The 111,684-nt window shown below is 72.1% G+C and carries 111 protein-coding genes and 1 riboswitch (1 of these 112 cut by a window edge); of the genes, 41 read left to right on the top strand and 70 right to left on the bottom strand.

All coding sequences use genetic code 11. From position 1 onward, the window contains the following. Positions 1-357, bottom strand: the beginning of a protein-coding gene (locus BN39_RS11380; protein WP_051158887.1) for a glycerol-3-phosphate dehydrogenase/oxidase. Its footprint begins 1,431 nt before the window's first position; the window shows 357 of its 1,788 coding nt (coding positions 1-357); it begins with the start codon at positions 355-357; its stop codon lies off the left edge, out of view. A 27-nt stretch (positions 358-384) separates the two neighbouring features. On the opposite strand from BN39_RS11380, the gene glpK reads away from it, so the two are divergent. Further along, positions 385-1,929: a glycerol kinase GlpK gene (glpK, locus tag BN39_RS11375; RefSeq protein ID WP_019202528.1), complete on the top strand. Its 1,545-nt coding sequence runs from the start codon at positions 385-387 to the stop codon at positions 1,927-1,929. A gap of 150 nt (positions 1,930-2,079) precedes the next feature. Continuing rightward, a complete protein-coding gene (locus BN39_RS11370) occupies positions 2,080-3,237 on the top strand; it encodes a PLP-dependent aminotransferase family protein (RefSeq protein WP_040766197.1) in 1,158 nt (385 codons plus the stop codon). A 3-nt stretch (positions 3,238-3,240) separates the two neighbouring features. Here the strand turns inward: BN39_RS11370 and BN39_RS11365 are convergent, their stop codons facing one another. The 10 genes from BN39_RS11365 to BN39_RS11320 all read right to left on the bottom strand — a co-directional run bounded on the left by BN39_RS11365 (position 3,241) and on the right by BN39_RS11320 (position 14,225). Continuing rightward, the gene (locus tag BN39_RS11365) at positions 3,241-4,029 is read right to left on the bottom strand and encodes an aspartate/glutamate racemase family protein (RefSeq protein ID WP_148281467.1); all 789 of its coding nucleotides are present in this window, start codon (positions 4,027-4,029) and stop codon (positions 3,241-3,243) included. A 113-nt stretch (positions 4,030-4,142) separates the two neighbouring features. After that, positions 4,143-5,228, bottom strand: a complete 1,086-nt coding sequence (galK, locus tag BN39_RS11360) for a galactokinase (RefSeq protein ID WP_019202525.1) — start codon at positions 5,226-5,228, stop codon at positions 4,143-4,145. Next, positions 5,225-6,316, bottom strand: coding sequence for a galactose-1-phosphate uridylyltransferase (gene galT, locus BN39_RS11355; protein ID WP_019202524.1), 1,092 nt, complete (start codon positions 6,314-6,316; stop codon positions 5,225-5,227). The genes galK and galT overlap by 4 nt, the downstream gene beginning before the upstream one ends. Then, complete coding sequence (locus BN39_RS11350) at positions 6,313-7,098, bottom strand: DeoR/GlpR family DNA-binding transcription regulator (RefSeq protein WP_040766196.1); 786 nt, start codon at positions 7,096-7,098, stop codon at positions 6,313-6,315. The genes galT and BN39_RS11350 overlap by 4 nt, the downstream gene beginning before the upstream one ends. A 9-nt stretch (positions 7,099-7,107) precedes the next feature. Beyond that, positions 7,108-7,374 (bottom strand): hypothetical protein, encoded by a 267-nt coding sequence (locus BN39_RS11345; protein WP_019202522.1) that lies wholly within the window; start codon positions 7,372-7,374, stop codon positions 7,108-7,110. A 71-nt stretch (positions 7,375-7,445) separates the two neighbouring features. Further along, positions 7,446-9,149 carry a sodium:solute symporter family protein gene (locus BN39_RS11340; protein WP_019202521.1) on the bottom strand — a complete coding sequence of 568 codons (1,704 nt, stop codon included), beginning with the start codon at positions 9,147-9,149 and terminating at the stop codon, positions 7,446-7,448. A gap of 95 nt (positions 9,150-9,244) precedes the next feature. Then, on the bottom strand, positions 9,245-10,999 hold the full coding sequence (locus BN39_RS11335; RefSeq protein WP_019202520.1) for an AMP-binding protein: 1,755 nt from the start codon (positions 10,997-10,999) through the stop codon (positions 9,245-9,247). Next, positions 10,996-11,607 carry a nuclear transport factor 2 family protein gene (locus BN39_RS11330; protein ID WP_237741645.1) on the bottom strand — a complete coding sequence of 204 codons (612 nt, stop codon included), beginning with the start codon at positions 11,605-11,607 and terminating at the stop codon, positions 10,996-10,998. The genes BN39_RS11335 and BN39_RS11330 overlap by 4 nt, the downstream gene beginning before the upstream one ends. A 79-nt stretch (positions 11,608-11,686) precedes the next feature. Next, entirely contained in the window at positions 11,687-12,781 is a 1,095-nt protein-coding gene (locus tag BN39_RS11325; protein ID WP_019202518.1) for a CdaR family transcriptional regulator, read from the bottom strand. Between the two features lie 40 nt (positions 12,782-12,821). Further along, on the bottom strand, positions 12,822-14,225 hold the full coding sequence (locus BN39_RS11320; protein ID WP_019202517.1) for an NAD(P)H-quinone dehydrogenase: 1,404 nt from the start codon (positions 14,223-14,225) through the stop codon (positions 12,822-12,824). 71 nt (positions 14,226-14,296) lie between these two features. On the opposite strand from BN39_RS11320, the gene BN39_RS11315 reads away from it, so the two are divergent. Further along, positions 14,297-14,782 (top strand): gamma-glutamylcyclotransferase, encoded by a 486-nt coding sequence (locus tag BN39_RS11315; protein ID WP_019202516.1) that lies wholly within the window; start codon positions 14,297-14,299, stop codon positions 14,780-14,782. Position 14,783: 1 nt separating this feature from the next. On the opposite strand, the gene BN39_RS11310 is transcribed toward BN39_RS11315, so the two are convergent. Then, positions 14,784-14,993, bottom strand: coding sequence for a hypothetical protein (locus BN39_RS11310; protein ID WP_019202515.1), 210 nt, complete (start codon positions 14,991-14,993; stop codon positions 14,784-14,786). A 55-nt stretch (positions 14,994-15,048) separates the two neighbouring features. On the opposite strand from BN39_RS11310, the gene BN39_RS11305 reads away from it, so the two are divergent. Continuing rightward, the gene (locus BN39_RS11305; RefSeq protein ID WP_019202514.1) at positions 15,049-16,056 is read left to right on the top strand and encodes a helix-turn-helix domain-containing protein; all 1,008 of its coding nucleotides are present in this window, start codon (positions 15,049-15,051) and stop codon (positions 16,054-16,056) included. On the opposite strand, the gene BN39_RS11300 is transcribed toward BN39_RS11305, so the two are convergent. The 3 genes from BN39_RS11300 to BN39_RS11290 are packed head-to-tail and all read right to left on the bottom strand — an operon-like array spanning position 16,025 to position 19,123. Continuing rightward, a complete protein-coding gene (locus tag BN39_RS11300; protein ID WP_019202513.1) occupies positions 16,025-17,209 on the bottom strand; it encodes an amidohydrolase in 1,185 nt (394 codons plus the stop codon). The genes BN39_RS11305 and BN39_RS11300 overlap by 32 nt on opposite strands. After that, positions 17,206-18,408 (bottom strand): amidohydrolase, encoded by a 1,203-nt coding sequence (locus BN39_RS11295; RefSeq protein ID WP_019202512.1) that lies wholly within the window; start codon positions 18,406-18,408, stop codon positions 17,206-17,208. The genes BN39_RS11300 and BN39_RS11295 overlap by 4 nt, the downstream gene beginning before the upstream one ends. Position 18,409: 1 nt before the next feature. Continuing rightward, positions 18,410-19,123 (bottom strand): enoyl-CoA hydratase/isomerase family protein, encoded by a 714-nt coding sequence (locus BN39_RS11290; protein WP_019202511.1) that lies wholly within the window; start codon positions 19,121-19,123, stop codon positions 18,410-18,412. Between the two features lie 32 nt (positions 19,124-19,155). On the opposite strand from BN39_RS11290, the gene BN39_RS11285 reads away from it, so the two are divergent. The 3 genes from BN39_RS11285 to BN39_RS23475 are packed head-to-tail and all read left to right on the top strand — an operon-like array spanning position 19,156 to position 22,166. Beyond that, positions 19,156-19,992 carry a purine-nucleoside phosphorylase gene (locus tag BN39_RS11285; RefSeq protein WP_019202510.1) on the top strand — a complete coding sequence of 279 codons (837 nt, stop codon included), beginning with the start codon at positions 19,156-19,158 and terminating at the stop codon, positions 19,990-19,992. Further along, complete coding sequence (locus tag BN39_RS11280; RefSeq protein ID WP_019202509.1) at positions 19,993-21,630, top strand: phospho-sugar mutase; 1,638 nt, start codon at positions 19,993-19,995, stop codon at positions 21,628-21,630. Then, positions 21,612-22,166 (top strand): hypothetical protein, encoded by a 555-nt coding sequence (locus tag BN39_RS23475; protein ID WP_159103243.1) that lies wholly within the window; start codon positions 21,612-21,614, stop codon positions 22,164-22,166. Before BN39_RS11280 ends, BN39_RS23475 begins: the two co-directional genes overlap by 19 nt. A 3-nt stretch (positions 22,167-22,169) precedes the next feature. Here the strand turns inward: BN39_RS23475 and upp are convergent, their stop codons facing one another. Then, entirely contained in the window at positions 22,170-22,799 is a 630-nt protein-coding gene (gene upp / locus BN39_RS11270; protein WP_019202507.1) for a uracil phosphoribosyltransferase, read from the bottom strand. 65 nt (positions 22,800-22,864) lie between these two features. Between upp and BN39_RS23875 the strand changes: the two genes are divergently transcribed. From BN39_RS23875 to BN39_RS11255, 3 genes are all read left to right on the top strand, one after another. Beyond that, positions 22,865-23,182: a hypothetical protein gene (locus BN39_RS23875; protein WP_019202506.1), complete on the top strand. Its 318-nt coding sequence runs from the start codon at positions 22,865-22,867 to the stop codon at positions 23,180-23,182. Continuing rightward, entirely contained in the window at positions 23,179-24,369 is a 1,191-nt protein-coding gene (locus tag BN39_RS11260; protein WP_019202505.1) for a C40 family peptidase, read from the top strand. Before BN39_RS23875 ends, BN39_RS11260 begins: the two co-directional genes overlap by 4 nt. 82 nt (positions 24,370-24,451) lie before the next feature. Next, the gene (locus BN39_RS11255; protein WP_019202504.1) at positions 24,452-25,762 is read left to right on the top strand and encodes a hypothetical protein; all 1,311 of its coding nucleotides are present in this window, start codon (positions 24,452-24,454) and stop codon (positions 25,760-25,762) included. Positions 25,763-25,794: 32 nt separating this feature from the next. Here BN39_RS11255 and BN39_RS11250 read toward each other — a convergent pair whose 3' ends face one another. Genes BN39_RS11250 through BN39_RS11240 form a run of 3 tightly spaced genes read right to left on the bottom strand, consistent with a single transcriptional unit; the run spans position 25,795 to position 28,824 of the window. Beyond that, complete coding sequence (locus BN39_RS11250; RefSeq protein ID WP_019202503.1) at positions 25,795-26,919, bottom strand: adenosine deaminase; 1,125 nt, start codon at positions 26,917-26,919, stop codon at positions 25,795-25,797. A gap of 17 nt (positions 26,920-26,936) precedes the next feature. Further along, the gene (locus BN39_RS11245; protein WP_081586001.1) at positions 26,937-27,563 is read right to left on the bottom strand and encodes a response regulator transcription factor; all 627 of its coding nucleotides are present in this window, start codon (positions 27,561-27,563) and stop codon (positions 26,937-26,939) included. Between the two features lie 10 nt (positions 27,564-27,573). Continuing rightward, positions 27,574-28,824: a sensor domain-containing protein gene (locus BN39_RS11240; protein WP_019202501.1), complete on the bottom strand. Its 1,251-nt coding sequence runs from the start codon at positions 28,822-28,824 to the stop codon at positions 27,574-27,576. Between the two features lie 94 nt (positions 28,825-28,918). On the opposite strand from BN39_RS11240, the gene BN39_RS11235 reads away from it, so the two are divergent. Next, the gene (locus BN39_RS11235; protein ID WP_019202500.1) at positions 28,919-29,848 is read left to right on the top strand and encodes a D-2-hydroxyacid dehydrogenase family protein; all 930 of its coding nucleotides are present in this window, start codon (positions 28,919-28,921) and stop codon (positions 29,846-29,848) included. Positions 29,849-29,855: 7 nt separating this feature from the next. Here BN39_RS11235 and BN39_RS11230 read toward each other — a convergent pair whose 3' ends face one another. Next, positions 29,856-31,157 carry a thymidine phosphorylase gene (locus BN39_RS11230; RefSeq protein WP_019202499.1) on the bottom strand — a complete coding sequence of 434 codons (1,302 nt, stop codon included), beginning with the start codon at positions 31,155-31,157 and terminating at the stop codon, positions 29,856-29,858. Then, the gene (locus tag BN39_RS11225; protein ID WP_040766193.1) at positions 31,154-31,555 is read right to left on the bottom strand and encodes a cytidine deaminase; all 402 of its coding nucleotides are present in this window, start codon (positions 31,553-31,555) and stop codon (positions 31,154-31,156) included. Before BN39_RS11225 ends, BN39_RS11230 begins: the two co-directional genes overlap by 4 nt. 242 nt (positions 31,556-31,797) lie before the next feature. Between BN39_RS11225 and sdhC the strand changes: the two genes are divergently transcribed. From sdhC to BN39_RS11185, 8 genes are all read left to right on the top strand, one after another. Beyond that, positions 31,798-32,205 carry a succinate dehydrogenase, cytochrome b556 subunit gene (sdhC, locus tag BN39_RS11220; RefSeq protein ID WP_051158883.1) on the top strand — a complete coding sequence of 136 codons (408 nt, stop codon included), beginning with the start codon at positions 31,798-31,800 and terminating at the stop codon, positions 32,203-32,205. Positions 32,206-32,219: 14 nt separating this feature from the next. After that, a complete protein-coding gene (locus BN39_RS11215) occupies positions 32,220-32,687 on the top strand; it encodes a succinate dehydrogenase hydrophobic membrane anchor subunit (protein ID WP_019202496.1) in 468 nt (155 codons plus the stop codon). 25 nt (positions 32,688-32,712) lie between these two features. Then, on the top strand, positions 32,713-34,464 hold the full coding sequence (gene sdhA, locus BN39_RS11210) for a succinate dehydrogenase flavoprotein subunit (RefSeq protein ID WP_019202495.1): 1,752 nt from the start codon (positions 32,713-32,715) through the stop codon (positions 34,462-34,464). Next, complete coding sequence (locus tag BN39_RS11205) at positions 34,464-35,234, top strand: succinate dehydrogenase iron-sulfur subunit (RefSeq protein WP_019202494.1); 771 nt, start codon at positions 34,464-34,466, stop codon at positions 35,232-35,234. The genes sdhA and BN39_RS11205 overlap by 1 nt, the downstream gene beginning before the upstream one ends. Positions 35,235-35,494: 260 nt before the next feature. Then, entirely contained in the window at positions 35,495-36,010 is a 516-nt protein-coding gene (locus tag BN39_RS11200) for a toxin-antitoxin system HicB family antitoxin (protein WP_019202493.1), read from the top strand. A 93-nt stretch (positions 36,011-36,103) separates the two neighbouring features. Continuing rightward, positions 36,104-36,949: a DUF4097 family beta strand repeat-containing protein gene (locus tag BN39_RS11195; RefSeq protein WP_019202492.1), complete on the top strand. Its 846-nt coding sequence runs from the start codon at positions 36,104-36,106 to the stop codon at positions 36,947-36,949. A gap of 31 nt (positions 36,950-36,980) precedes the next feature. Beyond that, positions 36,981-37,772, top strand: a complete 792-nt coding sequence (locus BN39_RS11190) for an ABC transporter ATP-binding protein (RefSeq protein ID WP_019202491.1) — start codon at positions 36,981-36,983, stop codon at positions 37,770-37,772. Then, positions 37,769-38,539: an ABC transporter permease gene (locus tag BN39_RS11185; RefSeq protein ID WP_019202490.1), complete on the top strand. Its 771-nt coding sequence runs from the start codon at positions 37,769-37,771 to the stop codon at positions 38,537-38,539. Before BN39_RS11190 ends, BN39_RS11185 begins: the two co-directional genes overlap by 4 nt. Here BN39_RS11185 and BN39_RS11180 read toward each other — a convergent pair. Then, complete coding sequence (locus tag BN39_RS11180) at positions 38,532-39,518, bottom strand: DUF2867 domain-containing protein (RefSeq protein WP_019202489.1); 987 nt, start codon at positions 39,516-39,518, stop codon at positions 38,532-38,534. The two genes, BN39_RS11185 and BN39_RS11180, sit on opposite strands and share 8 nt — an antisense overlap. 50 nt (positions 39,519-39,568) lie before the next feature. Here BN39_RS11180 and BN39_RS11175 point away from each other — a divergent pair, with 50 nt between their 5' ends. Beyond that, the gene (locus BN39_RS11175) at positions 39,569-40,165 is read left to right on the top strand and encodes a TetR/AcrR family transcriptional regulator (RefSeq protein ID WP_019202488.1); all 597 of its coding nucleotides are present in this window, start codon (positions 39,569-39,571) and stop codon (positions 40,163-40,165) included. Here the strand turns inward: BN39_RS11175 and BN39_RS11170 are convergent. From BN39_RS11170 to BN39_RS11155, 4 genes are all read right to left on the bottom strand, one after another. After that, complete coding sequence (locus tag BN39_RS11170) at positions 40,162-41,700, bottom strand: DHA2 family efflux MFS transporter permease subunit (RefSeq protein ID WP_019202487.1); 1,539 nt, start codon at positions 41,698-41,700, stop codon at positions 40,162-40,164. The two genes, BN39_RS11175 and BN39_RS11170, sit on opposite strands and share 4 nt — an antisense overlap. Beyond that, positions 41,690-42,271, bottom strand: a complete 582-nt coding sequence (locus tag BN39_RS11165; RefSeq protein WP_019202486.1) for a PadR family transcriptional regulator — start codon at positions 42,269-42,271, stop codon at positions 41,690-41,692. The genes BN39_RS11170 and BN39_RS11165 overlap by 11 nt, the downstream gene beginning before the upstream one ends. A gap of 111 nt (positions 42,272-42,382) precedes the next feature. Further along, the gene (locus BN39_RS11160) at positions 42,383-42,856 is read right to left on the bottom strand and encodes a nitroreductase/quinone reductase family protein (protein WP_019202485.1); all 474 of its coding nucleotides are present in this window, start codon (positions 42,854-42,856) and stop codon (positions 42,383-42,385) included. A gap of 47 nt (positions 42,857-42,903) precedes the next feature. Continuing rightward, positions 42,904-43,776, bottom strand: a complete 873-nt coding sequence (locus BN39_RS11155) for a sucrase ferredoxin (protein WP_019202484.1) — start codon at positions 43,774-43,776, stop codon at positions 42,904-42,906. Between the two features lie 32 nt (positions 43,777-43,808). Here BN39_RS11155 and BN39_RS11150 point away from each other — a divergent pair, with 32 nt between their 5' ends. After that, positions 43,809-45,110 (top strand): D-alanyl-D-alanine carboxypeptidase family protein, encoded by a 1,302-nt coding sequence (locus BN39_RS11150; RefSeq protein WP_019202483.1) that lies wholly within the window; start codon positions 43,809-43,811, stop codon positions 45,108-45,110. Next, a complete protein-coding gene (locus tag BN39_RS11145) occupies positions 45,111-46,595 on the top strand; it encodes an APC family permease (protein WP_019202482.1) in 1,485 nt (494 codons plus the stop codon). It abuts the gene before it with no gap. Positions 46,596-46,602: 7 nt separating this feature from the next. Here the strand turns inward: BN39_RS11145 and BN39_RS11140 are convergent, their stop codons facing one another. From BN39_RS11140 to BN39_RS11115, 6 genes are read right to left on the bottom strand one after another with little or no spacing between them, the layout of a single operon-like run. Further along, positions 46,603-47,601, bottom strand: coding sequence for a YhjD/YihY/BrkB family envelope integrity protein (locus BN39_RS11140; protein WP_019202481.1), 999 nt, complete (start codon positions 47,599-47,601; stop codon positions 46,603-46,605). A gap of 30 nt (positions 47,602-47,631) precedes the next feature. After that, positions 47,632-48,657: a tryptophan--tRNA ligase gene (gene trpS / locus BN39_RS11135; protein WP_019202480.1), complete on the bottom strand. Its 1,026-nt coding sequence runs from the start codon at positions 48,655-48,657 to the stop codon at positions 47,632-47,634. A gap of 44 nt (positions 48,658-48,701) precedes the next feature. Further along, positions 48,702-49,511 (bottom strand): exodeoxyribonuclease III, encoded by an 810-nt coding sequence (locus BN39_RS11130; protein ID WP_019202479.1) that lies wholly within the window; start codon positions 49,509-49,511, stop codon positions 48,702-48,704. Beyond that, complete coding sequence (locus BN39_RS22240) at positions 49,508-49,942, bottom strand: barstar family protein (protein ID WP_019202478.1); 435 nt, start codon at positions 49,940-49,942, stop codon at positions 49,508-49,510. The genes BN39_RS11130 and BN39_RS22240 overlap by 4 nt, the downstream gene beginning before the upstream one ends. Next, positions 49,939-50,370 (bottom strand): ribonuclease domain-containing protein, encoded by a 432-nt coding sequence (locus tag BN39_RS11120; RefSeq protein WP_019202477.1) that lies wholly within the window; start codon positions 50,368-50,370, stop codon positions 49,939-49,941. The genes BN39_RS22240 and BN39_RS11120 overlap by 4 nt, the downstream gene beginning before the upstream one ends. A 10-nt stretch (positions 50,371-50,380) precedes the next feature. After that, complete coding sequence (locus BN39_RS11115; protein ID WP_040767518.1) at positions 50,381-51,526, bottom strand: MFS transporter; 1,146 nt, start codon at positions 51,524-51,526, stop codon at positions 50,381-50,383. Positions 51,527-51,677: 151 nt separating this feature from the next. Next, positions 51,678-51,797: riboswitch (SAM riboswitch) on the top strand. A gap of 8 nt (positions 51,798-51,805) precedes the next feature. Here BN39_RS11115 and BN39_RS11110 point away from each other — a divergent pair. Beyond that, the gene (locus BN39_RS11110) at positions 51,806-52,954 is read left to right on the top strand and encodes a homoserine O-acetyltransferase (protein ID WP_019202475.1); all 1,149 of its coding nucleotides are present in this window, start codon (positions 51,806-51,808) and stop codon (positions 52,952-52,954) included. Here BN39_RS11110 and BN39_RS11105 read toward each other — a convergent pair. The 3 genes from BN39_RS11105 to BN39_RS11095 all read right to left on the bottom strand — a co-directional run bounded on the left by BN39_RS11105 (position 52,951) and on the right by BN39_RS11095 (position 55,714). Beyond that, positions 52,951-54,420, bottom strand: a complete 1,470-nt coding sequence (locus BN39_RS11105; protein ID WP_019202474.1) for a hypothetical protein — start codon at positions 54,418-54,420, stop codon at positions 52,951-52,953. The two genes, BN39_RS11110 and BN39_RS11105, sit on opposite strands and share 4 nt — an antisense overlap. 113 nt (positions 54,421-54,533) lie before the next feature. Next, complete coding sequence (locus BN39_RS11100; protein WP_019202473.1) at positions 54,534-54,848, bottom strand: DUF3017 domain-containing protein; 315 nt, start codon at positions 54,846-54,848, stop codon at positions 54,534-54,536. Beyond that, positions 54,848-55,714 (bottom strand): bifunctional methylenetetrahydrofolate dehydrogenase/methenyltetrahydrofolate cyclohydrolase, encoded by an 867-nt coding sequence (locus BN39_RS11095; RefSeq protein ID WP_192814846.1) that lies wholly within the window; start codon positions 55,712-55,714, stop codon positions 54,848-54,850. Before BN39_RS11095 ends, BN39_RS11100 begins: the two co-directional genes overlap by 1 nt. An 86-nt stretch (positions 55,715-55,800) precedes the next feature. On the opposite strand from BN39_RS11095, the gene BN39_RS11090 reads away from it, so the two are divergent. Together BN39_RS11090 and BN39_RS11085 are read left to right on the top strand one after the other, a co-directional pair. Continuing rightward, positions 55,801-56,439 carry an HdeD family acid-resistance protein gene (locus tag BN39_RS11090; RefSeq protein ID WP_019202471.1) on the top strand — a complete coding sequence of 213 codons (639 nt, stop codon included), beginning with the start codon at positions 55,801-55,803 and terminating at the stop codon, positions 56,437-56,439. A 49-nt stretch (positions 56,440-56,488) separates the two neighbouring features. Continuing rightward, the gene (locus tag BN39_RS11085; protein WP_019202470.1) at positions 56,489-56,953 is read left to right on the top strand and encodes a tRNA (cytidine(34)-2'-O)-methyltransferase; all 465 of its coding nucleotides are present in this window, start codon (positions 56,489-56,491) and stop codon (positions 56,951-56,953) included. 8 nt (positions 56,954-56,961) lie between these two features. Here BN39_RS11085 and BN39_RS11080 read toward each other — a convergent pair whose 3' ends face one another. Beyond that, positions 56,962-58,755 (bottom strand): alpha/beta-hydrolase family protein, encoded by a 1,794-nt coding sequence (locus tag BN39_RS11080; protein WP_019202469.1) that lies wholly within the window; start codon positions 58,753-58,755, stop codon positions 56,962-56,964. A gap of 250 nt (positions 58,756-59,005) precedes the next feature. On the opposite strand from BN39_RS11080, the gene BN39_RS11075 reads away from it, so the two are divergent. Then, on the top strand, positions 59,006-62,392 hold the full coding sequence (locus tag BN39_RS11075) for a pyruvate carboxylase (protein ID WP_040766191.1): 3,387 nt from the start codon (positions 59,006-59,008) through the stop codon (positions 62,390-62,392). A gap of 5 nt (positions 62,393-62,397) precedes the next feature. On the opposite strand, the gene BN39_RS11070 is transcribed toward BN39_RS11075, so the two are convergent. Beyond that, complete coding sequence (locus BN39_RS11070; protein WP_019202467.1) at positions 62,398-62,631, bottom strand: DUF167 domain-containing protein; 234 nt, start codon at positions 62,629-62,631, stop codon at positions 62,398-62,400. Between the two features lie 41 nt (positions 62,632-62,672). Here BN39_RS11070 and BN39_RS11065 point away from each other — a divergent pair, with 41 nt between their 5' ends. Next, positions 62,673-63,269, top strand: coding sequence for a CHAP domain-containing protein (locus BN39_RS11065; protein ID WP_040766190.1), 597 nt, complete (start codon positions 62,673-62,675; stop codon positions 63,267-63,269). Then, on the top strand, positions 63,266-64,168 hold the full coding sequence (locus tag BN39_RS11060; protein WP_019202465.1) for a patatin-like phospholipase family protein: 903 nt from the start codon (positions 63,266-63,268) through the stop codon (positions 64,166-64,168). The genes BN39_RS11065 and BN39_RS11060 overlap by 4 nt, the downstream gene beginning before the upstream one ends. Here the strand turns inward: BN39_RS11060 and BN39_RS11055 are convergent. Then, positions 64,148-64,735, bottom strand: coding sequence for a TetR/AcrR family transcriptional regulator (locus tag BN39_RS11055; RefSeq protein ID WP_019202464.1), 588 nt, complete (start codon positions 64,733-64,735; stop codon positions 64,148-64,150). The genes BN39_RS11060 and BN39_RS11055 overlap by 21 nt on opposite strands. Before the next feature lie 58 nt (positions 64,736-64,793). Here BN39_RS11055 and BN39_RS11050 point away from each other — a divergent pair, with 58 nt between their 5' ends. Together BN39_RS11050 and BN39_RS11045 are read left to right on the top strand one after the other, a co-directional pair. Next, on the top strand, positions 64,794-65,231 hold the full coding sequence (locus BN39_RS11050; protein ID WP_019202463.1) for a PaaI family thioesterase: 438 nt from the start codon (positions 64,794-64,796) through the stop codon (positions 65,229-65,231). Further along, on the top strand, positions 65,228-65,719 hold the full coding sequence (locus BN39_RS11045) for a pyridoxamine 5'-phosphate oxidase family protein (protein WP_019202462.1): 492 nt from the start codon (positions 65,228-65,230) through the stop codon (positions 65,717-65,719). Before BN39_RS11050 ends, BN39_RS11045 begins: the two co-directional genes overlap by 4 nt. Positions 65,720-65,723: 4 nt before the next feature. Here BN39_RS11045 and BN39_RS11040 read toward each other — a convergent pair whose 3' ends face one another. The 4 genes from BN39_RS11040 to BN39_RS11025 form a co-directional block, all read right to left on the bottom strand. Further along, positions 65,724-67,691: a DUF222 domain-containing protein gene (locus BN39_RS11040; RefSeq protein ID WP_081585999.1), complete on the bottom strand. Its 1,968-nt coding sequence runs from the start codon at positions 67,689-67,691 to the stop codon at positions 65,724-65,726. A gap of 153 nt (positions 67,692-67,844) precedes the next feature. Further along, positions 67,845-68,177 carry a hypothetical protein gene (locus BN39_RS11035; RefSeq protein ID WP_019202460.1) on the bottom strand — a complete coding sequence of 111 codons (333 nt, stop codon included), beginning with the start codon at positions 68,175-68,177 and terminating at the stop codon, positions 67,845-67,847. Between the two features lie 102 nt (positions 68,178-68,279). Then, positions 68,280-71,561 carry an error-prone DNA polymerase gene (locus BN39_RS11030; protein WP_040766188.1) on the bottom strand — a complete coding sequence of 1,094 codons (3,282 nt, stop codon included), beginning with the start codon at positions 71,559-71,561 and terminating at the stop codon, positions 68,280-68,282. Positions 71,562-71,619: 58 nt separating this feature from the next. Next, positions 71,620-72,171, bottom strand: coding sequence for a TetR/AcrR family transcriptional regulator (locus tag BN39_RS11025; RefSeq protein WP_019202458.1), 552 nt, complete (start codon positions 72,169-72,171; stop codon positions 71,620-71,622). Positions 72,172-72,225: 54 nt separating this feature from the next. Here BN39_RS11025 and BN39_RS11020 point away from each other — a divergent pair, with 54 nt between their 5' ends. Further along, the gene (locus tag BN39_RS11020) at positions 72,226-73,269 is read left to right on the top strand and encodes an FAD-dependent monooxygenase (RefSeq protein ID WP_019202457.1); all 1,044 of its coding nucleotides are present in this window, start codon (positions 72,226-72,228) and stop codon (positions 73,267-73,269) included. 6 nt (positions 73,270-73,275) lie between these two features. Here BN39_RS11020 and BN39_RS11015 read toward each other — a convergent pair whose 3' ends face one another. After that, the gene (locus tag BN39_RS11015; RefSeq protein ID WP_040767507.1) at positions 73,276-73,755 is read right to left on the bottom strand and encodes a MarR family winged helix-turn-helix transcriptional regulator; all 480 of its coding nucleotides are present in this window, start codon (positions 73,753-73,755) and stop codon (positions 73,276-73,278) included. Positions 73,756-73,861: 106 nt separating this feature from the next. Here BN39_RS11015 and BN39_RS11010 point away from each other — a divergent pair, with 106 nt between their 5' ends. Together BN39_RS11010 and BN39_RS11005 are read left to right on the top strand one after the other, a co-directional pair. Next, positions 73,862-74,794, top strand: a complete 933-nt coding sequence (locus BN39_RS11010; RefSeq protein WP_019202455.1) for an amidohydrolase family protein — start codon at positions 73,862-73,864, stop codon at positions 74,792-74,794. A 56-nt stretch (positions 74,795-74,850) separates the two neighbouring features. Next, complete coding sequence (locus BN39_RS11005) at positions 74,851-76,122, top strand: serpin family protein (protein WP_019202454.1); 1,272 nt, start codon at positions 74,851-74,853, stop codon at positions 76,120-76,122. Here the strand turns inward: BN39_RS11005 and BN39_RS11000 are convergent. From BN39_RS11000 to BN39_RS10990, 3 genes are read right to left on the bottom strand one after another with little or no spacing between them, the layout of a single operon-like run. Continuing rightward, the gene (locus tag BN39_RS11000; RefSeq protein WP_019202453.1) at positions 76,091-76,705 is read right to left on the bottom strand and encodes an AmiS/UreI family transporter; all 615 of its coding nucleotides are present in this window, start codon (positions 76,703-76,705) and stop codon (positions 76,091-76,093) included. The two genes, BN39_RS11005 and BN39_RS11000, sit on opposite strands and share 32 nt — an antisense overlap. 13 nt (positions 76,706-76,718) lie before the next feature. Further along, on the bottom strand, positions 76,719-77,915 hold the full coding sequence (locus tag BN39_RS10995) for an acetamidase/formamidase family protein (protein ID WP_019202452.1): 1,197 nt from the start codon (positions 77,913-77,915) through the stop codon (positions 76,719-76,721). 60 nt (positions 77,916-77,975) lie between these two features. Continuing rightward, positions 77,976-78,401 (bottom strand): MarR family winged helix-turn-helix transcriptional regulator, encoded by a 426-nt coding sequence (locus BN39_RS10990; protein ID WP_019202451.1) that lies wholly within the window; start codon positions 78,399-78,401, stop codon positions 77,976-77,978. Positions 78,402-78,528: 127 nt separating this feature from the next. Between BN39_RS10990 and BN39_RS10985 the strand changes: the two genes are divergently transcribed. Next, on the top strand, positions 78,529-79,599 hold the full coding sequence (locus tag BN39_RS10985; protein ID WP_019202450.1) for a substrate-binding domain-containing protein: 1,071 nt from the start codon (positions 78,529-78,531) through the stop codon (positions 79,597-79,599). On the opposite strand, the gene BN39_RS10980 is transcribed toward BN39_RS10985, so the two are convergent. The 8 genes from BN39_RS10980 to BN39_RS10945 form a co-directional block, all read right to left on the bottom strand. Further along, on the bottom strand, positions 79,600-81,207 hold the full coding sequence (locus tag BN39_RS10980) for a DNA polymerase Y family protein (protein WP_019202449.1): 1,608 nt from the start codon (positions 81,205-81,207) through the stop codon (positions 79,600-79,602). After that, positions 81,204-81,914 carry a hypothetical protein gene (locus tag BN39_RS10975; RefSeq protein ID WP_148281465.1) on the bottom strand — a complete coding sequence of 237 codons (711 nt, stop codon included), beginning with the start codon at positions 81,912-81,914 and terminating at the stop codon, positions 81,204-81,206. The genes BN39_RS10980 and BN39_RS10975 overlap by 4 nt, the downstream gene beginning before the upstream one ends. Before the next feature lie 205 nt (positions 81,915-82,119). Next, positions 82,120-83,169, bottom strand: a complete 1,050-nt coding sequence (locus BN39_RS10970; RefSeq protein WP_019202447.1) for a low specificity L-threonine aldolase — start codon at positions 83,167-83,169, stop codon at positions 82,120-82,122. Then, positions 83,169-83,891, bottom strand: coding sequence for an SDR family NAD(P)-dependent oxidoreductase (locus tag BN39_RS10965; RefSeq protein WP_019202446.1), 723 nt, complete (start codon positions 83,889-83,891; stop codon positions 83,169-83,171). The genes BN39_RS10970 and BN39_RS10965 overlap by 1 nt, the downstream gene beginning before the upstream one ends. Then, positions 83,888-86,011, bottom strand: coding sequence for a DUF6421 family protein (locus tag BN39_RS10960; protein WP_019202445.1), 2,124 nt, complete (start codon positions 86,009-86,011; stop codon positions 83,888-83,890). The genes BN39_RS10965 and BN39_RS10960 overlap by 4 nt, the downstream gene beginning before the upstream one ends. Positions 86,012-86,111: 100 nt before the next feature. Next, entirely contained in the window at positions 86,112-86,522 is a 411-nt protein-coding gene (locus tag BN39_RS10955; RefSeq protein ID WP_019202444.1) for a MerR family transcriptional regulator, read from the bottom strand. Between the two features lie 9 nt (positions 86,523-86,531). Then, on the bottom strand, positions 86,532-88,031 hold the full coding sequence (locus BN39_RS10950; protein ID WP_019202443.1) for a SulP family inorganic anion transporter: 1,500 nt from the start codon (positions 88,029-88,031) through the stop codon (positions 86,532-86,534). Between the two features lie 85 nt (positions 88,032-88,116). Beyond that, on the bottom strand, positions 88,117-89,616 hold the full coding sequence (locus tag BN39_RS10945) for an amino acid permease (protein WP_040766187.1): 1,500 nt from the start codon (positions 89,614-89,616) through the stop codon (positions 88,117-88,119). Between the two features lie 49 nt (positions 89,617-89,665). Between BN39_RS10945 and BN39_RS10940 the strand changes: the two genes are divergently transcribed. Together BN39_RS10940 and BN39_RS10935 are read left to right on the top strand one after the other, a co-directional pair. Next, the gene (locus BN39_RS10940; protein ID WP_019202441.1) at positions 89,666-90,214 is read left to right on the top strand and encodes a CGNR zinc finger domain-containing protein; all 549 of its coding nucleotides are present in this window, start codon (positions 89,666-89,668) and stop codon (positions 90,212-90,214) included. 17 nt (positions 90,215-90,231) lie between these two features. Further along, positions 90,232-91,380: a serine/threonine-protein kinase gene (locus tag BN39_RS10935; RefSeq protein ID WP_051158880.1), complete on the top strand. Its 1,149-nt coding sequence runs from the start codon at positions 90,232-90,234 to the stop codon at positions 91,378-91,380. A gap of 5 nt (positions 91,381-91,385) precedes the next feature. Here BN39_RS10935 and BN39_RS10930 read toward each other — a convergent pair whose 3' ends face one another. Together BN39_RS10930 and BN39_RS10925 are read right to left on the bottom strand one after the other, a co-directional pair. After that, complete coding sequence (locus tag BN39_RS10930) at positions 91,386-92,057, bottom strand: response regulator transcription factor (protein ID WP_019202439.1); 672 nt, start codon at positions 92,055-92,057, stop codon at positions 91,386-91,388. Further along, positions 92,054-93,451, bottom strand: a complete 1,398-nt coding sequence (locus BN39_RS10925) for an ATP-binding protein (RefSeq protein WP_051158878.1) — start codon at positions 93,449-93,451, stop codon at positions 92,054-92,056. Before BN39_RS10925 ends, BN39_RS10930 begins: the two co-directional genes overlap by 4 nt. Positions 93,452-93,595: 144 nt before the next feature. On the opposite strand from BN39_RS10925, the gene BN39_RS10920 reads away from it, so the two are divergent. Together BN39_RS10920 and BN39_RS10915 are read left to right on the top strand one after the other, a co-directional pair. Further along, a complete protein-coding gene (locus BN39_RS10920; RefSeq protein ID WP_159103242.1) occupies positions 93,596-94,981 on the top strand; it encodes a PspC domain-containing protein in 1,386 nt (461 codons plus the stop codon). After that, the gene (locus BN39_RS10915; protein WP_019202436.1) at positions 94,971-95,249 is read left to right on the top strand and encodes a hypothetical protein; all 279 of its coding nucleotides are present in this window, start codon (positions 94,971-94,973) and stop codon (positions 95,247-95,249) included. Before BN39_RS10920 ends, BN39_RS10915 begins: the two co-directional genes overlap by 11 nt. Before the next feature lie 109 nt (positions 95,250-95,358). Here the strand turns inward: BN39_RS10915 and BN39_RS10910 are convergent, their stop codons facing one another. The 7 genes from BN39_RS10910 to guaB form a co-directional block, all read right to left on the bottom strand. Then, positions 95,359-96,177 carry an SDR family oxidoreductase gene (locus tag BN39_RS10910; protein WP_019202435.1) on the bottom strand — a complete coding sequence of 273 codons (819 nt, stop codon included), beginning with the start codon at positions 96,175-96,177 and terminating at the stop codon, positions 95,359-95,361. A 40-nt stretch (positions 96,178-96,217) separates the two neighbouring features. Continuing rightward, a complete protein-coding gene (gene guaA / locus BN39_RS10905; protein WP_019202434.1) occupies positions 96,218-97,786 on the bottom strand; it encodes a glutamine-hydrolyzing GMP synthase in 1,569 nt (522 codons plus the stop codon). A 70-nt stretch (positions 97,787-97,856) separates the two neighbouring features. Then, positions 97,857-98,237: a hypothetical protein gene (locus tag BN39_RS10900; protein ID WP_148281464.1), complete on the bottom strand. Its 381-nt coding sequence runs from the start codon at positions 98,235-98,237 to the stop codon at positions 97,857-97,859. Between the two features lie 70 nt (positions 98,238-98,307). Continuing rightward, positions 98,308-98,964 carry a DNA alkylation repair protein gene (locus BN39_RS10895; RefSeq protein ID WP_019202432.1) on the bottom strand — a complete coding sequence of 219 codons (657 nt, stop codon included), beginning with the start codon at positions 98,962-98,964 and terminating at the stop codon, positions 98,308-98,310. Positions 98,965-98,994: 30 nt separating this feature from the next. Then, a complete protein-coding gene (locus BN39_RS10890) occupies positions 98,995-100,758 on the bottom strand; it encodes an FAD-dependent oxidoreductase (RefSeq protein WP_019202431.1) in 1,764 nt (587 codons plus the stop codon). 114 nt (positions 100,759-100,872) lie between these two features. Beyond that, entirely contained in the window at positions 100,873-102,042 is a 1,170-nt protein-coding gene (locus BN39_RS10885; RefSeq protein WP_040766185.1) for a GuaB3 family IMP dehydrogenase-related protein, read from the bottom strand. Between the two features lie 71 nt (positions 102,043-102,113). Then, a complete protein-coding gene (gene guaB / locus BN39_RS10880) occupies positions 102,114-103,658 on the bottom strand; it encodes an IMP dehydrogenase (RefSeq protein ID WP_019202429.1) in 1,545 nt (514 codons plus the stop codon). Positions 103,659-103,742: 84 nt separating this feature from the next. Between guaB and BN39_RS10875 the strand changes: the two genes are divergently transcribed. Further along, positions 103,743-104,132 carry a DUF5319 domain-containing protein gene (locus BN39_RS10875; protein WP_019202428.1) on the top strand — a complete coding sequence of 130 codons (390 nt, stop codon included), beginning with the start codon at positions 103,743-103,745 and terminating at the stop codon, positions 104,130-104,132. A 61-nt stretch (positions 104,133-104,193) separates the two neighbouring features. Here the strand turns inward: BN39_RS10875 and BN39_RS22235 are convergent, their stop codons facing one another. From BN39_RS22235 to BN39_RS10860, 3 genes are read right to left on the bottom strand one after another with little or no spacing between them, the layout of a single operon-like run. Continuing rightward, positions 104,194-105,279 carry an anti-sigma-D factor RsdA gene (locus BN39_RS22235; protein WP_019202427.1) on the bottom strand — a complete coding sequence of 362 codons (1,086 nt, stop codon included), beginning with the start codon at positions 105,277-105,279 and terminating at the stop codon, positions 104,194-104,196. After that, a complete protein-coding gene (locus BN39_RS10865; RefSeq protein ID WP_019202426.1) occupies positions 105,279-105,851 on the bottom strand; it encodes a sigma-70 family RNA polymerase sigma factor in 573 nt (190 codons plus the stop codon). The genes BN39_RS22235 and BN39_RS10865 overlap by 1 nt, the downstream gene beginning before the upstream one ends. A gap of 20 nt (positions 105,852-105,871) precedes the next feature. Continuing rightward, positions 105,872-106,717, bottom strand: coding sequence for a hypothetical protein (locus tag BN39_RS10860; protein ID WP_019202425.1), 846 nt, complete (start codon positions 106,715-106,717; stop codon positions 105,872-105,874). Between the two features lie 370 nt (positions 106,718-107,087). Between BN39_RS10860 and BN39_RS10855 the strand changes: the two genes are divergently transcribed. Next, positions 107,088-107,384 (top strand): WhiB family transcriptional regulator, encoded by a 297-nt coding sequence (locus tag BN39_RS10855; RefSeq protein WP_040767470.1) that lies wholly within the window; start codon positions 107,088-107,090, stop codon positions 107,382-107,384. Between the two features lie 73 nt (positions 107,385-107,457). On the opposite strand, the gene groL is transcribed toward BN39_RS10855, so the two are convergent. From groL to BN39_RS10840, 3 genes are all read right to left on the bottom strand, one after another. Then, the gene (groL, locus tag BN39_RS10850; RefSeq protein WP_019202423.1) at positions 107,458-109,071 is read right to left on the bottom strand and encodes a chaperonin GroEL; all 1,614 of its coding nucleotides are present in this window, start codon (positions 109,069-109,071) and stop codon (positions 107,458-107,460) included. Between the two features lie 83 nt (positions 109,072-109,154). Continuing rightward, positions 109,155-109,454 (bottom strand): co-chaperone GroES, encoded by a 300-nt coding sequence (gene groES, locus BN39_RS10845; RefSeq protein WP_040766182.1) that lies wholly within the window; start codon positions 109,452-109,454, stop codon positions 109,155-109,157. Between the two features lie 145 nt (positions 109,455-109,599). Then, the gene (locus BN39_RS10840; RefSeq protein ID WP_237741644.1) at positions 109,600-110,484 is read right to left on the bottom strand and encodes a helix-turn-helix domain-containing protein; all 885 of its coding nucleotides are present in this window, start codon (positions 110,482-110,484) and stop codon (positions 109,600-109,602) included. A gap of 86 nt (positions 110,485-110,570) precedes the next feature. Here BN39_RS10840 and BN39_RS10835 point away from each other — a divergent pair, with 86 nt between their 5' ends. After that, positions 110,571-111,017 carry a hypothetical protein gene (locus tag BN39_RS10835; protein WP_019202420.1) on the top strand — a complete coding sequence of 149 codons (447 nt, stop codon included), beginning with the start codon at positions 110,571-110,573 and terminating at the stop codon, positions 111,015-111,017. On the opposite strand, the gene BN39_RS10830 is transcribed toward BN39_RS10835, so the two are convergent. Beyond that, positions 110,978-111,684: DUF2339 domain-containing protein (locus BN39_RS10830; protein WP_019202419.1), on the bottom strand; the 707-nt coding region annotated here is incomplete at its 5' end. The genes BN39_RS10835 and BN39_RS10830 overlap by 40 nt on opposite strands.

Below are 111,684 nucleotides of genomic sequence, written 5' to 3'. Positions count from 1 at the left end.
CAGCGGCTTGACCAGGTGCGGGGCGAGGGTCGACAGGGACAGCTCCCGCTCGTGCAGGGCCTCGCGGACCAGGCCGAACTCCATCTGCTCCAGGTAGCGCAGGCCGCCGTGGAACATCTTCGAGCTGCGCGAGCTGGTGCCCGAGGCGAAATCGCGGGCCTCGACCAGCGCCACCTTCAACCCGCGGGTGGCCGCGTCCAGTGCGGCGCCGACGCCCACGACCCCGCCGCCGATGACGACCACGTCGAACTCGGTGGAGCCCAGCTTCTCCCACGCCTGAGCGCGGTACGCCGGTGACAGCAGCGCCGACGCGGACGACGCCACGAATGTATCGGTTTCCGGGTTAGCAGCGTTCATCACTCATCACCATGTCAGTATTCGGGCGTGGCAGTTTCTCATCGCGACCCGCAGTTCGTCGCCGCGATCGATCAGGGAACCAGTTCGACGCGGTGCATCATCTTCGACCGGAACGGCTCCATCGTGGCTTCCGAACAACGGGAACACGACCAGATCTTCCCACGTGGGGGCTGGGTGGAGCACGACGCCACGCAGATATGGGTCAACACGCGGCTGGTGTGCTCCCAGGCGCTGGCGACGGCGGACCTGACCGCGACGGACATCGCTGCAGTCGGCATCACCAATCAACGCGAGACGGCGGTGGTGTGGGATCGCGCAACGGGCGAGCCGATCCACAACGCGATCGTGTGGCAGGACACCCGCACCGAGGAACTGTGCGACGAGCTGGCCTCCGCGGGCCTCGAGACGCCCGATCGGGACCGTTTCAAGCCGTCCTGCGGGCTGCCGCTGGCCTCGTACTTCTCCGGCCCGAAGATCGCGTGGATCCTGGACAACGTCGACGGCGCGCGCGAGCGCGCGGAACGCGGGGAACTGTGCGCCGGGACGATCGACTCATGGCTGGTGTGGAACCTCACGACCGACGACGAGGGGCGGGGCGAGCCGGGACGCCCGCTCCACATCACGGACATCACCAACGCCTCCCGCACCATGCTGATGAACCTCGCGACCGGGGCGTGGGACCCGGCCACGTGCGCCGCCATGGGCATCCCGATGGCGATGCTGCCCGAGATCCGTTCCAGCGCAGAGGTGTACGGCGTGGTGCGCGAGCGCGGGGTGTTCGGCGGAGTGCCGATCGCCGGCATCCTCGGCGACCAGCAGGCGGCGATGTTCGGGCAGGCCGCCCTCGACGAGGGATCGGCCAAGAACACCTACGGCACAGGGAACTTCCTGCTCGTCAACACCGGCGAGCGGCCCGTGTTCAGCGAGCACGGCCTGCTCACGACGGTCTGCTACAAGCTGGGCGACGAGGCCACCGTGTACGCCCTGGAGGGCTCGGTCGCGGTGAGCGGATCCCTGATCCAGTGGCTCCGCGACAATCTCGGGATCATCAGCACCGCGCCCGAGGTGGAGGACCTCGCCACCGCCGTCCCCGACAACGGCGGCGTGTACGTGGTCCCCGCCTTCTCCGGACTGTTCGCCCCGCGGTGGCGGCCCGATGCCCGCGGCGTGATCGTGGGCCTGACCCGGTTCTCCGACAAGCGGCACATCGCGCGGGCGGCGTTGGAGGCCACCGCCTATCAGTCCCGCGAGGTGATCGACGCGATGAACGCCGACAGCGGCATCGGCCTCACGGAGCTGCGCGTGGACGGCGGCATGGTGGTCAACGACACCCTCATGCAGTTCCAGGCCGACGTGCTGAACGTCCCCGTCATCCGCCCGAAGGTCATCGAGACCACCGCGCTCGGCGCCGCGTACGCCGCGGGCTACGCCACCGGGGTGTGGACGCTCGACGAGATCCGCACGAACTGGGCCGAGGACCAGCGCTGGCTGCCGGAGATGCCGGAGGACGAGCGCGAACGCCTCTACGCCGAGTGGAACCGCGCCGTCGAGCGCACACTGAACTGGGTCTGACGCCCTCTGCCGCCTCCCCCGGCCCCGCTCGGCGCCCTCCCTCTAGGGTCGTCTCCCTCTGGGGAACGACCCGGGACGCAGGACGCGACGCATCTCATTGATTGAGAACATTGTCTCGACAAGTGGACTCCCGTCTGGCATCGTGCCGGTATGTCCGAGGAACGAGGCTCCCAGTCGGTGCGGTCGGTGCGCGGATCGGCGATCCGCGACCTGCTCGCGATCACCGAGCGTCCGGGCGTACTCTCCCTCGCCGGCGGGCTCCCGGCGCCGGAACTCCTCCCGACGGTCCGCGTCGCGGCGGCGGCCGAGGCGGCGCTCGGGTCGCCGGCGGCGCTGCAGTACGGGGTGACGACGGGCGCGCCCGCGCTGCGGGACGTGGTGCACGCGCGGGAATCCGCGAAGCTCGGTCGCGACGCGGGCGCGGTCGTGGTGACCCACGGTTCGCAACAGGCGCTGTCGCTGCTCGCGCAGGCCCTGCTGGACCCCGGCGACGTGGTGATCGTCGAGGACCCGGGCTACATCGGCGCGCTCCAGGCCTTCGACACCACCCGCGCCCGGGTGGTCGGCGTCCCCATGGACGCCGACGGGATGCGCGTGGACCTGCTGCGGCCGATCCTCGAGCGCGGCGGCGTCCGGATCGTGCACACCGTCTCGAACTTCCACAACCCCGGGGGTGCCACGCTCGCCGACGAGCGGCGTCGCGAACTCGCCCGCCTCGCCGACGAATTCGGCTTCTGGATCGTGGAGGACGACCCGTACGCGGACCTGCGGTTCGCGGGTTCGACGGTGCCGCCCGTCGCCGCGCACACGGACCGGGTGCTGCGCCTGTCGAGCGCGTCGAAGATCGTGGCGCCGTCGCTGCGCGTGGGCTGGATGCACGGCGACGCAGGGGTTCTCGCGCTCGTGGAGCGACTCAAGCAGGGCGCGGACCTGTGCGGGTCGAGTCTCACGCAGGCGATCGCGGCGGAGCTGCTGGCCGACACCGACTGGCTCGACGACCACATCGCGACCATCCGCGAGCTGTACGGTGAGCGCGCGAAGGCGTTGCACGCCGAGCTCACCGAGGCCTTCGGCGACCGCCTCGCGCTCACCCGGCCGGAGGGCGGGATGTTCCTGTGGGGCGAGTTCGCCGACGAGGTGGACACCGCCGCGCTGCTTCCCGCCGCGATCGACGCCGGGGTGGCGTACGTTCCGGGAGCGGCCTTCGCGGTGCGGCGGGACCTCACCCGCGCCCTCCGGTTCTGTTACACCACGTCGTCGCCGGGCGACCTCCGCGAAGCGGTCCGCCGACTCGCGACGGTGCTCTGATTCTCAGCCCATCGCCTTCACGGCACTGGCTACGGCGGCGTTGACGGCGACGACGAGCGGCACGTCGAACCGCGGCTGCAGGCGCAGTGCCGACGGTGACAGCGGCCCGCCGCCCATGATCACCGCCTTCGCGCCGTCGTCCGCGACCGACCGGCGGACCGCCTCGCTGAGCGCGGCGTCCAGGGCGTCCGGGTTCTTCACGAGCTCGGTCGCGTCGCCGGGCGTCACCCGGACGCCGCGGTAGAGGTGTTCGAGCCCGAGCGACACGGCCTTCTCGCGGAACGACTCGACGAGCGCCGGATCCGAGGTGACGGTGGCGATCCCGAAGGCGCGCCCGCCCGCGGACGCCGCCCGGAACGCCTCCGTGCCGATGCCGAACACGGGGACGGAGACCGCGGCGTCCAGCTCGGCCATCCCCGGATCGCTGAACGCGGAGACCACGATCGCCGCGACGCCCGGATCCCCCGCGGCGGCGACCCCGCGCTCCACCACGCCCCTCGCGGCGGCCTCCATGTCCTGCGGCGTGGTCAGCAGCGCGGGCGCGCCCTCGTTGGTGACGCCCACGATCTCCGCCGCGCCGTTCGCCTGCGCCCGCGCCAGCTCGACCATCGAGTCCGTCGCGGTGGCACTGGAGTTCGGGTTGATGAGCACGATCCTCCGTATCTGCTCCGGCACCGAGGAGGACCCCGGTGCCGCGCCGCCGTCCCCAGGCCCGCACCCCGTCACCAGGAGGAGGGCCGCCGCCCCGATCCCCAGCAGCCGGCTCCCGGCTCCGGTTCGTCGCACGCTCATGGCACCGCCTCCCGTCCGGCTCGGCGCCGGCTCCGCGTTTCGTCGTCTCCAGGAACCTACGCGAATCGGGCGGCGGTCACGGCCGAACGCCGGTCACCGTTGACGTTGCACACTCACGCGACGTGTGCGCCGCGTCCGGGCCGGACGGGCGTGACCGCGGGCTCGGGAAACCCTGCGCCGGAGACGATGCCGGGCAGCTCGGCGGTGATCCGACGGGCCGCCTCGGCGGACGCCAGCACGACGACCGTGCCGCCGAACCCGCCGCCCGTCATCCGCGCTCCGTACGCCCCCGACTCCACGGCGGTGGCGGCGATGGCGTCGATGGCGGGAATGGTGATCTCGAAGTCGTCGCGCATCGACGCGTGCGAGGCGTTCATCAGCGCGCCGAACGCGGCGTGGTCTCCGCGGCGCAGCGCAGCGGCGGCTTCCAGCACGCGACGGTTCTCGGTGAGCACGTGGCGTGCGCGGCGCCGCTGCTCGTCGCCGGACAGCGCGCGCCACGCGTCGTCGTCGGCGTCGCGGAGCGCGGGCACGCCCAGTTCGGCGGCGGCGGCCTCGCAGGCCTCGCGGCGGGCGCGGTACTCCCCCGCCGCGTGCCGGTGCGGGCTCCGCGAATCGACGGCCAGCAGCACGTCGTCCCCGAGCCGCATCGGCACGGGATCCACATCCAGCGAACGGAAGTCGAGCAGAAGCGCCGTGTCCTCCGCCCCGTACAGGCTGCTCATCTGGTCGAGCAGCCCGGTGGGCGCGCCCACGTACTCGTTCTCGGCGCGCTGGGCGATCCGAGCCAGGGTGGTGCGGTCGGGCACCGGCGACGGGGAGGCCGCGGTGAGCGCCTCGAGCACCGCGCATTCGATCGCCGCCGACGAGGAGAGTCCCGCGCCCACCGGCACGTCCGACGAGATCGTCATCCGGCCGCCCGGCACCGCGACCCCGTGCTCACGCAGGGCCCACACGCATCCCGCCACGTAGGCCGCCCAGCCGGGCACCGTGTCCGCACCGGGCGCGGTGGACAGGGGGACCGCCACGGCGCCGTCCTCCTCGCGGGAGGACACCTCGAGGACGCGGGCGCCCGGCGCGCCGTCGAACTCGGCGGTGGCGCCGACGCCGAGGGCGATGGGCAGCGCGAAGCCGTCGTTGTAGTCGGTGTGCTCGCCGATCAGGTTGACCCGCCCGGGGGCGTAGCCGCGCACCGTCATTCGAGCGCCTCCCGCAGCTCGGCGGCGATCGCCTCGGGCGTCTTGTCCGTGATGAACGCGTCCCTCCCGGATTCGGCGCCGGCCAGGTACTTCAGCTTGTCGGCGCTGCGCCGGATGGAGAACAGCTCTGCGTGCAGGTACCCCTCGGGCTCGTCCGCGCGGTACTGGTGCCAGGAAGCGATGTAGGGCAGCGGGGTCCCGTACAGGGCATCGAACGCGCGCAGCACCGTGAGGTACACCCGCGCCAGATCGTCCGCTTCGTCGTCGGTGAGCTCGGTGAGGTTGCGCACGTGCCGGTTCGGGTACACGTGCACCTCCGCCGGCCATCGGGCCGCGAACGGCACGAACGCCGTCGTGTGCTCCGTGCGGAGCAGCAGGCGGATCCCGTCGTCCACCTCGGCGGCGAGGATCGCCTCGAAGAGGTCGCCCCCGGTGGCGGCCCGATGCTCCGAGGCCTTGCGCAGGATCGCCTGGGTGCGCGGCGTGCGGAACGGGAACGCGTAGATCTGCCCGTGCGGGTGCGGCAGCGTCACGCCGATCTCCTCGCCGCGGTTCTCGAAGCAGTACACCTCGGCCACGTCCTCGCGGCCGAGCAACTCCGCGGTGCGGTGGGCCCACACGTCCACCACGAGCCGGGCGTGCTCGGGGGTCAGGCCGGCGAACGCCCCCTCGTGCGCACTGGTGAAGCACACGACCTCGCACCGCCCCACGCCCGGATACTCCACGCGCAGACCGTGATCCACGACGGGACCGGTGTCGCCCGCGCCGGAGAGCGACGGGAACCGGTTCTCGAACACGGCCACGCGGTAGTCCTCCACGGGGAGCTCGCTGGAGAGTCCCTCGGGGTCGGGGCAGAGCGGGCACATCTGCTTCGGCGGCTTGTAGGTGCGGTCCTGCCGCGCGGGCGCCACGATCACCCGGTCCCCTGTCCGCGGGTCGCGCCGCACGGTGGTGACCGGCCCGTCCGGACGGGGCGGCAGGTCCCGGCGATCGACGCCGAGCACCGGCGTTCCCGCGGTGTCGAACAGCAGGATCTCGCGGCCGTCGGCGAGGGCTCCCCGAATCGGTTCGGGCAGTCTGCGGTTCACGGTACGCCCCCTTCGGCGACGGTCAGGTCGATGACATCGGTGAGGACCTCGCGGGCGGCGGGGCCCAGGCCGGCGTCGGTGATCATCCCGTCGACGGCCGAGAACTCGGCGAACAGGTGCGCGCCGATCTCGCCGAACTTGGTGTGGTCGGCCAGCATCACGGTGGAGCGCGCCGCACCGATCAGGCGCCGGTTGGTCTCCGCCTCACCGATGTTCGGCGAGGTGAAGCCCGCCGTCGGGTCGATTCCGTGGGTCCCCAGGAAGGCGAGGTCGCAGCGCACCCGCTCCAGCATGGCGTTGGCGACGGGTCCGACGAGCGCGTCCGACGGGGTGCGCTGCCCGCCCGTGAGCTGCACCGCACCGCCCGCCGGTTCCTCCGGGGAATCGGTGAGCACGTGGAAGATCGAGATCGAATTGGTCACCACCGCGATCGGCCGGCCGCGGAGCATCCGCGCCAGTTCGAGCGTGGTCGTGCCCGCGCCCACGGCCACCGTCATCCCGTCCTCGACGAGGGGTGCGGCCGCGGCGGCGATCGCCCGCTTCTCCGCGGCCTCCCGCGACGCCTTGTGCGCGGACGGCGGTTCGAGCCCGCGCCCGGCCGCGGCCGAGCGGACCGCGCCGCCGTGCACCTTGGTGAGCTCGGCCGCCTCCTCCAGGACGTCGAGGTCGCGGCGGATCGTCATCTCGGAGACTCCGAGCTCGTCCGCCAGGTCGATCACGCGCACGGCGCCGTGTGCGACGACCGCGGCCAGGATGTGTCGTCGTCTCTGGGCTGCAAGCACGGACCGAACCTACTCGGATTCGCGGTCGGGCCGGTCCCGTGCCGCCGGGCGCGCGGCGGCCCACCCGGCGAAGCCCGCGGCCACCAGGACCAGCGCGGCGCCCACCCACAGGTTGGCGGAGCTCCCCGCGGCGAGGTCGGTGACGTCGGCGGTGTGCTCGGCGGCGCCCGCGCCCGCTTCCGCGAGTCCGGGGAGCAGCCCCGCCACGAGGAGGGCGAGCCCGTACAGGCCCAGCAGCGCGGCGATGATGTTGCGGATGTCGAAGAGGCGGGCCATGATTCCCGGCTTCTCTGTCGGTCGTGCCATGTCAGCTCCTGCGTCGGGGGTTGTCGTGGTGCATCGGGCGCCTACCGGAAGACCAGGCTCAGTGCGGCCACCAGGACCAGCACCAGGATGCCGAGCGGGACGGGGCGGGAGTACCAGGGCGCCGTGGGGTCCTCGTCGCCCTGCAGTGTGGACCGGTCGGTGACGGAGTACACCAGTCCGTGCAGCTCGGACACCGGCTTCGGGGCGGTGACCGCCGAGACCAGCACGGAGACCACGATGTCCACCACGAAAGCCGCCGACGCTGCGACGAACGGCATGCCCTGCCCGGGGAGGTCGATCACGCCGGTCTCCTGCAGCAGGAAGACTCCGATCGCGGCGCCGGTACCGGACACGAGGCCCACCCACCCGGCGGTGGGCGTCATCCGTTTCCAGAACATGCCCAGGAGGAACGTCGCGAACAGCGGCGCGTTGAAGAACCCGAACAGCGTCTGCAGGTAGTCCATGAGGTTGGAGTAGCCCGCGGCGATGGTCGCGGTGCCGATCGCGAGGATCACCGCGGCGACGGTCGCGACCTGGCCCACGCGGATGTAGTAGGAGTCCTCGCGGTCCTTCACCACGTACTGCTGCCACAGGTCGTAGCTGAACACCGTGTTGAACGCGGACACGTTCGCCGCCATGCCCGCCATGAACGAGGCGATGAGGCCCGCGACCGCCACGCCCAGGAGACCGTTCGGCAGGATGTCGCGCATCATCAGCAGGATCGCGTCGTTGTAGGTGTAGTCGCTCGTGGCGCCGGAGTTCTTGAGGTGGATCATGTCGCCGACCACGGCGGCGCAGATCATGCCGGGCACCACCACGACGAACGGGATGAACATCTTCGGGATGGCGCCGATGATCGGGGCGCGACGGGCCGCGGACATCGAATCGGACGCCATGGCGCGCTGGACCTCGACGAAGTTGGTGGTCCAATACCCGAAGGACAGAACGAATCCCAGGCCGAACACGATGCCGACCACCGACCACACCGGCGATTCGAACCCGCTCAGGGCCTGCCCCGGCCAGGTGTGCAACTGGTCGGAGACGGTGGCCGTCACCGAACCGTCGCCCTTGCGGGTGTCGATCACCTTCTCCTTGAGGCCGCTCCAGCCGCCCACCTTGATCAACCCGATCACGGTCAGCGGGACCAGGGCCGCGAGGATCACGAAGAACTGCAGGACCTCGTTGTAGATCGCCGCGGAGAGGCCGCCGAGAGCGGTGTACGTGAGCACCACCGCGGCCGCCACGACGAGGGAGACCCAGCGCGGCCAGCCGAGCACCGCGTTGATCACGGTGGCCAGCAGGAACAGGTTGACGCCCGCGATGAGAACCTGGGCCACGGCGAAGCTCAGGGCGTTCACCAGGTGCGCCCCGGTACCGAACCGGCGGCGCATGAACTCGGGGACGCTGCGCACCTTGGAGCCGTAGTAGAACGGCATCATCACCAGGCCGAGGAACACCATGGCCGGCACCGCGCCGATCCAGTAGTAGTGGAACGTCGAGATGCCGATCTGGGCGCCGTTGGCGGACATGCCCATGATCTCGACGGCACCGAGGTTCGCGGACACGAACGCGATGCCGGTGACCCAGGCCGGCAGCCGCCGGCCCGAGAGGAAGAAGTCCAGGCTGGACGCGACCTGTGTCCGTGCCATGTACCCGATGCCGAGCACGAACACGAAGTAGATCGCGACCAGCGTGTAGTCGAGCAGACCGACGTTGAGTCGGAGCCCGTCGCCCGCCAGGAGCATCGCGCCTCCAGGAGTAGTCGTAACGATTTCCGACGAAATCTAACACTCCCGCACAGAGCTGCTCCCGTTTCCGGAGGAATAACGTGCGGAACTGTTCAGTTTCGCGTCCAGCCCGGGTCGTCGGCTCCCCCGTCCGGCACCAGCGCGGACCGGCCGTTCGCGGCGAACTCGGCGCGGATCGCCGCCCTGTCGGCGCCGGTCAGCGGCCGGTACTCCACCTCCCGGCCCGGCCGGAGCAGGACGCCGGGCACCTCCCACAGCGGCGCCCGGAGCGCCTTCTTGTCGATCTTGCGGGTCGCCGTCACCGGCACCGCGTCGGTCACCCGGACGTACCGCGGCGCCCACTTGCCCGCCAGGTCCGGCTGCGCGGCGAGGAACCGCGCGAACCCGCCGGGATCGAATGCGCCCGGGTCGTCCACCTGCAGCACGGCCATCACCTGATCCCCGGTCGCGGCGTCGGGGACCGGGAACACGGCCGCCAGGCGGACGCCGGGGTGCCGGCCGAGGATGCGCTCGATCGGCGCCGCCGAGAAGTTCTCGCTGTCCACCCGCAGCCGATCGGCGCCGCGACCCGCGAAGTAGAAGAACCCCGCCTCGTCCCGATAGCCGAGATCCCCCGTCAGGTAGAGGGATCCGCGGATGCGCTCCGCGGTCGCCGCCGGGTTCCGGTAGTACCCCTCGAAACCGGGCGCGCCGTCGGGGTTGGCGAACTCGCCGATCGCCTCGCCGGCGTTCAGCAGCCTCCCGTCGTCGTCGAACCGCGCCCGCGGGCACGGTTCGAGGGTGGCCGGGTCCACGACCTCGACCCGCATCCCGGCCGGAGGCACGCCCAGCGCACCGGGCGGGGTGTCGTCGGTCATCCTGATCACCACGCCGCCCTCGGAGGAGCCGTAGGACTCGGTGGGACGCACCCCGAACCGGCGCTCGAACTCGGCGCGGTCGCGCTCCGAGGCCTCCGTGCCGAAGCAGGCCCGCAGGCGCGTGCGCCGTTCCTCGGGCCGCTCGGGCTGTGCCAGCACGTACGCCAGGGAGCGACCGACGTAGTTGAAGAACGTCGCGCCCGTGGCGAGCAGGTCGTCGACGAACCCCGACGCGGAGAACCGCCGCGCGAGCGCGAACGTGCCCCCGGTGGCCAGCGGATTCGCCCAACAGGCCAGGATCGCGTTCCCGTGGAACAGCGGCATCGCGTTGTAGCTCACGTCCTCGCGACCGATACCCATGTGGAACAGCGCGGCCGCCGCGAGGCGGCCGGTACTGCAGATCACCGCCTTCGGATCACCGGTCGAGCCGGAGGTGAACAACAGCAGCAGACGCGTGGCCGGATCGGCCGCCGAGGCCACGTCGGGCCCGGGGAGTGACCGCGCGCCGTCGACCGCGGCCAGGAACGCGGGATCGGCGACGTCGACGATCCGCCGCTCCTCCACGCCGTGGTCGTGGCCGTCGATTTCGGCGCGGCGTTCCGCATCGGTGATCAGGATCTGGCAGTCGGCGTTCCGGACGTCGCGCGCCCGGTCGGCGCCCGTCCGGGTGAGGTTGACGCCGACCGCCGTGGCGCCCGCGTAGGCCGCGGCCCCGATGTGGAACAGGTACTCCGGATGGTTCTCCAGCATCACTCCCACGTGGAACGGGCGCTCGGGGTCGCGCAGCGCGAGGAGCAGGTGCGCCCGGGCCCGGCACTCGGCCACGAACTCCGCCCAGGTCCACGACGCGCCCTCGAACAGGAGCCCCGTCTTGTGGTCTTCCGCGCGCCGCTCCAACAGGTCCCGGGTGGTGGCCGTTCCCGCGGCCCAGGCCGCGGGCCCCGTCGCCGTCGCCGGGGCGGAACCGACGCTCCCGCCGCCCGCCGTCACGCGCCCACCGCGTCCGGGTGCACCTGCGCGAGGTACGCGGCGGGGAGCTCGTCGCGCTCCACCGCTCGCAGCTCGACGGTGCCGCCGCCGTACGAGTCCTCGCCCGCGACGAGCCCGTTCTCGTCGATCGGCCACACCAGCAATTGCCGGTACGAGTAGAGGTAGTCGGCGCCGGGATCGCCCACGGCCAGGCCCATGGCGATCGCCGTGGCGCCGGGCACGAGCATCGTCAGCAGCCCCTCGGTGACGAGCCCGTGGTCGTCCACGATGAGGCGGTCCACGTCGTACTGGATGTGGTTGGCGCCGCCCGCCACGATTCCGGCGTAGTACTGCCGCACACCGTCGTGCCCCTTGGGGCCGAAGTCCCCTCCCCCGTGCCAGAAGTGGTACGCGGCATCGGGACTCACGGTGGCCATGAGGCGGTCCAGGTCGGCCTCGGCCTCGGCCTGCATGTGCTCGAGGACCACGGTGAGGACGGCGCGGCGGCGCGGGTCGGTCTCGCTCTCCAGGCGTTCGGCGACGAGCCTCCAGTTGCGGGTCGGATCGATGAGGGCCATGGGGTTCTCCTTCAGGTGGCTGTCGTCCGCGGGCCGTGCGGACGTCTTCATCGTGACCCCCGTCACACCGCGCGCACAGCCGCCACGCGTCGCGCGATCCGCGTCGCCGGCGCGACGGCCGTCGGGCGGGTCAGCCGGGATACAGGTCCGATTCGCGCAGCGCCGCGTCGGAGGAGCGCAGGCGCCGCGCGAGCAGGGCCAGGGTCGCCTGGAACCGGTCGACGGGGTCCTCCAGCCGCCATCCGGTGGCCGCCTCGACCCGCGCCAGCCGGGCGCCGACCGTGCTGTGGTGCAGCCGCAGCTCAGCGGCTGTCCGCCGGAGTGACCCGAACACGCAGTAGGACTCGAGCGCCTCGACGTCCAGATCGCCGCCCGGCGCGGCGAGCACCCCGTCGAGCGCGGCCAGCCCGGGGTCCTCGGCGAGCCTGTCGGGCGGCACCTCGGCCAGCATCGCCAGGGAGCCGAGCGGACCGTACGGCACGGCGCGCCGGCCGAACACGGTGCTGGAGGCGAACCGGACCGCGACGCAGGCCTGCCGCCAGGACTCGGGGGCGCGGTGCGCGGGCAGCGCCTCGCCGATGCCGAGCCACACGTCGAGCGGGTTCCGCACCCCGGTCACGTTCGGAAACCTGCGATCGAGGTCACCGTGCACCGCCGTGGTCAGCTCCCGCATCGGCGGCGGGTCCCCGACCAGGCAGACCACCAGCCGGCCCGAGTCCGACGGCGCGACCCGCCCCGGCACGGCGCGGCGCAACGCCTCCACGCCGGGCGCGGCGTCGTCGGCCGCGGCGACGGCCACCGCGGCCAGCGGGCGGCCGGGATCGAGCCCCAGGAGCGCCACCGCTCGCAGCCGGTCCTCCCGGGACTCGCGACGCGAGACGGCGATCTCCACGAGCCCCGGATCACCGAGCCGCAGCAGCGAGGGCCGCGGACGGTCGCGGGCGGCGCGCAGAGCGCGGGCGAGCCTGTCCGCGAGCACCACGTCGAGAGGGTGCGCCCCACCGTCGCGGCGCACCTTCACGCCGATCTCCCCCGATGCCACGGGGGCCGCCTCCACCGGGCAGCCCGCGACGCGTTCCGCCTCGCGCACCAGGGCGTCGGCGTCGCACGCGGTCTCGGTCAGGGCGTCGAAGTGGGCGAGGATCCGCAGCACGCCGACGGTGTCCGCGACCATCGCGGGGATACGCGGCACGCCGGCGCCGTCGCCGGCCGAGGAATGGAACACGTTCTCATCATGCCGCGCTCCCGCGCCGACGCGACGCCGATCAGGCCAGGTCGTCCTGGCGCATCAGCTGCCGCGCGGCCTCGGTGACCGAGCCGGCGAGCGACGGGTACACGGAGAACGTCTGGGCCACGTCGTCCACCGTCAGGCCGTTCTGCACGGCGACGGTCAGCGGAAGGATCAGCTCGGAGGCGTTGGGCGCCACCACGACTCCGCCGATCACGAGACCGGTGTTCGGGCGGCAGAAGACCTTGACGAATCCGCGCTTGAGCCCCGACATCTTGGCCCGCGGGTTGGTCGCGAGGGGCAGCATGACGGTGCGCGCCTGGTAGGTGCCGTCGTCGATGGAGGCCTGTGAGACGCCCACGGTCGCGATCTCGGGGCGGGTGAAGATCGCCGACGACACGGTCTTGAGCTTCACGGGCGAGACGCCCTCGCCCAGGGCGTGGTACATGGCGACGCGGCCCTGCATGGCGGCCACGGACGCCAGCGGCAGCACGCCGGTGCAGTCACCGGCGGCGTAGATGCCGGGCACCTTGGTGCGCGAGACCCGGTCGACGGGGATGTACCCGCCCTTGTTCAGCTCGATCCCCACGTCCTCGAGTCCGATGCCCTCGGTGTTCGGGATGGAGCCCACGGTCATCAGGCAGTGCGAACCCTCGACGGTGCGGCCGTCGGTGAGCCGCACGACGATGCCGCCGTCGGTGCGCTCGACCTTGTCCGCGTACGCGCGCTTGACCAGCGAGACGCCGCGGTCGACCAGCGCGTCCTCCAGGACCAGCGCGGCGTCCTCGTCCTCGTGCGGGAGCACCCGGTCGCGGGAGCTGACCAGGGTGACCTTGATCCCGAGCTCGGTGTAGGCGTGCACGAACTCGGCACCGGTGACGCCGGACCCGACGACCACGAGATGGGTGGGCAGCTCCTCCAGGTCGTACAGCTGGCGCCACGTGACGATGCGGTCGCCGTCGGGTTTCGCGGACTCCAGCACGCGGGGCGAGGCGCCGGTGGCGATGAGGACCACGTCGGCCTCGAGCATCTGCTCGCCGCCGGTGGGCGTGACCACGTTCACCACGTGCTGCGCCATACCGGGGCTGGTGGGCGCGAGCGAGGCGTTGCCGCGGATGATCCGGACGCCCTCGCCGACGAGCCGCGCACGGATGTCCGCCGACTGGGCCGCCGCGAGGTCCTTGACGCGGGTGTTGATCCGCTCCACGTCGATCTCGACGCGCTCGAAGTGCAGCTCGATGCCGAGGTCGACGGCGCGGCGGGTCTCGGTGCGGATGCCGGTCGAGGCGATGAACGTCTTCGACGGGACGCAGTCGTACAGGACGCACGCGCCGCCGATCCCGTCCGCCTCGATCACCGTGACGTCGCCGCCGTGGGCCACCGCCACCAGCGCCGCCTCGTACCCCGCCGGCCCGCCGCCGATGATCACGATGTTCGTCATGGCTGCAACGCTATCGTCCCGACCGCGCCCACGTGCGCCGGAGGGGTGAAGCTCGCGCGTAGAGTTCACCTGTGCCCATCTACGCCGCCTACGGTTCGAACATGCACCCCGAGCAGATGGCCGAGCGCGCCCCGCACTCGCCCATGTCCGGCACGGGGTGGCTCACGGGCTGGCGTCTGACCTTCGCCGGGGAGGACATCGGCTGGGAGGGCGCGCTCGCGACCGTCACCGAGGACCCCGGCGCGAAGGTGTTCGTGGTGCTCTACGACGTCACCGAGGACGACGAGGTCTCCCTGGACCGCTGGGAGGGCTCCGAACTCGGCATCCACGTCAAGGTGAAGGCGCGGGTCGACCTGGTCGACGGGGGCTCCACACTCGCGTGGCTGTACGTGGTGGACGCGTTCGAGGGCGGCCTGCCCTCGGCGCGCTACCTGGGCGTCATGGCCGACGCCGCGGAGATCGCGGGCGCACCGGAGGAGTACGTCCTCGCGCTGCGCACCCGGGAGTCCCGGAACGTGGGGCCGGGCCCCGGTTCCGCGGCCGACGGCGTCGACTGACTCAGGCCCGCCCGGCCTCGCAGCTCGACGGTGCCGGCTCGATCGCCGCGGCCAGCCGGTGCAGGGCCGCGGCCAGCGCGCGCCTCGGGTCCCGGCCCGGGCGCCCGACGGTGCGCCGCCCCGAACGGTCGTGGATGTCCGCCAGGCGTGCGTAGACTGAGGCCGTCGGAGGATCCGCCGCCAGGTTCCAGTGCTCTCTGTATTCGCTCATACGTCGAGCACACACGAACCGGCTCCAGGGTTCCAATGATTTAGGTGGCGCCTACATGTTGACCTACCTGCTGGACGTCGGCGACCTGGCCGACGCCCGATTCGTGGTGTCCCCCTTGAACGAAACGGTGTTCAGCATCTTCCACCTGCACCGGATCCACCCGTCCGCATCGCATCTGGCCCGGTGGCGGAGCGACGCGCACGCGGCGCGAGGCCGCTACGACGCGGCGACGATCGACGCCCTGATCTCCCCCTCCGGCAAGCAGATCCCCGATTTCCTCACCCCGATCACCGCGCCGGGCCGCACCCGGCCCTCGTTCGGCGAGCACCTGGCGATGGTCGCCGCCACGGATCCGGAGATCGCGCGCGGCCAACTCGCCGGCCTCGCCGAGGGCTCCCCGCCGTCCGCCGCGCTGGCGGGTCTCATCGGGCACGACGATCCCGCGGGCAGGGCCGCCGAGGCGCTCGCCGGGTACCACCGGGAGACCGTCGAGCCGATCTGGCCGGCGGTTCAGCGCATCCTGGAATCGGATATCACCTACCGCGGAAGGGAACTCGCCTCCGGTGGGCCCGCCCGGTTGTTCGGCACTCTCACCCCGTACGTCGAGTGGAACCGCAGCGGCGAACTCCGCGTGAGCCTGGAGTGCACCAACGCCACCGGCGAATTCGCTTCGGGCGGCCTCGGACTGACGCTCCTGCCGAGCGTGTTCGTCGGCGGGGTGACGGTGGCACACGATCCGGCGAGCACGGCGCCCAACATCGGCTACTCGGCGCGCGGTTCGGCGACCCTCACCGAATCGGCGCCGCCGGTCGCGGACGACGCCCTGCGCAGGCTGATCGGCGCCGCGAAGGCGGATCTCCTCGCCGCGCTCGCCGAACCCGCCGCGGTCAGCGAACTGGCCGCGGCGCTGGGCATCTCGCCGTCCGCCGTGTCGCAGAGCCTGAAAATCCTGGGCGCGAACGGCATCGTGGAGAGCTCCCGCTACGGCCGCCGAGTCCTCTACCGCCGCACCGCCCTCGGCGACGCGCTGATCACTCCGCGGAGTGGAACACCACGTTCGTGAGGACCTTCACGCCCATCTCCAACGCCCGCTCGTCGAGCACGAAATCGGGCTGGTGCAGGTCGTACTGGCGCCCCTCGCCGGACCACACGCCGAGCCGCGCCATCGCGCCCGGCGCCTCCTCGAGGTACCAGGAGAAGTCCTCGCCGCCGCCGGACTGCGGGGTGTCCGTGACACCGTCCGCGGACACGTCGCGCGCCGCCTGGGCGAGCACGGAGGCCGCCCTCTTCTCGTTGATCACCGGCGGCACGCCGCGGGTGTAATTCACCTCGTGCTTGATCCGCAGCGGCGCCAGCAACTCGCCCACCACCTCGCGGACCAGGGGCTCGAGGGTCTCCCAGATGTGATGTTCGCCCGTGCGCACGGTGCCGTGCAGCGCGCCGATCTGCGGGATCGCGTTCGGGGCGGACCCGCCGTTCGCCGCGCCCCACACCATGATCGTGCCGGACCGCGGGTCCACCCGGCGCGACAGCACGCCCGGCAGCCCCGTGATCACGGCGCCCATCCCGTAGATGAGGTCCGAGGTCAGGTGCGGCCGCGAGGTGTGCCCGCCCGGCGAGTGCAGAATGACCTCCACGTGATCCGCCGCGGAGGTGATCGCCCCCGCGCGCACGCCGATCCGGCCCACCTCGATCCGCGGGTCGCAGTGCAGCGCGTAGATCCGGGACACACCGTCCATCACGCGGTCGCGCACGGCGGACAGCGCGCCGCCGGGCATGACCTCCTCGGCCGGCTGGAAGATCAGCCGCACGCCGACCGGCAGCTTCCCGGCGGCGTCCAGTTCCGCCAGGGCCAGCGCCGTGCCGGTCAGGATCGTGGTGTGCGCGTCGTGCCCGCACGCGTGCGAGACGCCGGGGTTGGAGGACTGGAAGTCGAGGCCCGTGGCCTCGTGGATGGGCAACGCGTCCATGTCGGCGCGGAGCGCGATCCGCTCCCCCGAGTCGGGCCCGAGGTCACAGACCAGGCCCGTGGTCGAGAGGCGCCGGGGGTGCAGCCCGTGCGCGGTGAGCGTCTCGACGACGGTGTTCGTGGTCCGCTGCTCGCGCCACGACAGCTCGGGGTGCGCGTGCAGGTCGCGGCGGAACTCCCGGAGCCACCCGCCCCTGCGCTGCAACCAGTCCTCGACGTGCGCCGCACCAGCGGTACTGCCGCTCACCTTCCGCCTCCCTGTTCCGGGCCCCGCGCGGCCCGGTTCAGCAGCCGCGCGCGCTCATCGTCGTCCTCCGCGACCGCAGCGAAGGCTGCGGCCAGGGCGAGCGCTCCGTCGCGCACGGCCCGATCGGCGGACGGCGTCGCGGCGGCGGCCGTGAATTCCGGCTGATGGGTCACGGCCCCGTCGGTCTCCAAGCCGATCAGCGGATGGATCGACGGTACAGCGTGGCTCACGTTGCCCATGTCGGTACTCCCCAGCGGGACCAGCCGCTCGAACTCCTCCGCGACCGGCGAGCGGCCGATCGCGACCGCCGCGGCGCGGTAGGCGGCGGCCAGCCCGTCGTCGCTGCGCAGCTCGGTGTAGGCGGGCGACACCTCGGTCACGGTGTGCGTGCAGCCGGACGCCAGGGCACCCGCCGCGAAGCAGTCCCCCGCCCGCGCGGCCAGCCTGTCCAGGGACTCGGCGTCGTCCGCGCGCAGGTAGTACAGCAGTTCCGCGGTCGCCGGCACCACGTTCGGGGCGCTCCCGCCCTCGCTGACGATGCCGTGCAGCTGCTGCCCCGGTTCGAGGTGCTGGCGCAGCAGGCCGAGCGCCACCTGCGCGACGGTGGCGGCGTCGCCCGCGTTGCGGCCGGCCCACGGCGCGGCGGAGGCGTGCGCCTCCCGGCCGGAGAACCCGATGGCGAGGTCCGCGAGGGCGAGCGTGCGGGTGCGCACCACGTCGAACGGGGCGGGGTGCACCATCCCGGCGCACGCGACGCCGTCGAACGCGCCGCGCTGCAGCATGAGCACCTTGCCGCCTCCGGACTCCTCCGCCGGAGTGCCGTAGACCTCGACGGTGATGCCCAGTTCGTCGGCGACGGAGGCGAGCGCCGCCCCGGCGCCGACCCCGGCCGCCGCGATGATGTTGTGCCCGCACGCGTGGCCGATCCCCGGGAGGGCGTCGTACTCGGCGAACACCGCCACCCGCAGGGGGCCGTCGCCCGCGCGCGCGACGAACGCGGTGTCGAGGCCCGCGATCGCCCGCTCGACCGCGAAACCGTACCCGTCCAGGACCTCGGTGAGCAGCGCCGCCGCCCGGTGCTCCTCGAACGCCGGCTCCGGGCGGGCGTGCACCGCATGGCTGACCGAGACCAGCTCCGTGTTCAGGTCGTCGACGGTGGCGGTCAGCCGGTCGAGGACGGAGGAGACGGCGGCCGCCACGTCAGCCGAACTTGACGTCGGTCGGGGTCGGCACCGCCAGGGCGGTGAGCAGCGGCGCGTGCAGGTCGTTCTTGATCTTGTTCAGCGTGGGCCCGTCGGCCGCGGCGTTCGCGGCGGCGCGGGAGGTCGCCTCGGCGACGAGATCGGCCTCGGAGGCCGTCGCCTGCACGATCCCCGCGGCCACGGCCTCGGCGCCGCCGTAGCGGCGTCCCGTGGTCATCGACTCGACCGCGGTCTGGTACGGCAGCCGCGAGCGCAGCAGCGAGGCCATGCCCTCGGTGAAACCCATCTTCAGGCTGACCTCGGGGAGGCAGAAGAAGCCGCGGTCCTCGCGCATGACTGCGAAGTCGCAGGACAGCGCCAGCATCGCGCCGGCGCCGAAGGCGTGGCCGTTGATCGCGGCCACGGTGGTCATCGGGAAGGTGAGCAGCCGGCTGAACACGGTGTGCGCCCGGTCCAGGTAGGCGGGGAGCTCGCCGAAGTTGGCCAGGATGTACATCACGTCGAGCCCGTTGGAGAAGAACTTGCCGGTGGCCGTCACAACGAGCGCCGCGGGCGCGCCGGCCGCCTGCGCCTCGATCTCGTCGAGGCGGGCGTGCACCGCATCGATCCAGTCCGGTGAGAACCGGTTCTCCGGGTTGGCCTCGGAGAGCTCGACGCCCTCGTCCCCCAGGAGGAGTGTGAAGACATCGTCGGTGCGAGTGACGTAAGGCATGGCCGTCAGGATAGCCGCTAGCATCTGGGGCTATGGCGCAAGATCCGGCGGCACGAGATTTCGGTATCGACGATCCCTCCGCGGCGGCACGGGAGGCGGCGGACGCCCTCGTGGCGGCGACCGGGGGTGAGCGGTTCGACGCGGCGGTGGTCCTCGGCTCCGGCTGGGCCCCCGCGGCGGAGGCGCTCACGGCGCGCGGAGCCGAGGCCGGATCCGTCCCGATGGCGCGGCTCCCCCACTTCGCGCCGCCCAGCGCCGCGGGCCACAGGGGAACCGCGTCGGCCGTGGTGGTCGGCGACAAGCGGGTCCTGGTCCTCCTCGGGCGGACTCACGCGTACGAGGGCCACGACCTCTCCCGGGTGGTGCACCCCGTGCGCACGGCGTGCGCCGCCGGCGCGTCGACGGTGATCCTCACCAACGCCGCGGGCGGCCTCCGCGAGGGCATGTTCGTGGGCGAGCCCGTGCTGATCTCCGACCACCTCAACCTCACCGCGCGCTCGCCGCTGGTCGGCGCGCAGTTCGTCAACCTGGTGGACGCCTACTCCCCCGAGCTGCGCGCGCTGGCCCGGAAGGTGGACCCGTCGCTCGGCGAGGGCGTCTACGCGGGACTGCCGGGGCCGCACTACGAGACGCCGGCGGAGATCCGGATGCTGCGCACGCTGGGCGCCGATCTGGTCGGCATGTCCACGGTGCACGAGACCATCGCGGCCCGCGCCGAAGACGCTGCGGTGCTGGGTATCTCGCTGGTGACCAACCTGGCCGCCGGGATCACGGGCGAGCCCCTGAACCACGAGGAGGTCCTCGAGGCCGGCCGGGAGGCGGCCGGCCGGATGGGCGGCCTGCTCGCCGACGTGATCGAGGCGATGTAGGTGGCCGCCGTGGACGCGCGGGCGTGGATCGCCGCCGACCCCGACCCCGAGACCCGCGCCGAACTCGAGGCCCTCGCACCCGACGCGCTGGCGGAGCGCTTCGCGGCGCCCCTCACGTTCGGCACCGCCGGCCTCCGCGGTCCGGTGCGCGGCGGACCGTCGGGCATGAACGTGGCCGTCGTGACCCGCGCGACGTGGGCGCTCGGCGAATGGCTCAAGGGCCGGTGCCTCGGCGGCGGCACCGTGGTCGTGGGGCGCGACGCGCGACGCGGCAGCGAGGCCTTCTTCGCCGCGGCCACCGAGGTCCTCGCCGCCCAGGGCTTCGCCGTGGTGGCGCTGCCCGAGCCCGGCCCCACGCCGTGGGTGTCGTTCGCGACCAGGGCCCTCGGCGCGGCGGCGGGCGTGCAGATCACCGCCTCGCACAACCCGCCCGCCGACAACGGGTACAAGGTGTACGTCGACGGTGGCGCGCAGCTGGCCGCCCCGGCCGACGCGGAGATCGAGGCGCTCATCGCCTCGGCGCCCGGCGCGAACACGATCGAGCGCGCCGCCGTGCCCGCCGATCCGCGGGCCGACGAGGTGGTCGAGGCCTACCTCGATCGGGTGTCCTCGCTCCGGCCGCCCCCGGCGACGGGGCTGCGGATCGCCCTCACCCCCATGCACGGCGTGGGTGGAAAGGTAGCGGTGGAGGCGCTGCGCCGCAGCGGATTCCACGACGTGCACGTCGTGGAGCAGCAGTTCGCGCCGGACGGCGGATTCCCCACGGTCACGTTCCCCAACCCGGAGGAACCGGGCGCCTCGGACCTGCTCCTCGCACTCGCGGAGAGCGTGGACGCCGATCTGGCGATCGCCCTGGACCCCGACGCCGACCGGTGCGCCCTGGGCGCCCGCACCCCCGACGGGTGGCGGATGCTCACCGGCGACGAGGCCGGATCGCTGCTCGGCGCGCACCTGCTGGACCAGCCGCTGGACGGCGCACCGCCGGACCCCCTGGTGGCCACGACGATCGTGAGCTCGGAGCTGCTGGGCGCGATCGCGGAGGCCGGCGGCGCCCGGTACGCCCGCACGCTCACCGGCTTCAAGAACCTGGTGCGCGCGGGGGACGGCCTGGTGTTCGCCTACGAGGAGGCCCTCGGCCTCTGCGCCGATCCGTCGGCGGTGCGCGACAAGGACGGCGTCTCCGCGGCGGTCGTCGCGGCCGGGTACGCGGCCTCCCTCAAAGCCGGCGGCCGCACCCTCCCGGACGCGCTCGCCGACCTGTACCGCCGGCACGGGGTCCACCTCACGAGCCAGTACTCGCTGCGCGTCGACGACCTGACCCGGATCGGCGCGATCATGGCCCGGCTCCGCGACGACCCGCCGCTTGACATTGCGAACACCGCGGTGCGCTGCGAGGATCTGCTGCAAGCACGTCCCGCGACGGATGCGCTGGTGTTCCGCGGCGACGGCGTGCGGGTCACCGTGCGCCCCTCCGGAACGGAGCCGAAGGCGAAGTTCTACCTGGAGGTGATCGAACCCGTGGGTTCCCAGCAGCACGGCGAAGACTCCGGCGAGGCCCTCACGGGGGCCGTGGACGCCGCCCGCGGGCGCCTGGCCGCCGTGACGGACACCGTCCGGGAATGGGCGGCCTTCGAGTGAACCGCGGCCCGCACCGCCCGGGGAGCCCCCCGGGCCGTACCCGGGTGATCGCGCTGTCGGTGGTCGCCGGCGTGCTCCTCGTGGTGGCCGCCGCCGCGGCCGCCGCGGCGTACGTCAACGGCGAACAGGAGGAGTCCCCGGCCCCGTCGACCACGGCGGCGCCGAGCGCACCGTCGACCACGAGCACGCAGGTCCCGGCACCCGTGTCGACCGCGCCCGCCCCGACGGTGCCGGGAACGGACCGGCAGGGCTTCCTCGGCACGGCCGCGCGCTGCGCCGACGGGGACTCGGCCCGGATGATCGTGCAGACGGCGGCCTCCCAGGCCGTGGTCTGCGACCACGGGGGAACGCTGTACTACGCGGGGTGGCGCGCCGACACCGGCGCGGGCGTGCGCCTGGAGGGCGTCCTGCCCGCCGGCCCGGGGTGGGTGGTCCGGGCGCCGGACGCGACCATCAACATCACGCCCGGCGGCCTGGTGATCAGCACCCCGGCGGGCGAGTTCACCGAACCCTCGACGGGGTTCTGGGCGGGCTGACCGTCAGGTCCAGCGCGGCCCGAACTGCCGGTCTCCCGCGTCGCCCAGCCCGGGCACGATGTACGCGTTCTCGTTGAGCCCGCGGTCCACGGCGGCCGTCACCAGCCGCACCGGATGCCCGCAGTCCCCCAGGGCGCGAACACCTTCCGGTGCGGCCACCACGCACACCGCGGTCACATCGGTGGCGCCGCGCTGGGCGAGCAGGCCCAGGGTCTCCACCATCGACCCACCGGTGGCGAGCATCGGATCGAGCACGAAAACGGGCCGGCCCGTGAGATCCGCGGGGAGCGACTCGAAGTAGGGCTCCGGCACGTGGGTCTCCTCGTTGCGGCCCATCCCGACGAACCCGACCTGGGACTCCGGGAGCATCGCGTGCGCCTGATCCACCATCCCCAGGCCCGCGCGCAGCACCGGGACCAGGAGCGGCGGCGCTGCGAGCGCCGCGCCGTCGGTGACCTCCAGCGGAGTGCGCACCGGCTCGGCCACCACGGGCGCCCCGCGCATGGCCTCGTAGACCAGCATCTGGGTGAGCTCCTTGAGGGCCGCGCGGAACGAGGCGTTGTCGGTGGCCTCGTTCCGGAGCGCGGTGAGGCGGACGGCGGCCAGGGGGTGGTCGACCACGGTGATCTGCATGCGGCAAGCGTATCGGGAACCTCGCGGCGTCCTGGCCCGTCCAATTGATAGAGGGGGTACGGGGAATGGAACGGTTCGAGATGGACGTGCCGTCGGTGGCGAGCGCCGGCGGCGAACTGGGAGCGCTCGCCGCGTCGGTGAGCTCCGTGCTCGGAGTGGGTGCGGGCGCGTCGGCCGCGCTCGCCCCGGTGTTCGGGATCGTCGGCAGCGATTACACGGCCGAGTTGCTGGGCGCGGTCACCGCGGCCGACGCGGAACTGGCGCGGCTCGCCGCGTACTACGCCTCGGCCGCCGCGGGGGCCGCGCAGACCGTGGCCTCGGCCTCGGCCACCGAGGCGGGCGGCGCCGTCGCCCTGCTCGGGTTGCTGGGCGGCGCACCGTGAGCGGCGTCGTCGCGGCGCTCGCGGCGCCGCTGCGCTCGCTGGTCGACGCGTTCGGCACCGGCGATCTCACCGCGGCCGGCGTGGACGCGGCGATCGCGGCGGTGCAGGCGGAGCTGCAGCGCGTGGGCGCGCAGACGCGGAGCACCAATGTCGCGGTGGGGCAGGCGTGGACGGGCGTCGACGCCGGCGCCGCGCAGCGCAGCATCGGCTCCGGCGGCATCGCGGCCGGCGCGCTGTCCGAGCACACGGGGTCGCTCAAGGAGTCGGTGACGGTGGCCGCGGAGGCCGTGCGCACCGGCCACACGGAACTGACGCGGATCCTCGACTCCTTCGTGCGGAAGGCGGAGGCCGCGAACCCGGCACTGACCAACCCGGCCGGACTCATCGCGGTGCTCACGCTCGCGTCGGAACACCTGCAGCAGGCGCTCGACGTGCTCGAGCGGGTGCGCGGCCGACTCGACGGGGAGGCGGCCAAGGTCGCCGGTCTCGCGTCGTCCACGCCCACGGCGCCCGACACCGTGGGCGGCGGCGCCGCGACCACCCCCGCCGCGACGACGGCGGCGCCGACATCGCCGTCCTCGTGGTCCGGCGGCGGGGGCGCCGGTTCGGGGTCCGGCGGCGGTTCGCCGTCGAGCGCGTTGAGCGCCGTCCCGGCGGCGCTCTCGGGGCCGGGGTCCGGATCGGGCTCGGGCTCCCGTCCGGGTTCCGGCTCCGGACGGGGATCCCGCACCGCGCAGGCGTCGCGGGCCACGAAGGGCTCGACGGGGGTCTCGGTGACCTCCGACGGGAAGGGCGGCGTGACCATCCGGCTTCCCGACGGGTCGGTGGTGAAGGCACCCAACGCGAAGGCCGCCGCGGCGGTGCAGGCGGCGCTGACGCAGGTCGGCGTCCCGTACGCCTGGGGCGGCACCTCGCCGGGGGTGGGCCTCGACTGCAGCGGGCTGACGCAGTGGGCCTACCGCCAGGCCGGGATCGAGCTGCCGCGGATCGCCGACGCGCAGTCCGTGGGGGCACAGGTGAGCGGGGCCGACCTGCAGCCCGGGGACCTCGCCGTGTGGGACGGTCACGTCGCGATGGTGATCGGCAACGGCCTCATGGTGGAGGCCGGGGACCCGGTTCAGGTCAACCCCGTTCGCACCGACAACATCGGGCAGGGCTTCCACGGTTTCTGGCGCCCGACGGGCTGAGCGGGACCGCGATCGGGCCCGTGCGCAGGAGACCCCTCCTCTCCTCGACGACAAGTCGGCTCGGTGCACTAGTCTGGGCGCCATGGCGTCTGACATCGTCCCGATCGAGCTCGGCCTCACCGACGGCCCGGTGTACACCCTGTGGGCACCGCGGTGGCGGGACGGTGAGGACGAATGGGAGGCCTTCCTGGGCCTCGACGACGACCTCTACGGGTTCTCCTCCGTGGCCGAACTCGTCGCGTTCGCGCGCAGCGGGGCGGCCAACGATCTGGACGACCACCCCGCATGGGAGGCGCTCACCACGCTGCCCGCGGAGGCGTTCGCGCCGCGCGACGACCGCAGCTTCGACCTGATCTCGGTGCCGGAGCTCGCGGCCGAGGAGCCCACCCCCGAGGTGATCGCGGAGCTCGAGGACACGCTCGAGATCGTCTCGCTCATCGGCGAGGTGTGCGAGCTGATCGACGTCACGAAGTTCTTCAACGGCAACCCCGTGCTGGGCACCGTGCGGATCGGAACCCGCAACTTCGAGGGCCGCGAGGGCGCCGAGATGTGGCACAAGGTGGGCCAGATCATCGGCCGCAAGTGGGACGACGTCATCGACGCCATCGAGGGCGTCGTGAGTACCCCCGAGGTCTCGTCGTCGGCCACCGCCACGGCGGAGCAGGAACTCACCGCCGCCGCGGAGAAGGCGGCCGCGCTCGCCGACGACGAGGACGACCTCGATTCCCTGGACGCGGACGACGACCTCGACACCGACGACGATCTGGACGACGAGGCCGAGGACGCCGGCGACGCCGACCTCGCCGACGACGAGGCGGAGGAGGACGAGGAGTTCGAGGAGGACGACTCGTTCTGGGGCCAGGTCGGCATCGACCCCATCAAGATCATCACGTCGGACGGCGAGTACTACACGCTGCGCTGCTACCTCGATGACAACCCGGTCTTCCTGGGCCGCAAGGGAACGATCTTCGTGTTCGACTCCGAGGGCGCGCTGGCCCGCTACCTCGCCGACGACGAGGAGACCGACCTCTCGGAGGTCTCCACCTTCGACGAGGTGCGGGTGGCCGCGACCGACGGCTCGCTCGAGGTCGAGGTGTACGACGACAACGTGTACGTGCTGCCCGGCATCGGCGAGGACATCGCCGACGGCCCGCGCCGCATCGACCGCGATCAGCTGGACCTGGCCGTCGAACTGCTGCTGGACTCCGCCGATTTCGCGGACGACTCCTCGGTTCGGGACGCGCTGCGCCCCACCACCCCGCTGGGTTTCTTCGTCTCCTACGCGCTGGACCCGCAGCCGCGCCGCCTCGCACCGTCGGGCCCGTTCGACAACGAGGCCGAGGCGTGGCGGGCGCTGGAGCACGATTTCGAGGACCGGCTCGGCAAGAAGTAGGCCGGGCCGGGCCCTCGGGCCGCGGCTGCCGGCTATCCGATGAGGACGGCGAAGCCGGGCTTGATCACGTCGTCGATCAGCTCGATCCGCTGATCGAACGGCAGGAACGCGGACTTCATCGCGTTGATGGTGAACCGCTGCAGGTCCGTCCAACCGAAGCCGAAGGTCTGCACCAGCTTGAGCATCTCGCGGCTCATCGTGGTGTCGCTCATGAGCCGGTTGTCGGTGTTCACCGTGACACGGAACCGCAACTGCGCCAGCATGTTGAACGGATGCTGCTCCAGCGACGCCACGGCCGCGGTCTGCACGTTGGAACTCGGGCAGAGCTCCAGCGGGATGCGGGCGTCGCGCACCCGCGCGGCCACCCGGCCCAGTTCGGCACCGGAGAAGTCGCGGGCGTCGGGCCCGACGCCGTCCGGAAGCCCGATGTCGTCGACGATCCGCACGCCGTGCCCCAACCGGTCGCACCCGCAGAACGCCACCGCCTCGTGGATCGACGGCAGGCCGAAGGCCTCCCCGGCGTGAATGGTGAACGGCGCGGAGTGATCCCGCATGTACTCGAACGCGTCGAGGTGGCGGCTGGGCGGGAACCCGGCCTCCGCGCCGGCGATGTCGAAGCCCACGGCGCCGCGGTCGCGCCAGCGCACCGTGAGCTCCGCGATCTCCCGCGACCGGGCCGCGTGCCGCATCGCGGTCACCAGGCACCGCACCACGATCGGCCGGCCGGCCACCTTCGCCGCGGACTCCCCCGCGGCGAACCCGGACAGCACTGCCTCCATCACCTCGTCGAGCGACAGACCGCGCTCGGTGTGCTGCTCGGGGGCGAAGCGGACCTCGGCGTACACCACGCCGTCGGCGGCCAGGTCCTCCGCGCACTCCCGCGCGACGCGCGCCAGGGCCTCCGGGGTCTGCATCACGCCGACGGTGTGCTCGAACGTCTCCAGGTACTTCACCAGCGAACCGGAGTCCGCCGCCTCGCGGAACCACGCCGCCAGTTCCGGTTCCGTGCTCGCGGGAAGGTTCTCGTATCCGGTCTCGGCGGCGAGCTCGAGGACGGTGCGCGGCCGGAGCCCGCCGTCGAGGTGGTCGTGCAGCAGCACCTTGGGGGCGCGGCGCAGGGCGTCGAGGTCGATGGGGGTGGGGCCCGGATTCACCATGCGGCCAACGCTACCCGCTACCGATCGGTCAGGTAGGCGAGGATCGCGCGGACGCGCCGATTCCCCTCCTCCGGCGGGAGGTCCAGCTTGGCGAAGATGTTCGCCACGTGTTTGGCCACCGCCGCATCGGAGACGACGAGGGCCGCCGCGATCTCGGTGTTGGCCCGCCCCTCCGCCATCAGCGCCAGTACCTCGCCCTCGCGCGGGGTCAGCCTGTCGAGCACGGTGGGGGTGAACATCTTCCGCACCACCTCGGGGTCCACCACGACGCCGCCGGCGGACACGGTGTCGAGCGCGCGCAGGAAGTCCCCGACGCGCCCCACCCGCTCCTTGAGCAGGTACCCGACGCCGCCGCCCGAATCGAGCAGCCGCCGCGCGTACGCGACGGCCACGTACTGCGAGAGCACCAGCACCGGCAACTCCGCCCTCGCCGCGCGCAGCTCGAGGGCGGCGCGCAGCCCGTCGTCGCCGTGGCCCGGCGGCATCCGCACGTCGGTCACGACGAGGTCCACCGCGGCGGGATCGACGCCCCGCAGCGCGTCGGCGTCGCCGAGCAGGCCGGTCACCTCGTGACCCGCCCGCTCGACGATCCGTTGCAGCCCCTCGGCCAGGAGGACGGTGTCCTCGCAGATCACTATCCGCATGGGGGCAAAACTAGGCCATCCGCCAGTGCAGCGTGGTCGGGCCTCCCGCAGGACTCAGCACCGTGAGGGTGGCGCCGATGGACTCCGCGCGCTCGATCAGCCCCGCGAGGCCGGTGCCGGCCCCCGGATCCGCGCCGCCGGCACCGTCGTCCATCACGGTCATCGCGGGCGGCTCCGCGGTGAACGTGATGCTCACCTGCGAGGCGCCGCCGTGCTTGATCGCGTTCGTGACCGCCTCGCTCGCGGTGTAGTACATGGCGCGCTCCACGTCGACGGGGAGCCGCCACCCGGGGACCCAGCCCTCGCCGGCGACCACGTCGACCCGCAGCGGTCCGCCGCCCAGCTCCGCGCACGCCGCCTCGATGCCCATGTCGTCGAGGACCTGCGGGTGGACGCCGCGCACCGTGTCCCGCAGGCCGGCCATCGCCCGCTCCAGCCGGGCCTGGGCCTCGGTCACCTGCGCGCCGAGCGTGTCGTCGGCCGGGTTCGCGGCGAGGGTCTGCTGCAGCTCGCCCAGCTGCAGCGACAGGCTCGCGAGATCCTGCTGCGGCCCGTCGTGCAGGTTGCGCTCGATCCGCCGGCGCTCGTCCTCGAAGGAGTGCACCAGAACGCCGCGCGAGGTCTCCAGCGCCGAGACCCGGCTCTGCAGCTCCTCCTCCGTGGGGCCGAGCAGCAGCCGCGCGAGCCCGACCTGCACGACGGACACGCCGTACGTGATGTACAGCCCGATCACGCAGATCACGGCGCCGAGCGCCATGTGGGCGAGGTTCGTGAGCACCGAATCGGCGGGGGCGTCGATGCGCGAACCGACGGAGAGGGACACGAGGGGCCCGAACAGCAGCCCCGCGCCGATGGTCCACCCCAGCGCGGCGCCGACGAAGACCACCGGACTCACGACGGCCAGGATCAGCGAGTACGCGACCTCGCGCCACGTCGCGCGCTCGCCCAGCCGGGCGCCGGCGCGGGTGGACAGGTCGCCCGTGAGCGGCGGGTGCGGGTCCCCGATCTCGGGGACGCCCATCCAGGCGACCCGCACCCGCTCGATCTTCGCCAGCCCGTAGGACCACACGGGCGCGAACGGCAGCAGGACGACGACGATGTAGAGGAAGAAGACGGCCCAGCCCAGCAGCATCGACACCGCGAGGTAGCCGAAGGCGCGCCACGGCGCCCACCCGGAGAGGAAGCGCGCGGGGTCGCGGAGGGGGTTCTGCAGGGGCTCGGGGGGCGCCTGCCGGACGGGCGGTTGCACGGTGTCGATCATGCCCGAAACGCTATGGCCGCGAGCGCGCCCGCACACGGGCCCGCGGTCGAGAATCGATGGTGGTGCCAGCACTACCCCCGGCTACCGTTGGGGCATGCGCATCGCGATCCTCGACGACTACCAGGACGTGGCCCTGGCCTACGGCGATTTCTCGGGCCTCGACGTCACCGTGTTCACCGAGCCGCTGACCGACGTCGCGGCGCAGCTCGCCGGGTTCGAGGCGGTGGTCGCGATGCGGGAGCGGACCCGCTTCCCCGCCGCGGTGCTGCGTTCGCTGCCCGGCCTCCGCCTCCTGGTGACGACGGGCCGCCGCAACGCGGCGATCGACCTCGCCGTGGCGACCGAACTGGGGATCACCGTGTGCCACACCGGGTATCGACCGGCCGCCGCGGCCGAACACACGTGGGCGCTGATCCTCGCGGCGCTGCGGCACGTGCCGGTGGAGGACGGCAACATCCGGGCCGGGCGGTGGCAGAGCACCGTCGGGACCGAGTTGGAGGGCTCCGTGCTCGGCCTGGTGGGCCTCGGCAACCTGGGCCGCCGAGTGGCCCGCGTGGCGACCGCCTTCGGGATGGAGGTGCTGGCCTGGTCGTCGAACCTGGACGCCGCCCGGGCCGCCGAGGCCGGCGCCACGGCGGTGACCAAGGACGAGCTCTTCGCCCGGGCCGACGTGGTCTCGATCCACTACGTACTCTCCGACCGCTCGCGCGGCATCGTCGGCGCCGACGACATCGCCCGGATGAGGCCGGGGGCGTTGCTGGTCAACACCTCCCGTTCCGGGCTGCTCGACACCGGGGCCGCCGCCGGCGCCGCGCGGCGCGGCGACATCCGCCTGGCGCTCGACGTGTTCGACCACGAGCCGCTGCCCGCCGGCGACCCGCTGCGCGACCTGCCGAACTCGGTCCTCACCGGCCACGTCGGGTACGTGACCGACCAGCAGTACCGGGTGTTCTACCCCGATGCCGCCGAGGACCTGCGCGCCTACCTCGCGGGCGCGCCGGTGCGGGTGATGAACCCGGCGTGAACCGCCGCTAGGCGGTCACCCGGCCGAGCACCAGCGAGCCGCGCTTGGGGGCGGTGTCGCCGATGGTGGCGGCACCGTCGAGCGCGGCGAGCGCACCGTCGAACCGCTCCGGGGTGTCGGTGTGCAGCGTGAACAGGGGCTCGCCCTCGATCACCCGGTCGCCGAGGCCCGCGTGCCAGGTGACGCCCGCGCCGGCCTGGACGGGCTCCCCCTGCCGCTCGCGGCCGGCGCCGAGCCGCCACGCGGCGACGCCCACGCCCATGGCGTCGAGCCCGGTGAGCACGCCGGTCGCGGGCGCGGGAACGTGCTTGACGTGCTTCGCCACGGGCAGCTCGGCCGACGGGTCTCCGCCCTGCGCGGCGATCATCGCGCGCCAGCTGTCCATCGCGCTGCCGTCGGCCAGGTGCTCGGCGGGGTCGGCGTCGACGCCGGCCAGCGCCAGCATCTCCCGGGCCAGCGCGAGGGTCAGCTCGACCACGTCCGACGGTCCGCCGCCCGCGAGCACCTCGAGCGACTCGGCCACCTCCAGGCCGTTGCCGGCGCTGCGGCCGAGCGGCGTGGACATGTCGGTGAGCAGGGCGACGGTGTTCACGCCCGAGTCGTGGCCGAGCGCGACCATCGTCTCGGCGAGCTCGCGCGCCGCCGACTGGGTCTTCATGAACGCGCCCTTGCCGACCTTGACGTCGAGCACGAGCGACGCGGTGCCCTCGGCGATCTTCTTGCTCATGATCGAGCTGGCGATGAGCGAGATCGCCTCCACGGTGCTGGTGACGTCGCGCAGGGCGTACAGCTTCTTATCGGCCGGCGCGAGGCCGGAGCCGGCGGCGCAGATCACGCCGCCCACCTTCTCCAGCTGGTCGAACATCTGCTCGTTGGTGAGGTCGGCGCGCCAGCCCGGGATCGCCTCGAGCTTGTCGAGGGTGCCGCCGGTGTGGCCGAGGCCGCGGCCGGAGAGCTGCGGCACGGCCACGCCGTAGGAGGCGACGAGCGGGGTGAGTGGCAGGGTGATCTTGTCGCCCACACCGCCGGTCGAATGCTTGTCCGTGGTCGCGAGCGGGGCGCCGTCGCGGCGCAGCCCGGAGAAGTCCATCCGCTCGCCGCTGGCGATCATGGCAGCGGTCCAGCGGGCGATCTCCCGGCGGTCCATCCCGTTGAGGAAGATCGCCATCGCGAGGGCGGACATCTGGTAGTCCGGGACCTCGCCCGTGGTGAACGCGTCGATGACCCAATCGATCTGGGCGTCGGTGAGGGCGCGTCCGTCGCGCTTGGCGGCGATGACGGAGACGGCGTCGAGCACTTCTGCGGTCATGCTGTGACCTCTTCCAGATCGTCGGGCCCGAAGGCGTCGGGCAGGAGCCGGCTCAGCGGCACGGGGCCGGAGCGGTGGTCGATGAGGAGCTCGGCGCCGCCGTGCTCGTAGAGGAGTTGGCGGCAGCGGCCGCACGGCATGAGGATGTCGCCGTTGGCGTTCGTGCACGAGAAGGCGACGAGCCTACCCCCGCCCGTGGAATGGAGCGCACTCACGAGCCCGCATTCGGCGCACAGGGTCAGTCCGTATGAGACATTCTCCACATTGCATCCCGACACGACTCGGCCGTCGTCGGTGAGCGCGGAGGCTCCCACCGGATAGTTCGAATAGGGCGCGTAGGCCTTCTCCATGGCGTGTACGGCACTGCGGCGCAATGCCTCCCAGTCGATATCGGGCAACGTCGATCGCTCCCTCCCGGAGCCTTGTTGATTCCGGATCAATTTCGGTCAGGCATACCTAACTAAATCCATTCGGGCCCAATGGATCGGGACCGTGGTTTCGATTCCACATTCCCGTGGGTTTAAGGTCAAGGCGTGGGTTCAGGTACACGTCGGGAATGGCGCCACCGTCGTAGGCTCAACGCCCCTTCGGTCGCCCGAGTTCCCGCCGCGTCCAACAACGATGTCGAAGGCAGGGCTCGATGAGCAGTACTACCGAGGTGGCGGCCGCCGAGGAGCCGCGCCGCGTCTCCCTCTACAAGGGCGATCCGGGGATGTTTAACTGGGTGCTGCACCGCATCAGCGGCGTCACCATCTTCTTCTTCCTGTTCGTACACGTACTCGACACCGCGGTCATCCGCATCGACCCCGAGGCGTACGACGCGATCATCAAGACCTACAAGACGCCGATCATCGGCCTCCTCGAGATCGGCCTCGTCATGGCCATCCTGTTCCACGCCCTCAACGGCGTCCGCGTGATCCTGGTGGACTTCTGGAGCAAGGGCGTGCAGTACCAGAAGGCGATGTCCATCGCGGTCTGGACGGTCTTCCTCATCACCGGCGCGGGCATGGCAGCGCGTCTCCTCTACATCATGATCTCGCACGCCTAGGGGGACGAAGAGATATGACTACCGCGAACGAACCCAAGCTCGCCAAGACGCTGCTCAAGCAGTACGACCGTCCCGCCTCGCTCGACAACCCGCGCTCGCCGCACCGTCCGGCCGCCGGCAACTTCGAGAAGTACGCCTGGCTGTTCATGCGCTTCTCCGGCATCGCGCTGCTCGTGCTCGTCTTCGGGCACGTGTTCATCATGCTCGCACTGGACAGCCAGGGCGTGCACCGGATCAGCGCCGCCTTCGTCGCCGAGCGCTGGGCCAGCCCCTTCTGGCAGATCTGGGACATCACGATGCTGTGGCTCGCCCAGCTGCACGGCGGCAACGGCCTGCGCGTGATCATCGACGACTACGCCCGCAAGGACCGCACGCGGTTCTGGCTCAAGACCCTGCTCGTGCTGTCGATGATCCTCGTGGTCGGCCTCGGCTCGTACGCGCTCCTCTCGTTCGAACCGGCCTCCGTGCCCACCGCCCAGTAACGGCCAGGAAGGACTGACCCGCATCATGCAGGAACATCGTTACGACGTGGTGATCATCGGCGCCGGCGGCGCCGGAATGCGCGCGGCCATCGAGGCCGGTCCGCGCGCCCGCACCGCGGTGCTCACCAAGCTCTATCCCACCCGCTCCCACACCGGCGCCGCCCAGGGCGGCATGTGCGCCTCGCTCGCCAACGTCGAGGAGGACAACTGGGAGTGGCACACCTTCGACACGGTCAAGGGCGGCGACTACATCGTCGACCAGGACGCCGCGGAGATCATGGCCAAGGAGGCCATCGACGCGGTGCTCGACCTGGAGAAGATGGGCCTGCCGTTCAACCGCACGCCCGAGGGCAAGATCGACCAGCGTCGGTTCGGCGGCCACACCCGCGATCACGGTAAGGCCCCCGTGCGGCGCGCCTGCTACGCCGCGGACCGCACCGGCCACATGATCCTGCAGACGCTCTACCAGAACTGCGTCAAGCACGACGTGGAGTTCTTCAACGAGTTCTACGTCCTGGACATCGCGCTCACCGAGACCGAGAACGGCCCCGTCGCGACGGGCGCCGTCGCGTACGAGCTGGCCACCGGCGAGCTGCACGTGTTCCACGCCAAGGCGATCGTCTTCGCCACCGGCGGCTCGGGCCGCATGTACAAGACCACGTCGAACGCCCACACCCTGACCGGCGACGGCATGGGCATCGTCTTCCGCAAGGGCCTGCCCCTGGAGGACATGGAGTTCCACCAGTTCCACCCGACGGGCCTCGCGGGCCTGGGCATCCTCATCACCGAGGGCGTCCGCGGCGAGGGCGGCATCCTGCGCAACGTGGACGGCGAGCGGTTCATGGAGCGCTACGCCCCCACCATCAAGGACCTCGCGCCGCGCGACATCGTCGCCCGCTCGATGGTGCTCGAGGTGCTGGAGGGCCGCGGCGCCGGCCCGAACAAGGACTACGTCCTCCTCGATGTCACGCACATCCCGGAGGAGACGCTGATGTCGAAGCTCCCCGACATCATGGAGTTCTCGCGCACCTACCTGGGCGTGGACCCGGTCACCGAGCTGGTGCCCGTGTACCCCACGTGCCACTACGTGATGGGCGGCATCCCCACCAACATCCACGGCGAGGTGCTGCGCGACAACGACAACGTCGTGCCGGGCCTGTACGCCGCCGGCGAGTGCGCCTGCGTCTCGGTGCACGGCGCCAACCGCCTGGGCACCAACTCGCTGCTCGACATCAACGTGTTCGGCCGCCGCTCCGGCATCGCCGCCGCCGAGTACGCCAAGACCCACGACTTCGTGCCGCTCCCGGAGAACCCGGCCGCGTTCGTCGAGGGCTGGGTCGAGCAGATGCTCAGCGACCACGGCGACGAGAACGTCATGGCGATCCGCACCGAGCTGCAGCAGACGATGGACAACAACGCCGCCGTCTTCCGCACCGAGGACACCCTGACGCAGGCCCTCAACGACGTGCGCGCCCTGAAGGCCCGCTACGACCACATCACCGTCACCGACAAGGGCAAGCGCTTCAACAGCGACCTGCTCGAGGCGATCGAGCTGGGCTTCCTGCTGGAGCTGGCCGAGGTCACCGTCGTCGGCGCGATCAACCGCAAGGAGACCCGCGGCGGCCACGCCCGCGAGGACTACCCGACCCGCGACGACGAGAACTTCATGGTGCACACCATGGCCTACAAGGAGGGCGACGGCCCCGAGTCGAGCATCCGTCTCGACACGAAGCCCGTCGTGCAGACCCGCTACGAGCCGATGGAGCGTAAGTACTGATGACCGCCGCAGTCGAATCCCCGTCAAACGCCGTGCAGCCCCCGGTCCCGCCCGGGTCGACGATGGTCACGATCAAGGTCTTCCGGTTCAACCCGGAGGACCCCGACGCGGCCGGGTGGCAGAGCTACAAGGTGCCGGCGCTCCCCTCGGACCGGTTCCTGAACCTGCTCCTGTACATCAAGGGCTACCTGGACGGCACGCTCACCTTCCGCCGTTCGTGCGCGCACGGCGTGTGCGGCTCGGACGCCATGCGGATCAACGGCGTGAACCGCCTGGCCTGCAAGATGCTGATGAAGGACTTCCTGCAGGAGGGCAAGGAGATCACCATCACCGTCGAGCCCATCCGCGGCCTGCCCGTGGAGAAGGACCTCGTGGTGGACATGGAGCCGTTCTTCGACGCCTTCCGCGCCGTGAAGCCGTACCTGATGACGTCGGGCAACGAGCCTACCCGCGAGCGCATCCAGTCCCCCACGGACCGGGCCCGCTTCGACGACACCACCAAGTGCATCCTCTGCGCCTGCTGCACCACCAGCTGCCCGGTGTACTGGATGGACGGGTCGTACTTCGGACCCGCCGCCATCGTGAACGCGCACCGCTTCATCTTCGACAGCCGCGACGAGGGCGCCGCCGAGCGCCTGGAGATCCTCAACGGCGTCGACGGCGTGTGGCGCTGCCGCACCACCTTCAACTGCACCGACGCATGCCCCCGTGGCATCGAGGTCACGAAGGCCATCCAGGAGGTCAAGCGCGCCCTCCTGTTCAGCCGCTAGCCACGACTGCAGCCCGTTCCGTGCCCCGGCCGTCCTGCGGCCGGGGCACGGCGCGTTTCCGCCCCGGCACCACCCTGACACCACGACGTAGCACCACCATGACATCACCCACCTCCCCGACTTAACAGCGTTAGCCCAGGATGAATCCGCAGGTCGGAGCCTGGGCTAACGCTGTTAAGTCAGGGGCGGCGCGCGCCGCTGTCACGAACGGCGTCACCGAACCCTTGACGTGACACCACTGTGGTGTCATAGTTGACGCCATGGACATCACGCCCTACGTCTCCGACCTCCAGCGCCAGCTGATCTCCGCGGCCGAGCGGGACATCGCCGACGCCGCGGACAACGGCACCGACGCCCGGGACGCGGCCGAGCGGCTCGCCTCCGGCCTCGACGCCGCCACGCGGCTGGTGCTCCTGGACGCGCTGTCCGCGGCCGCCGCCGAGATCACCCGCGACCTGGTCCCCGGCTCCGTCGACCTCCGGCTCCGCAGCCGAGACATCGAGTTCGTCGTCGCCGCGCCGCGTCCCGAGGCGGAGGCGGCCGACGCCGCCGAGCCCCGGGCGACGGTGGACTTCGACGACACCACGACCTCGCGCACCACCCTGCGCCTGCCCGACGCACTCAAGGCCCAGGTCGACGAGGCCGCCACCGCCGAGGGCGTCTCCGTGAACACCTGGCTCGTGCGCGCCGTCGCGGCCGCGCTCTCCCCCGGCAAGCGCCGCACCGCGCAGCGCACGCTGCGCACCGGCGGCGACTTCGCCGGCTGGGCGCACTGACACCACCCCCGCACGGACACCCACAACCGAACACCTCGCGAAACCCCGCAGCCCGCGGGGTGGGCCGAGTGCACCCTCCGGAAGGACCCCGCCATGCCCACCTACCCCACCGACCAGCCCATCGACCTGGCCGTCAACCTGCAGGTCGGCGACATCGAGGTGATCGCGGCCGACCGTGCCGACACCGTCGTCACCGTCGTCCCCAGCAACCCCTCCAAGGCCGCCGACCGGCGGGGCGCCGAGAACACCCGCATCGAATTCGACGGTGCGCGGCTCACCGTGGTCGGCCCCCGCCCCAGGTTCAGCTTCATCGGCACCAACGAATCGGTCGACGTGAAGGTGGAGCTGCCCGCCGGCTCCCGGTTCACGGCCGAGTCCTCCGTCGGCGCCGTCCGCACCCTGGGCCGCCTGGGCGCCACCCGGGTGAAGGCGTCCACGGGCCCCGTCGACCTGGAGACCACCGGCGATCTGTGGCTGCGCGCCGGCCACGGCAGCGCCACCGTCGGCGAGGTCGACGGCGCGGCGGAGATCACCGCCGATCACGGCCAGATCCGCGTCGACGCCATCGCCGGCGATGCGATCCTCAAGGCCTCGCACGGCGGCGTCCGCATCGGCGAGACCCGTGGCGGCGTCGAGGCGAACCTCTCGTACGGCGACCTCGACGTGGCCCGCGTGTACGCCGCGTTCGCCGCGAAGACCGCCTACGGCGCCATCACGCTCGAGGAGGTGCGCGGCGGCGCGATCGACCTGGAGAGCGGCTACGGCCAACTGACCGTCGGGATCCCGCAGGGCGTCCCCGCCTGGCTCGATCTCTCCTCCAAGGAGGGACGGGTGCGCAACCACCTCGACGACGGCCCCGCGGCCGAGCCCGCCGGCGAGCACGTGGCCGTGCGCGCCCGGGCCAAGTACGGCGACATCGAGATCCGGCGCGCCCGCTGAGCGCGCACATCACCCTCACGAGGAGCGAACCATGACCATGACAGCAACCGGCACCGCGATCGCGGTGCGCGGAATCGAGAAGTCGTACAAGGACCTTCCGGTCCTGCGCGGCGTGGACTTCGACGTGGAGGCCGGCAGCATCTTCGCGCTGCTGGGCGCGAACGGCGCGGGCAAGACCACGCTGGTGCGGATCCTGTCCACCCTGCTGCGGCCCGACGCGGGCACCGCGACCGTGGACGGCCACGAGGTGACCGCCGAGGCCCGACAGGTCCGCGAATCCATCAGCCTCACCGGGCAGTTCGCCGCGGTCGACGAGATCCTCAGCGGCCGGGAGAACCTCGTCCTGGTGGCCCGGCTGCGGCACCAGGACGCCCCGGAGGCCGTGGCCGACGCACTCCTGAACCGGTTCCGCCTCACCGAGGCCGGCGGCCGCAAGGTGGGCACCTACTCCGGCGGCATGCGCCGCCGCCTGGACATCGCCATGAGCCTGATCGGCGACCCGCCGGTGATCTTCCTCGACGAGCCCACCACCGGCCTGGACCCCGAGGCCCGGATCGACGTGTGGGAGGTGGTGAAGGGCCTTGCCGCACAGGGCACCACGGTCCTGCTCACCACCCAGTACCTCGAGGAGGCCGAGCAGTTGGCCGACCGCATCGCCATCCTGCGCGACGGCCGGATCATCGCGAACGGAACCCTCGCCGACCTCAAGGGCCTGCTGCCGCCCGCGAAGGTCGAGTACGTCGAGAAGCAGCCCACCCTCGAGGAGATCTTCCTCGCCCTCACCACCCGGCCCACCACGGATCACTCGGAGGAGCAGTCATGACCACCTACGCCGTCTCGGACACCGGCGCCCTCCTGGGGCGCTCCCTCAAGCACATCTCCCGCAGCGCGGACACCATCATCACCACGGCGATCACCCCGATCGCGATGATGCTGCTGTTCGTGTACGTCTTCGGCGGCGCGCTCAAGGGCAGCACGGGCGGCACCAACTACGTGAACTACCTGCTGCCCGGAATCCTGTTGATGGCCATCGCCTCCGGCATCGCCTACACCGCGCTGCGGCTGTTCAACGACATGCAGGGCGGCATCTTCGAGCGCTTCCAGTCGATGCCGATCGCGCGCTCGTCGGTGCTGTGGGCGCACGTGCTCACCTCGATGGTGGCGAACGCCATCACGGTGGTGATCATCATCGGGGTGGGCCTGATCATGGGCTTCCGCTCGTCCGCGGGACCGCTCGCGTGGCTCGGCGTCGCCGGGATCCTGGCGCTGTTCACCCTGGCGCTCACCTGGATCGCGGTGGCCGTCGGCCTCACGGCGAAGTCCGTGGACGGCGCGACCGGCTTCTCGTACCCGCTGATCTTCCTGCCCTTCATCAGCTCCGCCTTCGTCCCCACGGCCACCATGCCGGGCCCGGTGCGCGCCTTCGCCGAGAACCAGCCCGTCACGTCGATCGTCAACACGATCTCGGCGCTGCTCGCCGAGCGTCCCGTGGACGGTGCGGACCTGGCGTCCGCCCTGGCCTGGTGCGCCGGGATCCTGGTGCTGGCCTACGTCCTGGCGATGCTGGCGTACCGGCGCCGGATCAGCTGAGCCGCACCGCCTCCCGGGGCCGCTGCGCCGCGCGCCGATGCGCGCGGCGCAGCATCGCGCACACGATCACCGGGTGCACGAGACGCACCGGGAGCAGGTAGGCCCGGCCCCGGAGGTTCGACGGTGCCGCGACCGTCGTCAACGTCAGCGCGTCGCCCGAGACATGAACGGACGCGCGGAACCGCAGATGCCCCGCGTCCTCGCCGAGAAGCACCTCCGCACCGGTGCGCTCGCGCGTCGCGAAGGACTCGGGGGTACCCCGGTCGATGCCGACCAGCCCGACCAGAGCCTGGCGCACCGCCATCGCGGCCCGCACCCACGTGGGCGGATCCCGGAAGATCGCATCCGCCCACTCCTGCGGATCCCGGGAGAGACCGCGCCACAACGGGACCCCGTACGCGTCGACGAGCCCCCCGGGCGCTCCGCCCCATTCGCCGCGGACGCGCTGCGCGAGCACCGCATCCGCGGGGACCCGCACCGCGCGCGCCCGCGGGGCGTCGATCAGGCGCAGCGCGCGCACCAGCGGGGACCAGCGCGCGGGGCGCGCCACGGCACCCGTGGCCGCGCGCTCGGCGTTGTCGAGGAGGTCCTCGAGCACCGCGTCGTGCAGGGGCTCGATGAACGCGGGCCCGGCGATCCGCATCCACCCCGTGGCCGTGCAGTCGAGCACGTGCCGGACGAGCGTCGCCCCCTCACCGTGCGGCTCGACAGTCAGCTCGTGGTACCCGGAGATGCCGGGCGTGGAGTGGAATTCGAAGCGGACGCGCCGGCCGGCGTCCACCTCGGTGACCCGGTACCGGATGGGGCCGTGCCCGCCGTCGGCGCCCACCGCGGGCGGCCCGTCGAGGACCATCGGTTCCCAGGCCGGCGCGGGCCAGAGTACGTCGCCGGGGCCGCCGAGACGATCGAGGAACGGCGCCAGCACGGCGGGTTCCGCCGCGACGACGCGGTCGTGCACGTTGAGGATCCGGGTGGGCATCGAGCACCTCCGTACGGCTGCGTATGGCATCCATACGGTACCGTATGTCCATGGCAGGAACCACCCCGGCGGGAACCACCCCCAAGAAGCGCCTCACGGCGGACGATTGGACCGCGGCCGCCCTGGAGGCGATCGCCGAGGGCGGCGTGCAGGCGGCCGCCGTCGAACCCCTGGCGAAGCGCCTGGGCGCGACGAAGGGGAGCTTCTACTGGCACTTCACGAATCGGCGCGAGCTCCTGGACCGGACCATGGACGCCTGGGAGCGGGTGCACACCGACGCGGTGATCGTCGCGACCAGCGCATCGCCCGACGCCCCCGAACGGATCGCCGTCCTGCTCGAGGCCGCGTTCGAGAGCGTCACCGAGCCGCTGGAGCAGGCGCTCTTCGCGGCCGCCGACGATCCGAGTGTGGGCGCCGCCGTCGCCCGGGTCACCGAGCGCCGGATCGACTACGTCGCGAGCCTGTACCGCGCCGCGGGCCAGGACGAGGAGACCGCGCGCAGCTCCGCGGTCGCCGCGTTCGCGACGTACCTGGGGCACGCGCAGCTCGCGGCCGCCGCGCCGCGAACCTTGCCCACCGGCGCCGCGTGGACCGCCCACGTCGCCCACCTGCGCGCGCTGTACGCGGCCGGACCGGGGGGTCGCTAGACCGCCGCCGGCTCCTGTTCCTTGCGCAGGTGCACCGGCAGCGCGAAGCAGAGCACCGCGACGAAGCCGAAGATCAGCGCGGCGGCGGGCAGGTAGATGCTGCTGCCCATGGCCTCCGCGAACGGCGCCGCGAGGAAGTCGGGAAGCGGCCCGATCGCGCCGCTCATCGCCTCCTGCGACGGCACCCGCCCGGGCGGGAAGACCGGCTCGAACTCGGCCTGGATCCGGTTCTGCATCAGCACGCCCACCGCGGCGCTGCCGAGCACGGCACCCACCTGCCGGGTCATGTTGTAGACGCCCGATCCCGCGCCGGCGAGGTGCAGTGGCAGGTTCCGGTTCGCGGTGGTGGCCAGCGGCCCCCAGATGAACGCGTTGCCCACGCCCATGAGTGCGATCGGCAGCAGGATCCCGACCACCGACGTGGTGGGCGAGGCCACGGCGCCGAGCCAGAACAGGGCGATCGAGTTGGTGGCGAAGCCGAAGCCCGCGAGGTAGCGCGGGTGCATCTGGTCGATCAGCTTGCCGGACAACGGCGCCAGGCCGCCCGAGATCACCGCGAGCGGGATGAGCAGCAGCGCCGAGCGGGTGGGGGTGAGCCCCATCGACTTCTGCGCGAAGAGCATCATCGGGATGGACATGCCGGTCACCGCGAAGCCCATCGTGGCGATGGCCAGGTTGGCGAGGGAGAAGTTGCGGTCCTTGAACAGCGACAAGGACATCAGCGGCTCGGGCACCCGCGACTGCCACCACACGAAGACGGCCAGCAGCACCAGCCCGGCGCCGATCAGCGTCCACACCGTGATCGGGACACCGCCCAGGTGCCAGAGTGTGCCCCAGTCGTACTTCTGCCCCTCCTGCAGGCCGAACGTGAGGAGGAACAGCCCGGCGGCGCTGAGCACGATGCCGATCACGTCGAACCGGTGCCGGTGCGTGGGCAGCGACGGGACCAGCCGCACCGCGAGGGCGAACGCGATCACGCCCACGGGCACGTTGACGAAGAACACCCACTCCCAGCCCAGGCGGTCCACGAGCACGCCGCCCGCGAGCGGCCCCACCAGGATCGCCACGCCCGCCACCGAACCCCAGAGGGCCATGGCGCTGCCGCGCTTCTCCGCCGGGAAGGTCCGGGTGATCACCGCCATCGTCTGCGGGGTCATCAGCGCGGCGCCGAAGCCCTGCACCACGCGGGCGGCGATGAGCATGCCGGCCGTACCGGAGAAGCCGCACCACGCCGAGGCGGCGGTGAAGATCACCAGGCCCAGCAGGTAGAGCTTCTTGGGGCCGTACATGTCGCCGAGCCGGCCCGCGACCAGCAGCGGCACGACGTAGGCGAGCAGGTAGGCGCTGGTCACCCAGACCACGCTGTTGAGATCGGTCTTGAGGCCCACCATGATCGAGTCCGTCGCCACGGAGACGATCGTGGAGTCCACGAGGATCATGAAGAAGCCGATCACCATGGCCCACAGCGCGGGCCAGGGGCGGTAGTCGGCGGGCGTTCCGGGCGGGTTGCCCTGTGCGGTGGCGTCATTCGCCATGGTCGGTGGCCTTCCAGTCGAGAGTGCCGTCGCGGAGCCGGTCGAGGACGCCGCGGAGCCAGGCGGCCTCGGCCTCCGCCATCGCGGCGAGGTAGTCGATGTCGAGGAGGCGCGCCTCCTGGACGTGGGTGGACGCGTGGGCGTGCCCGGACCGGAGGGCCGCCGCCCGCGCCTCGGTGCGGTGCAGGCGCCCCGTGAGCAGCCGGGCCACCAGCGCACCGTCGAGGTGGTGCGATTCGGCGATCGCGAGCGGGAACCGGGGGTACTCCTCGACGGGCTCGGCGAGGAGCTGGGCGACGGTGTCCTGCAGCCGCTCCCGCCCCGCCGGGCGGATCGCGTAGGTGGTGCGCTCCGGCCGGTTGCCGTCGCGGTCGGTGCCGACGGCGGAGACGAGTCCGTCGCCCTCCAGCCGGTTCACGGTGTGGTACAGCGATCCGGCGCGGAGCTTGACCACGAGATCCTCGTGCCGCTCCACCATCGTGGTGAACATCTCGTAGGGATGCATGTCCCGCTCCGCGAGCAGCGCGAGCGCGGCGATGGCGAGCGGGGTGAGGGCGCGTTCGCGCGCCATCGGCGACCTCCGATCCGGATGCTGTGTCGGGTTGACCCCGACGAGACTACTCGCCGATTACTCCACATGGAATATTCGAATCGGATGAATGGCCGCGTGATGCTCCCCACATCACTCGAGCGTCAGCTCCACCAGCGGGATCGGCCTGTCGACGGTGGCCTGGAACGCGGCGAGATCGGGGTTGTTCTGCAGCACCCACCGGGCGAACTCGTCGTACTCCTCGCCCTCGAGCACCCGCGCGACGGCCGGCACGGTGCGGTCGCCGATCTCGACGGTGACGTGCGGTTCCCTGCGCGCGTTGTGCCACCACGCCGGGTACGCCTTCTCGATGAACGAGCTGAGGTACATCTGCTCACCCCGGAGCATCGGGGACAGCGGCACGGTGTGCGGCCGCCCGGAACGGGCGCCGGTCGTGGTCAGCAGGATCATCGTGCCGCCCTCGTACACGCCGCCGACGGCGCCGGCGTTGGCGCGGAATTCGGCGATCACTTTCGTGTTCCAGTCGCCGATGGTCTCCGCGGTGAGCGTGTTCCAGGGCATCTCGGGGTCGTCGTAGGAGCCGGGTTCGGGAGTCGTCTCAGTCATGCCACTCAGTGTGGCGCCGATTGCGGACACTTCTCGTCCGCAATTGCTCAGGCCGGCGAGATCGATGCCACGCGCCATCCCCGGGCGGGCGACGGCTTCTTCCCGCAGGACGCCACGCGGGGCGGCAGCTCCTCCGCCCGCGCCCGCACCCGCCACGCCCGGCCGTCTTCGTGCCGCACGACGGCCTCACCCTCGTCGGCGTTCTTCGCCTCGGCCCCGGGCTCGACGGTGACCCGGAGGACGTCCGGCCCCACCGCGGCGCCCAGCGCCTCCCGCACCGCGACCTCCGCGACCTGCCCCACCGGCGGCAGCGGCGACCGGCCCCGCAGCCCGGTCGTCGACACGACGCCGGCGCGCGCACCGTCGAACACCTCCTTGGCCTCACCCGCCGTGACCCGCCCGTAGGTGTAGCCCGTGGGCAGCACGATCAGTACGGGTGCGAACCGGTGGCCGCCGGTGTGCGAGCACTCCCACACGACGGGGTCGGCGTAGCAGCCCGCGAGCGACGCGGCGAGCGGGCGGCCCTGCACGGCGCAGCACACGTCGCGCTTGCCGTTCGTGCACACCAGCGCCATCGGCTCCGCGGGCTCCCCGGCGCCCAGGTCGAGCGACGGGATCAGCGCGTAGTCCTCCACCTCGAACCGGCGCAGGGCCGTCTCGCCCGCCACCGACCGCGCCACGAACACCCTTCGGCGCGCCCGGAAGCCGCCCGCGCGGCCCGGCCGCCGGATCAGCAGCACCCGCAGATCGTGTGCGGCGGCGAAGGATTCGATGGCGTCGCCCACGTCCGCCGGGAAGGTCTCACCCGAGAACGGATCTCGCCCCCACCCCGCGTCGTTCTCGATGCACAGCCAGCCGCGCTCGGTGGTCGCGGTGCCCGGCAGCGGCTCGTCCACGAAACTCGAACAGCGCACCGTCATAGCGCCACGGTAGCGGACTAGCATGAGCCCCGATGACCGCGCGCGCCCTCCGGGCCGTCGCCGCCGTCGGCCTGCTCGGGGCGCTCGCCGCCCCCGGCGCGGCCACCGCGGCGCCGACCCCGCCACCGACCCCCGTGCCCGCCGTGCACACCCTCGTCACGGACGGCTGCCCGCACAAGCAGGCGCCGCCGCCCCCGGTCGACGAGTCCGAGGTGCCGAAGCCCGGCCAGGCCGCGCCCTCTCCGCTGCCGGTCCCCGACCCGCCGGTGGGCGGAGAGAAGCTCGGGCGCTGCGGCGTGGTCGCGCCCGACGGTGCGCCGCCCGCCCCGCCCGGCATCGACTCCGCCGGCTGGCTCATCGCCGACGCGACCGACGGCACCGTCGTCGCCGCGAAGGACCCGCACGGGCGCTACCGCCCCGCCAGCACCATCAAGCTGCTGCTGGCGCAGGTCGCGCTCCGCGACCTCGACCTGTCCACCGTGGTCGAGGGGACGCAGGAGGACACCGACCAGGAGGGCGACGCCGCGGGCATCGAACCCGGCGGCAGGTACACCGTCGAGGACCTCCTCAAGGGGCTGCTGCTGATCTCCGGCAACGACGCGGCGCACGCCCTCGCGCGGCAGCTCGGCGGCGTGGACGCGGCCGTCGGGCGGATGAACGACCTCGCGGAATCGCTGGGCGCGCGGGACACCCGGGCCGCGACCCCGTCGGGCCTGGACGCCCCCGGTATGAGCAGCAGCCCGTACGACCTGGCCCTCATCCTGCGCGCGGCGCTCAAGGACGACCGGTTCGTGCGGATCGCGTCCACCAAGCAGATCACGTTCCCCGGGCATCCGCCGGTGCCCACCACCGCGCCCCCGCAGCCCCTGCCGCCGGGCGCGACCCCGCCCCCTCCCCCGACGTCGGTGGCGCCGTACCCGATCCTCAACGAGAACCGGCTCCTGACCGACTTCCCCGGGGCGGTCGCCGGCAAGAACGGGTACACCGACGACGCGAAGAAGACCTTCGTCGGCGCCGTGGACCGCGACGGGCACCGGTACGTCATCGTGCAGATGTTCGGCCTGACCCAGGCCGGGAACACCTACTGGGACCAGTACCGCAGGCTGCTCGACTACGGCGTCGCGCTGCGCGGGAAGTCCGTGGGCACCCTCGTCGAACCGGGGCGCACCGAGAGGACCGAGGCCGCCGCGGCGCCGGGTGAACCCCGCGTCGTGGACGCCGGCGGGGCACCCGAGGGCATGGGCACGGGTACCCGCCTGCTGATCGGCGTGGGCGGGATCGCCGTCATCGCCGTCCTGGTCGGGGCCGCGATGCGCGCGAACCGGAGCCGGTAGATGGCCGCCCCCACGGTCGAGCGGGTCCCGGACAAGGGACTGCGTTCGGACTCGCTCGGCCTGCTCGGGAACATGGCGATCGGCCTGTCCTCGACGGCCCCCGCGTACAGCCTGGCCGCGACCCTCGGCTACGTGGTGGCGACGGTGCACGACAAGGCGCCCGCGATGTTCGCCCTCGCCTTCATCCCCATGCTCATGGTGGCCGTCGCCTACCGCGAGCTGGCCGACGTGGTGCCGGACTGCGGCACCACGTTCACGTGGGGCAGCAAGGCCTTCGGGCCCTGGGTCGGCTGGATGGGCGGCTGGGGCCTCGCCGTCTCCGCGATCATCGTGCTGGCCAACGTCGCCGAGATCTCCGGCGTCTACCTGTTCCGGTTCCTCGGCATGCCGGGGCTCGCCGACTCCCGGTGGCCCGTCACGCTGCTGGGGTGCGCGCTCATCGTCGCGATGACGTGGGTCAGCTACCGCGGGATCATCGTGTCCGAGCGGATGCAGAACGTGCTCATGGCGATCCAGTTCGCGGTGCTCGTGATCGCGGCGGTCGCCGCCCTGGTCCTGGTCTACACCGGCCACGCCGGCGAGCAGGCGGCGACGCCCAGCTGGTCCTGGATGGTCCCGTCGGGGCTCGACGCCTCGCAGGTGGCCGCCGCGGTGATCCTCTGCATCTTCCTCTACTGGGGCTGGGATGCGTGCCTCGCGGTCGGCGAGGAGACCAAGGGCTCGGCCACCACGCCGGGCCGCGCCGCGGTGCTGTCCACGGTGGTCCTGCTGGGTACCTACGTGCTGGTGGCGTTCGCGGTACAGGCCTACGCGGGGTTCGGCACGACGGGCATCGGCCTGAACAATCCGGAGAACCGCGACGACGTGCTCACGGTGCTGGGCGAGCCCGTCGGCGGCGCGGTGCTCGCGGCCCTGCTGCTGCTCACCGTGGCGCTGTCCGCCCTCTCCTCCACCCAGTCGACGGTGCTGCCCACCGCCCGCGGCACCCTCGCGATGGCGGTCTACAAGGCCGTCCCGGACCGGTTCGCCCGGGTGCATCCGCGGTACCTGACGCCGTCCTTCGGCACGCTGGTGATGGGCGCCTCGGCGCTGCTGTTCTACCTGACACTGTCGGTGTTCAGCCGCAACGCCCTCGAGGACTCGATCACCTCGCTCGGCCTGGCGGTCGCGTTCTACTACGCGATCACGGCGTTCGCGTGCGTGTGGTTCTTCCGCCGTACGCTGTTCTCCTCGCTGCGGAACGTCGTGCTGCGGCTGGTGTTCCCGCTCCTCGGCGGCGCGACGATGGTGTGGGCGTTCGCGCAGAGCGCCGTCGACATGGTCTCGGTCGACTACGGCGAGACGGTGATCGGCGGCATCGGCGGCGTGTTCGTGCTCGGAGTGGGGATGCTGGTGCTCGGCCTGCCGCTCATGATCGCGTGCGCCGTGCACCGCCCCGCGTTCTTCCGCGGCGAGACCCTGCCCCGCGAGACCGCGCCGGACTGAGCCGGTCTCAGCGGCGGCGGCGGAACAGCGCGCCGAGCCCGATGCCCGCCGCCAGGCCGGCGGCGCCCGCGGCCACCGCCCGGCCCGGGTCGGACTCCTGCCGGACGACCGGCGAGATCACCACGGGATCGGGCGCGGCCGGGATGACGTACTTCTGGTTCCGCGGGTCGGTCGCGGCCCACGCGGTGCTGAACAGCAGCATCCGCGCGGTGAAGTAGATGAACAGCATGATGCCGAGGATCGGGCCGAACGTGGCGCCCGCGGGGCTGCGCATCGTCGCGCCGATGATGAGCGTCGCGAACTGGGTGAAGATCGTGAAGGCGACCGCCATGAGCAGGCCCGCGCGCATCGCGTTCTTCCACGGGAAGGCCACCCGGGGCAGGCGCGCGATGACGAAGGTCCAGAGCACCCACGTCGCGAACACGGTGATCAGCAGGGTCACGGCGGACACGAGGAAGCGGAGGCCGGGGACGTCCCCCAGGCCAGCGTTCTCGATCAGCCGCTTGGTCAGCGGGCTACTGCCCACCGCGATCAGCGCGGAGCACACCACGATGGCGGCGAACAGGCCGATCAGCGCCACCAGATCGCCGAGCTTGGTCTTGACGAAGTTCTCGTCCGGGGTCTCGCTGTCCCACATCTCGGTGAGGGCGGCGCGCACGTTGCCGACCCAGCCGAGGCCCGCCCACACGCCGCCGAGCAGGCCGATGACGCCCACGGTGCCGCGGGACGAGATCGCCTTGTCGAGCAGCTGATTCACCGTCGTGGCCATCTCGGGGTTGGCCATCGCCTTGCTGATCTGCTGCTTGATGTCGGCCAGCAGGTCGGCGTCGTTGACCAGGACGTAGCCGCCGATGGAGAACGCGACCATCGCGAGCGGGAACAGGGCGAACACGCTGAAGTACGTGATCCCCGCCCCGTAGTAGTCGCCCTTCTTGTCCTGATACCTGGTGGCGGCGGCCATCACGTGGTCGAACCACGGCCACCGCTGGCGGTACTTGTCGAGCATCTGCGGGACGACCTCCTGCTACTGCAACCGCTAGGGCGCCAGGAACCCTACCCTGTCGTAGACGTCGGCGAGGGTGCGGGAAGAGATCTCGCGTGCCCGGTCCCGGCCGGCGGCCAGCACCCTGTCCAGTTCGGCGCGGTCGTCGAGGTAGCCCTGCACCTTGTCGCGCAGCGGGGAGACGAAGTCCACGAGCACGTCCGCGACCTGCACCTTCAGCTCCCCGTAGCCCTTGCCCTCGTAGCCCCGCTCGAGCTCGGCGATGGGGGTCCCGGTGAGCGCGGACTCGATGGTCAACAGGTTCGACACGCCGGGCTTGTTCTCCCGGTCGAAACGGATCTCCCGCTCGGCGTCGGTGACGGCCGACTTCACCCGCTTGGCGACCGTCTTCGGGTCGTCCAGCAGGCTGATCAGGCCCGCGTCCGACTCCGCCGACTTGCTCATCTTTGCGGTGGGGTTCTGCAGGTCGTAGATCTTCGCGGTGCCGGAGAGGATGTACGGCTCGGGGACCACGAAGGTCTTCTTGAAGCGGGTGTTGAAGCGCTGCGCCAGGTTCCGGGTCAGCTCGAGGTGCTGCCGCTGGTCCTCGCCGACGGGCACGACCTGGGGCCGGTAGAGCAGGATGTCGGCCGCCATGAGGATCGGGTAGGTGAACAGGCCGACGGAGCTGCTGTCCGTGCCGTTCTTGGCGGACTTGTCCTTGAACTGGGTCATCCGGCCGGCCTCGCCGAACCCGGTGATGCAGCTGAGGACCCAGGTCAGCTCGGCGTGCTCGGGCACCTGCGACTGCACGAAGACGGTCGAGCGCTCCGGGTCGATGCCGAGGGCGAGCAGCTGCGCGACGGTGCGGAGGGTGCGCTCGCGCAACGCCTTCGGGTCGTGCGGAGTGGTGATCCCGTGCATGTTCGGGATGAAGTAGAACGCGTCGAACTCGTCCTGCAACTCCACCCAGTTCTTGACCGCGCCGAGGTAGTTGCCCAGCTGGAACGAATCCGAGGTGGGCTGGATACCCGACAGCGCGCGCTGCCGCTTGGTCGTGGGCTCTGCGGTCTCAGTCACGGGGAGCCAGTCTAGCGAGGGCGCGCCGGCCCGTCGCCCGCATATCAGTCGGCGTACTCGACGGTGACCGGCGCGTGGTCGGACCAGCGGAGCGCGTAGGTCTCCGCCCGCTCCACCCGCGCCGCGACGGCGCGCTTCGCGAGTTGATTGTTCGCGATCTGCAGGTCGATCCGCCAGCCGGAGTCGTTGTCGAAGGCCTTGCCGCGCCAGCTCCACCACGCGTACGGGCCGGGCGTGTCCGGGTGCAGCTCGCGGACGGTGTCCTTGAACGGGCGGCCCGCGCCGATGTGGGAGCTCATCCACTCGCGCTCCTCGGGCAGGAAACCCGAGTTCTTCCGGTTGCCCTTCCAGTTCTTGATGTCCAGTTCCGTGTGGCCGATGTTCCAGTCGCCGCACACGACCACATCGCGCCGCCGGCGGCCGAGCGCGGCGAGGTGTTCGCCGAACTCCTTGCGGAACCGGTCCTTCTCGTCCTGGCGCTCGGTGCCCACGTCGCCCGACGGGAGGTAGAGGGATCCGACGGTGAGCGATCCGAAGTCGGCCTCGATGTACCGGCCGGACTCGTCGAACTCGGGGCTGCCGAAGCCGATCCGCACCGCGTCGGGCGCGCGCCGGGAGAGCACGGCCACGCCGTTGCGGCCGGCCGTCGAGGACTCGGCGGCCACGACGTGCCACCCCTCCTCCAGGGCCGGGGCGAGGGCCTTGGTGAGCTGCGCGGGCGTGGCGCGCACCTCCTGCAGGGCCACGACATCGGCGGAACTCCCGCGCAGCCACGGCAACATGCCGAGGTTCTCCTCGGACCGCTGCTTCACCGCGGCGCGGATGCCGTTGACGTTGATCGAGGTGATGATCACGAGAGCTCCTCCACGGCGAGACCGGCCGCGCCCCAGGCGGTGCGGACCAGCGCGCCGTCGGCATCGTCGCCCGCCGCGAGGAGAACCTGGACACCCCGGTCGGCGAGCACGGACACGAACGTGCCGAACGACGCCGGCTCGTCCGCGAGGACCTGCTCGGCCTGCGCGACGCCGAGCACCACGACGGCGGTGCCGCCGAGCCATTCGAGATCGCCCAGGCAGTCGGCCAGGGCGTCCCAGTTGGCGCCGAAGTCGAGCGGGAACTGCAGTGCGGCGGACAGCTCGTCGAGCAGCGCAGCTTTGGTGCGCATGCGGCTGCCGCGGGCCACCAGGACCCGCGGCGGGAGGGCGCGCCCCTTGAGCGAATCGAGATCGGCGGCGGTGAGGGCCGCGCCGGTTCCGGCGGTGAGGAACTGCGGAAGTGTGCTCATCGGATCCTCGTGAAGGTCTCGTAGTGGTCCAGGGTGTACCAGGCGCTGCCGTCGGAGCCGGTGACTATGCGCTCGGCGTCCCGGCCGCGGCCGGGCTTCTTGATGTTGACGTCCCATTCGGTGTACTTGACCCGCTTGCCGTCCGAACCGGACTTCAGGAGGCGGCCCTCGAAGTTGCCGAAGTTGCGGCCGCCCTGGGTGCCGGAGCCGTCGTCGGGCGGCCACGTGCCCGCGTCGATGCGCTTGAGCGTCGCGGCGATCCGGGCCGGCGCCGCCTTCGAGGACGACGAGCCCTGGGCGGCCGACGCAGTGGACGCGACGGCGCCCGAGGTACCGGGGGCCGCGGCGCCGGTCGAGGACTTCCCACAGGCGACGAGGCCGAGGCAGGCGAGCAGGGTGATCGCGCACAGCGCGAGGATCCTTCGCATGGGCCCGACCCTACCGATGGGCTCCGACAGGTTCGGGGGTGCGTCGCGCGACGAACACCCCCGCGCCGAACACCGCGAGGCCCGCGACGGCGAGGCCGCTGCCGACCAGGGCGGGGGCGGTGTATCCCGCACCCGCGGCGATGACCGCGCCGCCGAGGAATGCGCCCAGCGCGTTCGCGATGTTGAGCGCGGAGTGGTTGAGCGTCGCCGCGAGAGTCTGCGCCTCGCCCGCGACGTCCATGAGCCGGGTCTGCAGCGCGGGCACGAGCGCGGAGGCGGTGAGGCCGATGAGGAAGAACAGGGTGATCGCGGCGAAGGGCTGCGGCGCGAGCCACGAGAACAGGGCCTGCAGGATCACGAGCACCGCGAGGGCGCCGGCCACGGACCGCGTCACGGACCGGTCGGCGGCGCGGCCGCCCACCACGTTGCCGATCATCATCCCCACGCCGTACACGGCGAGCACGATCGGCACGGACGCCTTCGGGAGCCCGGAGACGGACGTCAGCGTGGTGGAGATGTACGTGTACACCGCGAACATGCCACCGAAGCCCACGACCCCGGTGAGCAGCGCGAACCAGACCTGGGACCGGCGCAGGGCGCCGAGCTCGGTGAGCGGGTTGGTGACGGGGATGTCGACCGCCGGCAGGAACACCACCAGGGCCGCCACGGTGACGGCGCCGATGACGACGACCACGCCGAGCGCGTAGCGCCAGCCGAGGGCGCCGCCGAGCCAGGTGGCCAGCGGCACGCCCGCGACGTTCGCGACGGACAGCCCCATGAGCACCTGCCCCACGGCGCGGCCGCGGCCGCGGGGACCTGCGAGGTGCGCGGCGACGAGGGCCGCGACCCCGAAGAAGGCGCCGTGGGGCAGGCCCGCGACGAACCGCGCCGCGAGCAGGGCCCCGTAGTTCGGCGCGAACACCGAGAGCGCGTTGCCCGCGGTGAACGCGATCATCAGCCCGATGAGCAGCACGCGCCGCGGGACCCGGGCGAAGGCCGCCGCGATCAGCGGGGCACCGACCACCACGCCCAGCGCGTACGCGGAGATGACGTTGCCCGCGACCGGCTCGGTGACGTCCAGGTCCGCGGCGATGTCGGGAAGCAGGCCCATCGCGGCGAACTCGGTGGTACCGATGCCGAAGCCGCCGAGGGCCATGGCGCCGACGGCGAGGGAGGTCCGGGTCGAGGAGTTCACAGTCCACGTGCAACATCGGCGGGTCGGGCCCGATTCCCCGAGGGCGTGTGAATCCGTTCACAGAAAGGACGGCAAGGACCGCGCCGACGTGGTCCGTTATGATGCAGGGCGAGGTCATGAGCGTCAGCGCGAAGCCCCGGCTCGCTGACCGGCAACCCTCCGCCGCGGTGGGGTGCCCCGGGTGATGACCGGGTTTCCCGGCGAAAGCCCCGCCGGGTGGCAAGCGCGAGGAGAGGTTCGGTGACCATCAGCATCCGCACAGGCCGATCCGTCGACAGTCCCCCCGGGGACTGGGCCCAGGTGCCCGACGGCGCGATGCAGAGCCTGCCCCTCGGGCCGCTCGTGCTGGAGTCCGGCGCGGTGCTCGAGGACGTGACGATGACCTTCCAGCGCTGGGGCAGGCCGAACGCCGCCCGCGACAACGTCGTCCTCGCGCTGCACGCGCTCACCGGCGACTCGCACGTCACGGGCCCGGCGGACGCCGACCACCGCCAGGCGGGCTGGTGGGACGGGCTGGTCGGCCCCGGCGCGGCGGTGGACACCGACGAGTGGTGCGTCGTGTCCGCGAACGTCCTGGGCGGGTGCTCGGGTTCGACGGGGCCCGCGTCGCTCGCGCCGGACGGGCGCCCCTACGGGTCCCGCTTCCCGGTGATCACCGTGCGCGATCAGGTCGAGGCCGAGGCGGCCCTGCTGCGCGCCCTCGACGTGCACGACATCGCGTCCGTGATGGGCGGTTCGATGGGCGGCGCGCGGGCGCTCGAGTGGGCCGTGATGTACGGCGGGTTCGTGCGCTCGGCGCTCATCCTGGCGGTCGGCGCCCGCGCCACCGCCGATCAGATCGGCACGCAGACCACGCAGATCGCCGCGATCAAGGCCGATCCGCACTGGCAGGGCGGCGATTACCACGAATCCGGCGCGCTCCCCGAGGCCGGTCTGGGCGTCGCCCGGCGGATCGCGCACCTGACGTACCGCACCGAGATCGAGCTGGACAGCCGGTTCGCGAACGACCCGCAGGGCGACGAGGACCCGCGCGCCGGCGGCCGGTACGCGGTGACCTCCTACCTCGATCACCAGGCGGACAAGCTGGTGAACCGGTTCGACGCGGGCGCCTACGTGGTGCTCTCCGACGTCCTCAACCACCACGACGTGGGCCGCGGCCGCGGCGGGGTGGAGGCCGCGTTGCGCGCCTGCACCGTGCCCGCGGTGGTCGGCGGCATCGACTCGGACCGCCTGTACCCGCTGCGCCTGCAGGAGGAGATCGCCGAGCTGCTGCCGAACGCGGCGGAGCTCGTGGTGGTGCGCTCGCGCGACGGCCACGACGGCTTCCTCACCGAGCGGGACGCGATCTCCGCGCTCCTGGCGCAGACGCTGGACGTGGCGCGCCGCTAGGGCGCGGGCACCGTCACCGTCGGCTCGGGGTCCGCGGCCACCGGCTCGGGGGCCGGGGCGGGTGTCCCGTCGATCGTGGGCGTCGTGCTCTCCGTGACCTCGGCCGGGGCTTGATCCGCGACCGCGCCGCCCGGGGTGGCGACCACACCGGGTGCGACGCGCGGGGGCTGCTCGGGCCGCGCGGGGACGAGCGCCTCGCCGCCGGCGCCGGGGGGCCGCGGCGACGAGCTGGACGATCCCGCCCCCGGCGCGGGCGAGCCCGGGACGCGCTCACCGGACGGCCCGCTCGACGGCCCGCCGGACGGGGTCGGGATCGTCGGGAGCAGTTCGGTCGGCGGCAGCGTGGTCGACGGGGTCGGTGTGGTCGGCCTGGTCGACGGCACCGTCGTCGTGGGCTTCGGAACCGTGCTGGTGGGCGTCGGCGCGGGGGCGAAGGTCGTGATGACCGGCTGCTGATCGGTGCGCGGCGCGGTGGGCTGCGGGGCCGTGGGCTCGGGCGGCAGCGTGGTCTCCGGGGGCGGCAGCGTCGACGAGACGGGCAGGGGGCGCCCGGTGTCGCTGGGCGCGGAGTCCGACACCTGCACGTACGACGACGAGGCGGGGGTGCGCTCCGAGCTGTCGCCGGTGGGGCCGATGATCCCGGTGGCGTAGGAGGCGGCGAGGACGGCGGCGGTGAGGGCCGCGAGCACGAGGACCGGCAGCACGGCGGCGGTGAGCCGCACGCTGTGCCCGCCGAACGCGCCGAACCGCGCCGCGCGCCGGGGGAACGCCGCGGCTCCGGCCGCCCGGCGGTCCGCGGCGACCAGCGCCGCACCCGTGGCCGCGACGGCCTCGGGATCCTCGACGGTGACGGGTTCCATTCCGGCCGCGCGTGCGGCGTCGGACACCGCCTCGCGGATCGATTCGTGCTGGGCGCCCGCGCCGACCAGGGCGAGGGCTTCGGGCTTGCGGTCCGATTCGGCCGCGACGGTGCGGATGAACTCGGCCGCGGCGTGGGCGGTGTCCGGGCCCGGTTCGGGGCCGGTCACGGAGGCGGACCAGGTGTGCCGGTCGCCGCTGACGGCGCCGTCCGCGACGGTGTGCACGCGCAGACCGTCCGCGCCGAGGTCGGCGATGAGGGCCACGGGGTACCGGGCGATCACGCCCTGCTCGTCGAGGGCGCGCATCAGGGCGTCGGACTCGGGCACGATGCCCGCGGAGCGGATGTCGCCGCTGGTGCCGTAGCGCACGGAGAGCACGTCGCGGCGGGTGCGGGTGGCGACGCCGGCGGCCTCGACGGAGCGCTCGGAGTGCGTGGACAACAGGTCGAATCCCGAGGTCAGGAGCTCCCCGCGGCGCCCCAGGTGGTACGGGCCGGGGTCGATGGTGCGGGTCTGCTGGCCGACGATCCGGCCGTCCTCGATGTCGATCAGTACGCAGTGCACCGGGCCGCGGCCGACGGAAGCGCCGAACGCCGAGATAGCCATGGGCCCCTCCGTTCAGGTCGCGTACTGGGCCGTTACCTGAACACATCGTACCCGATGCTGAAACGTTACATACAAAGTGACGAAGAATCGATTAAGAATGTTGCGAAAGATCGCTACTTCGTGCCGAGCGGGCTGATCCCCCACGTGACGATGAGGATCGCCGCGGCCGCGATGGCCAGCGCGGATGCGTCGAACCACCGGCTCCGGACGCGGAGCAGGCCCAGCCGGCGCTCCGGAAGACACGCCCGCAACACGGCCGCCACGCCGGTGCCGACGCCGAACACGGCGAGGCCGCGGCGCCAGTACTCGAGGCCGATGAGGATCATCCCCGCGGCCAGGATCGACACCACCAGGACGAAGCCCGCGTTCGCGATGATCCCGCGGACGAGGCGCGCCCGGCGGTACTGGTCGACGGCGGGCTCCGTCACTACGCTCCGTCCGCGCGCGCCAGATCGCGCTCGGCGGCGTCGATCACGTTGCCCAGCAGGAAGGCTCGAGTCAAAGGCCCCACGCCGCCGGGGTTCGGCGACAGGTGGCCCGCCACCTCGGCGACGCCGGCCGCGACGTCGCCGCGCAGGCCGTCGTCGGTACGGCTGACTCCCACGTCGAGGACCGCCGCCCCGGGCTTGACCATGTCGGCGGTGATGAGCCCCGGCACCCCCGCCGCGGCGATCACGATGTCGGCCCGCCGGACCTCGCCGGCGAGGTCGCGGGTTCCCGTGTGGCACAAGGTGACCGTGGCGTTCTCGGTCCGCCTGGTCAGCAGCAGCCCGATCGGCCGGCCGACGGTGACGCCGCGGCCGATCACCACGACGTGCGCGCCGTCGAGCTCCACACCGTAGCGGCGCAGCAGGTACACGATGCCGTGCGGAGTGCACGGAAGCGGCCCGTCGGCGCCGAGCACGAGCCGCCCGAGGTTCGTCGGGTGCAGCCCGTCGGCGTCCTTCGCCGGGTCGATGCGCTCGAGGATCGCGTTCTCGTCGATGTGCTTCGGGAGCGGGAGCTGCACGATGTACCCGGTGCAGGCCGGGTCCGCGTTGAGCTCGTCGATGACGGTCTCGAGATCCGCCTGCGTGATGTCCTCGGGCAGATCCCGGCGGAGGGACTCGATGCCGACCTTCGCGCAGTCGGCGTGCTTGCCCTTGACGTAGGAGCGTGATCCCGGGTCGTCGCCGACCAGAACGGTGCCGAGCCCCGGGGTCACCCCCCGCTCGCGCAGCGCCTGCACACGGGTGCGGAACTGATCGAAGAGTTCGTCGCGGGTCGCCTTGCCGTCCAGTACCACTGCCGTCACGCAGGACATCCTAACGACCGGGTATCGGTCAGGTCATTTTTGCTCTCCGAGTCGCGGATGATGCCATGGCATACGACAATCAACCCATGACAACGAACAACCCCCTCCAGCAGGGAATTCAGCAGGGAATCCAGGACACCGTGAAGGGCACCTGGCAGTCGCTGCTGGCGCTGGGCATCTCGTCGATCCTCCTCGGCGTGGTCATCGCGGCCTGGCCGGGACCGTCGACCCTCGCCGCGGGCATCCTGTTCGGCATCTTCCTCATCGTCTCCGGCATATTCCAGGTGGTCGCGGGCCTGATCGGCGAGACCGATCATCGCGTGCTCTCCGTGATCAGCGGCGCCCTGTCGCTGGTGCTGGGCGCCTTCTGCTTCCGCGACGACATCGTGAACTCGATCGCGATCCTCGGCATCTGGATCGGCATCAGCTGGATCTTCGCCGGCGTCACGTCGATCACCACGGGCATCGCGGGCAAGCTGCTCCCGCACCGCACCTGGCTCGTGATCCTGGGCATCCTCACGCTGCTGGGCGGCTTCGTGCTGATCGCCAGCCCGTGGGACAGCATGTTCATCCTCATGCTGGTCACCGGCATCTGGGCGATCGCGATCGGCATCGTCGAGGTCATCGCGGCCCTCCAGGTACGCGGCAAGGCCAAGCAGGTGGGACAGCGGGTCTCGGACTTCGCGACCGGCACCCCCACCGCCGACCCCGGCGCCAACGGCTGATTCCCCCTCCTCCGACGGATGCGGAACACGGGTGACAGGATCGTCACCCGTGTTCCGCATTCTGTTCTTCGAGCCCCGGATCGCGCCAAACACGGGCAACGCGATCCGCATCGCCGCCGTCACCGGCTGCGAGCTCCATCTGGTGGAGCCGTTGGGATTCGACCTGTCCGAGCCGAAGCTCCGGCGGGCGGGCCTGGACTACCACGACCTCGCGCACGTCAGCGTGCACGCCGATCTCGATGCGGCGTGGCGAGCGCTGGAGCCGGCGCGCGTGTACGCGTACACGGCACACGCCACCCGGCACCACCATGAGGTGCGCTACTCCCCCGGCGACGTCCTGCTGTTCGGCCCCGAGCCCACGGGCCTGCCGCCCGAGGTGCTCACGGACCCGCACGTCACCGAGGCCCTGCGCATCCCGATGCTCGCCGGCCGCCGGTCGCTGAACCTCGCCAACTCCGCCGCGGTGGTCGCCTACGAGGCGTGGCGGCAGAACGGGTTCGACGGGGCCGTCTGACCCCGCGATCAGCCCGCGGGGGCCTCGTTGTACCCGGTCTGGCTGTTGAGCATCGGGCGCAGCCGCGCCGTCTTCTCCGCGGTCCAGCCCGGGGGCTCCAGGATGGCCGCCCAGGCGTCCGCCGCGGCCTTGACGTAACTGTGCCCGTGCCCGTCGGGCACGTTCACCGCCACCGCCATGTCCGCGGAGACCTGGAGGAACGTCACGATCGGGATCCACGAGACCGAGGACAGCACGTCCACGCCGCGCTTCTCGCGCAGCCAGTCCGGCTTGCTGAACGCGAGCTCGGGCTTCCACCGCCCGATGGGGTCGGACGCGTGCTGCAGGTACACCACCCTCGGGCCGTTCCACGGCGCTGCCGGGGTGGCGAGATCCTCTGCGCGCGCGGCGAACCGGATGTTCGCGCCCTGCTGGTAGACCGGCAGCCACTCGGGCGTTCCGGCGTCGCGCTGGCGGGTCATCTGCACCCACATCTCGTTGTTGAACGTCGGGCCGGAGAACAGCGCACCGTCGGTCCTGGCGAGGATGTTATTGGGAGACAGGAACGGGGCCTCCCCGCCGAACGAGCCGAGGCTCTCGCCGAACACCACGAGCTTGGGCCGCGCGCCCTCGGGGAGCGCCTTGACCTTCCTGTCGACGGCCTCGAACAGCGCCTGCCCGGCCTCGAGTGCGTTCTGCTTGTCCACCAGGAACGAGAGCCAACTGGGCAGGAACGAGTACTGCATGCTCACGATGGCCGTGTCGCCGTTGTACATGTATTCGAGCGCGCCCGCCTCCGCCTCGTTGACCCAGCCGGTTCCGGTGGTCGCGGCCACGGCGATCACCTTGCGCTGCAGGCCTCCGGTGCGCACCAGCTCCTGCGCCGCCTTCTCGGCGATCACCGTGTAACGGTTCGGGTCGTCCGAATCCGCAGAGCCCAGGCCCGCGTACGCGCGGATCGGCTCGACGGCCGGCGCGCCGTTGAAGGCGGAGAGGTGTTCGACGGTCTGCGCGTTGGAGACGAAGACGCGGCCCTGCTTCCCCAGTGAGGACCACTCCACCTGCGAGCCCGGCCCGCCCGAGCGGTGCTCGCTGGTGGGTGCGGGGCGATCGTTGCCGCCCTCCCGGTTGACCTTCGAGAAGGCGGTGTTCATCGCATCCATCGCGCCACGCACGATGACGCCGTTGACGACGCCCACGCCGACCACGATCACGAGCCCGACGGCGACCACGGCCGCGACGCGCGACGGGCACACACTGGTGAGCCGGCCGGACAGCCACCGCACGAGCGTGCGGACGCCCTTCCCGAGCTCCACGAAGAGGTAGAGGATCACGATCGACAGCACGCCGATCTCCAGGTAGTCGACGAACCGCAGGTACTCCACGCTCATCATGTCGCGGAGCCTGGTCTGCCATGCGTCGAAGAACAGGATCATGCCCACAGTGCCCACCGCGCCGACGCCGATGAGCGCCCACCACGCCCTCTGCGGCGCGGCGGGGCTGCTGTCCTGCGAGCGCATGAAACGCACGAGCCAGACCGCGAACACGCCGATCATGTAGCCGATGGCGCCGGATCCGCCCGAGACCAGGCTCTGGAACAGCGGGCCACGGGGCAACAGCGACGGAGTGAGCGAGAGCCACAGAAACACCAGGCCCACGGCGGTGCCGGTGAAGGTGTAGCGATGCTTCCACCACCGGCCGAACCGATCGGACAGCGCGCTGCTCGCGACAACCGCTTTCGCACTCCCCCCGGCGGCCGGCCGAGCCGAGCCGCCGGCGGACGATTCCGCCTCGTCGACAGTGGTTTCGACCTCGTCGTTCATCCGACCTCCCCTGGGAAACGTGCGCCGAGAAGTTAATCATGCCTCCTCCCCGTCGAATGCGCCTGCAAAGCAGGAACGCCCGCCGGCCCGCACCCCGGGGATACCACCTGATGGGATCCGCGCCGTCCGTTCGGCCGATGGTCAGCACCGTGCGGCGGGGGTGAATATCATCGAGCGGCCGACGGCGGACACGAATCCGGCCGCCCGGCGTGTTCGTCGCAGTCTCACGAAGACCGGTGGTAACTCACACATGTTCAATAAAGTCCTGGTAGCGAACCGTGGCGAGATCGCGATCCGCGGTTTCCGAGCGGCAGTCGAGAGCGGCGCGAGAACCGTTGCCGTGTACCCGTACGAGGATCGGAACTCCCCGCATCGGCAGAAGGCCGACGAGGCGTATCAGATCGGTGCCGAGGGCCATCCGGTCCGCGCGTACCTCAGCGTGGACGAGATCATCCGCATCGCGGAACTGTCCGGCGCGGATGCGGTGTACCCGGGCTACGGGTTCCTCTCGGAGAACCCGGAATTGGCGTCCGCGTGCGCGGAGCGCGGGGTGACGTTCGTCGGCCCGCCCACCGAGGTGCTGGAGCTGACGGGCAACAAGGCGCGGGCGATCGCGGCGGCGCGGGAGGCGGGCCTTCCGGTGCTCACGTCGACGGTGCCGTCGTCGGACGTGGACGAGTTGCTGGCGGCGGCCGAGGGGATGAACTTCCCGGTGTTCGTCAAGGCCGTGGCCGGCGGCGGCGGCCGCGGCATGCGGCGGGTGAACGCGATCGAGGACCTGCGGGACGCGATCGACGCGGCTGCGCGCGAGGCGGAATCGGCGTTCGGCGATCCGACGGTGTTCCTCGAGGAGGCGGTGATCGACCCGCGGCACATCGAGGTGCAGATCCTCGCGGACACCGCGGGCAATGTGATCCACCTGTTCGAGCGGGACTGCTCGCTGCAGCGCCGGCACCAGAAGGTGATCGAGATGGCGCCGGCCCCGAACATCTCGGAGGAGCTGCGCGAGAAACTGTGCTCCGACGCCGTGCGGTTCGCGCAGCAGATCGGCTACTCGTGCGCGGGCACCGTGGAGTTCCTGGTGGACCCGGCCGGCCGGCACGTGTTCATCGAGATGAACCCGCGGATCCAGGTGGAGCACACGGTGACCGAGGAGGTCACCGACGTGGACCTGGTGGCCGCACAGCTCAAGATCGCCTCGGGGTCGACGTTGCCCGAACTCGGCCTGACGCAGGACGCGATCCGCCTCAACGGCGCGGCCCTGCAGTGCCGGATCACCACCGAGGACCCGACGGACGGGTTCCGCCCGGACACCGGCCGGGTGTCGGCGTATCGCACGCCGGGCGGCGCAGGAATCCGCCTCGACGGCGGCACGTCCGTGGGCGCGGAGATCAGCCCGCACTTCGATTCGATGCTGGTCAAGCTGACCACCCGCGGCCGGGATCGGGAGACCGCGATCGTCCGGGCGCGGCGGGCGTTGGCGGAGTTCCGGATTCGTGGCGTGGCGACGAACATCCCGTACCTGCAGGCGGTGCTCGCGGATCCGGCGTTCGTCGCCGGCGAGGTGACCACGTCGTTCATCGAGCAGCGGCCCGAGCTGCTCACGGCGCGCGGCTCCTCGGACACGGCGTCGAAGATCCTGCGGTACCTGGCGGACGTCACCGTCAACAAGCCGCACGGCGAGCGGCCGACCAAGATCTACGCGAACGACAAGCTGCCGGAGGTGGACCTGTCGGCGGCGCCGCCGGAGGGCTCGAAGCAGCGGCTGGACCGCCTCGGCCCCGCCGGTTTCGCCGCGGACCTGCGCGCGCAGACCGCGCTGGCGGTCACCGACACCACCTTCCGCGACGCGCATCAGTCGCTGCTCGCGACGCGGGTGCGGACGTCGGCGCTGACCACGATCGCCCCGTACGAGGCGCGGCTGACGCCGCAGCTGCTGTCGGTGGAGGCGTGGGGCGGCGCCACCTACGATGTGGCACTGCGGTTCCTGCACGAGGACCCGTGGGAGCGGCTGGCCGCGCTACGGGAGGGCCTGCCGAACATCTGCCTGCAGATGCTGCTGCGCGGCCGCAACACCGTCGGCTACACCCCGTACCCGCAGCAGGTCACGGACTCCTTCGTCGCCGAGGCCGCCGCGACCGGCGTGGACGTGTTCCGGATCTTCGACGCGCTCAACGACGTCGAGCAGATGCGGCCGGCGATCGAGGCCGTCCTCGCCACGAACACCGCCGTCGCCGAGGGCGCGCTGTCCTACACCGGCGATCTGGCGAACCCCGCCGAGGACCTCTACACCCTCGACTACTACCTCGGGGTGGCGGAGAAGATCGTCGAGGCCGGCGCACACGTCCTGGCGATCAAGGACATGGCCGGGCTGCTCCGCCCCGCCGCCGCGACGAAGCTGGTGACCGCGCTCCGCAAGGAGTTCGATCTCCCCGTGCACGTGCACACCCACGACACGCCCGGCGGGCAGCTGGCGACCTACCTCGCCGCATGGACCGCGGGCGCGGACGCCGTGGACGGTGCGGCCGCGCCGCTGTCGGGCACCACGAGCCAGCCGTCGCTGTCGTCGATCGTCGCGGCGGCGGCGAACACCGAGCGGGACACCGGCATCGACCTCGACGCGGTGTGCGCGCTCGAACCGTACTGGGAGGCGGTCCGCGGGGCGTACGCACCGTTCGAGTCCGGCCTCAAGGCCCCGACGGGACGCGTGTACCACCACGAGATCCCGGGCGGGCAGCTGTCGAACCTGCGGCAGCAGGCCGGCGCACTGGGCCTGGCGGAACGGTTCGAGGACATCGAGAACGCGTACGCCGCAGCCGATCGGATGCTCGGCCGGCTGGTCAAGGTCACCCCGTCGTCGAAGGTCGTCGGCGACCTCGCCCTCGCCCTCGTCGGCACCGGCGTGGATCCCGACGAGTTCGCCGCCGACCCCGGCCGCTACGACATCCCCGATTCGGTGATCGGCTTCCTCCGCGGCGAACTCGGCACCCCGCCCGCCGGCTGGCCCGAGCCGCTGCGCAGCCGCGCACTCGACGGCCGCGCCGACGCACCGCCGATCAGCGACGTCCCCGCCGAGGAGGCCGACGAACTCGCCGGCACCTCGCAGCAGCGGCGGGCCGCCCTGAGTCGCCTGCTGTTCCCCGGGCCGATGCGCGAATTCACCGACCACCTCGCCGAATTCGGCGACGTCTCCAAGCTCTCGACGAACCAGTTCCTCTACGGACTGCGCCAAGGCGAGGAGCACCGCGTGCAACTCGCCACCGGCGTCGAGCTGCTGATCAAGCTCGAGGGCGTCGGCGAACCCGACGAGCACGGCAACCGCACCCTGGTCTGCACCCTCAACGGGCAGCTGCGTACCGTCGCCGTCCGGGACCGCGCCGTCCAGGCCGAGGTGCCCGCCGCCGAACGCGCCGACAAGACCGACCCGGGCCACGTCGCCGCCCCGTTCGCCGGCGTCGTCACCCCCACGGTGCACACCGGATCCACCGTCGAGGTCGGCGACCAGATCGCCACCATCGAGGCCATGAAGATGGAGGCCGCCATCACCGCCCCCGTCGCCGGCACCGTCACCCGCATCGCCCTCGCCGGGCCCACCCAGGTCGACGGCGGCGACCTGGTGGCCGTGATCGGGGGCTGAGAGGCTCAGTCGTCCACGGAGAACCGCTTGATCCGGCTGGTCTGCCCCGAGACCAGCCGGACGCGGGACTTCGGGACGCCGAGGTGCGCGGCGAGCAGTTCCACCGCGGCCTTGTTCGCCCGGCCCTCGGTGGCGGGCTCCCGGACGAACAGGGTGAGCGCACCGTCGTCCGATGTCTCGACGGCCGGGCCCTTCCGGCTCCCCGGCTTGATCGTGCAGGTCACGGTGCGCGCGCTCATCGGTCCATGATCGCAGCCGCCGGGTTGAGTACGGTGTATCCATGGGATTGAGGAGAGTCGGACTCGTGGCGGCGGCGACGCTGGCCACCCTCGTCGTGCTCGCGGGTGGGGTGATCTGGTGGTCCACCACGCACGAGACGCCGCTGTCCCGGCACCTGCCCACCGAGCTGAAGCCCCGGGTCTTCCCCGTGGTGGACACGGCGGCGCTGCCCTCCGAGCGCGCCCGGATCATCGAGAGCCTGCGCCGCGAGTTCGCCGAGAACCGGCCCGGCACCTACTACTCGGAGGGGGTCGAGGAGCCCTGGTGCGCGGACTTCGTGTCCACCGTGCTCCGCGATTCCGGCCTGCCGCTGCACAACCCGAACTCCGGGACGTGGCGCATCCCTGGCGTGTCCACACTGACCGAGTACTTCCAGCGCGAGGGCCGGCTGCGCCCCGCGGACTACACGCCCGTCCCCGGCGACGTGGTGCTCTACGCGCCGGAACACCGGATGCGCCAGCACACCAACTTCGTGGTCGGCGTCGACGACGGCGTCGTGACCACGGTGGGCGGCAACCAGCCGGGCGGCGTCTCCGCGCTCACCTTCGAGCACGCGGACACGAAGGGCATCGTCGGCTACGGGGTCCCGGTCCGGTGACGCTGCTCGACTCGCTGCGCGACCGGATCGCCGCGGGGAGCCGCCCCGGGGCGCGCACGGACGGCCTGCGGATCGCGCTGTCCATCGAGGGCGGGGGCTCTCGGTCGGCGTATTCGGCGGGGATGGCGATGGCGGTCGACGAGCTCGGCCTGCTGCCGGCGTTCGACGCGGTGTACGGCACGTCGGGCGGGGGCCTGAACGCGGCGTGGCTGGTGTCCGGCGAAGGGCAGCGGTGGCTGCCGTCGTGGGGCTGGGACGACGTCCTGGCGGAACAGGTGGTGAATCCGCGACGCGCGCTGCGCGGCGGCCTGGTCGTGGACACCCGTCACCTGGTGGAACGCGTCTACTCCGCGGTGACGCCGATGAACTTCGACGCGATCCTCGCGAGTCCGATCGGATTGCACCCGTTGGCCGTCGATGCGCACACCCGCCGTGCCGCGGACCTCGCGCCGTTCATCCGCGACCACGATTCGCTGCGGGCCGCGCTGCGCGCCACCACCGCGCTGCCGATCCTGGCGGGCCGGCCGGTGCGACTCGGCGGGCGGGAGTGGTTCGACGGCGGGCTCGCCGAGAAGGTGCCGCTGGCAACGCCGCTCGCCCAGGGCGCGACGCACCTGCTGATGCTGCGCACCGTCGAGAACACGCCGCCGCAGCGTTCGTCGCGGGCGGAGCGGTTCATCCTGGACGCCTACTTCGCCGCGCGCCGGGCGGCTCCCGCGCCGGCCGTCCCGGAGGATTCGGCCGTCGTGGGCGCGGAGGCGCTGCAGGTCTGGGTCCCGGACGGGAGCCCGGCCGTCGGACGACTCTCGTCCGACGGTGCGCTCATCTCCCGCGCCGTCGAGATCGGCAGGCGCGCAGCGCTGTCCGTACTGGCGCCGTCACCGCCCGTCGTGCAGTAGCCGGCCGGCCAGGCGCTCCGCCAGGTCGACGGCACCGTCGGGCGGCCTCTCCCCCGCCAGCAGGTGCCGCCGGACGACGGCGAGCGGAAGCTCGTACATCGCGAACGCGACGTCGGCGCGCGGGAGACCGCAGTCGGCCGCGACGCGCGCGACGATGGCCGCGATCGACTGCTCGCGCTGCGCGTCGAGCTCCTTCCACTCCGCCGACGCTGCAGCGGACCAGGATTCCGCGCCGAAGGCCTGCGGCCCGGCCTGGAGAACCAGCGCCTCGCCGAGGTCCTCGCGGCACCGTTCGACGATCCACCGCACGCTGCGGATCGCGTCCGCGGCGGTCTCCGCCGCAGCGAACGCTTCCGAGTAGGCGTCGTGGAACCGGCGGACCGTGCGCAGCCACACGGCCGCGAGGAGGGCGGGGCGGTCGGGGAAGGCGTGGTACACCGATCCGCTCGGCGACCCCGATTCGCGCGCGACCGCGGCCATCGTGAGCCCCCGGGCACCGTCGCGCGCGAACAGGCGGACGGCCGCGTCGAGCAGCCCGTCCGGATCGTGCAGTCTCGGCCTTCCCATGGGTGCCGATCCTATGCTAGACCTGTTTTAGAGAGTTCTATCTAAAACAGGAGGTGTCATGTCCGACCTGCAGGAGGATCCGCTCGCGCTCGCTGCGGCGGTGCTCGCGGCGCAGCCCTTCAACGCCGTCGTGGGGGCGCGGGTGACCGCGTTCGGGGACGGCGCCGCGGAACTGGTGTTGGACATCGAGGAGCGGCACCGCCAGCAGTTCGGCGTCGTCCATGGCGGGGTTCTCGCGTATCTCGCCGACAACGTCCTGACCTTCGCCGCGGGCTCCGCGCTGGGGCCCGACGTACTCACGGGCGGGGTGTCGGTGGACTACCTGCGCGCCGCGCGCTCCGGGAGGCTCCGCGCAGCGGCCTCGGTGGCGCATCACAGCCGGAGCCACGCCGTGGTCACCGGGGAGATCTGGCACGAGCCCGCGGACGGGGAGCCACGTCTCTGCGCCCTCGCGCGGGGCACGGTGTTCAGCACTGCCGCACGGAGCGCCTCGTGACCGGGCGCGAGGACGCGGACTGGGAACTGGCCCGGTCGGTGGTGCGGCGGGCCGTGCGTTCGTCGTTCCACTGCGCCGTGGGATCGCGTAACCCCGACGGGTCGCCGCACGTCACTCCGATCGGATCGCTCCTGCTGGAGAAGGATTCGCGTACGGGTATCTACTTCGACGTGTTCAACGCGAGGCTCGCACGCAACGTGGCCGCGGACCCGCGGGTCACCATCCTGGCGGTCGACACCGGCACTCCGCTCTTCCTCCGCGCGCTGCTGCGCGGGCGGTTCGACCGCCCGCCGGGGGTGCAGCTGACAGGCACTGTCGGCGCACCCAGGCCGGCCGAACCGGAGGACGTCCGCCGATTCCGTGCCGTCGTCGGCCCCCTGTACCGCCTCCCGGGCGGGCGCGCGATGTGGTCCGACCTATCCCGAGTCCGTGACGTCCGCTTCGACTCCGTCCGCCGCATCCGGCTCGGTGCTATGACGGCGTTCTGAACGGTCAGAACGGCGGCGGTTCGGGGTCGGTGTTCGGGACGAACTCGACGCCCTGCTCCTCGGCCTGCTTACGTTGCCGTTCCAGCTCTTTCCGGAGTCGTTCCTCGGCGCGCTTCGCGGCCTTCTCGAGGCGGATGCGGCGATTCTTGGTCCGTTCGTCGCGGCGGGTCTGGGCGCGGAGTTCGGCATGGGTGTCGAGGGTCTCCGGCTGAGGCGGCTCTTCTGACTCGATTCGGGCAGGGGTGTCCCAGATCAGCTTCCCGAGTCCCGGGAGGATCTCCTGCGCGGCGCCGGGTGGGGTGAGCCAGATGCCTCCGGCGGGATGGTGCCATTCGACGGTGCCGTCGTCGAGCAGGTCGGACAGCCATCCGGTTTCGGTTTTGATGCGGTGGTGGAATCCGCAGAGTGGTACGAGGTTTCCGGGGCCGTGTTTCCCGGCGACCGTTGTCCGGCCGCCGCGGGCTGGATTGCGGTGGTCGTATTCGGCGACGTGGTCGGCTTGGGAGCGGGTGGAGGGCACGCTGCAGCCGGGGAAGACGCAGGTCGGGTAGGTCAGCCGCATGATCAATAGTTGATACTGCGTCGGTGTGTAACCCGAGGCCCCCGCGATGTGGATCTCCCCGGTGACCGGGTCTCGTTTGCCGAGGGCCCGGATGGTGGTGTCGCACTCGGCGATCAGATCGTTCGCCTGCTCCGCGGTCACCGGCCCGGAGATCCCGAGTTCGTCGCACACCACATACGCCCCACCCGACGAGTCCGGCGGAGATGACACAGGCTGCGCCCCCGAGTCGCCGGACATGATGCCCCCAGTCGTTCCGGATACGTCGTCCGCGACGTTCGTGAGGTCCGCATCGTCCGAACGATCTGCATTGTCTTCGTCGTTCGTGACGTCCGCACCGTCGGCGTCGTTCGTGACGTCCGCACCGTCCGCGTCGTCTGCCTCATCCGCAGTGCCTTCGGCGGCGGGTGGTTCGTCGAACAGAGTGATCACGTCATCGACCGCGGACTCGGCGGTGGAGGCTTCGGACGTCGTGGTGGCGGGCTGGGGCTCGGCTGCGGCGGGTTCCGTTGTGCGGAGGTCGGATTCGTTGAGGACGATCAACGCCAGCGCCCTCATCTCCGGCGCGATCGCCGCCACGCGGGGTCGGCGTTCCTTGAACCGGCAGGCATCGTCGGAACACTGGCAGCCGAGGGTCTCGTAGCCCTCGATCAGGGCGGCGTGGGCGCCGACCTGTCGTTCGCCGAGCGTGCGGGGGTCTTTGCGGCAGGTGGTCTTGAGCATCTCTGCCAGCAGGGCGGCGAACCGGATCCCGTCGGCCTTCGGGATGATCGCTTCGACGTCGACGGTCCCGTCCGCCCGCGCATGCATGTCGATCCCGAACCGCGGCTTCTTCTCCGGCACTTGCGGCACGGCATCGATGTCGATCCGCACCAGAATCTGCTTCGCCGCCTCCTCCACCGCCGAGGCGGTGACGGCGGTGTCCGGATCGGACAGCATTCCCGATAACCACGCGGCCATCCGGACGTCGAACTCATGCAACACGCGATCGTCGATGATCGCCGACGCGTACCGCAGCACGGCGTACAGCTGCTGGTTCGTCACGATGCCGGTGGCGCAGACCGCGAACACGCGCGGCAACCGCTCCCGCAGATCCAGACCACGATGCACCGCCGCCGAGGCGCCGCTCCTCCCGACCTGCAACACCGCCCCCACCTCGGCGACCAACTCATCCCAATCCCCGACGAACCGACGATCGGACTCGACCCGGCACCGCCGGGCATCATCACGAACCGCGAACAACTGCGAGAGCACCGCGTTCTTCCTCGCCTCCAACCGGTTCGCCTCCACGAGCACCGAACGCAGATCGGCCAACAATGCTCCCACGTCCAGACCGGCGACATCCCCGAACTCGGGAGGCAGCAGTCGGCGGACCACCCTCCCGTGTTCGAATCCATCGTCTGCAGTGCTCATACATTCGATACTACTCCGTCCGCACAGGTATTGCTACCCCAAACACAAGCGGAATTCCTCTCCCCCACAGAACGATCCGTCCCCCACGAAACGTCCACGAAGACACCTCGCGGGCGCGCAGATCGTGCGCGCCCGCGAGGGAGTCCGGCGAGTCTAGTCGGCGCCGCGGATCACCATGGAGGCCAGCTTGTCGCCCTCGACCACGAAGGTGAACTCGCTGAGGCCGTTCGCGTGGTTGCTCCGCCAGTCCCCGATCACCACGACCGTGGCGCCGTCCTGGGTGACCTTGGTCGGCGTGAGAACGCCCTTGGCACCGATGAACTCGACATCGCTCCACTTCTTGATCGCGGCGCGATCGGGGAACACGCGCCCCCAGTCGTCGACGTAGCCGCTCGCGGTGAAGGCGTCCAGGAAGCCCTGCTCGTCACCCGCGTTCACGCGGGCGATGAATTCGGCGACGGGCTCGGGAACGGTGACATCCGACATGCTTCGCACTCCTATCGTCTGGGTTCATCCCCACCGTACCCACGTCCGCTTGCAACTGCGTCACGACTTCCGGAGGAATCCACAGGCGTTCCTTGTGGGTGCCTACTGCCAGTCCCGCGACGTCGACGGCACCGACAGGTCCATCCGCTGCAGCCGATCCGCCACGACGGTCACCGCGCCCTCCGCGTTCTGCAACCTGCCCCGCACCAGCAGCGCGGGCGCGGACTGCGCCAGCCGCCGGTACCGCGCCCACAACCCCTGGCTGCACACGACGTTCACCATCCCCGTCTCGTCCTCGAGGTTGAGGAACGTGACCCCGCCCGCAGTCGCCGGCCGCTGCCGGTGCGTGACCGCCCCGCCCACCAGGACCCGCGCACCGTCGGGCAGCGAGAGCAGCCTGTCGGCCACGACGACCCCGAGCCGGTCGAGCGTGGGCCGCAGGAACTCCGTGGGGTACCGCCCGACGGTGACCGACGTGGCCCATACGTCCGCGGCCGCGAGCTCGGTCTCGCTCATCCCCGGCAGCGCGGGCGGCGTTCCCGCGGTCGCGGTGCCGGGCAGCCTGTCCGGCCGCTCCCGCGCCGCGGCGCCCGCCTCCCAGAGCGCCTGCCGCCGGTCCCGGCCGAAGCAGTCGAGCGCCCCCGACGTGGCGAGCGCCTCGGACTGCGCGACGGTCAGCTCCACCCGCGAGGTGAGGTCCACGAGCCCGGCGTACGGGCCGTGCGCGTCCCGCTCCGCGACGATCCGCTCCGCCAGGTCGTCACCGATGGTGCGGATCGCGGCGAGCCCCAGTCGCACCTCCTCCCCGGCGTTCTCGAGGTTCGGCCACGGCAGGCTCGCGTTCAGGTCCGGCCCGCGCACCACCACGCCGTGCCGCCGCGCGTCGGCCACCAGGGACTGCGGCGAGTAGAAGCCCATCGGCTGGGCCCGCAGCAGCGCGGCGCAGAACGCCGCCGGGTGGTAGTGCTTGAACCACGAGGAGTAGAACACCAACGAGGCGAACGACTGCGAATGGCTCTCGGGGAAACCGAAGTTCGCGAACGCCGCGAGCTTCTCGAAGATCCGGTCCGCGAGCTCGCCCTCGATCCCGTGCAGCCGCCGGGCGCCCTCGTAGAACCGCTCCCGCAGTTGTTCCATCTTCTCGGTGGAGCGCTTCGACCCCATGGCCCGGCGCAGCTGGTCGGCCTCGGCCGGGGTGAAATCGGCGACGTCGACCGCGAGCTGCATGAGCTGCTCCTGGAACAGCGGCACCCCCAGGGTGCGGTCCAGCGCCTTCCACATCGACGGGTGCTCGACCGTGGGCTCCTCCTGCCCGTTGCGCCGACGGATGTAGGGGTGCACCGAGCCGCCCTGGATGGGGCCGGGCCGGATCAACGCCACCTCCACCACCAGGTCGTAGAAGTTCCGCGGTTTGAGCCGGGGCAGGGTGGCCATCTGCGCGCGCGACTCCACCTGGAAGACTCCCACCGAATCCGCGCGGCACAGCATCTCGTAGACGTTCGGGTCCGCGAGGTCGAGCTGCGCGAAGTCCACGTCGATGCCCTTGTGCTCCGCCAGCAGGTCCTTGGCGTAGTGCAGCGCGCTGAGCATGCCGAGCCCCAGCAGGTCGAACTTCACCAGCCCCGCGGCGGCGCAGTCGTCCTTGTCCCACTGCAGCACGCTGCGGTCCTCCATGCGCGCCCACTCGGTGGGGCACACGTCCGCGATCGGGCGGTCGCAGATCACCATGCCGCCGGAGTGGATTCCCAAGTGCCGCGGTAGGTTCGCGATCTGCGAGGAGAGTTCCAGCACGCGCTCGGGGATCCCGTCCGGCACCGGGTCCTGCCGCCAGCCGTAGCTGGAGACCTGCTTGCTCCACGCATCCCGCTGCCCCTGCGAATAGCCGAGCGCCCGTGCGGTGTCGCGCACCGCGGACCGTCCGCGGTAGGTGATCACGTTCGCCACCTGCGCCGCGTACTCGCGGCCGTACTTGCGGTAGACGAACTGGATCGCCTCCTCGCGGCGGTCGGACTCGATGTCCACGTCGATGTCCGGCGGGCCGTCCCGCTCCGGCGCGAGGAACCGCTCGAACAGCAGCGCGTTGCGGATCGGGTCCACCGCGGTGATGCCGAGCGCGAAGCACACGGCGGAGTTGGCGGCGCTGCCGCGCCCCTGGCACAGGATGTCGTTGTTCCGGCAGAAGCTCACGATGTCGTGCACGATGAGGAAGTAGCCGGGAAAGGTGAGCGTCTCGATCACGTTCAGCTCGTGCTCGATCTGCCGGTAGGCCTTGGGGTTCCGCTCCGGCGGACCGTACCGTTCCAGCGCCCCGCGGCGGGTCAGCTCGCGCAGCCACGTGGCCTCGGTGTGCCCCGCCGGAACGTCGAAGGGCGGCAGGTTCGGGGCGATCAGGCGCAGGCTGAAGGCGCACTCGGCGGCGAGCTCGACGGCACCGTCGATCGCCCCGGGATGATCCGGCAGCAGCCGCGCCATCTCGTCACCCGAGCGCAGGTGCGCCCCGCCGGCGGCGGGCAACCACCCGTCGAGCTCGTCGAGGCTGCGGCGCGCGCGGATCGCGGCGAGCGCGGCGGCGAGGCGGCGCTGGTCCGGGCGGGCGAAGTGCGCCCCCGTGGTGGCGACGGTGCCCACCCCCATCCGCGCGGCCGCCCCCGCCAGCAGGTGGTTGCGCTCGTCGTCCTCAGGAACGCCGTGCACCGTGAGCTCCATGCTCACCCGGTCCGCACCGAACCGGTCGACGAGCCCGGCGAGCGCGGCGGCCGCGCCGTCGGCCCCCGCGGCGTCGAGCCCGCGGCGGACGGCGCCCTTGCGGCACCCGGTGAGGATGTGCCAGTGCCCGCCTGCCCACTCCGCCAACCGATCCGGATGGAACCGCAGCAGCCCCTTCTCCCCCGCCTCCATGTGCGCCTCGGCCATGGCGCGCGAGAGCCTGCGGTACCCCTCCCGCCCGCGGGCGAGCACCAGCAGATGTTCCCCGGACGGGTCCGGTGCGCCGGTGCGCTCCGCGTCGTGCTCCAGGGAGAGCTCCGCCCCGAACACCGTGGGCACGCCCAGCTCCAGGGCGGCCTCGGCGAACCTGACGACGCCGTAGAAGCCGTTGTGGTCCGTGACCGCCAGCGCCTTCAGGCCCAGCGCGTGGGCCTGCTCCACCATCTCCTCCGGCTGCGCCGCACCGTCGAGGAAGCTGAACGAGGTGTGCGCGTGCAACTCGGCGTAGGGCACCGAGGAGACTCCCGGGGCGGCTCCGGGCGGGACGTACGGGCCGCGCTTGCGCGACCACGCGGGCGAATCGCCGCCGTCCCCCGGCGGCTCCTCCCGCCGGACCGGCGCGCGTCCGGAGAGCACCCGCTCCATCTCGGACCAGCTCGGCCCGTTACTCCAACCCACGCCTCCACGATACGCCTGTATGTTCGATGCGGTTCAGATCGATCGAACCTCCGGGCCGTTAGCCGTCCGCGTCGGCGAGGGCGCCGAGGGCGCGACGGAGGGCGGGGTACGGATCGAACGGGTCGACCGGCATCGCCAGCTGGCGCATGACCACCGCGTCGGTGAGGTCCATGACCGCGAGCGACTCGACGGGGTCCAGGCCGATCGACGCGCCGATCGCGAGGCCCGCCTCCTCGATCACGCCGCGCCCGCGCCGCAGCGGCTCCCGGAGATCCGGCTCGACGGCCGCCGCGGCGAAGAGGTTCAGCCGCGCCACGCCGCGCACCCGCCCGGCGTCCACGGACCACAGCACGAACTCGGTGAGCCGCGCGGCCACCTCGTCGACCGTGGAGCGTTCGACCCCCTCGAACCCGGACCAGAAGGCGAGGTCCTGGTCGACCATCTGCTCCACGATGCCCAGAACCAGCGCGGAACGGGACCGGAAGTGGTTCGACGCGGTGCCGGCAGGGACGCCCGCGACGCCGTCGACGGCGCGGTGCGTGAGCCCGCGCAGCCCGAGCGTGCCCAACACCTCGACGGCTGCGTCGAGCACCTCTTCCCGGCGTCCCATGACGGAATACTGTACCGCCGTCCCAACTCACTACAAATGTAGTACATTGGCGTCATGACCACGGCAGCGATCATCGGCGGCGGAATCGGCGGGCTCGCCACCGCCGCCCTCCTCGGCGCACGGGGATGGGAGGTGGAGGTCTTCGAGCGCGCACCGTCGCTCCCCGCCACCGGCACCGCGCTCGGGATGTGGCCCGAGGCCCTGGAGGTTCTGGACCGGATCGGCGCCGGGGACCGGGTCCGCGAGATCGGCATCGACCAGCGCGTCGCCGAGCTCCGCGACGCGACGGGCCGGCGCCTCGGCCCGCGCATCGAGGCCAAGGGCGCCACCGTGCTGATCTCCCGCCCGCCCCTGCTGGCGGCGCTCGCGGCGTGCGCGCCGACGGTGCGGTGGGGCGAGCGCCGCGCCGACCTCGCGGGCCTGCCCCACGACGTGATCGTGGGCGCCGACGGCATCAACAGCGTCACCCGCGCGGCGGTGCTCGGCGAGCGCGTCGATCCGCGCCCGCTGGGCGTGGACGTGCTCATCGGCCGCTGCCCCGGAGAGACCGATACCTTCACCGAATACTGGGGCCCCGGAAGGCTGTTCGGCGTCACCCCGCGCGACGGCGGTTACATCAACTGGTACTCGGAGTACGACCCCCGCGCCGTGCCCGACGGGACGCCGGACCCGGACTCGGACCCCCGCGGGTTCCTCAGCGCGATGTACAGGGACTGGGCGCCGCGCGTGCGGGAGACGATCGAGGGCATCGACGCCGGATCCGCTCTGCACTACCACTCGCGCGACCTGCCCCGGCTGTCGCGGATCGTGCGCGGCAACATCGCGCTGATCGGCGACGCGGCCCATGCCATGGCCCCGAACCTGGGCCGGGGCGCCTGCGAGACGCTGCTGGACGCGGCGGCGCTCGCCGACGCGCTGGGGCCGGCCGAGGCCTTCGACGGCGACGTCCCCTCCGCCCTCGCCGCCTACTCCGCGGCGCGGAAGGCCGCCGGTCAGCGAACCATGCTGCTGTCGCGCGCGATGCGACACGCCGCCCTCACCCGGCGCCTGCGCGCACCGCTCGACCTCTCGCTCCGCGCCGTCGCCGCGGTGGCCTGAACGCCGTCAGTCGTCGCCCGCGAGGGCCGGGCCCAGCTTGCCCAGTGCGCGGGCGAGCGCCGTCACGTCACGGGTGCTCAGATGATCGAACACCAGCCGGCGCACCTCCTCGACGTGGCCGCGCGCGGCGGCGTCGACGGCCTCGAAGCCCTCCTCGGTGAGCTCTGCGTACGCGGAACGGCCCGCCGCGTGCCGCACCAACCAGCCCCGCTTCGCCAGCTTGGCGAGCACGTGCGAGAGACGCGACGGCGAGGAGTTGGCGGATTCCGCCAGCGCGGACAGGCCCAGCCGGCGCCCCTCCGCCTGCGACAGCGCGGTGAGCACCATGAACTCGTAGTGCGTGAGACCGGCATCGGTGCGCAGCTGGGTGTCCAGCTTCGCGGGGAGCCGCATGGCGACGTTGACCAGCGGCAACCACGCCGCCATCTCCGCCTCGGACAACCACCGCACGTCGCCGTCCGTCGCGCCGGTGCTCGGCTCCGCCATGGTCACCCCCTCGTGCCTCGACCCCGTCGATTCTACGACGCCCGCCCACCGCGGGAGCCGCCGGATTCGGTGAACGGCGGATCACCGAATGGGTAGATTGGGGAGGGTGACACGAACGCCAGGCAGCGCCACCAGCGGACCGTCGAACACCACCCCCGGGCCCGATTCCGACGCGGACGTCCCCGCCTACCTCGAGGCGCTGGGCCTGCCCGGGCTCGCCGACATCCACGTCCACTTCCTCCCCGAGCCGATGCTCGCCAAGGTGTGGGACTTCTTCGACCGGGCCGACCTCGAGTACGGCACGTCGTGGCCCATCACCTACCGCTACGACGAGGACACCCGGCTGGACCTGATCCGCGGCCTGGGCGTGCGCGAGATCCCCGCCCTCACCTATCCGCACAAGCCGGGCATGGCCGAATGGCTCAACGCCTGGTGCGCCGAGTTCGCGCGGCGCGTGCCCGACGCCGTCCACTGCGCCACCCTCTACCCCGAGCCCGGCGTGGCCGAGTACGTGCGGGCCGCCCTGGCCGACGGTGCGCGGCTGTTCAAGATGCACGTCCAGGTCGGGGTCTTCGCGCCCGACGACCCGCAACTCGACCCCGCCTGGGAGGCGCTGTCCGACGCCGGGGTGCCCGTGGTGATCCACGCCGGCTCGGGGCCCGTGGAGGGCCCGTACACCGGCCCGGGCCGGGTGGAGGAGGTGCTGCGCCGCCACCCGGACCTGACGCTGGTGATCGCGCACCTCGGAATGCCCGAGTACGACGCCTTCGCCGACCTCGCCGAGCGGTACCCCCGCGTGCATCTGGACACCACGATGGCCGCGACCGACTTCACCGAGCGCTCCGCCCCGATGCCGCCCGGCTACCGGGAGCGGCTGGCCGGCCTCGCCGACAAGGTGGTGCTGGGCAGCGACTTCCCCAACATCCCCTACGCCTACGCGCACCAGCTGTACGGGCTCGCCCGCCTCGACCTGGGCGACGACTGGATGCGCAAGGTGCTGTGGCACAACGGCCGCAGGCTGCTCGGGCACACCGCCTGACCTCCGCGGACCGCCGCCGGGGCGCCCGGGGCCGGGCGGTCGATACGATGGGGCCCATGCTGATCCGACGGGCCGCGGTCGCGCTGCTCGCCGCGGCGACCCTCGTGGCGTGCGGCGGGGCACCGTCGTCGCCCAGCGCGCTCGGACTCGAACGCTCGGAGGAGAAGTTCGAGCAGGTGGGCGTCGACAAGACCCGGGACGACGTGACCGCGCTGGTGGCCACCGCCACCCGGATCGGGTCCCGGATCGCCCCCGGCGACGGCAAGGCCGGCGCGACGGCCGTCTCCCCCTGGTCCGTGCTCAGCCTGCTCGGGATGCTCCGCGCCGGAGCGGAGGGCGAATCCGCCGCCCAGCTCGACGGCGCCGGCCTCGGCGCCGCGAAGGACCTGGGGCGCGCCATGGCCGCCCTCACCGGGCAGACCGCGCAGTGGGCCGGGGACCCGGGCACGATCCCCACGGGCACCCCGCCCGCCGCGCCGCTGTTCCAGTCGCAGGTGGCCCTGCTCACCGCGAAGCAGCCGGCCGCGCGCCCGGAGTTCCTCGACACTCTTTCCACCCATTACGACACCGGCGTCTACCCCGTGGATTTCGGCCGCGGGGTGGGCGAACCCCTGGGCGAGTGGGCGGCGGTCAACACCGGCAGCGCCCTCACCTCGGCGCCGGTGCGGGTGGGCGGAGACGCCCGGCTCGCCGCCGCGACCACCGCGTACCTCGCCGCCGCGTGGAACTTCCCGTTCGACCCGGCGCGCACGCGGCCGGCCCCGTTCACCGCGGCGGACGGTGCCGCGCTGGAGCCCGAGACCATGCGCGGCACCATCCCGTCCCGGGTGGCCACCGGGGACGGATTCACCGCGCTGCAACTGGATTACGGCGCGCCGCTCGCGTTGCAGATCGTGCTCCCCGCGCCGGGCGTCCCGGTGGCCGACGCCGCCTCCGAGGCGCGGTTCACGGCGGCCCGGATCGCCCTGGCCGCCGCCCCGTCGGTGCCGCACGAGGTGTCGCTGCCGAAGTGGCGGGTGGCCGGCTGGACCGGGCTGGTGGACCCGCTGCGCGAGGCCGGGATCACCGGCGTCCTCCCCGGCGGCCCCGGGCTCGTGGGCATCGCGCCCGGGGCTCCCACGCTCGCCGCCGCGCAGGCCGCCGCGGTGCTCACCGTCGGCGAGAAGGGGACGGCGGCGGGCACCGTCGAGGCCGGAACCCCGCCGACGCCGGAACCGCCGCCCGGACCGGATCCGTTCGCGGTGGACCGCGCCTTCGCCTATTCGGTGGTGGACACCGCGACCGGCCTGCCCCTGCTCATGGGGACGGTGAACCGGCCCGGCGCGTGAGCGCGTGCGGCCGGGTGAGCGCGTACGCCGCCGCCAGGAGCACGGCGGCCGTGACGGCGCCGCCCACCGCGACGGGCGCGGTTTCGGCGAACGAGCCCACCATGAGCAGCCATGCCGGCACTGCCGCCGTGAGCACGCCCTCGGCCACGGCGACGACACCGGTGAACGGCGCCAGCGCGTCCTTCCCCAGCCCGAGGACCAGGAAGAACAGCAGCCAGAGCACGGCCCACGACGACCAGATCACCGCGAACACCGGCGCGCCGTCGCGGAGCGACACCACTGCGTAGCCGACGGCGGCGACGGCCACGAACAGGGAGAACCATCCGAGCCCCTGCCCCGGCAGCCCGGCGAGCGCGTTGATCCCCACCCACAGGTAGGTGAAACCGAACAGGTAGAGCCCCGTCGCCGCGTGCAGGGCCGCCGGATCGTCGGCGGTCATCAGCAGGTACGTCGGCGTGATCACCTGCAGCGCACCGACGAACAGGTTCAGCGGCGCCGCACCCCGGGCGGGTACGACACCCAGCAGCATCAGGCCGTTCACCACGAGAACGGCCCCCACGAAGAACAGTCCCGCGTTGCTCATCTCGATCGCCCGGTCAGTGCGGCAGGATGTCCTGGTCGAAGATGTCGAGCGGGATCTTCAGCGTGACAGCGGCGTTCGGGATGTCTACCACGCCGCCCACGTGCATCTCGCACGGCGCCACCGAGATGATCGTGTACGCCTGCTCCGGGCTGTAGCCGAACTTCCCGAGGTACTCGATCGCCTGCTCCACCGCGTTGGTGGCGGCGAACGTCAGGTCCAGGTAGCGCTGGTCGGTCCCCTTGGCGGACAGGCCGATGAACGTGAGATAGCGGGTACCGAGGTTCGGATCGCACGCGGACGGCCGGATCATCGGCGTCTTCACGCCGTACCGGGCCATGCCGTCCTTGATGATGTCGAACCGGAACCAGCCCGCGCCGTCCATTTCGATGGCGTTCCAGGTGATCTCGCCGTCGCCCTCGGCGAAGTGGTAGTCGCCGGCGGAGAACAGCGCACCGTCGACGAACACCGGGTAGTACACCCGGCAGCCGCGGGAGAGGTTCTTGATGTCCATGTTGCCGCCGTTCTCGCGCGGCGGGATGGTGCGCGCCGCAGTGCGATTCGCGTCGGCCAGCGCGTCCCCGCCGAGGGTGCGCAGCACCGCCTGATCCGTGGCGTCGGCGCGGGGCGCGGCCAGCCCGTCGACGATGAGCGGGTCCTCGCGGCGGTTCCACAGGTCCAACAGCTCGTACGACGGTGCGACACCGGTGATCCCGGGGTGGCTGATGGCGGGGATCTCCACGCCCGGTATCTGCCGGCTGGTGGCGAACAGCCCGTGCAGGTCCCAGATCGTCTTGAAGCCCTCCGGGAACCACGACGCCAGCGGGCCGCCCATGCCCGGAAGGATGTTGGAGTAGCCGATCCCGGAGAGCGGCAGGATGTCGAGCACGTCGACGACGAGCAGGTCACCCGCCTTCGCCCCGTCGATGCGCACGGGGCCGGCGAGCGGGTGGGTGCGGGTGAGGTCGAAGGTCTTGATGTCGCCGTCGTCGTCGACGTCCTGCAGCTGGTAGTCGTCGTAGCCCGGCGCCTCGAGGATGATCTCCTCCCCCGGGCCCAGCTCGTACAACGGCGGGATGTCCGGGTGCCAGCGGTTGTGGCCCAGCTCCTTCTGCTCGGCGAGCGGCTTGCCCACGTCGCAGGAGAAGCGCTTGACGCCCAGGTCGCGATCGGGGAATCGAGAGACGCCGGAGGCGGTGAAATCGGTGGACATGTCGGTGAGCCCTTCGTCGGGGATGGTGACGAGGGCCAGATTACTTCCGAATGGAAGTTTCTAGGTGGAAACGTCGAATCTGCCGAGAAGCCCCTGCAGGGCCTGTGTCTCCCACGGCTCGAACCCCTCCAACGCGCCCGCGGTCGCGGCGTCGACGAGACCGGAGAGCTCGTCCAGGGTCGCGGCGCCGCGGTCGGTGAGGCGGACCACCACGCGCCGCCGGTCGTGCCCGTCGAGGGACCGGTGCACCAGGGTGCGGTCGACCAGCTTGTCGACGGTGCGCGTCAGCGTCGCTGCAGGCAGATTGGTCCGCTCGGCGAGGGCCGCCATCGTGGCCCCCTCCGCGGCGAGATGCGCGAGCACCGTCCAGTGCGGGACGCCGAAGTCGGTGCCCCGTAGCGCCCGGGCCACGGCGCGCTCCACCGCGGCCGCCCGCGCGAGGACGACGAGCGCCACGTCCGCGGTCCGCACGTCCTGCTCCGCCATGGCCCGCCTCCATTCCTCCGGATCTCCACCGGATCACCGGCCTCGGGTGTCATGATAGTTCCACACGGGTAAATCACCCAACGAGTACGGAAGACCAGTACGCCGTTCTCGACGAGGAGTGAGCTGCATGGAACCCTTGCGGATCGGACTCGCGATCCCCCTGCGCGGCCCCGCCGGGCTGTTCGGCCCGTCGTGCGAGAAGGTCGCCGAGCTCGCCGTCATGCAGCTCAACGCGCGGGACGGGATCCTCGGCCGCCCCGTGGAGCTCGAGGTGCTCGACGCCGGCGTCTCCGCGGAACGGTTCCACTCCGACACCCTGGGCGCGGTGTCCGCCGGGCGGGTGCACGCGGTGGTGGGCTGGCACATCTCGTCGCTGCGGCAGCGGATCGCCCCGTCGCTCGCCGCGGTCGGCGTCCCCTACGTCTACACCTCGCTGCACGAGGGCTCCGAGCGCGAGGCCGTTCTGTGCCCGGGCGAGACGCCGGAGCTGCAGGTGGCCCCCCGGATGCGCTGGCTGCGCGCCGAGCGGGGCATCCGGCGCTGGGCGGTGGTGGGATCGGAGTACATCTGGCCGCGCCGCACCGCGCGCACGGTGCGGGCCTACGCGGCGGCGACGGGCCTGGACATCGTGGACGAGGCCTTCGTCTCCTACGGCTGCCGCGACTTCCGCGGCGTGATCGACCGGCTGCGGCGCAGCACCGCGCAGGGCGTGATGATGCTGCTGGTGGGCCGCGACGCGGTGCTGTTCAACCGGCAGTTCGCGGCCGCCGGGCTGCAGGAGAAGCTGGTGCGATTCACCCCGCTCATGGAGGAGAACATGCTCATGGCGTCGGGGGCGGAATGCACCCACGACCTGTTCGTGGCCGCCGCGTACTTCAACAGCCTCTCGACCGCGGCCGCGATGGACTTCACCGGCAGCTACGCCGATACCTTCGGGCCCGACGCGCCGGCGCTGAACAACGCCGCCGAATCCTGCTACGAGGGCATCCTGGCGCTGGCGGCGGCCTCGAACGCCGCACAGAGCCTGGAGGCGCGCACGATCCTCTCCGCCCTGGAATCCGGCGAGCTCGGCTACGACGGGCCGCGCGGCCACGTGGAGCTGCGCTCGGGCGCGGCGGTCCAGCAGGTGCACCTGGCCCGCGCCGCTGATTACGAGTTCGAGGTGCTGACCGCCGTGGGCGGCCCGGACGCCGGCTGATCACTCGTACACGCCCTCCACCTCCCATCCGCCCGCGTACTGCAGCAGCAGCGCTCGCCCGTCGTCCTTCCCCGGGGCGGCTTCCAGCAGCACCTGGGCCCGCGCCCGGGGCTCCGCGGCGGCCGCGCCGGGCTCCCACCACCGCTCGTCGACCAGCCACGGCCCCGCCCACCAGCTCAGCGCCCAGCCCCGCGATCCCCACGCCAGGTGCGTGGGCTCGCTCGTGAAGGCGCCCCGCTCGGTGACCCGCACCGACTCTCCCGCCGCGTCCGTCACCGCGACCGCGGCGCCGGTGAGCAGCACCGACGGGGACGGCTCCGGCATCCGGCCCGGCCAGGGCGCCTCGGTGTCCCGGGCCGGGACCGGCTCGTCACCCAGCGGCACCCAGGTGACCCGCTCCGCCGGTCCGCGGCCGCCGCTGCGCACGGCCACCCGGACGGCCTCGCCGCCCAGCAGGCCCTGCACCCGCACCAGCGCCCGCCGGAAGCGGGCGGCACCGTCGCCCTCGTCGCCCCACATGCCGGCCTGCAGCGCCCCCGCGTCCACCACCTCGACCGGCTCCAGCCGCAGCAGCACGATCGGGGCGCCGGGGCCGCCCGTCCTCCCGCGGCTGCCGGTGAGCCAGCCGTCGATCTGCCAGCGCACCCGGTCCGCCGTGCCCTCCGGGGTGAGCGGCTCCGCGCACCGCCAGATCCGGGTGTGCCGCTCGCCGTTCTCGGCGACCGCGGAGACCTCCAGCCGCAGGCAGGCCACGCCCGCCGCGGACAACCTCTCGTGCAGGTCCACGGCGAGGGACCGGCCGGCGAACGCCGCGGCGTCCACCCGGTCGATCGGTGGGTCCGGCCGGAGTTCGACGTCGAGACCGGGCGGCAGGGCCGCGGTGGAGGGCGGCCTGTCCGCCACCGCGCGGGCCTGACGGTGCGCGGCGATCGCGTCGACCCCGAACCGGGTGGCCACGTCCGCGGAGGTGAGCCCGGCGAAGGCCCCGACGGTGCGCAGCCCCAGCCGCCGCAGCAGGTCGATCAGGTCCGTGCGGTCGTCGCCGACGAGGGCCTGTTCGGCCCCCAGCTCGGCGATCGGCAGCGGCGCCAGGAACGCCGCCGAGCCGCCGGGCGGCACGATCACGCCGCGGCGGGCCGCGAGGGCCGCGGTGAACACCTCGTCCGCGATGCCCACGAGCGATTCCGCGCCCACCGACGACGCGGCGTCCACCAGCTTCTCGGCCGCGGCGCCCTCCCCGCCGAAGAACCGCGCGGCACCGCGCGCGGGGATCACCACCAGGCCCGGGCGCAGGACCTCGATCAGCGGGATCAGCGCGGCGACGGCGCCCGCCACCGGTTCGAAGATCCGCGCGTCGCGCCCCGGATCCGTGCCCGCCACCTGCAGATCCGGGCACCGCGCCTGCGATTCTCGGCGCTTCATGCCGCGACGCACCCCGTCGGCCCGGGCCGGCGCGTTGCAGGCCACCACGCGGTTCCCGTGCAGCACCGCGACCGGGTGATCGGGCGGCAGGTCCGCATCGGCCGCCGCCGCGGCCGCCGGCCAGTCCGGGCACCACAGCGCCAGGATGCGCTGCGGCGCTGCGCTGTTCGCCGGACCGCCGCTCACCGCGCCACCGCCGCGCGGGGTTCCTCCACGACGCCGCGGTAGGGGTTGAGACAGCCCCGGCCCCGGGCGGAGAACAGCAGGTCGATCCCGCGGACGCGGCCGCGGCCGGGGCGCGCGCCGAGGCCCGCGTAGCCCTGCACCCGGGCGCCGAGGTGCAGCGAAGCGCCCTCCCAGCGGCCGCCCGTCACCAGCAGCACGCCGCCCTTCGAGCGGGCGCGGGCGGCGACGGCCCGGCCGCGGCTGGGCGGGACCGCGAGCCCGCCGAGGCCGCACAGCACCACGTCGGCACCGTCGAGCAGGACGGAGGCGACGGACACCGGGTCGGCCAGCGGCCCCTCGATGAGGGCGATGCGCTCCGGATCGGCCCCCTGTTCGAGTGCGGCCGCCATCCCGAAGCCGGTGAGCCCGCACAACGCCACCCGCGCGCCGGAGCGGGAGGCGGTGGCCACCAGGGAGACCGCCAGGGACGCCGCGCCCGAGATCTCCGCGACGCTGCCCCGGGGCAGGCCGCCGCCCGGGAGCAGCCGGGCGAGCTCCGGATGCACGGGGAGGACCCCCTGGTCCAGGCCCTCCACAGGCTGTTCGACGGGGGCCGACGGGGACCGGGCAGGGCGGTGCCTGTCCGGCAGCGCCGCGAGCCGCTTGCGCAGCTCCGCCAGCTTCTCCTCGCGGTTCCCGGCCACCGCGCTCGCTCGTACGACGGACACCTGTCACACCCCTCCCCTACGTTCTGGACCGCATCTGATCAGGAGCGGAAGCAGAGCCACGGGGAAGACGTGACTAGAACTTCTGTTCGATCTCCATCAAGAGTAGGCCCGCCGCCCGAACATCGTCAAGCGTCGAGGCGAGGAGGGTTCCCGCGCAGCGGGCGTGAGACGCGCACCCGGAAAACACCAGGTCACGACGGTTTGCTCAGGCGAGCTCGGCGCGGACCAGGTCGGCGAAGGAGCGGACGTCGGCCTCGGTGGTGTCCCAGGCGCACATCCAGCGCACCTCGCCGCGGATCTCGTCCCAGAAGTAGAACGGGACCCGGTCCATGAGCCGCTCGGAGGCCGCGCGCGGAAGCTCGGCGAAGACCGCGTTGGACTGCACCGACTGCGTGATCGTGACGCCGTCGATCGCGCCCACCAGCTCGGCCAGCAGCCGGGCCATCGCGTTCGCGTGCCCCGCGACCCGCAGGTAGCGATCGCCCTCGAACAGGGCGAGGAACTGCGCGGCGAGGAAGCGCTGCTTGGAGGCCAGCTGCATGGACAGCTTCCGCACGTACGCCGTTCCGCGCGCTGCGCCGGGGTTCAGCACCAGGACCAGCTCGGCGCCCAGCAGCCCGCTCTTGGTGCCGCCGACGCTGACCACGTCGGCACCCACGTCGGTGGTGATCGCGCGCAGGCTCGTGCCGAGGCTCGCCGCGGCGTTGGCCAGGCGCGAACCGTCGATGTGCAGCAACCAGTCCCGCTCGTGCGCGTACTCCGCGAGGGCGCGCAGCTCGTCCGGGGTGTAGACGGTGCCCAGCTCGGTGGACTGCGCCACGGACAGCACCCGCGGCTGGGCCCAGTGCTCGTCGCCCGCGCGGTCCGGCACGGCCGCCGCGATCGCCTCGGGGGTCAGCTTGCCGCCCGCGGTGGGGACGACGAACAGCTTGAGGCCGGCCACCTTCTCCGGGGCACCGCCCTCGTCCACGTGGATGTGCCCGGTGTCCGCGCACACCACGGCGGAGAAGCGGTCGCTCACCGCGGACAGCGCCACGACATTGGCGCCGGTGCCGTTGAACACCGGATACGCCTGCGCCGCTTCGCCGAACAACTCCCGGACCCGCTCCGCGAGCGCGGCCGTGTAGGCGTCCGCGCCGTACGCGCCCTGATGCCCCAGGTTGGCCTCGGCCACCGCCTCGAGCACCTCGGGGAGCACGCCGGCGTAGTTGTCGCTCGCGAACCCGCGGTGCTCCGGATCGTGCAGCCGCGCCATCAGGAACCGCTCCCCTCGGGCGTGGGGACCAGGGACACGACGGCGCCGTTCGCCTCCTCGGCGGGCACGTCCCACAGGCCGGCGATCCGGTCCGCGACGTCCACGATCGGCGTGTACCGCGGGAACTTCCGCTCCGGCGCGTCGGCCTTCATCCGCGGCGTCAGCAGCGCCATGACGCGCAGCACGGTGGCGGCCGCGGCGGTGCCGTCGAAGGCGTCCGCGAGGGCCAGGGTCCAGGCCTCCGCCGCCGCCTTCGCCGAGGCGTACATCGCGTTCTTCGCGGTGGGCTTCGCGACGGACACCGAGGAGATCACGGTGACCCGCGCGGCGTCGCTCGCGACGAGCGCCGGGTACAGCGCCTGCGTCACGTTCTGCAGGCTGCGGATCAGCCCGGACTCCAGGAACTCCCAGTCGGCGGGGTCGGCCTCGTCGATCGCGACGCCGCCGCGCCATCCGCCCACCAGGTGCGCCAGCCCGTCCACGCCGCCGTGATCGGCGACGATGCGGCGGGCGGCCTCCGCCGTGGCGGCGCGGTCGGCGAGGTCCGCGCGATACCCCGTGACGCCGGGCAGCGACGAGATCTCCTGCGCCAGATCGCCCCGGGAGACGGCGGCCACGCGCGCACCGTCGGCGACGAGCCTGCGCACCACCTCCTGACCCAGGGCGCCGTTCGCCCCCGTGACGACGACGGTGCGGCCGGCGACGGCCGCGAGCGCGCTCACGCTCCCACCTCGGCGGGCGCGTCGGCGGTGATTCCCCGGGTCGACTCGATCACGGTGCGCATCTTACGGCGCAACGCCTCGTAGAACACGTTGAGCGGGAACTCGTCCGGAAGCACCAGGTCCACGAGCCCGCGCGGCTCACCGTCGAGCGGGAGCGCGGCCTCGCCCTTGGCCCACACCGAGCCCGGGCCGGGCGCCACATAGGAGGAGACGAACGCGTAACTGGCCAGCCACTGCCCCACCTTGGACCGGTCGATGCCGGTGCGATAGAGCTCCTCGATCTCCTCGCCCAGCCGGATCACCTGCTGCGGCAGCTCCTTCCAGTCGAAGGAGAGGCGGTTGTCGCGCCAGCGCAGCGCGCCGTGCCGGTGCAGGTAGGCGAACAGCAACTGCCCGCCGAGGCCGTCGTAGTTGCGGGACCGGTCGCCGGTGATGGGGAACCGGAACAGCCGGTCGCACAGGATGGCCAGCTGCACCGGCAGCCCGTAGGGGTGTCCCTCCTGCTGCAGGCCGTACGCCTCGCGGAAGGTGGTGAGATCGCAGCGCAGCTCCTCGAGCGCATACAGCCAGTAGGGCATCCGCTGCTTGATCATGAACGGATCGAAGGGCAGGTCGCCGCGGCTGTGCGTGCGGTCGTGGATGAGGTCCCACATCGCGAACGTGGACTGCGCCAACGCCTGCGAGGCGACCAGCCGCTCACCGTCGGGCGGGAGCTGCAGCGAGAGCACCTCGCAGGCGGCGCCGGTCACCCGGCGGAACCGTGCGGCCTCCCGGTCGCAGAAGATGGCGCCCCAGTGGAACTCCGGCGTGCGCGACACCGTGACCGTCTCCGGGAAGAGGACCGCGGAGTTGGTGTCGTAGCCCTCGGTGAAGTCCTCGAACGCCACGGACAGGAACTTGCCGTTGTCGTAGCGGTTCTCGACCTCGGCCAGCCAGTCCGGCCACACGACGCGCAGCAGCACGGCCTCGAAGACCTTGCCGGCGTTGCCGTTCTGGGTGTACATGGGGAACACCACGAGATGCTCCGCGCCGTCCACGCGGTCCAGGTCGGGGCGGAAGGCGGCGAGCGACTCGTCGAAATCGGGCCGCCCGAAACCGCCCTCGGTCCACCGGCGGAAGTCGCGCGGGAGGGCCGCGAGGTACTCAGCGTCGTGCGCGAACAGCGGCGCGAGGGCCTCGATCGCGGCCACGATCCGATCCACCAGCTCGCCCGCGCGGGCGTGCGCTCCGGCGTCGGGGACGGCACCGTCGTCGGCCTGCAGCTCCCGCAGCTCGGCGACGGCGGCCTTGAGCGCGCCCCACTCCCCGCTGCGGGCGACGACCGAATCCGTCACGCGCGCACCGTCGGCGTGCGCGCCGGCGGCCCAGGTGACCGCGTTCGTCCAGAGCGTGCGCTGGTCCAGGTCGGCGATCGAATCGTCGCCGAACAGGTCGGAGTCGGCGAAGACCACGACCCGCCCGAGGCCGGCCCGCACCGCGGCGGCCAGCGGACGATCGGCGGGCTCGGCCGTGCCGGAGGTGCGCGCGAGCACCGTCGCCCCGGGCGCGGCGGAGAGGTCGAGGACGCCCGTGCGGTAGAAGCACGCCTCGTCGACCGCGGCGGCGAGCCCCTGCCCGCCCAGCTCCGGCGCGATCACCGATCGCACCCACGTGGCGTTCTCGCGCAGGCGGCGCTCGCCCGGGGCCTCCTGTACGACGGTGGATTCCACGGCCACGCCGAACCGCGCCAGCAGTTCGCCGAGGTTGTTGCCCGAGGTGGCGGTATCGCACTCGGCGAGCACCACGAGCCCGCCTCCGCCGCGGACGTACGCCTCCACGGCGTCGAGCTCCGCATCCGTGTACACGGGCGGCAGATCGCCCGTGACCCGCTCCACCCCGCGGCGGGCCAGATGCGGGATCACGTAGACGTCGGCGGCGCGCAGGGCGTCCTCGGTGATCTCGGCGTGCACGGCGTCGGTCACGGTCATGCCGCGGCGGCGCAGCGCGGCCACCGCGTCGGCCAGGCTCGCGTCGGCCGGGTTCACCGGCACCATCTCACGGGCGCGCTCGACTGTGGTCGCCCACGCGCAGCTCCGGGCCTGTTCCACCTGCACTCGGGGGAAGACGGCGTTCTCAGACATAACCGTTCCTATCGTTTACCTATTACAGCCTTTGACGCAATCTTAACGCGTCGCCGGGGGCAGGCATCGCAACATCGGCGAGGCCGCACGACGACGGCGGTCAGCGACGCCCGGCGAGATCGGACAGGACTGCCGCGAACTCCTCGGCGAACGCGAGCTGCGAACGCAGCTCCGCGCACCGCTGCGCGGCGGCCTCCGAGCACTGATCGACGAAGGCGGCCGCGTCGGCACGCACCGCGGAATCGGCGGCGTCGCCCTCCAGCGTGTCCAGCGCGGCGAGCAGGTCGCGCATCTGCTCGAGGGTGAAGCCCAGCGGCTTCATCCGGCGGATCACCATGAGCCGGTCGACGTCCGCCGGGGTGTACAACCGGAAGCCTCCCGGGCTGCGTTCCGACGGGGTGACGAGCCCGACCTCGTCGTAGTGCCGGATCGTCTTCAGGGACAGTCCCGTCGCGTCGGCGACCTGCCCGATCTGGAGGAGCCGGGACGCGCCGGTAGCCTGATCCGTCATGCCCCGAGACTAGTGCTCGCCACCCAGGCGGCCGGTCAGTCGCTCGTGCCGCTCCGCCGAGGCCGGATTGAGACCGACGAACTCGACGGTCTTGCCCTTGCCGCGGTACTTCGTCTCGATCGCGTCGAGCGCCGCGACCGTGGACGCGTCCCACACGTGCGTCTCGGAGAGATCGACGATCACCCGATCCGGATCACCCACGTAATCGAACTGGTGGACAAGGTCATTGCTCGACGCGAAGAACAGCTCACCGCGCACCCGGTAGGTGCGGGCGCCGCCGGCCTCCGCACCCTCCGGCGTCACTTCGGTGAAGTGGGCGACCCGGCGGACGAACAGCAGCGTCGCCACGATGACGCCGCCGATCACGCCGTACGCCAGGTTGTGGGTGGCCACCGTGATCGCGACCGTGACCACCATGACCGCGGTCTCGCTGCGCGGCATCCGGCGCAGCGTCGCGGGCGCGATGCTGTGCCAGTCGAAGGTGCCGACGGCCACCATCACCATCACGGCCACCAGGGCGGCCATCGGGATCCGCGCGACCACGTCGCCGAGGCCGACAACGAGGACCAACAGGAACACACCGGCCAGGAACGTCGAGATCCGTGTGCGCGCACCGGAACTCTTCACATTGATCATGGTCTGGCCGATCATCGCGCAGCCGCCCATGCCGCCGAAGAAGCCGGTCACCACGTTCGCGGCGCCCTGCCCCCAGCCCTCACGGGTCTTATCCGAGCGGGTGTCGGTGATGTCGTCGACGAGCTTGGCGGTCATGAGGGACTCGAGGAGCCCGACGAGGGCCATCGCGAGCGCGTACGGAGCGATCAGCCGCAGCGTGTTCAGGTCGTAGGGAACGTCGGGGATCAGCCACTGGGGCAGGGTGTTCGGCAGCTCGCCCTCGTCGCCGACGTTCGGCACGGCGAGGCCGAACAGGAGGGTCACCGTCGTGAGCGCGACGATCGCCACCAGCGGCGCCGGCACCGCCGTCGTGAACCGCGGCAGCCCGACGATGATCACGAGGCCGGCCGCGATCATCGGGTAGACCGCCCACGGCACGCCGGTCATGTGCGGCAGCTGGGCCACGAAGATCAGGATCGCGAGCGCGTTGACGAAGCCCACCATCACGCTGCGCGGGATGAACCGCATCAGCTTCGCCACACCCACTGCGCTGAGCCCGATCTGGAACAGCCCGGCCAGGATGACGGTGGCGAACAGGTAGTCCACGCCGTGCTCGCGCGCGATCGGCGCCACGACGAGGGCGACGGCTCCCGTGGCCGCCGAGATCATCGCGGGCCGGCCCCCCACGATCGCGACGGTCACCGCCATGGTGAACGAGGCGAACAGGCCGACCCGCGGATCCACACCCGCGATGATCGAGAACGAGATCGCCTCCGGGATGAGCGCCAGAGCGACGACCAGGCCGCCGAGGGTCTCGATCCGCAGTCGTCGCGGATCGCGCAGCGCCGCCACGACGTCGCTGTCGCGCACGGAGCGCGCAAGGGGTGTCCACATCACCGGCGAAACCCTACCCTCCCGTAAGGGTAGGTTCGTTCGAGGGCACCCGCCGGGACGTCGGCGGACCGTCGGGCACTCGGGGTCAGGCCACCGGGTCGGGGTCGTGGTGCGCGGAGGCCGCGGCGGCGGGCGTGAGATCCGCGGTCCGCGGGTCCACGGTGGGGTCGCGCGTGATCAGCTTGTGTCCCCACCAGAGCCCGAGGAACAGGATCAGCGCCGCGTACGAGGTCAGCCACAGCTCGACGCCGCCCTCCTCGCCGCCGCGGACGGCCACGTAGTACTGACCCGCGATGACGGCGACGCACATGAGCAGCGCGACGATCGGACCCAGCGGGTACAGCCACGCCTTGTACGGCAGCGCGTCGAGCGGGCGGCCCTGCAGGTTCCACGCCTTCCGGAACCGGTAGTGCGCCCACGCGATGCCGATCCACGTGATGAACCCGGCCACCGAGGAGGCCGTCACGAGCACGGTGTACGCCTTGCCGTCGCCCACCTTGCTGGCGAGGAAGCACAGCGCGCCGATCGCCACCGTCGCCGCGACGGCGGCGGCCGGGATGCCCGTCCGGGACACCTTGCCGAACACCTTCGGCGCGTTGCCCTGCACGCCCAGGCCGTACAGCGCGCGGGTGGCCGCGTACAGGCTGGCGTTGCCCGCGGAGAGGATCGCGATGAGGATGACCGCGTTCATGATCGAGGCCGCCGCATCGATCCCGGCGAGCTTGAACACCAGCGTGAACGGTGCCACCGCAACGTTCTCGTCCGAGGCGTCCAACAGGTCCGGGTTCGTGTACGGAATGAGGAACGCGATGATCGTCAGCGTGCCGATGTAGAAGATCAGGATCCGGAAGAACACGGTGCGCACGGCGCGCGGGATGGCGCTCTTGGGCTCGATCGCCTCGCCCGCCGCGACGGCGATCATCTCCGTGCCCTGGAACGCGAATCCGGCGATGAGGAACACAGAGAGCATGCCCAGCGGCCAGTCCACGAACGGGGCGTCGCCCACCGTCCAGTTCTCGAATCCCGGCGACGGACCACCGATCACGCCGACCACCATGAGCACGCCCACGATGAGGAAGACGACGACGGCGATCACCTTGATCGACGCGAACCAGAACTCCGCCTCGCCGAACGCCTTCACCGCGAACAGGTTCAGCGCGAGCAGGCCGCCGAGGAACACCAGGGACCAGATCCACGACGGCACGTCGGGCAGCCAGAACCTCATGATCAGGCCGGCCGCCACCACCTCCGCCGCCAGCGTGATCGACCAGTTGAACCAGTAGTTCCACCCGGCGGCGAAGCCGAAGGACTTACTGACGAACCGGGTGCCGTACTCCTCGAACGGGTTACTGCACGGCATGTACGCCGACATCTCGCCGAGGCTCTGCATGAGGAAGAAGACCATGACGCCCATGAGCGCGTACGCGGCGAGCGCACCGCCCGGGCCGGCGTCGTGGATCGTGGCGCCGGACGCCACGAACAGGCCGGTGCCGATGGCGCCACCGAGCGCGAGCATGCTGATGTGACGACTCTGCAGTCCCTTGCGGAGGGTTTCATCCGGGGTGATTCCGAGCGGGCTGGACACCCGATGAGAGTAGCGACTGCAAGCGCCGCCGGGATACCATTCGCCGGTCATGTTCTCGTACGACACCCGATCCGCGCTGGCCAGCGCCGCAGACCTGGTCAACACGGCCCCCGACGCGCCGACCGACCGGCCCGAGCGACTGGGCACCGTCGACGCCCTGCGCGAGTTCGTGGCGCGCTGGGGCTGGACCGGCCCGATCCCGATCCGCGAGGACGAGCTCGAGCGGGTGCACGCCGTGCGCCGGCTGCTGCGTGAGCTCTGGGACGCCGCATCCGACGAGACACGGGCCGTGGACCTGATCAACCGCATGCTCCGCGAGGCCGCGGTGCTGCCGCAGCTGGTGCGCCACGACGACTGGCCGTACCACCTGCACGGGTGGAGCGACAGCACCCCGATCGCCGAGCGCTTCCTCGCCGAGCCCGCGATGGGCCTGGTGGACGTGGTCCGCGCGGGCGAGCTGGATCGCCTGCGCGCGTGCGCCGCCCCGGACTGCGCCGGGGTGTTCGTGGACCTCTCGCGCAACTCCTCCCGACGGTTCTGCGACGACGGATGCAACAACCGCCTCAACGTGGCCGCGTACCGCGCCCGCCGGGCCTGACCCCTAGACTCTGTTCCGTGGCGGAATCGACCGGAGCGGGTGGGACCACCAGGGGTGTGCCCGGGCCCGACTATCTGGTGGCCGGGCGGTACCGGCTGCGTTCGAAGATCGGCGGCGGCGGCATGGGTGCCGTGTGGCTGGCCCGCGACGAACGCCTCGACCGCGACGTGGCGGCCAAGCAGGTGATCTCCACCGAGGGCCTCACCCAGGAGGAGGCCGACGAGCTCCGCGAGCGCGCGCTGCACGAGGGCCGGATCGCCGCCCGGTTGCAGCACCGCAACGCGATCGCCATGTACGACGTGGCCCTCGACCGCGGGGAGCCCTGGCTGGTCATGGAGTACCTCCAGTCGCGGTCGCTCGCGCAGGTGCTGCACATGACCGGCTCGATGCCGCCGCGGCAGGTCGCGCAGATCGGCGCTCAGGTGGCCGACGCGCTCGCCGAGGCGCACGAATCCGGCATCATCCACCGCGACATCAAGCCCGGCAACATCCTGATCGCCAACCGCGGCAGGGCATCCGGCACGGTGAAGCTCTCCGACTTCGGCATCGCCCGGGCCAAGGACGACGGACAGGCCAGCCAGGCAGGCATCATCACCGGCACCCCCGCCTACTTCGCCCCCGAGGTGGCCCGCGGCGCCGAACCGTCGGAGGCATCGGACCTGTATTCGCTGGGCGCCACCCTGTACACCGCGATCGAGGGCAAGCCTCCGTTCGGCGTGGACGACGACTCGATCGCGCTGCTGCACAAGGTGGCCCGCGGCCAGATCAACAAGCCCACGCACGACGGCCCGCTCACCGCCGTGGTCCTGGACATGCTGCAGCCGAGCCCCAAGCGGCGTCCGTCGCTCGAGGAGGCCCGGGACCGGCTCGCGGAGGTCGCCGCCGCGGGCGGGAACCCCGCCGCCGTCCTGGTGTCACCGCTGCAGGCCGCCGAGGGAGCCCCCGCGGTGTGGCTGCGGCGCACAGCCGGCGAGCGCTCCAGCGCCGCGGCATCCGACCGTGGTTCGACGGCGCAGGGGCCCACCGCTCCGCCGGTGAGCACCTACACGCCGCCGCCCGTCGCTCCCCCGTCGGGCATGTCGAACACGATGCTTGCGGTGTGGATCCTGCTGGGATTCGTCGTCCTCGCCGTCGTGGTCGCGGGCGTCATCCTCGCGCTGGGCTGAACCGTTCAGTCCGCGAGGTGGCGGGTGTGGGCCCAGCGGGTGAGGGCGTTGCGGTTGCTCTGCTGCGTCTTGCGCAGCACGTTGGACGCGTGGGTCTCCACCGTCTTCACCGAGATGAACAGGTCCTCGGCGATCTCTCGGTAGGTGTAGCCGCGGGCCAAGAGGCGCAGCACCTCCAACTCGCGCGGCGTGAGCGAGTCCAGCTCCGGGTCCAGCGCCGGCTCGGGCACGGGCGAGCGGCCCGTGAAGGAATCGAGCACGAACCCGGCCAAGCGCGGCGAGAACACGGCGTCGCCCTCCGCGACCCGGCGCACCGCGTCCGCCAGTTCCTCCCCCGAGATGGTCTTGGTGACGTAGCCCCGGGCGCCGGCACGGATCGTGGCGATCACGTCCTCCGCGGCGTCGGACACGCTGAGCGCCAGGAACACCGGGGCCTTCTCCAGCTTGGCGCGCGGCGCGCCGTCGGTCACCCCGCGCAGCACGGCGACGCCGCCACCGTCGGGCATGTGCACGTCCAGCAGCACCACGTCGGGACCGAAGGAGAGGATGCCGGACACCGCCTCGGCCACCGTCCCCGCCTCGCCGACCACCTCGATCGACGCCTCGCGGCTCAGCTCGGCGCGCACGCCGGAGCGGAACACGCCGTGATCGTCGACCAGGAACACCCGGTAGCTCACGCAGTCTCCTCCGCGGTCTCGTTCGAAGCCGGAACCGCCGCCTCGCCGGCGACGGCGCGGGGCACCGACAGCCGCACCTCGGTGCCGCGGCCCGGATTCGAACGGACCTCGGCGGTGCCGCCGCGGCGCTCCACCCGGGCCCGGATCGACTTCGCCAGGCCCTGCCGGTCCGACGGTACCGCCTCCGGGTCGAATCCGGTGCCACGGTCGCGGACGAACACGCAGACGGTGTCGGGGTCGATCTCGGCGTACACGTCGGCGCTCTCGCAGCCGGAGTGTTTGGCCGCGTTGACCATCGCCTCCTTCGCGGCGCCCAGCAGCGCGGTGTACCGGTCGTCCACGCCGAGTTCGCAGCCCTCCACGTCGCCCACGGTGATCACGTCCATCGCCACGCCGTGCGCGTCCTCGACGTCGGCCGCCGCGGCCTTGAGCGCGGCGGCCAGCGACTCGGCCGGCGCCTCGGTGCCGCCGAACAGCCACTCCCGCAGCTCCCGCTCCTGACCGCGCGCGAGCCGCTTGACCGCGGCGCCGTCGCCCGACTGCTTCTGGATGAGGGCCAGGGTCTGCAGCACGGAATCGTGCAGGTGCGAGGCGATCTCCTCGCGCTCGATGGTGCGCACCCGCGCCGCGCGCTCCTCACCCAGGTCGCGCCACAGGCGCACCCAGATCGGCACGGTGAGCAGCGCGACGCCCACCAGCGTGAGGACGACGGCCGCGAGCGCGGTGGGCAGGGCCGCCACGTTCACGCGCCCCAGGAAGACGACGGCGAGGCCGACGATCACCAGCGTGACGCCGCCCAGCATGCGCATCCACGTGACCAGGCGCGACCCACCGGCCGGGGCCGCGGTGCGGGACGTGGAATCCGCCTCCCGCCACACCAGCGCGGCGCCCACGCCGATCACGATCACCGGCACCACGAAGCCCGCGTTGGTACTGCTCGCGACCGTCGCGAGGGTCGCCGCACCGACCACGCCCAGCACCGCGAGCGCGAGGCCACGGCGGCGCTCGGCGGGATCGGGCGGCTCGGTGTCCGTGCCCGGGCGGCACATGAACCACAGCAGCGCGTAGACCACCACGCCCGGGCCCAGCAGGGCCAGCAGCGTGAACACGATCCGCACGCGCATCACGTCGACGTTCAGGTGATCCGCGATGCCGCCGCACACGCCGCCCACCACCGCGCCGCCGCTGCGGCGCAGCATCCGCGGGTACGACGGTGCCGGGGCCGGGTCCTGCGGCGCCGGTGCGGTACGCGGTGGCTGCGCGAGGCGCGGCGGCGCGGGCACCGGGTACTGCGCGCGCAGCGGATCCGGCGCGTATCCGGGGGCGTACCCGGCGTACTGCACCGGACGCCACGGCTCCTGCCGCGCTCGCCTGCGCTGGGATCGTCTACTCATCGTGCCTCGATGGTGGCACGATCGAGGGCGCCCGCGCATCGGGGAACCCCCTTACTTCCGGGCCCGCACCCCGACCCCGTGGCCCGGGGATTTCAGGGTAGATCCCGATGGTCCCGCGCCGCCCCGCCGCGCAGGATCGTAGCCATGGACACAGCAACCCTCTCCAGCCAGACCCGGCAGATGTGGGACACCCGGCCGCTACGGGCCCGGCACGCCCCCATCGCCGGCGTCTGCACCGGCTTCGCGCGCCGCTACCAGGTGGACGTGGCGCTGGTCCGCGCCGCGGTGATCGGCGCGACCGTGCTCGGCGGCATCGGCTTCTTCGCCTACCTCGCCGCGATCTTCCTCCTCCCCAAGGAGCCGGACCGCGGGTACGCCCCGCAGGAGCGGCAGAACGGCCCGCCGCCGTTCGTGCTCATCATCGCCGCGATCCTCGCCGTGACGCTGTCCGGCGGCATCGGCGCCAACTGGCCCGGCGCGGGCCTGATCAGCGCGGTGCTCCTGGCGGCCGGCTGGTACGCGCTGTACCAGCGCACCCCCACGCCGCCCCCCGGCACCGCGGTGTCCACGCAGTTCGCCGCGGGCCCCGCCTCCGTGGGTGCTTGGCAGCCGCCGCAGTCGCCGTACCCGTGGCAGCCCGTGTGGCAGCCGCCGGAGCAGCGCGCGCAGCAGGACGCGGCGCAGCCGACGCCGCACCGGGATGCGACGCAGGATGACGCGACCGACCCTGCGGCCCACGCGGATCCGCACGCTCAGGACTCCGCGGACGCCCAGGCCGATCCCCGGGCGCAGCAGCCCGTGTGGCAGCCGCCCACGCAACGGCCCACCCGCACCGAGGCGCACCCGACCGAGGAGATCCAGCCGCCGCGGTGGGATCCGCTGGGCGCCGCACCCTTCGCCTGGGATCTGCCCGAGCCCGCCGCACAGACGGCTCCCGCCACACTGCCGAAGCAACGCTCGCGGGTCACCGCGATCACGCTGGGCGCCGCGCTGCTCACCGCCGCCGGCATCGCCGCCGTGAATCTCCTGGGCGTGGCGTCGATCTCGGCCGTCCCCGCCGCGGCCATGGTGCTCGGCGTGGTGGGCATCGGCCTCGTGTTCGGTGCCTTCCGCCGCTCCGGCTACGGGCTGCTGCTCGCGGCGATCCCCCTCGCCGGGTTCGTGGTGATCGGCACCACGGCGCAGAACGTCGGCTTCTCGGACGCGCCCCGCGGTGACCAGAAGTTCACCGTGGTCGATCCCGCCACACTGCGCGACGCCTACACCGTGCAGGTCGGGGACCTCAAGCTCGACCTGCGCGATATGGCACTGGACCGCGACCGCACCGTCACCACCCGGGTCGCGGTGGGCGACACCACCATCACGGTGCCGGAGTCCATGAACGTCAAGGTCGTCTGCACCATCTCGGTCGGCGACGCCGACTGCCCGGACGGCGCGATCGCCGGCAAGGACGCCGCACCCGGCGCCCCGACCCTGACCATCGACGCCCAGGGCAACGTGGGCAGCGTGGAGGTGAAGCGTGTCGGATAGCGAGCACACCGAGCAGGCCGGCCGGGGCGACCACGCCGACCGGGCCGGGCAGGCCGGCGAGGGCGCCGCGGACCGTCGGACCCGGTTCTCCCCCGGACTCATGGTCGCGGGAGTGGCGGCCCTGGCCATCGCCCTCTGGGCGATCGCCGGCGGCCCCCGCCTGCTGGACAGCGGCACCCTGCTGGGGGTGCTCGCGATCGGCGCCGTCGCGGTGGCCGGCGTGATGCTCATCGTGCGGCCCGGCGGCAAGGACACCGGCCCGCACTGACCCGGCCGGCCTGACCCGCCAGTCCGGCCATCGCACCAGAAGACTTGCCCGGGGCGCGTTCTCCCTCACCCACGCGCCCCGGGCATTCCCCTGTCAGGGGGGCGGACCGTCAGGCCGCGAACAGCTCCCTGTTCGCGGCCGCCCACTGCTTCAGCGAGGTGGCGGGCCGGCCCGTGAGCCGCTCCACCAGGTCGTTCGGCTGCTGCTTCCACTCGACCGACGACGCCAGGAGATCCAGGTACCAGGACGCCATGTCGCCCATCTGCGGGCGCAGCATCTCCTCCGCGGCCTCGCGGCTGATCTGCTCGAACCGCACCGCACGGCCGATGCCCTCACCGATCTGCGCGGCCATCTGCGGCCGGGTCAGGTACTCCGGCCCGGTCAGCTCGTACATCCGCCCGACGTGCGGCGTACGGTCCTCGGCCGTGAGCAGAGCGGCGGCCACGGAGGCGATGTCCCCCATGCCGATCGGCGCGCTGCCCGCCTCCGGATACGGTTCGCGGACCACGCCCTCGGCCACCTGCCCGGCCCAGCCCGAGAAGTTCTCCAGGAACTCGCCCGGGCCGAGGTTCGTCACGTCGAGGCCGCTCGCGTTGATCGTGTCGGTCAGCTCCTGCCAGTGCGCGCCGCCCGACGTGGCGACCACGTACTGCACGCCCGCCTCCCTGGCGCGGCGCAGCACCTCGGCCGCCGTCGCCGGATACGGCGCGAGGTACATGGCGGTCACGCCCTCGAACGCGTCGCCGTGCTCCCCGTCCAGCGTCTCCGGCTTGCCGATGAACCCCGGAAAGGCCTGCACCCCTTCGGGGAGCCGCGCCTTCGCCGGATTGGTGGTGAGCGCACGGACGTCCGTCGCTCCCCTCGCCAACAGCTCGTCGACGACCTTCCGTCCGATGTTTCCCGTCGCACCCGTCACCAGAATCGTCATGGTTCCGACGGTACCGACGGCACCGGTCAGTTCACGACCGTTATTCCCATTCGATGGTGCCCGGCGGCTTGCTCGTCACGTCGAGCACCACGCGGTTGACCTCTTCGACCTCGTTGGTGATCCGCGTGGAGATGGTCTCGAGCGTCTCGTAGGGCACGCGCGTCCAGTCCGCGGTCATGGCGTCCTCGGAGCTGACGGGGCGCAGCACGATCGGGTGGCCGTAGGTGCGGCCGTCGCCCTGCACTCCCACGCTGCGCACGTCCGCGAGCAGCACCACCGGGCACTGCCAGATGGTCCCGTCGAGCCCGGCGGCGGTCAGCTCCTCGCGGGCGATCGCGTCGGCCTTGCGCAGCAGGTCCAGACGGTCCTTGGTGACCTCGCCGACGATGCGGATCGCCAGGCCCGGCCCCGGGAACGGCTGCCGCCCGACGATCTCCTCCGGGAGGCCCAGTTCGCGGCCCACCGCGCGCACCTCGTCCTTGAACAGCAGCCGCAGCGGCTCGACGAGGGTGAACTCGAGGTCCTCGGGGAGCCCGCCCACGTTGTGATGGCTCTTGATGTTCGCGGTGCCGCTGCCGCCGCCCGACTCCACCACGTCCGGGTAGAGGGTGCCCTGGACGAGGAAGTCGATGGTGTGCCCCTCCGCGGCCCGCGCCCCCAGCGCCTCCGAGACGACGTCCTCGAACGAGCGGATGAACTCGCGGCCGATGATCTTGCGCTTCTCCTCCGGATCGGAGACGCCCTTGAGGTGCCCGAGGAACGTCTCCTCCGCGTCGACGGTCACCAGGCGCGCGCCGGTCGCGTCCACGAAGTCCGTCTGCACCTGCTCGCGCTCGCCCTGCCGCAGCAGGCCGTGGTCGACGAAGACGCAGGTGAGCCGGTCGCCGATGGCGCGCTGCACGAGCGCGGCCGCCACCGCCGAGTCCACGCCGCCGGACAGCGCGCACAGCGCCAGGCCGTCGCCGACCTGCTCGCGCACGTCCTCGATGAGCTGCTCGGCGATGTTCGCCGGGGTCCACGTGGGCGTGAGCCCGGCGATCTCGTACAGGAAGCGGGTGAGCACCTCCTGGCCGTGCGGGCTGTGCAGCACCTCGGGGTGGTACTGGACGCCGGCCATCTTCTTCCCGACGTGCTCGAACGACGCGACGGGCGCGCCCGGCGTGGAGCCGACCGTGGTGAAGCCCTCGGGGGCGATCTGCACCGCGTCGTTGTGGCTCATCCACACCGGCTGCTCCGCGGGCAGCCCGGCGTGCAGCACGCCCCCGTCGGGGCTGAAGACGGTGCGGCCGAACTCGCGGCCGCCCGTGTTGGCGACGGTGCCGCCCAGCGCGCGGGCCATCATCTGGAAGCCGTAGCAGATGCCGAACACGGGGACGCCCAGATCGAACACCGCGGGGTCGAGGTTCGGCGCGTCCTCCGCATACACCGACGCGGGGCCGCCGGACAGCACGATGGCCGCCGGGTTCTTCGCGCGCACCTCGTCGGCGGTGATGGTGTGCGGCACCACCTCCGAGTAGATCCGCGCCTCACGCACGCGGCGCGCGATGAGCTGCGCGTACTGCGCGCCGAAGTCGACGACCAGAACCGGGCTGGGGGAAGTGTCCGTCACCCGGGACAGTCTAGTCGCGGGCGGCCCCGCCCCGAGCGGCGGCGCCATGTCCGAGTGCGGCGGCGCCGCGTCAGGGTGCGTCGACGGTCTCCCACAGCGGCACGTGCGCGTACCAGGGGTACTCGTCCGGGGTCGCGTGCACGTCCCGTCCGGCGAGGATCGCCTCGTTCTCCGCCCGCGCGTGCGGGGACAGGACGTCGATCGCGGCCTCCGCGACCCGGTGCGCGTCGGACTCGTCGAACCGCGCCCACAGCACCCGGCAGCGACGGTCCGCCACAGGGACGCCGGGGTGCTCGATCGCCCACTGCCGGCGCAGCGACGGGTCCTCCGGGGAGGTCGCGAACTCGAACCGCGACGTGCTCGTGTCGAGGAGGCCGCCGATCGCCGCGGCGACGCACGGCTCGTCCTCGGGGCGGATGAAGACGGTGACGAGGGGGAATCCAGCGGACATGCCGGTCACGCTACGGCGCCGAACCCCCATCGGGCATCAGGGATTCCACCGGTTCCACCCCTGGTTTCGGTCAGCCCTCGCGGCGACGGACGATCTCCGCGATCCACGCCGGCGCGAACGGGGAGGTGCATCCCTTGGACACCGGGTAGTCGGCGAGCACCTGCAGCTCCTCCCCGATCTCCACGGCGCGGGCGCGGCGGGCCGCGTCCTCGATGCCGATGGTCGCGAGCGTCTCGTTCATCGCCCACTGCAGCTTCGGGTCGGCGTCGCGCATCTCGCGGGCGATGGTGTCGAGCAGAGCGTCCCGGTCGAGGTCACCCTGCGGCACCGTGCGAGTGGCGAGTGTCCAGGCGGCCGCCCGGACCCGCGAATCCGGGTCCTCCCACCACCGCGCTCGCAGCTCGTCGGCGTGCGGCGACTTCGTGACCAGGTAGTTCAGCAGCCAGTCGTGCGCCTTGTCGCTGCGGGTGGAGCGGAGCATCGCGTCCAGCTCGTCCGCGGTGTACTGCTTCGGCCTGCTGATGAGCAGGGCCACGAGCTGCGCGGGGACGTCGCCCGAATGCCAGAGCGCGCCCGCCAGCTCCCGGTCGGTGCCGATCGACTTCGCCAGCGCCCGCAGCGTCGTGAGGTTCACGCCGTGCGGGTCACCGCGGCGCTCGTTGACGGCGCGCGCCTTCGGGTCCTCCAGCTCCGCCAGCTCGGCCACGATCTCGTCGACGCGCGTCATGGCACTGAAGCGTAGCGCCGCCGAAGGCGCTCAGGCCTGGGTCTCGGCGTCCTGAGCCGGGCGGACCTTCGGCAGCGGCAGCAGCAGCTGGCCGGGGGCACCCTCGGGCACGGCGGGGGCCTTCGGGGCGGTCGGCGCGATCCGGCGGTAGCCGGCGCCCTGCGCGGGACGCGGATCCGCTTCGCCCTTGTTCGGCCACAGCGACGCGGCCCGCTCGGCCTGCGCGGCGATCGACAGCGACGGGTTCACGCCGAGGTTCGCGGAGATGGCGGCGCCGTCGACCACGAACAGCGACGGGTAGTTGTGCACACGGTGATACGGGTCGATCACACCGGTCTCCGGCGTCTCCGAGATCGCCGCGCCGCCGAGGAAGTGGGCGGTCATGGGCACGTTGAAGATGTCGCCCCAGGTGCCTCCCGCCACGCCGTTCAGTTTCTCGGCGCCGATCCGCGCCGCCTCGTTGCCCGCCGGGATCCACGTGGGGTTCGGGGCGCCGTGGCCCTGCTTGGACACCATGCGGCGCTTCTTCGAGCCGGGGATCTTCTTGGTGTACGTGGTGATCGAGTTGTCGAGGCTCTGCATCACCAGCAGGATCAGCACCCGCTGACCCCAGTTCTTCTGCGTCAGCAGCAGTTTCAGGTCCGACGGCTTCTTCGCGAGCCCCTTGACGAAGCCCGAGAGCCGGGTGCGGCCCGCACCGCCGTCCACCAGGAGGGTCTGCAGCAGCCCCATCGCGTTGCGGCCGGGCCCGTAGCGGACGGGCTCGATGTGGGTATCGGGCGTCGGGTAGAAGGAGCTGGTGATCGCGACCCCCTGGGACAGGTCCTGATCCGGATCCGCGTGCACGCGAGCCGATCCCAGGATCGACTCCGAATTGGTGCGGGTGAGCACACCGAGCCGGTCCGACAACTCGGGCAGCGCGCCGGTGTCCTTGAGCGAGTGCAGCAGCGTCTGGGTGCCCCAGGTACCGGCCGCGAAGACCACGTTGTCCGCGGTGTAGACGGTGCGGTTCTTGCGGGCGACTGCGCCGGTGCGCTCGGTGTAGACCTCCCACACGCCCTTGCGGCCCTCGCGCAGCCCGGTGACCGTGGTCATCGGGATGAACCGCGCGCCGCCCTTCTCGGCGAGGTGGATGTAGTTCTTCATCAGCGTGTTCTTCGCGCCCACGCGGCAGCCCGACATGCACTGGCCGCACTCGGTGCAGCCGGTGCGGGCGGGGCCCGCGCCGCCGAAGAAGGGGTCCTCGTCCGTGCGGCCCGGCCGGTTGAAGTACACGCCGACGGGGGTCTCGGTGTACGTGTCCGCGACGCCCATCTCCTCCGCGATCTGCTTGATCACGCGGTCCGACGGGGTCTCGTGCGGGTTCTTCACCACGCCCAGCATGCGGCGGGCCTGGTCGTAGAACGGGCTGAGCTCGTCGTCCCAGTCCGTGATGGCCTTCCACTGCGGGTCGTTGAAGAACGGCGCGGGCGGCTTGTAGAGGGTGTTCGCGTAGTTCAGGGAGCCGCCGCCCACGCCGGCGCCGGCGAGCACCACGGCGTCGTTGAGCAGGTGGATCCGCTGGATGCCGTAGCAGCCGAGCTTGGGCGCCCACAGGAACTTCTTGAGGTTCCACGTGGTCTCGGCGAAATCCTCGTCCTCGTACCGGCGGCCCGCCTCCAGGACGCCCACGCGGTAGCCCTTCTCGGTCAACCGCAGCGCCGTGACGCTGCCTCCGAAGCCGGAGCCGATCACGAGCACGTCGAAGTGGTCGCCCGCGTCCTGCGTCAGTGCCTTCTTGAGTCCCTTGGCCATGTCGCGATACCCCTCACCCGTCCGAGAAGGACATGTGTCACCGGGCCGCGGCTGAAACGGCCCTACTGCCGGGTAACGGTACTACTAAACGCGACTCAATAACAGGCCTTCGCGTCAGTACGCGACGTTCAGGCCCACCTTCTGGAACTCCTTGAGCTCGCTGTAACCGGCCTTCGCCATCGACCGGCGCAGGCCTCCGACCAGGTTCAACTGGCCGTTCGGCTCGCCCGACGGTCCGCTCACGATGGTCGCCAGCGACGGCGACGCCGCCGTCTCCCCCGCGTCCAGCCCGCCCAGCTGCGCGGGCGCCACGGCACCGCGCGGCATCGACGGGTGCGCGGCCACCGACGGCCAGTACCAGCCCTTCCCCGGCGCCTCCGCGGCCACGGCCAGCGGGGCGCCCAGCATCGTCGCGTCCGCGCCGCACGCGATGGCGCGCGCCACGTCGCCCGAGCTGTAGATGTCGCCGTCGGCGATGACGTGCACGTACCGGCCGCCGGTCTCGTCCAGGTAGTCGCGACGGGCCGCGGCCGCGTCGGCGATGGCCGTGGCCATCGGCACCCCGATGCCCAGCACCTCGCGGGTGGTGGTGGCGCCCTCGGCGGAGCCGTAGCCCACGATGACGCCGGCCGCGCCCGTGCGCATGAGGTGCAGCGCGGTGCGGTGATCGCTCACGCCGCCCGCCACGACGGGCACGTCGAGATCGCCGATGAAGGTCTTGAGGTTGAGCGGCTCCCCCGCCGAATCCTCGGCGGAGACGTGCTCCGCCGAGATGATGGTGCCGTGGATCACCAGCAGGTCGATCCCCGCCTTGACCAGCACCGGCGTCAGCTCTCGCGCACGCTGCGGCGACACCCGCACCGCGACGGTCACGCCGGCGTCCCGGACCTGCCCGACGGCGGCGGCCAGCAGCTCGGGATCCAGCGGCGCGGCGTGCAGCTCCTGCAGGCGGCGGATCGCCGAGACCCCCGTGATGTCGGAGGCCGCGAGCGCCACCACCTCGTCGAGCTTGGCCTGCGCATCGCGGTGCCGCGAGAACAGCCCCTCTGCGTTGAGCACGCCCAGGCCGCCCAGCTTGCCGAGCTCGATCGCGAAGTCCGGCGAGCCGACCGCGTCGGTGGGGTGCGCCAGGATAGGGGTGTCGAAGCGGTACGCGTCGAGCTGCCAGGCGGTGGACACCTCCTTCGACGAGCGGGTCCGCCGCGACGGGACGATGTTCACGTCCTGCAGTTCGTAGGTGCGTCGAGCCGTCCGGCCCATGCCGATCTCAACCATGTCGCGCAACGCGCTCAGTCCTTCCGATTCCGGGGACCTCGCCCCCGACGTGCGGCCGTGCGGCCGCGTCCAGCCCCGGCCTAGCGCGTGGTGTAGTTCGGCGCCTCGACCGTCATCGTGATGTCGTGCGGGTGCGATTCTTTCAGACCCGCCGCGGTGATCTGCACGAACTGGGCGCGATGCAGGTCGGCGATGGTCTGGCTGCCCGTGTACCCCATCGCCGCGCGGAGGCCGCCGGTCAGCTGGTGGATGACCGAGCTCAGCGGGCCGCGGAACGGCACGCGGCCCTCGATGCCCTCGGGCACCAGCTTGTCCTCGGAGAGCACGTCGTCCTGGAAGTAGCGGTCCTTGGAGTACGACTTGCCCTGGCCGCGGCCCTGCATGGCGCCGAGGCTGCCCATGCCGCGGTAGCTCTTGAACTGCTTGCCGCCCACCAGGATCAACTCACCGGGCGACTCCGCGGTGCCCGCCAGGAGGGAGCCGAGCATGGCCGTCGAGGCGCCGGCCGCCAGGGCCTTCGCCACGTCGCCCGAGAACTGCAGGCCGCCGTCGGCGATTACGGGGACGCCCGCCGCGGCGCACACCGCGTTGGCCTCCAGGATGGCGGTGATCTGCGGGGCGCCGACGCCGGCGACCACGCGGGTGGTGCAGATGGAGCCGGGGCCGACGCCGACCTTCACCGCATCGGCGCCCGCCTCGACGAGCGCGGCCGCGCCGCTGCGCGTCGCGATGTTGCCGCCGATGATCTGCACGTCGTCGCCCAGCTCCGCCTTGAGCTTCTCGATCATGTTGAGCACGCCGCTGGAATGGCCGTGCGCCGAATCGACCACGAGCACGTCGACTCCGGCGTCGCGCAGCGCCATCGCGCGCTCCCACGCCTCGTCGCCCGCGCCGACCGCGGCACCGACCAGCAGCCGGCCGTCGGAGTCCTTGGTGGCATGCGGGTGCTGCTCGGTCTTGACGAAGTCCTTGACCGTGATCAGCCCGGTGAGCTTGCCGTTGCCGTCCACGATCGGGAGCTTCTCGATCTTGTGCCGGCGCAGCAGGCCCAGCGCCGCCTCGGCCGTGACCCCCTCCTGCGCGGTGATCAGCGGCGCCTTCGTCATCACCTCGGACACCGGGCGATCGAAATCGACCTCGAAGCGCATGTCGCGGTTGGTGATGATGCCGACCAGCGTGCCCTGCTCGTCCGTCACCGGCAGGCCGGAGATGCGGAATCGGCCGCACATGTCGTCGACCTCGCGGAGCGTGTCCGACGGGCTGCAGGTGACCGGGTCGGTGACCATGCCGGCCTCCGAGCGCTTCACCGTCTCCACCTGCTGGGCCTGCGCGTCGACCGAGAGGTTGCGGTGCAGGACGCCCATGCCCCCGTTGCGGGCCATGGAGATGGCCATCCGGGCCTCGGTGACGGTGTCCATCGCCGAGCTGATGAGCGGCACCTTGAGCGAGATCAACCGGGTGAGCTGCGTCGAGGTGTCCACCGCCGAGGGGACGATGTCCGAGGCGGCCGGGACGAGAAGGACGTCGTCGAAGGTCAGGCCCCGCAGGGCGACCTTGTTCGGATCGTCCCCCCCGATGGTCACGGGGCCGGTGGAAGCGGGCGCGGATGCGGCGGAACGCGTCATGTATCCATGGTACGCGGCGGATACTTCGGCTCACGCAGGGCGTGTGACTGGCCAGAACGTGCGCTTTCTGCGTACCGTGGGGTCGTGCGCAACAACCTTCCACCCGGGCTCCCGCCGGATCCGTTCGCGGACGATCCGAGCGATCCGACGGCCGCGCTCGACTCCCTCGATCCCGGCCAACCGCTCGACCCCGCCGAACGCCTGGCGGTCGAGGAGGACCTGGCCGACCTCTCCGTGTACGAGGCGCTTCTCGCGCATCGCGGCATCCGCGGCCTGGTGATCTGCTGCGACGACTGCCAGGAGGATCACTACCACGACTGGGACATGCTGCGCGCGAATCTGCTGCAGCTGCTCGTCGACGGCACCGTCCGGCCGCACGAGCCGGCCTACGATCCCGCCCCCGACGCCTACGTCACGTGGGATTACTGCCGCGGCTACGCCGACGCCGCGATGAACCTCGCCAACGAGGAGTAGCCGCACTCGAGACGCAGGAAGGGCCCCACCTCCGGGTGGGGCCCTTCCGCTGTCATGAACGTCACTCGCCGGGCAACTGCCCCGGGCGCTGCACCGTGAACGTCGGCCGCGGCTTCGTGGTCGTCGTCGTGGTGGTCGGCTTCGGCTTCGTCGTCGTGGTGGTCGTCGGATCGTCCGACGGCTCGGTCGGCTTCGGCTTCGTCGTGGAGGTCGGCTTCGGCTTCGACGTGGTCGGCTTCAGCATGATCGTGGGGTCGACCGTGGTCTGCGGCGGCGGGGACACCGTCGTCGGATCGGGCGACGTCGGGCGGGTCGTGGGGTCCTGAGTGTGCGACGGGGGCAGGTCGGTGGAACCGATCGGCAGCTCCGCCTGCGCCTCGAGGGCCCGGATCCGCTCCTGCAGCTTCGCGCGGTCCCGCGCGTTCTTGACCTTCGCGGCCTCCTGGCGCGCGCTGACCAGCGCCGTCTCGGCGGCCGACGGGTTGCTCGCGCTGATCTCCCGATCGGCGATCGCGAGCTGCTCCTTGGCCTGCGAGGTGGCGAGGGTCTGCGACGCGGCGTCGGAGAAGACGACCTCCTTGACGCTCCACAGGGCACCGTCGCCCGGGGTCGCGGAGTTCACCACCACGGTGCCGCCGCCCAGGATGGCGAGGGCCGCGGCGGCGGAGCCGGCGATCACGGTGAACCTCCGGGCGCGCTTGCGGCCGGGCGCGTCCGCCAGGGGCGTCACACCGTCGGTCGACGGTCCGCGGTCGCCCCCGCGGCCGCCGCCCTGCCGGCGCCCGCTCTCCGCGGCTGCCGCGGCCTCGTCGAGGGACGGGCCCGCGGGAACGGGCGTGGTGACGATCTCGTCGCGCCAGTCCGCGAGCAGGGATGCGAGCGCGAACTCGGTGTCGTCGGCGGTGCTGACGGCACCGCCCGCGGCGAGCGCCTCGATCAGGTCGTCATCGCGCCGGACCGCCGCCACGTCGACGGGCGCGCCGTCGTCGGTGACCCGGTCCACGTACCCCGCGTCCGCCCGGTTCGCGCCGGGCGCACTTCCGGGGCGCATGGGCCGCATCGGCGGTCCGAGACGGTGAGCGGCCGTGCGCTCGGGGTCGCGGGGGTCGCCCGCACCTCCGGTGTTACGCGGATCGTTATCGGCCATCAGTTCTCACCTTCTTTCGCGATCTGGTTCTTCAGTTTGGTCAGTGCTCGATGCTGAGCGACGCGGACGGCACCGGCGGTGCCGCCCACGGCCTCCGCGGTCTCCTCGGCCGACAGGCCGACGACCACGCGGAGGATCAGGATCTCGCGCTGTTTCTCGGGGAGCGAGCTGAGCAGCCGGCCCATTCTGCGGTTGGCCTCGGAATCGAGGGCCATGAGCTCGGGGCCGCCGTCCAGCGACGCTCTCTCTGGCATCTCGTCGTAGGGGTCGGATTTGTTACGCGAGGCGGATCGGAACCCGTCCGCGACCTTGTGCGCGGCGATGCCGTACACGAACGCCATGAACGGGCGCCCCTGGTCCTCGTAACGGGGCAGGGCCGTCATCACAGCCATGCACACCTCCTGCGCGATATCCTCTGCCGACAGCGAGTGGCGCTCGCCACCGCCGACCCGCGCGCGGCAGTACCGCACGACGAGGGGTCGGATGGTGTCGAGCACATCTGCGAGCGCGGACCTGTCGCCCCGCGTCGCTGCGCGTACGGCGTGGTCCAGCTCCTCACCTGTCAGTTTCATCGCCAGCCTGCATCCTGCCGTTACATCCGTATCAGTTCCGCGCCATCACGAATCCATTCGGCTTCACGTTCGGCGGCCTCCCGTACGAACCGTTCCCCCCGCCCAGCGACTGACAAGGCGGTCAACAATTTCGCACCGGCCCACCATAGAGGATTCAAGCCGTCGCGAGTAGCGACCTGATACGCCCGGTCCGCGGCCTCACGCGCCCCGTCGGGGTCCCCCGTGGAGGCCAGGCCGGCGGCCACGATGAGCTGCGTCTTCGCATGATGACGGGGCTTTTCGGGCCCCGGATCTGCGGCGATCAATCCGGCGACGGCGAGGGCCGCGCCGTCCGCGTCGCCGGAGTAGACGGCGAGTTCCGCGGCCACCCAGTCGCGCCGGAGGCGGGCGCGGGGCACCGTCCACCACGGTTCGGAACCGGGCGCGAGGGCGAGGTATCCGTCCGCCCGGTCGAGCATCCGCGCGGCGAGCGCAAACCGTCCCGTGCCCAGCGCGTCCGCGGCGAGGCCGACGGCCGCGTCGACGCGCGATGCCACATCCAACGGCGACGCGGGGTGTGTTCGGGCGTCGAGGGCGGCGCCGAGCGCGGCACCGTCGAGCGACGAGGCGTCCCGGTGCCGGCCCGACTGGCGCACCATCGAGGCCTCCAGGCACCGGGCGGCCGAGGCGAACGGCCCGTCGGCGACGGTGCGCGTGCGGGTCCGCGCGGCGGCGAACCGCCCGCGCCCGGCGAGGGCGACGGCGGAACACCACGCGAGGCCCGCCGCCGAGTCCGCCGGCCCCGGATCGCCCGCTCCGGCGCCGAACGCGGCCCGGAGCGCACCCTCCGCAGCCCCCTCCGGGCGCCCGGATCGACCTGTTTCCAAAGATTTAACCTTCCCTGATTTGCATCCACGAAATGCCTATTAGGTGCTGTACATCGGATCTGCATGTTACCCGGAGGTAAATCATCATCCAGGCGAAACCGGCCCCATCGCCGGCGAAGCCCCCACCTCCCGCGCCCCGGAGAACACCACCTCACCTGGCCTTACCGCCCGTCGACCCGCAAGCTGTGCGATCGCAAATATGTCACCTAGCCTGTCGCGAGAATGAACGCAATGTTAAATCGCTCCGTGAGCCCAAGGGCACCGGAACGGGGGAAGCCCTGTTGACCTTCGTCAAGCGAACTGCATACGGTATGCCCGGAGGAAACAACGACGTTTCGCCAGCGACAACGCCGAGTGTTTGGAGAACGCGATGCCTCAACCCAATGAACTGCCCGGGCCCAACGCCGACTTCTGGGACTGGCAGATGCGGGGCGTGTGCCGCGGCGTGGACAGCTCGGTGTTCTTCCATCCGGACGGAGAGCGGGGCCGCGCCCGCGCACAGCGCGAACGCCGCGCCAAGGAACTCTGCCACACCTGCCCGGTCCTGGCGCAGTGCCGCTCGCACGCCATCGCCGTCGCCGAGCCGTACGGCATCTGGGGCGGCCTGTCGGAGTCGGAGCGCGCCGCGCTGATGAAGCGCGACACCCGCCGCCGCATCGCGGGCTGAATCGCCCGCAGACGAACGACGACGCCCCCGGCTGCTGCCGGGGGCGTCGTACTGCGGAGAACCGTGCGGGGAACTAGTGCGCGTGGCCGTGGCCGGCGTGCGCGTCGTCGTCCTCGTCGACCGGCTTGTCCACGACGGTCGCCTCTGTGGTGAGGATCATCCGCGAGACGGACGCGGCGTTCACCACGGCGCTGCGGGTCACCTTGACCGGGTCGATCACGCCGTCGGCGATGAGGTCGCCGAACTCCAGCGTGGCCGCGTTGAAGCCGTCGCCGGTCTCGACCACCCGGTTGATGACGACCGAGCCGTCCTCACCGGCGTTGCTGGCGATCCAGTAGAGCGGCGCGGTCAGCGCCTGCCGGAACGCCCGCACACCGATCTTGAAGTCGCCCTCGGACGACCCCTCGAGCTCGGCGAGCTGTGCGGCGACCTTCACCAGGGCGGTGCCGCCACCGGAGACGATGCCCTCCTCGACCGCGGCCTTGGCGGCGTGCACGGCGTCCTCGACGCGGTGCTTGCGCTCCTTGAGCTCGGTCTCGGTGTGCGCGCCGACGCGGATCACCGCGACGCCGCCGGCCAGCTTCGCGAGGCGCTCGGAGAGCTTCTCGCGGTCCCAATCGGAATCGCTGGCCTCGATCTCGGCCTTGATCTGCGCCGAGCGCTGCTGCAGGTCGTCCTTGGACCCGGCACCGTCGACGATGGTGGTCGAGTCCTTGGTGACCTCCACGCGGCGGGCGCTGCCCAGCACGTCGACGCCGGCCGTCTGCAGGCTCAGGCCCAGATCGGTGTTGATGACGGTGCCGCCCGTGACGATCGCGAGGTCCTCGAGGAAGGCCTTGCGGCGGTCACCGAAGAACGGCGCCTTCACGGCGACGGCCTTGATCGTCTTGCGCAGCGTGTTGAGGACCAGGGTCGAGAGGGGCTCGCCCTCGACGTCCTCGGCCACGATCAGCACCGGCTTGCCGGTCTCGACGATCTTCTCGAGCAGCGGCAGGAAGTCCGGCAGCGAGCTGATCTTGTCGCGGTAGAGCAGCACGAGCGCATCGTCGAAGACGACCTTGCGCTCCTCGAGATCCGTGACGAAGTTCGGCGAGATGTAGCCCTTGTCGAACTGCACGCCCTCGGTGACCACGACGTCGGTCTCGACGCCCGAGCTCTCCTCGACCGTGACGACGCCGTCGGCGCCGACCTTGGTCATCGCGGCGCCGATCATCTCGCCGAGCTCGGAGTCGCGCGAGCTCACGGTCGCGACCTGGGCGATCGCCTTCTCCCCGTCGACGGGGGTGGCCTGGGCGACGAGGATCTCGGCGGCCTTGTCGGCGGCCACGCCGATGCCCTTGCCGAACTCGATCGGGTTGGCGCCGGCCGCCACGTTGCGCAGGCCCTCGCGGACGAGCGCCTGGGCGAGCACGGTCGCGGTGGTGGTGCCGTCGCCCGCCACATCGTTGGTCTTGGTGGCGACGGACTTGACCAGCTGGGCGCCGAGGTTCTCGACCGGATCGTCGAGCTCGATCTCCTTGGCGATGGTCACGCCGTCGTTGGTCACGGTGGGGCCGCCGAACGCCTTGGCGAGCACCACGTGCCGGCCGCGGGGTCCGAGGGTCACCTTCACCGCGTCGGCGAGCGCGTCGACGCCGGCCTCGAGGCTGCGGCGCGCGACCTCGTCGAATTCGATCTGCTTAGCCATGTTTCAAGCTCCTTAGAAACGATCGGACCGCCCCGCCCTCAGCTTCGGGCGGGGCGGTCCGGGATCGCACGTGTACTTGCCGACTACTTGCCGATGACGGCGAGGACGTCGCGCGAGCTGAGCACCAGGTACTCCTCGCCGTCGTAGTTGAACTCGGTGCCGCCGTACTTGCTGAACAGCACGGTGTCGCCCTCGCTGATGCCGGTCGGGACGCGGTTGCCCTGCTCGGTCACGCGGCCCTCGCCGACGGCGACGACGGTGCCGGTCTGCGGCTTCTCCTTGGCGGTGTCCGGAATAACCAGGCCCGACGCAGTGGTGGTCTCGGCCTCGGTGGCCTTGACCAGGATCTTGTCGTCAAGCGGCTTGATGTTCACGCTTGCCACAGTTCGCCTCCATGTGTGGATGTCTTCTGTCAGTTGTCTGGCCCGAAAGTCACAGCCGTCGTCGCGGGTGCCGGCGTCACCTGTGCGCCCGGATACCCGGGACGCACGAACCACTTAGCACTCTACCCATGGGAGTGCTAGCGCTTCAAGGCCCGGTCTGCGAGAGGCCGGCCGAGGCCCCGTCGCCCGCGGCGGCGGGCAGGTACGCGGCCGTGTGCGGAGCCCGCGCCAGCAGGTCGCCGACGAGTTCGTCGAGCCCCGCGGCGGCGCGGTCGAGCGCCCGCCGGGTCGCTTCGTCCATCGGGTAGAAGGCCTCCAGCACCAGGCTCTCGAGGACCACGTCGCGCGGGCTGCCGAACGTGGTGAGCGTACTGACGAACGCGAGCTCGGCACCGTCGTCGCCGCGGAGCCGGAACGGGACGAACACGCCGGGCGCGGGATCGGGTTCGACGGTGCCCGCCGGCGCCGGGTACGCGCGCAGCTCGTCGTACAACTCCTTGAGGGCGGGATCGGCCGTGCGTTCGTGGGTGCGCCGGATGCGGCCGAGCAGGGAGTCCCGCACCTGCGCGTGGTTGACCAGGCGGCGCGCCAGCCCGCCCGGGTGCAACGTGAGCCGCATGGCGTTGACCGGCGCGGCCAGCAGGTCGTCGTCGACGCCGGCCGCGAGCAGCGTCGCGCCGGGGTTGGCCGCCACCAGGTCGAAGCCGTCGCCGAGGACCAGCGCGGGGTACGGCGCGTGGGCGGCGAGCACGGTGTCCAGCGCGGCGCGGACGGGGCGCATGGGCTCGTCGTCGAGGCGGTGCGCGGAGTAGCGCGGCGCGAACCCCGCGGCCAGCAGCGCCTCGTTGCGGGCGCCCAGCGGCATGTCCAGCCGCTCCCCCAGCGCGGCGACGAGGCGGCTGCTGGGCCGCGCCCGGCCGGTCTCCACGAAGCTGAGGTGCCGCGCGGAGACGCCGACCGCGAGCGCCAGGTCGAGCTGCGTCAGCCGCCGCCGCAGGCGCCAGTCCCGGATCATCTCTCCGCACGTCACGAGCCCGACGCTAGCCCGGACGGTAGGCGCCCGCTTTACCTCCCGGGTAATCGACGCGGCCCGGTCCCGGGCCGAGACTCGCTGCCATGACGACCACGATCACCGCATCCGACCGACTGTCCCCCGCCTTCACCGCGATGGCGGCGGGGCGCATCGCCTGGGGCGCCGCCGCGGTGCTCGCGCCGCGGACGAACCTTCGCGTCGCGGGCGCACCGTCGCTCGGGGCGCCGCACACCGACTACCTGATCGGGGTGTTCGGGGTGCGCGCTTTCGCGATCGGGCTCGGCTACCTCACGGGCGACGGTGCCACCCGGGCGCGGTGGCGCCGCCTCGGCCTGCTCGTGGACGTGGTGGACACCGCGAACGGCCTGGCCCGGTTCGCCGCGACCGACGACGCCGAATCCCGCCGGGCGGGGCGCCTCATGGTGGCGATCACCGGCGCCTACGCCACGGTCGGGCTCGCGGATGCGGCCGCGGGGCTGTTCCGCGCCCGTCAGGCCGCGCGCCGCGGCCGCTCGGTCCTGGCTGCGTAGGCGGCGCCGACGCCGAGCAGGGTGACGCCGACCAGGAGGAAGGCGATCACTCGGACGGCTCCGTCGAGCGCCGCGAGGTCGAACAGGAAGAGCTTGGCGACCGCGGCGCCGATCATCGTCAGGCCCGCCACCGTGAGCACGGCGTCGCCCGAGCGTCGACGCAGCAGCGCCGTGGCGCCCGCGGCCATCCAGGTGACCGTCGCGAGGCCGTGGCCCCAGCGCATGCCCTCGGTGCCGGCGAGCGCGAACCCGGCGTTGGCCAGGAGCGCGGTGATCGCGCCCAGGAACACGATCCCGGCGGCCACGCCCGCCGCGGCCCGCTGCTCGCGCGGCACCACCGGGAGCAGCCGCCACAGCACGGCGACCGCGAACAGCAGAGCCAGCGCGGAGGCCGTGAGCACGGGCGCCGTCCCCGCGCCGTGCCGGGCTGCGCGGGCGATGGCGAGCACGGTGCCGCGGTAGCGCTCCGCGGCGAGGAGGACGCCGACGCCGCCCAGCGCGGCCGCAGTCCAGACCGCGGCGGGATCGCGGCGCGCGGCGACCAGGGCCGCGGCGCCGAGGGCGAGCACGGCGGCGGGCGCCCACGCCTCCGGGACGAGGATCAGCGCGCCGCACAGCGCGGATACGGCACCGGCACCGAACCAGGTGGCGCGCACGGACTTCCGCG

Origin of the sequence: Tsukamurella sp. 1534, from assembly GCF_000312385.1 — a bacterium.
In the GTDB taxonomy this organism is placed as follows: domain Bacteria; phylum Actinomycetota; class Actinomycetes; order Mycobacteriales; family Mycobacteriaceae; genus Tsukamurella.
This window is presented reverse-complemented; position numbering and strand designations above follow the sequence as displayed.

What these genes read in the sequence shown, in the direction of transcription:
- BN39_RS11240 (WP_019202501.1), bottom strand. Translation starts at nt 28,824, where the DNA reads ATGATCGACACCGTGCAACCGCCCGTCCGGCAGGCGCCCCCCGAGCCC.
- BN39_RS10890 (WP_019202431.1), bottom strand. Translation starts at nt 100,758, where the DNA reads ATGGCCAAGGGACTCAAGAAGGCACTGACGCAGGACGCGGGCGACCAC.
- BN39_RS10990 (WP_019202451.1), bottom strand. Translation starts at nt 78,401, where the DNA reads ATGGCGGAGCAGGACGTGCGGACCGCGGACGTGGCGCTCGTCGTCCTC.
- BN39_RS10865 (WP_019202426.1), bottom strand. Translation starts at nt 105,851, where the DNA reads ATGAAACTGACAGGTGAGGAGCTGGACCACGCCGTACGCGCAGCGACG.
- BN39_RS11115 (WP_040767518.1), bottom strand. Translation starts at nt 51,526, where the DNA reads ATGGCCCTCGGCGGCTTCGGCATCGGTACCACCGAGTTCGCCGCGATG.
- BN39_RS11205 (WP_019202494.1), top strand. Translation starts at nt 34,464, where the DNA reads ATGACCGCCGCAGTCGAATCCCCGTCAAACGCCGTGCAGCCCCCGGTC.
- BN39_RS11190 (WP_019202491.1), top strand. Translation starts at nt 36,981, where the DNA reads ATGACCATGACAGCAACCGGCACCGCGATCGCGGTGCGCGGAATCGAG.
- guaB (WP_019202429.1), bottom strand. Translation starts at nt 103,658, where the DNA reads ATGACGCGTTCCGCCGCATCCGCGCCCGCTTCCACCGGCCCCGTGACC.
- BN39_RS10835 (WP_019202420.1), top strand. Translation starts at nt 110,571, where the DNA reads ATGACGACCACGATCACCGCATCCGACCGACTGTCCCCCGCCTTCACC.
- BN39_RS11055 (WP_019202464.1), bottom strand. Translation starts at nt 64,735, where the DNA reads ATGGGAAGGCCGAGACTGCACGATCCGGACGGGCTGCTCGACGCGGCC.
- BN39_RS10985 (WP_019202450.1), top strand. Translation starts at nt 78,529, where the DNA reads ATGGAACCCTTGCGGATCGGACTCGCGATCCCCCTGCGCGGCCCCGCC.
- BN39_RS10950 (WP_019202443.1), bottom strand. Translation starts at nt 88,031, where the DNA reads ATGTGGACACCCCTTGCGCGCTCCGTGCGCGACAGCGACGTCGTGGCG.
- BN39_RS11200 (WP_019202493.1), top strand. Translation starts at nt 35,495, where the DNA reads ATGGACATCACGCCCTACGTCTCCGACCTCCAGCGCCAGCTGATCTCC.
- BN39_RS10960 (WP_019202445.1), bottom strand. Translation starts at nt 86,011, where the DNA reads ATGTCTGAGAACGCCGTCTTCCCCCGAGTGCAGGTGGAACAGGCCCGG.
- BN39_RS11245 (WP_081586001.1), bottom strand. Translation starts at nt 27,563, where the DNA reads ATGCGGATAGTGATCTGCGAGGACACCGTCCTCCTGGCCGAGGGGCTG.
- BN39_RS11065 (WP_040766190.1), top strand. Translation starts at nt 62,673, where the DNA reads ATGGGATTGAGGAGAGTCGGACTCGTGGCGGCGGCGACGCTGGCCACC.
- BN39_RS11080 (WP_019202469.1), bottom strand. Translation starts at nt 58,755, where the DNA reads ATGAACGACGAGGTCGAAACCACTGTCGACGAGGCGGAATCGTCCGCC.
- BN39_RS10895 (WP_019202432.1), bottom strand. Translation starts at nt 98,964, where the DNA reads ATGACGCGCGTCGACGAGATCGTGGCCGAGCTGGCGGAGCTGGAGGAC.
- BN39_RS10995 (WP_019202452.1), bottom strand. Translation starts at nt 77,915, where the DNA reads ATGTCCACCGATTTCACCGCCTCCGGCGTCTCTCGATTCCCCGATCGC.
- BN39_RS11290 (WP_019202511.1), bottom strand. Translation starts at nt 19,123, where the DNA reads ATGCCTTACGTCACTCGCACCGACGATGTCTTCACACTCCTCCTGGGG.
- BN39_RS11285 (WP_019202510.1), top strand. Translation starts at nt 19,156, where the DNA reads ATGGCGCAAGATCCGGCGGCACGAGATTTCGGTATCGACGATCCCTCC.
- BN39_RS11215 (WP_019202496.1), top strand. Translation starts at nt 32,220, where the DNA reads ATGACTACCGCGAACGAACCCAAGCTCGCCAAGACGCTGCTCAAGCAG.
- sdhC (WP_051158883.1), top strand. Translation starts at nt 31,798, where the DNA reads ATGAGCAGTACTACCGAGGTGGCGGCCGCCGAGGAGCCGCGCCGCGTC.
- BN39_RS11305 (WP_019202514.1), top strand. Translation starts at nt 15,049, where the DNA reads ATGTTGACCTACCTGCTGGACGTCGGCGACCTGGCCGACGCCCGATTC.
- BN39_RS10900 (WP_148281464.1), bottom strand. Translation starts at nt 98,237, where the DNA reads ATGTCCGCTGGATTCCCCCTCGTCACCGTCTTCATCCGCCCCGAGGAC.
- BN39_RS23875 (WP_019202506.1), top strand. Translation starts at nt 22,865, where the DNA reads ATGGAACGGTTCGAGATGGACGTGCCGTCGGTGGCGAGCGCCGGCGGC.
- BN39_RS11310 (WP_019202515.1), bottom strand. Translation starts at nt 14,993, where the DNA reads ATGAGCGAATACAGAGAGCACTGGAACCTGGCGGCGGATCCTCCGACG.
- BN39_RS11040 (WP_081585999.1), bottom strand. Translation starts at nt 67,691, where the DNA reads ATGAGCACTGCAGACGATGGATTCGAACACGGGAGGGTGGTCCGCCGA.
- BN39_RS11345 (WP_019202522.1), bottom strand. Translation starts at nt 7,374, where the DNA reads ATGGCCCGCCTCTTCGACATCCGCAACATCATCGCCGCGCTGCTGGGC.
- BN39_RS11235 (WP_019202500.1), top strand. Translation starts at nt 28,919, where the DNA reads ATGCGCATCGCGATCCTCGACGACTACCAGGACGTGGCCCTGGCCTAC.
- BN39_RS11320 (WP_019202517.1), bottom strand. Translation starts at nt 14,225, where the DNA reads ATGACGAACATCGTGATCATCGGCGGCGGGCCGGCGGGGTACGAGGCG.
- BN39_RS11140 (WP_019202481.1), bottom strand. Translation starts at nt 47,601, where the DNA reads ATGCTCGACAAGTACCGCCAGCGGTGGCCGTGGTTCGACCACGTGATG.
- BN39_RS11090 (WP_019202471.1), top strand. Translation starts at nt 55,801, where the DNA reads ATGACAACGAACAACCCCCTCCAGCAGGGAATTCAGCAGGGAATCCAG.
- BN39_RS10920 (WP_159103242.1), top strand. Translation starts at nt 93,596, where the DNA reads ATGGACACAGCAACCCTCTCCAGCCAGACCCGGCAGATGTGGGACACC.
- BN39_RS11155 (WP_019202484.1), bottom strand. Translation starts at nt 43,776, where the DNA reads ATGACGGTGCGCTGTTCGAGTTTCGTGGACGAGCCGCTGCCGGGCACC.
- BN39_RS11015 (WP_040767507.1), bottom strand. Translation starts at nt 73,755, where the DNA reads ATGGCGGAGCCGAGCACCGGCGCGACGGACGGCGACGTGCGGTGGTTG.
- BN39_RS11145 (WP_019202482.1), top strand. Translation starts at nt 45,111, where the DNA reads ATGGCCGCCCCCACGGTCGAGCGGGTCCCGGACAAGGGACTGCGTTCG.
- BN39_RS11035 (WP_019202460.1), bottom strand. Translation starts at nt 68,177, where the DNA reads ATGTCGGATGTCACCGTTCCCGAGCCCGTCGCCGAATTCATCGCCCGC.
- BN39_RS10925 (WP_051158878.1), bottom strand. Translation starts at nt 93,451, where the DNA reads ATGAGTAGACGATCCCAGCGCAGGCGAGCGCGGCAGGAGCCGTGGCGT.
- BN39_RS11370 (WP_040766197.1), top strand. Translation starts at nt 2,080, where the DNA reads ATGTCCGAGGAACGAGGCTCCCAGTCGGTGCGGTCGGTGCGCGGATCG.
- BN39_RS11050 (WP_019202463.1), top strand. Translation starts at nt 64,794, where the DNA reads ATGTCCGACCTGCAGGAGGATCCGCTCGCGCTCGCTGCGGCGGTGCTC.
- BN39_RS22240 (WP_019202478.1), bottom strand. Translation starts at nt 49,942, where the DNA reads ATGAGCACACTTCCGCAGTTCCTCACCGCCGGAACCGGCGCGGCCCTC.
- BN39_RS11165 (WP_019202486.1), bottom strand. Translation starts at nt 42,271, where the DNA reads ATGGCGCGCGAACGCGCCCTCACCCCGCTCGCCATCGCCGCGCTCGCG.
- BN39_RS11330 (WP_237741645.1), bottom strand. Translation starts at nt 11,607, where the DNA reads ATGAAGACGTCCGCACGGCCCGCGGACGACAGCCACCTGAAGGAGAAC.
- BN39_RS11250 (WP_019202503.1), bottom strand. Translation starts at nt 26,919, where the DNA reads ATGGTGAATCCGGGCCCCACCCCCATCGACCTCGACGCCCTGCGCCGC.
- groL (WP_019202423.1), bottom strand. Translation starts at nt 109,071, where the DNA reads ATGGCTAAGCAGATCGAATTCGACGAGGTCGCGCGCCGCAGCCTCGAG.
- BN39_RS11105 (WP_019202474.1), bottom strand. Translation starts at nt 54,420, where the DNA reads ATGGCTATCTCGGCGTTCGGCGCTTCCGTCGGCCGCGGCCCGGTGCAC.
- BN39_RS22235 (WP_019202427.1), bottom strand. Translation starts at nt 105,279, where the DNA reads ATGGCCGATAACGATCCGCGTAACACCGGAGGTGCGGGCGACCCCCGC.
- BN39_RS11365 (WP_148281467.1), bottom strand. Translation starts at nt 4,029, where the DNA reads ATGAGCGTGCGACGAACCGGAGCCGGGAGCCGGCTGCTGGGGATCGGG.
- BN39_RS11170 (WP_019202487.1), bottom strand. Translation starts at nt 41,700, where the DNA reads ATGGCGAATGACGCCACCGCACAGGGCAACCCGCCCGGAACGCCCGCC.
- BN39_RS11000 (WP_019202453.1), bottom strand. Translation starts at nt 76,705, where the DNA reads ATGAGCAACGCGGGACTGTTCTTCGTGGGGGCCGTTCTCGTGGTGAAC.
- BN39_RS10910 (WP_019202435.1), bottom strand. Translation starts at nt 96,177, where the DNA reads ATGACGATTCTGGTGACGGGTGCGACGGGAAACATCGGACGGAAGGTC.
- sdhA (WP_019202495.1), top strand. Translation starts at nt 32,713, where the DNA reads ATGCAGGAACATCGTTACGACGTGGTGATCATCGGCGCCGGCGGCGCC.
- BN39_RS11340 (WP_019202521.1), bottom strand. Translation starts at nt 9,149, where the DNA reads ATGCTCCTGGCGGGCGACGGGCTCCGACTCAACGTCGGTCTGCTCGAC.
- BN39_RS10855 (WP_040767470.1), top strand. Translation starts at nt 107,088, where the DNA reads ATGCCTCAACCCAATGAACTGCCCGGGCCCAACGCCGACTTCTGGGAC.
- BN39_RS11120 (WP_019202477.1), bottom strand. Translation starts at nt 50,370, where the DNA reads ATGCGAAGGATCCTCGCGCTGTGCGCGATCACCCTGCTCGCCTGCCTC.
- BN39_RS23475 (WP_159103243.1), top strand. Translation starts at nt 21,612, where the DNA reads ATGGGCGGCCTTCGAGTGAACCGCGGCCCGCACCGCCCGGGGAGCCCC.
- BN39_RS11020 (WP_019202457.1), top strand. Translation starts at nt 72,226, where the DNA reads ATGACCACGGCAGCGATCATCGGCGGCGGAATCGGCGGGCTCGCCACC.
- BN39_RS10970 (WP_019202447.1), bottom strand. Translation starts at nt 83,169, where the DNA reads ATGGCGCGGCTGCACGATCCGGAGCACCGCGGGTTCGCGAGCGACAAC.
- BN39_RS11195 (WP_019202492.1), top strand. Translation starts at nt 36,104, where the DNA reads ATGCCCACCTACCCCACCGACCAGCCCATCGACCTGGCCGTCAACCTG.
- BN39_RS11175 (WP_019202488.1), top strand. Translation starts at nt 39,569, where the DNA reads ATGGCAGGAACCACCCCGGCGGGAACCACCCCCAAGAAGCGCCTCACG.
- BN39_RS11150 (WP_019202483.1), top strand. Translation starts at nt 43,809, where the DNA reads ATGACCGCGCGCGCCCTCCGGGCCGTCGCCGCCGTCGGCCTGCTCGGG.
- upp (WP_019202507.1), bottom strand. Translation starts at nt 22,799, where the DNA reads ATGCAGATCACCGTGGTCGACCACCCCCTGGCCGCCGTCCGCCTCACC.
- BN39_RS11160 (WP_019202485.1), bottom strand. Translation starts at nt 42,856, where the DNA reads ATGACTGAGACGACTCCCGAACCCGGCTCCTACGACGACCCCGAGATG.
- BN39_RS11075 (WP_040766191.1), top strand. Translation starts at nt 59,006, where the DNA reads ATGTTCAATAAAGTCCTGGTAGCGAACCGTGGCGAGATCGCGATCCGC.
- galK (WP_019202525.1), bottom strand. Translation starts at nt 5,228, where the DNA reads ATGACGGTGCGCGGCTACGCCCCCGGGCGGGTCAACCTGATCGGCGAG.
- BN39_RS11185 (WP_019202490.1), top strand. Translation starts at nt 37,769, where the DNA reads ATGACCACCTACGCCGTCTCGGACACCGGCGCCCTCCTGGGGCGCTCC.
- BN39_RS11255 (WP_019202504.1), top strand. Translation starts at nt 24,452, where the DNA reads ATGGCGTCTGACATCGTCCCGATCGAGCTCGGCCTCACCGACGGCCCG.
- BN39_RS11005 (WP_019202454.1), top strand. Translation starts at nt 74,851, where the DNA reads ATGCTGATCCGACGGGCCGCGGTCGCGCTGCTCGCCGCGGCGACCCTC.
- BN39_RS10955 (WP_019202444.1), bottom strand. Translation starts at nt 86,522, where the DNA reads ATGACGGATCAGGCTACCGGCGCGTCCCGGCTCCTCCAGATCGGGCAG.
- BN39_RS11025 (WP_019202458.1), bottom strand. Translation starts at nt 72,171, where the DNA reads ATGGGACGCCGGGAAGAGGTGCTCGACGCAGCCGTCGAGGTGTTGGGC.
- BN39_RS11230 (WP_019202499.1), bottom strand. Translation starts at nt 31,157, where the DNA reads ATGACCGCAGAAGTGCTCGACGCCGTCTCCGTCATCGCCGCCAAGCGC.
- BN39_RS10940 (WP_019202441.1), top strand. Translation starts at nt 89,666, where the DNA reads ATGTTCTCGTACGACACCCGATCCGCGCTGGCCAGCGCCGCAGACCTG.
- BN39_RS11070 (WP_019202467.1), bottom strand. Translation starts at nt 62,631, where the DNA reads ATGAGCGCGCGCACCGTGACCTGCACGATCAAGCCGGGGAGCCGGAAG.
- BN39_RS11180 (WP_019202489.1), bottom strand. Translation starts at nt 39,518, where the DNA reads ATGCCCACCCGGATCCTCAACGTGCACGACCGCGTCGTCGCGGCGGAA.